This is a genomic window from Pseudomonadota bacterium (assembly GCA_039193195.1).
In the GTDB taxonomy this organism is placed as follows: Bacteria; Pseudomonadota; Gammaproteobacteria; order Steroidobacterales; family JBCBZW01; genus JBCBZW01.
The window spans coordinates 57,672-173,014 of record JBCCWS010000001.1; the positions used below are offsets into that span (position 1 = coordinate 57,672).

At 65.0% G+C, this 115,343-nt stretch carries 90 protein-coding genes and 1 pseudogene (1 of these 91 only partly in view); 47 read left to right on the top strand and 44 right to left on the bottom strand.

What is annotated here, in order from left to right:
- The first annotated feature begins 415 nt into the window (after positions 1-415).
- The 4 genes from AAGA68_00255 to AAGA68_00270 all read left to right on the top strand — a co-directional run bounded on the left by AAGA68_00255 (position 416) and on the right by AAGA68_00270 (position 4,880).
- Positions 416-2,215: a VWA domain-containing protein gene (locus AAGA68_00255; protein MEM9383464.1), complete on the top strand. Its 1,800-nt coding sequence runs from the start codon at positions 416-418 to the stop codon at positions 2,213-2,215.
- A 15-nt stretch (positions 2,216-2,230) separates the two neighbouring features.
- The gene (locus tag AAGA68_00260; GenBank protein ID MEM9383465.1) at positions 2,231-2,839 is read left to right on the top strand and encodes a sigma-70 family RNA polymerase sigma factor; all 609 of its coding nucleotides are present in this window, start codon (positions 2,231-2,233) and stop codon (positions 2,837-2,839) included.
- Positions 2,829-3,806: a hypothetical protein gene (locus tag AAGA68_00265; GenBank protein MEM9383466.1), complete on the top strand. Its 978-nt coding sequence runs from the start codon at positions 2,829-2,831 to the stop codon at positions 3,804-3,806. The genes AAGA68_00260 and AAGA68_00265 overlap by 11 nt, the downstream gene beginning before the upstream one ends.
- Before the next feature lie 129 nt (positions 3,807-3,935).
- A complete protein-coding gene (locus AAGA68_00270; GenBank protein ID MEM9383467.1) occupies positions 3,936-4,880 on the top strand; it encodes a hypothetical protein in 945 nt (314 codons plus the stop codon).
- Between the two features lie 14 nt (positions 4,881-4,894).
- Here the strand turns inward: AAGA68_00270 and AAGA68_00275 are convergent, their stop codons facing one another.
- Positions 4,895-7,384, bottom strand: coding sequence for an EAL domain-containing protein (locus AAGA68_00275; GenBank protein ID MEM9383468.1), 2,490 nt, complete (start codon positions 7,382-7,384; stop codon positions 4,895-4,897).
- A gap of 190 nt (positions 7,385-7,574) precedes the next feature.
- On the opposite strand from AAGA68_00275, the gene AAGA68_00280 reads away from it, so the two are divergent.
- Complete coding sequence (locus AAGA68_00280; protein MEM9383469.1) at positions 7,575-8,357, top strand: hypothetical protein; 783 nt, start codon at positions 7,575-7,577, stop codon at positions 8,355-8,357.
- A 116-nt stretch (positions 8,358-8,473) separates the two neighbouring features.
- Here the strand turns inward: AAGA68_00280 and AAGA68_00285 are convergent, their stop codons facing one another.
- The 4 genes from AAGA68_00285 to AAGA68_00300 all read right to left on the bottom strand — a co-directional run bounded on the left by AAGA68_00285 (position 8,474) and on the right by AAGA68_00300 (position 13,732).
- Positions 8,474-10,321 carry a S8 family serine peptidase gene (locus AAGA68_00285; protein MEM9383470.1) on the bottom strand — a complete coding sequence of 616 codons (1,848 nt, stop codon included), beginning with the start codon at positions 10,319-10,321 and terminating at the stop codon, positions 8,474-8,476.
- Positions 10,322-10,483: 162 nt separating this feature from the next.
- Positions 10,484-11,272: a class I SAM-dependent methyltransferase gene (locus AAGA68_00290; GenBank protein MEM9383471.1), complete on the bottom strand. Its 789-nt coding sequence runs from the start codon at positions 11,270-11,272 to the stop codon at positions 10,484-10,486.
- Between the two features lie 79 nt (positions 11,273-11,351).
- Entirely contained in the window at positions 11,352-11,633 is a 282-nt protein-coding gene (locus AAGA68_00295; protein MEM9383472.1) for a hypothetical protein, read from the bottom strand.
- Between the two features lie 86 nt (positions 11,634-11,719).
- Positions 11,720-13,732, bottom strand: a complete 2,013-nt coding sequence (locus tag AAGA68_00300; protein MEM9383473.1) for a S9 family peptidase — start codon at positions 13,730-13,732, stop codon at positions 11,720-11,722.
- A 350-nt stretch (positions 13,733-14,082) separates the two neighbouring features.
- On the opposite strand from AAGA68_00300, the gene fbp reads away from it, so the two are divergent.
- From fbp to AAGA68_00315, 3 genes are all read left to right on the top strand, one after another.
- On the top strand, positions 14,083-15,072 hold the full coding sequence (gene fbp / locus AAGA68_00305) for a class 1 fructose-bisphosphatase (GenBank protein MEM9383474.1): 990 nt from the start codon (positions 14,083-14,085) through the stop codon (positions 15,070-15,072).
- Positions 15,073-15,208: 136 nt separating this feature from the next.
- A complete protein-coding gene (gene typA, locus AAGA68_00310; protein MEM9383475.1) occupies positions 15,209-17,017 on the top strand; it encodes a translational GTPase TypA in 1,809 nt (602 codons plus the stop codon).
- 251 nt (positions 17,018-17,268) lie between these two features.
- Positions 17,269-18,237 carry a diguanylate cyclase gene (locus AAGA68_00315; protein MEM9383476.1) on the top strand — a complete coding sequence of 323 codons (969 nt, stop codon included), beginning with the start codon at positions 17,269-17,271 and terminating at the stop codon, positions 18,235-18,237.
- 12 nt (positions 18,238-18,249) lie between these two features.
- On the opposite strand, the gene AAGA68_00320 is transcribed toward AAGA68_00315, so the two are convergent.
- Together AAGA68_00320 and msrP are read right to left on the bottom strand one after the other, a co-directional pair.
- Positions 18,250-18,957: a protein-methionine-sulfoxide reductase heme-binding subunit MsrQ gene (locus tag AAGA68_00320; protein ID MEM9383477.1), complete on the bottom strand. Its 708-nt coding sequence runs from the start codon at positions 18,955-18,957 to the stop codon at positions 18,250-18,252.
- A 31-nt stretch (positions 18,958-18,988) separates the two neighbouring features.
- Positions 18,989-19,957, bottom strand: coding sequence for a protein-methionine-sulfoxide reductase catalytic subunit MsrP (gene msrP, locus AAGA68_00325; GenBank protein MEM9383478.1), 969 nt, complete (start codon positions 19,955-19,957; stop codon positions 18,989-18,991).
- A gap of 342 nt (positions 19,958-20,299) precedes the next feature.
- Here msrP and AAGA68_00330 point away from each other — a divergent pair, with 342 nt between their 5' ends.
- From AAGA68_00330 to AAGA68_00365, 8 genes are all read left to right on the top strand, one after another.
- Entirely contained in the window at positions 20,300-22,765 is a 2,466-nt protein-coding gene (locus AAGA68_00330; GenBank protein MEM9383479.1) for a M12 family metallo-peptidase, read from the top strand.
- Positions 22,766-22,833: 68 nt separating this feature from the next.
- Positions 22,834-23,649 carry a hypothetical protein gene (locus AAGA68_00335; protein ID MEM9383480.1) on the top strand — a complete coding sequence of 272 codons (816 nt, stop codon included), beginning with the start codon at positions 22,834-22,836 and terminating at the stop codon, positions 23,647-23,649.
- A gap of 29 nt (positions 23,650-23,678) precedes the next feature.
- Positions 23,679-24,788, top strand: a complete 1,110-nt coding sequence (locus tag AAGA68_00340) for an aminoglycoside phosphotransferase family protein (GenBank protein MEM9383481.1) — start codon at positions 23,679-23,681, stop codon at positions 24,786-24,788.
- Positions 24,789-24,882: 94 nt separating this feature from the next.
- Positions 24,883-28,128 carry an ATP-binding protein gene (locus tag AAGA68_00345; GenBank protein MEM9383482.1) on the top strand — a complete coding sequence of 1,082 codons (3,246 nt, stop codon included), beginning with the start codon at positions 24,883-24,885 and terminating at the stop codon, positions 28,126-28,128.
- 20 nt (positions 28,129-28,148) lie between these two features.
- Positions 28,149-29,219 carry a nitrilase-related carbon-nitrogen hydrolase gene (locus AAGA68_00350; GenBank protein MEM9383483.1) on the top strand — a complete coding sequence of 357 codons (1,071 nt, stop codon included), beginning with the start codon at positions 28,149-28,151 and terminating at the stop codon, positions 29,217-29,219.
- Positions 29,219-32,560: an FG-GAP-like repeat-containing protein gene (locus AAGA68_00355; protein MEM9383484.1), complete on the top strand. Its 3,342-nt coding sequence runs from the start codon at positions 29,219-29,221 to the stop codon at positions 32,558-32,560. Before AAGA68_00350 ends, AAGA68_00355 begins: the two co-directional genes overlap by 1 nt.
- 35 nt (positions 32,561-32,595) lie before the next feature.
- On the top strand, positions 32,596-35,322 hold the full coding sequence (locus tag AAGA68_00360) for a multiheme c-type cytochrome (protein MEM9383485.1): 2,727 nt from the start codon (positions 32,596-32,598) through the stop codon (positions 35,320-35,322).
- Positions 35,319-37,262, top strand: coding sequence for a CRTAC1 family protein (locus tag AAGA68_00365; GenBank protein ID MEM9383486.1), 1,944 nt, complete (start codon positions 35,319-35,321; stop codon positions 37,260-37,262). Before AAGA68_00360 ends, AAGA68_00365 begins: the two co-directional genes overlap by 4 nt.
- 8 nt (positions 37,263-37,270) lie before the next feature.
- Here AAGA68_00365 and AAGA68_00370 read toward each other — a convergent pair whose 3' ends face one another.
- From AAGA68_00370 to AAGA68_00380, 3 genes are read right to left on the bottom strand one after another with little or no spacing between them, the layout of a single operon-like run.
- Positions 37,271-38,710, bottom strand: a complete 1,440-nt coding sequence (locus AAGA68_00370) for a deoxyribodipyrimidine photo-lyase (protein ID MEM9383487.1) — start codon at positions 38,708-38,710, stop codon at positions 37,271-37,273.
- Positions 38,707-39,360 carry an alpha/beta fold hydrolase gene (locus AAGA68_00375; protein ID MEM9383488.1) on the bottom strand — a complete coding sequence of 218 codons (654 nt, stop codon included), beginning with the start codon at positions 39,358-39,360 and terminating at the stop codon, positions 38,707-38,709. The genes AAGA68_00370 and AAGA68_00375 overlap by 4 nt, the downstream gene beginning before the upstream one ends.
- Positions 39,357-40,883, bottom strand: a complete 1,527-nt coding sequence (locus AAGA68_00380; protein ID MEM9383489.1) for a cryptochrome/photolyase family protein — start codon at positions 40,881-40,883, stop codon at positions 39,357-39,359. Before AAGA68_00380 ends, AAGA68_00375 begins: the two co-directional genes overlap by 4 nt.
- 266 nt (positions 40,884-41,149) lie before the next feature.
- On the opposite strand from AAGA68_00380, the gene AAGA68_00385 reads away from it, so the two are divergent.
- Positions 41,150-41,809 carry a hypothetical protein gene (locus AAGA68_00385; GenBank protein ID MEM9383490.1) on the top strand — a complete coding sequence of 220 codons (660 nt, stop codon included), beginning with the start codon at positions 41,150-41,152 and terminating at the stop codon, positions 41,807-41,809.
- A gap of 251 nt (positions 41,810-42,060) precedes the next feature.
- Here AAGA68_00385 and AAGA68_00390 read toward each other — a convergent pair whose 3' ends face one another.
- A complete protein-coding gene (locus AAGA68_00390; protein MEM9383491.1) occupies positions 42,061-43,356 on the bottom strand; it encodes an OmpA family protein in 1,296 nt (431 codons plus the stop codon).
- 94 nt (positions 43,357-43,450) lie between these two features.
- Complete coding sequence (locus tag AAGA68_00395; GenBank protein MEM9383492.1) at positions 43,451-44,383, bottom strand: DMT family transporter; 933 nt, start codon at positions 44,381-44,383, stop codon at positions 43,451-43,453.
- Positions 44,384-44,551: 168 nt separating this feature from the next.
- On the opposite strand from AAGA68_00395, the gene glgC reads away from it, so the two are divergent.
- Positions 44,552-45,814 (top strand): glucose-1-phosphate adenylyltransferase, encoded by a 1,263-nt coding sequence (glgC, locus tag AAGA68_00400; GenBank protein MEM9383493.1) that lies wholly within the window; start codon positions 44,552-44,554, stop codon positions 45,812-45,814.
- A 3-nt stretch (positions 45,815-45,817) separates the two neighbouring features.
- Positions 45,818-46,924, top strand: coding sequence for an ion channel (locus tag AAGA68_00405; GenBank protein ID MEM9383494.1), 1,107 nt, complete (start codon positions 45,818-45,820; stop codon positions 46,922-46,924).
- A 46-nt stretch (positions 46,925-46,970) separates the two neighbouring features.
- Here AAGA68_00405 and AAGA68_00410 read toward each other — a convergent pair whose 3' ends face one another.
- Entirely contained in the window at positions 46,971-47,231 is a 261-nt protein-coding gene (locus AAGA68_00410; GenBank protein ID MEM9383495.1) for a hypothetical protein, read from the bottom strand.
- A gap of 451 nt (positions 47,232-47,682) precedes the next feature.
- Positions 47,683-47,862: a hypothetical protein gene (locus AAGA68_00415; protein ID MEM9383496.1), complete on the bottom strand. Its 180-nt coding sequence runs from the start codon at positions 47,860-47,862 to the stop codon at positions 47,683-47,685.
- A 276-nt stretch (positions 47,863-48,138) separates the two neighbouring features.
- On the opposite strand from AAGA68_00415, the gene AAGA68_00420 reads away from it, so the two are divergent.
- The 3 genes from AAGA68_00420 to AAGA68_00430 are packed head-to-tail and all read left to right on the top strand — an operon-like array spanning position 48,139 to position 50,184.
- Complete coding sequence (locus AAGA68_00420) at positions 48,139-48,603, top strand: hypothetical protein (GenBank protein MEM9383497.1); 465 nt, start codon at positions 48,139-48,141, stop codon at positions 48,601-48,603.
- 60 nt (positions 48,604-48,663) lie between these two features.
- Positions 48,664-49,548, top strand: a complete 885-nt coding sequence (locus tag AAGA68_00425; protein MEM9383498.1) for a hypothetical protein — start codon at positions 48,664-48,666, stop codon at positions 49,546-49,548.
- A gap of 12 nt (positions 49,549-49,560) precedes the next feature.
- Complete coding sequence (locus tag AAGA68_00430; protein MEM9383499.1) at positions 49,561-50,184, top strand: FHA domain-containing protein; 624 nt, start codon at positions 49,561-49,563, stop codon at positions 50,182-50,184.
- On the opposite strand, the gene AAGA68_00435 is transcribed toward AAGA68_00430, so the two are convergent.
- Positions 50,165-52,648 carry a serine/threonine-protein kinase gene (locus AAGA68_00435; protein MEM9383500.1) on the bottom strand — a complete coding sequence of 828 codons (2,484 nt, stop codon included), beginning with the start codon at positions 52,646-52,648 and terminating at the stop codon, positions 50,165-50,167. The two genes, AAGA68_00430 and AAGA68_00435, sit on opposite strands and share 20 nt — an antisense overlap.
- 82 nt (positions 52,649-52,730) lie before the next feature.
- On the opposite strand from AAGA68_00435, the gene AAGA68_00440 reads away from it, so the two are divergent.
- Complete coding sequence (locus tag AAGA68_00440; GenBank protein ID MEM9383501.1) at positions 52,731-53,285, top strand: ECF-type sigma factor; 555 nt, start codon at positions 52,731-52,733, stop codon at positions 53,283-53,285.
- Here the strand turns inward: AAGA68_00440 and AAGA68_00445 are convergent.
- The 3 genes from AAGA68_00445 to AAGA68_00455 all read right to left on the bottom strand — a co-directional run bounded on the left by AAGA68_00445 (position 53,275) and on the right by AAGA68_00455 (position 54,963).
- Positions 53,275-53,940 carry a papain-like cysteine protease family protein gene (locus AAGA68_00445; GenBank protein MEM9383502.1) on the bottom strand — a complete coding sequence of 222 codons (666 nt, stop codon included), beginning with the start codon at positions 53,938-53,940 and terminating at the stop codon, positions 53,275-53,277. The genes AAGA68_00440 and AAGA68_00445 overlap by 11 nt on opposite strands.
- Positions 53,937-54,476, bottom strand: coding sequence for a hypothetical protein (locus tag AAGA68_00450; protein ID MEM9383503.1), 540 nt, complete (start codon positions 54,474-54,476; stop codon positions 53,937-53,939). The genes AAGA68_00445 and AAGA68_00450 overlap by 4 nt, the downstream gene beginning before the upstream one ends.
- 73 nt (positions 54,477-54,549) lie before the next feature.
- Positions 54,550-54,963 (bottom strand): hypothetical protein, encoded by a 414-nt coding sequence (locus tag AAGA68_00455; protein MEM9383504.1) that lies wholly within the window; start codon positions 54,961-54,963, stop codon positions 54,550-54,552.
- Positions 54,964-55,119: 156 nt separating this feature from the next.
- Between AAGA68_00455 and AAGA68_00460 the strand changes: the two genes are divergently transcribed.
- The 5 genes from AAGA68_00460 to AAGA68_00480 all read left to right on the top strand — a co-directional run bounded on the left by AAGA68_00460 (position 55,120) and on the right by AAGA68_00480 (position 58,936).
- On the top strand, positions 55,120-55,965 hold the full coding sequence (locus AAGA68_00460; protein ID MEM9383505.1) for an SHOCT domain-containing protein: 846 nt from the start codon (positions 55,120-55,122) through the stop codon (positions 55,963-55,965).
- Positions 55,965-57,464 (top strand): M48 family metalloprotease, encoded by a 1,500-nt coding sequence (locus tag AAGA68_00465; GenBank protein MEM9383506.1) that lies wholly within the window; start codon positions 55,965-55,967, stop codon positions 57,462-57,464. The genes AAGA68_00460 and AAGA68_00465 overlap by 1 nt, the downstream gene beginning before the upstream one ends.
- 13 nt (positions 57,465-57,477) lie before the next feature.
- Complete coding sequence (locus AAGA68_00470) at positions 57,478-57,981, top strand: hypothetical protein (GenBank protein MEM9383507.1); 504 nt, start codon at positions 57,478-57,480, stop codon at positions 57,979-57,981.
- Between the two features lie 62 nt (positions 57,982-58,043).
- Complete coding sequence (locus AAGA68_00475) at positions 58,044-58,625, top strand: hypothetical protein (GenBank protein MEM9383508.1); 582 nt, start codon at positions 58,044-58,046, stop codon at positions 58,623-58,625.
- 5 nt (positions 58,626-58,630) lie between these two features.
- Entirely contained in the window at positions 58,631-58,936 is a 306-nt protein-coding gene (locus AAGA68_00480) for a hypothetical protein (GenBank protein MEM9383509.1), read from the top strand.
- A 7-nt stretch (positions 58,937-58,943) separates the two neighbouring features.
- On the opposite strand, the gene AAGA68_00485 is transcribed toward AAGA68_00480, so the two are convergent.
- From AAGA68_00485 to AAGA68_00510, 6 genes are all read right to left on the bottom strand, one after another.
- Positions 58,944-59,804 carry a GGDEF domain-containing protein gene (locus AAGA68_00485; GenBank protein MEM9383510.1) on the bottom strand — a complete coding sequence of 287 codons (861 nt, stop codon included), beginning with the start codon at positions 59,802-59,804 and terminating at the stop codon, positions 58,944-58,946.
- A 229-nt stretch (positions 59,805-60,033) separates the two neighbouring features.
- A complete protein-coding gene (locus AAGA68_00490; GenBank protein ID MEM9383511.1) occupies positions 60,034-61,254 on the bottom strand; it encodes an ATP-grasp domain-containing protein in 1,221 nt (406 codons plus the stop codon).
- Between the two features lie 38 nt (positions 61,255-61,292).
- Positions 61,293-62,786, bottom strand: coding sequence for a glycogen synthase GlgA (glgA, locus tag AAGA68_00495; protein MEM9383512.1), 1,494 nt, complete (start codon positions 62,784-62,786; stop codon positions 61,293-61,295).
- 4 nt (positions 62,787-62,790) lie between these two features.
- Positions 62,791-64,032, bottom strand: coding sequence for a hypothetical protein (locus AAGA68_00500; GenBank protein MEM9383513.1), 1,242 nt, complete (start codon positions 64,030-64,032; stop codon positions 62,791-62,793).
- A gap of 64 nt (positions 64,033-64,096) precedes the next feature.
- Positions 64,097-65,260, bottom strand: coding sequence for an alpha/beta hydrolase-fold protein (locus tag AAGA68_00505; GenBank protein MEM9383514.1), 1,164 nt, complete (start codon positions 65,258-65,260; stop codon positions 64,097-64,099).
- Positions 65,257-66,150, bottom strand: coding sequence for a Type 1 glutamine amidotransferase-like domain-containing protein (locus tag AAGA68_00510; GenBank protein ID MEM9383515.1), 894 nt, complete (start codon positions 66,148-66,150; stop codon positions 65,257-65,259). The genes AAGA68_00505 and AAGA68_00510 overlap by 4 nt, the downstream gene beginning before the upstream one ends.
- A 233-nt stretch (positions 66,151-66,383) precedes the next feature.
- Here AAGA68_00510 and AAGA68_00515 point away from each other — a divergent pair, with 233 nt between their 5' ends.
- The 4 genes from AAGA68_00515 to AAGA68_00530 all read left to right on the top strand — a co-directional run bounded on the left by AAGA68_00515 (position 66,384) and on the right by AAGA68_00530 (position 71,121).
- Positions 66,384-67,694, top strand: coding sequence for a PQQ-dependent sugar dehydrogenase (locus AAGA68_00515; GenBank protein MEM9383516.1), 1,311 nt, complete (start codon positions 66,384-66,386; stop codon positions 67,692-67,694).
- Positions 67,691-68,743, top strand: a complete 1,053-nt coding sequence (locus AAGA68_00520; protein MEM9383517.1) for a beta-eliminating lyase-related protein — start codon at positions 67,691-67,693, stop codon at positions 68,741-68,743. Before AAGA68_00515 ends, AAGA68_00520 begins: the two co-directional genes overlap by 4 nt.
- 53 nt (positions 68,744-68,796) lie before the next feature.
- Positions 68,797-69,621, top strand: coding sequence for a methyltransferase (locus tag AAGA68_00525; GenBank protein ID MEM9383518.1), 825 nt, complete (start codon positions 68,797-68,799; stop codon positions 69,619-69,621).
- 102 nt (positions 69,622-69,723) lie between these two features.
- Entirely contained in the window at positions 69,724-71,121 is a 1,398-nt protein-coding gene (locus AAGA68_00530) for an AAA family ATPase (protein MEM9383519.1), read from the top strand.
- Between the two features lie 52 nt (positions 71,122-71,173).
- On the opposite strand, the gene AAGA68_00535 is transcribed toward AAGA68_00530, so the two are convergent.
- Complete coding sequence (locus AAGA68_00535) at positions 71,174-72,241, bottom strand: metallophosphoesterase (GenBank protein MEM9383520.1); 1,068 nt, start codon at positions 72,239-72,241, stop codon at positions 71,174-71,176.
- 277 nt (positions 72,242-72,518) lie between these two features.
- Positions 72,519-73,451, bottom strand: coding sequence for a histone deacetylase family protein (locus AAGA68_00540; protein ID MEM9383521.1), 933 nt, complete (start codon positions 73,449-73,451; stop codon positions 72,519-72,521).
- A 236-nt stretch (positions 73,452-73,687) separates the two neighbouring features.
- On the opposite strand from AAGA68_00540, the gene AAGA68_00545 reads away from it, so the two are divergent.
- Positions 73,688-74,974 (top strand): citrate synthase, encoded by a 1,287-nt coding sequence (locus AAGA68_00545; GenBank protein MEM9383522.1) that lies wholly within the window; start codon positions 73,688-73,690, stop codon positions 74,972-74,974.
- A gap of 39 nt (positions 74,975-75,013) precedes the next feature.
- Entirely contained in the window at positions 75,014-77,083 is a 2,070-nt protein-coding gene (locus tag AAGA68_00550; GenBank protein ID MEM9383523.1) for an alpha/beta hydrolase domain-containing protein, read from the top strand.
- Positions 77,084-77,163: 80 nt separating this feature from the next.
- On the opposite strand, the gene AAGA68_00555 is transcribed toward AAGA68_00550, so the two are convergent.
- On the bottom strand, positions 77,164-78,135 hold the full coding sequence (locus AAGA68_00555; protein MEM9383524.1) for a hypothetical protein: 972 nt from the start codon (positions 78,133-78,135) through the stop codon (positions 77,164-77,166).
- 207 nt (positions 78,136-78,342) lie between these two features.
- On the opposite strand from AAGA68_00555, the gene AAGA68_00560 reads away from it, so the two are divergent.
- Entirely contained in the window at positions 78,343-80,265 is a 1,923-nt protein-coding gene (locus tag AAGA68_00560; GenBank protein ID MEM9383525.1) for an LOG family protein, read from the top strand.
- A gap of 78 nt (positions 80,266-80,343) precedes the next feature.
- Positions 80,344-81,033: a rhomboid family intramembrane serine protease gene (locus AAGA68_00565; GenBank protein MEM9383526.1), complete on the top strand. Its 690-nt coding sequence runs from the start codon at positions 80,344-80,346 to the stop codon at positions 81,031-81,033.
- Here AAGA68_00565 and AAGA68_00570 read toward each other — a convergent pair.
- Positions 80,990-84,658, bottom strand: coding sequence for a hydantoinase B/oxoprolinase family protein (locus tag AAGA68_00570; GenBank protein ID MEM9383527.1), 3,669 nt, complete (start codon positions 84,656-84,658; stop codon positions 80,990-80,992). The two genes, AAGA68_00565 and AAGA68_00570, sit on opposite strands and share 44 nt — an antisense overlap.
- Before the next feature lie 154 nt (positions 84,659-84,812).
- On the opposite strand from AAGA68_00570, the gene AAGA68_00575 reads away from it, so the two are divergent.
- Complete coding sequence (locus AAGA68_00575) at positions 84,813-85,367, top strand: L,D-transpeptidase family protein (GenBank protein ID MEM9383528.1); 555 nt, start codon at positions 84,813-84,815, stop codon at positions 85,365-85,367.
- Complete coding sequence (locus AAGA68_00580) at positions 85,364-86,791, top strand: sodium/proline symporter (GenBank protein MEM9383529.1); 1,428 nt, start codon at positions 85,364-85,366, stop codon at positions 86,789-86,791. Before AAGA68_00575 ends, AAGA68_00580 begins: the two co-directional genes overlap by 4 nt.
- Here AAGA68_00580 and AAGA68_00585 read toward each other — a convergent pair.
- On the bottom strand, positions 86,781-87,896 hold the full coding sequence (locus AAGA68_00585; GenBank protein ID MEM9383530.1) for a pyridoxal-phosphate dependent enzyme: 1,116 nt from the start codon (positions 87,894-87,896) through the stop codon (positions 86,781-86,783). The two genes, AAGA68_00580 and AAGA68_00585, sit on opposite strands and share 11 nt — an antisense overlap.
- A 137-nt stretch (positions 87,897-88,033) precedes the next feature.
- On the opposite strand from AAGA68_00585, the gene AAGA68_00590 reads away from it, so the two are divergent.
- Positions 88,034-89,194 (top strand): FAD-dependent oxidoreductase, encoded by a 1,161-nt coding sequence (locus AAGA68_00590; GenBank protein MEM9383531.1) that lies wholly within the window; start codon positions 88,034-88,036, stop codon positions 89,192-89,194.
- A gap of 9 nt (positions 89,195-89,203) precedes the next feature.
- The gene (locus AAGA68_00595; GenBank protein MEM9383532.1) at positions 89,204-90,748 is read left to right on the top strand and encodes a hypothetical protein; all 1,545 of its coding nucleotides are present in this window, start codon (positions 89,204-89,206) and stop codon (positions 90,746-90,748) included.
- A gap of 35 nt (positions 90,749-90,783) precedes the next feature.
- On the opposite strand, the gene htpX is transcribed toward AAGA68_00595, so the two are convergent.
- On the bottom strand, positions 90,784-91,668 hold the full coding sequence (htpX, locus tag AAGA68_00600; GenBank protein ID MEM9383533.1) for a protease HtpX: 885 nt from the start codon (positions 91,666-91,668) through the stop codon (positions 90,784-90,786).
- A 241-nt stretch (positions 91,669-91,909) separates the two neighbouring features.
- On the opposite strand from htpX, the gene AAGA68_00605 reads away from it, so the two are divergent.
- Both AAGA68_00605 and AAGA68_00610 read left to right on the top strand, forming a co-directional pair.
- Positions 91,910-93,886, top strand: a complete 1,977-nt coding sequence (locus AAGA68_00605; GenBank protein MEM9383534.1) for an SDR family oxidoreductase — start codon at positions 91,910-91,912, stop codon at positions 93,884-93,886.
- Between the two features lie 129 nt (positions 93,887-94,015).
- Positions 94,016-94,315, top strand: coding sequence for a tetratricopeptide repeat protein (locus tag AAGA68_00610; GenBank protein ID MEM9383535.1), 300 nt, complete (start codon positions 94,016-94,018; stop codon positions 94,313-94,315).
- On the opposite strand, the gene AAGA68_00615 is transcribed toward AAGA68_00610, so the two are convergent.
- Positions 94,296-95,105, bottom strand: coding sequence for an SDR family oxidoreductase (locus AAGA68_00615; GenBank protein ID MEM9383536.1), 810 nt, complete (start codon positions 95,103-95,105; stop codon positions 94,296-94,298). The two genes, AAGA68_00610 and AAGA68_00615, sit on opposite strands and share 20 nt — an antisense overlap.
- 119 nt (positions 95,106-95,224) lie before the next feature.
- Here AAGA68_00615 and AAGA68_00620 point away from each other — a divergent pair, with 119 nt between their 5' ends.
- Positions 95,225-96,049, top strand: a complete 825-nt coding sequence (locus tag AAGA68_00620) for an SDR family oxidoreductase (protein MEM9383537.1) — start codon at positions 95,225-95,227, stop codon at positions 96,047-96,049.
- Between the two features lie 35 nt (positions 96,050-96,084).
- Here the strand turns inward: AAGA68_00620 and AAGA68_00625 are convergent, their stop codons facing one another.
- The gene (locus AAGA68_00625; protein MEM9383538.1) at positions 96,085-97,950 is read right to left on the bottom strand and encodes a LysM peptidoglycan-binding domain-containing protein; all 1,866 of its coding nucleotides are present in this window, start codon (positions 97,948-97,950) and stop codon (positions 96,085-96,087) included.
- A gap of 169 nt (positions 97,951-98,119) precedes the next feature.
- Between AAGA68_00625 and ttcA the strand changes: the two genes are divergently transcribed.
- Positions 98,120-99,091: a tRNA 2-thiocytidine(32) synthetase TtcA gene (ttcA, locus tag AAGA68_00630; protein MEM9383539.1), complete on the top strand. Its 972-nt coding sequence runs from the start codon at positions 98,120-98,122 to the stop codon at positions 99,089-99,091.
- Here the strand turns inward: ttcA and glk are convergent.
- Positions 98,983-99,999 carry a glucokinase gene (gene glk / locus AAGA68_00635; GenBank protein MEM9383540.1) on the bottom strand — a complete coding sequence of 339 codons (1,017 nt, stop codon included), beginning with the start codon at positions 99,997-99,999 and terminating at the stop codon, positions 98,983-98,985. The genes ttcA and glk overlap by 109 nt on opposite strands.
- Positions 100,000-100,108: 109 nt before the next feature.
- Here glk and plsB point away from each other — a divergent pair, with 109 nt between their 5' ends.
- Complete coding sequence (gene plsB, locus AAGA68_00640; GenBank protein ID MEM9383541.1) at positions 100,109-102,565, top strand: glycerol-3-phosphate 1-O-acyltransferase PlsB; 2,457 nt, start codon at positions 100,109-100,111, stop codon at positions 102,563-102,565.
- Between the two features lie 2 nt (positions 102,566-102,567).
- Here the strand turns inward: plsB and AAGA68_00645 are convergent, their stop codons facing one another.
- Positions 102,568-102,783 carry a YdcH family protein gene (locus AAGA68_00645; protein MEM9383542.1) on the bottom strand — a complete coding sequence of 72 codons (216 nt, stop codon included), beginning with the start codon at positions 102,781-102,783 and terminating at the stop codon, positions 102,568-102,570.
- Positions 102,784-102,833: 50 nt separating this feature from the next.
- A complete protein-coding gene (gene cysQ, locus AAGA68_00650; protein ID MEM9383543.1) occupies positions 102,834-103,649 on the bottom strand; it encodes a 3'(2'),5'-bisphosphate nucleotidase CysQ in 816 nt (271 codons plus the stop codon).
- 140 nt (positions 103,650-103,789) lie between these two features.
- On the opposite strand from cysQ, the gene yrfG reads away from it, so the two are divergent.
- Positions 103,790-104,497: a GMP/IMP nucleotidase gene (gene yrfG / locus AAGA68_00655; protein MEM9383544.1), complete on the top strand. Its 708-nt coding sequence runs from the start codon at positions 103,790-103,792 to the stop codon at positions 104,495-104,497.
- Here yrfG and AAGA68_00660 read toward each other — a convergent pair.
- Positions 104,494-106,014, bottom strand: a complete 1,521-nt coding sequence (locus AAGA68_00660; GenBank protein ID MEM9383545.1) for a DEAD/DEAH box helicase — start codon at positions 106,012-106,014, stop codon at positions 104,494-104,496. The genes yrfG and AAGA68_00660 overlap by 4 nt on opposite strands.
- A 571-nt stretch (positions 106,015-106,585) precedes the next feature.
- On the opposite strand from AAGA68_00660, the gene rho reads away from it, so the two are divergent.
- Entirely contained in the window at positions 106,586-107,842 is a 1,257-nt protein-coding gene (rho, locus tag AAGA68_00665; protein MEM9383546.1) for a transcription termination factor Rho, read from the top strand.
- A gap of 38 nt (positions 107,843-107,880) precedes the next feature.
- On the opposite strand, the gene purD is transcribed toward rho, so the two are convergent.
- The 8 genes and pseudogenes from purD to aroQ form a co-directional block, all read right to left on the bottom strand.
- Positions 107,881-109,167, bottom strand: coding sequence for a phosphoribosylamine--glycine ligase (purD, locus tag AAGA68_00670; GenBank protein MEM9383547.1), 1,287 nt, complete (start codon positions 109,165-109,167; stop codon positions 107,881-107,883).
- Positions 109,168-109,183: 16 nt separating this feature from the next.
- Entirely contained in the window at positions 109,184-110,755 is a 1,572-nt protein-coding gene (gene purH / locus AAGA68_00675) for a bifunctional phosphoribosylaminoimidazolecarboxamide formyltransferase/IMP cyclohydrolase (protein ID MEM9383548.1), read from the bottom strand.
- Positions 110,752-110,937 (bottom strand): annotated as a pseudogene (locus AAGA68_00680) (helix-turn-helix domain-containing protein). Before AAGA68_00680 ends, purH begins: the two are co-directional and overlap by 4 nt.
- A 460-nt stretch (positions 110,938-111,397) precedes the next feature.
- Entirely contained in the window at positions 111,398-112,399 is a 1,002-nt protein-coding gene (locus tag AAGA68_00685; protein MEM9383549.1) for a DUF3426 domain-containing protein, read from the bottom strand.
- A 93-nt stretch (positions 112,400-112,492) separates the two neighbouring features.
- Positions 112,493-113,422, bottom strand: a complete 930-nt coding sequence (prmA, locus tag AAGA68_00690) for a 50S ribosomal protein L11 methyltransferase (GenBank protein MEM9383550.1) — start codon at positions 113,420-113,422, stop codon at positions 112,493-112,495.
- Between the two features lie 17 nt (positions 113,423-113,439).
- The gene (accC, locus tag AAGA68_00695; GenBank protein MEM9383551.1) at positions 113,440-114,780 is read right to left on the bottom strand and encodes an acetyl-CoA carboxylase biotin carboxylase subunit; all 1,341 of its coding nucleotides are present in this window, start codon (positions 114,778-114,780) and stop codon (positions 113,440-113,442) included.
- A gap of 18 nt (positions 114,781-114,798) precedes the next feature.
- Positions 114,799-115,281 (bottom strand): acetyl-CoA carboxylase biotin carboxyl carrier protein, encoded by a 483-nt coding sequence (gene accB / locus AAGA68_00700; GenBank protein MEM9383552.1) that lies wholly within the window; start codon positions 115,279-115,281, stop codon positions 114,799-114,801.
- Between the two features lie 30 nt (positions 115,282-115,311).
- A protein-coding gene (aroQ, locus tag AAGA68_00705) for a type II 3-dehydroquinate dehydratase (GenBank protein MEM9383553.1) crosses the window boundary here: on the bottom strand, positions 115,312-115,343 show its end. The gene runs 406 nt beyond the window's last position; 32 of the gene's 438 nt are visible here — the last part of the coding sequence; the start codon falls outside the window, past its right edge — the gene reads right to left on this strand; the stop codon is at positions 115,312-115,314.

Here is a 115,343-nt window from a genome sequence, read left to right on the forward strand (position 1 = left end):
CTTGCGCGCCATTTCACCTCCCCTTTACGCGCACTGTGTCACACTTTTCTCAGGGCTCTCCAGCGCAGTCCCGGGCCTGCATGCCTGGCCCCTGATGAAATACACTCCAGTGGCGTGAGAACTATCTCACCAAGCTCTAGAAAGTATTAGGTACCGCGAGTTGCTCGCGCTGGCGAGCAGTTCGGAGTCGCAGGTGAACACAAGTACGATCACGAGCGATGAGGCTCTGCGCAGGTGCTAGTGCGTGGCTTGACGGTAGAGGGCGCTTTCGGTCCCGGTAAAGGCGCGGGTGTGCTTGCTTCCCCGTGGCCTTGGAAGGGCGGTTTCCGCGAGGGGACCGCCCTTTTTTTTTTGCCCCGTTGACCCATTTCCTTGGCGGCGACGTTGACTTGTCCAGATCGAAGCCAAGGAGCCGATGATGAGAGTCGTTCATGTGATGATGGCCTTGCTGGTGGTGCTGGCTGGCGTGGTCATTTGGAAGCAAGCACGCCCCCCGGTTGGGGAGGAGGCGCTGTCGCCGGTGCTGACCCCTGAAACGCCGACGGTGAGCAAGTCGGCGGGCCCTGTGCCCCCGACCTTGCCAACGCCACAGGACGCGTTAGCGCCGATCGCCGCTGAGCTGCACCTGTCCCGCAATCGCGATGACGCGCGCACGACCCCGGCCTATCGCGCTCTTGCGGAGGCGGCCTCCGCCGCCACTGCCAACGCCTCCCAGTCGAGCATCGTGCAGATGGCAAATGCCTTGCCGCTCGGGCGTCCAGCGGTGGTGGACCGCGAAGGCTACCCCGAGGCCGAAGACAATCCCGTGCGACGCCCTGCTGAGGATCCTGTCTCCACCTTCTCCATCGACGTGGATACGGCCAGTTACGCCAACGTGCGCCGACAGCTGAATCAGGGCAGGTTGCCGCGTCACGAGTCCGTGCGGGCTGAGGAGATCGTCAACTACTTCGACTACGCCTACCCCATGCCCGAGGCAGACGAGCCCTTCGCAGTCTACACAGAGATCGGTCCGAGCCCCTGGCATGCGCAGCGGCGTCTCTTGCACATTGGTATTCAAGGTGCGGTCCGCAGTGCCGCTGAGCTGCCGCCCGCGAATCTCGTGTTTCTCGTGGACGTCTCGGGCTCCATGCAGTCGCCGGACAAGCTCGATCTGCTGAAGGCGTCGCTGCGCCTCCTGGTAGGTCAGCTGCGCCCCCAAGACACCGTGTCGATGGTGGTTTACGCCGGTGCTGCTGGCGTGGTGCTCGAGCCCACGGCGGGCGATCAACGCGCTACGATCCTCGGGGCGTTGAATCAACTTCAGGCGGGAGGCTCCACCAATGGGGGCGAGGGCATAGAGCTCGCCTACGCCCTCGCCGAGCAGCACCTCGTGGAAGATGGGGTGAACCGCGTAATCCTTGCCACCGACGGTGATTTCAACGTGGGCACGGTAGACCACGATGCCCTAGAGGAGCTGATCGAGCGCAAGCGCGAAGCAGGTGTTGCCCTCACCGTGCTCGGCTTCGGCCGGGGCAACTACCAGGACGGCCTGATGCAGCGTCTGGCGCAGAAGGGTAACGGTAATGCGGCCTATGTCGATACGCTCAATGAGGCGCGCAAGGTGCTCGTGGACGAGCTGGCCGCCACCCTGGAGATCATCGCGCAGGATGTGAAGATCCAGGTAGAGTTCAACCCTGCGGTGGTGGCCGAGTATCGCCTGATAGGCTATGAGAATCGTCAGCTAGCTCGCGAGGACTTCAACAACGATCGAGTGGATGCCGGCGACATCGGCGCTGGCCACACGGTGACGGCCCTCTACGAGCTGGCCTTGGTGGGCGAAGGCGGGGCGCAGGTCGACCCGCTGCGCTACGCGGCCCGGAACGAACGTGGTCGCTTTCTCGGTCGCCCCGTCACCGACGAGATCGCTCACCTGCGCCTGCGCTACAAGCGCCCAGGTGAGGCGAGCAGCGAGCTGATCGAGCGTCCGCTGCTGCACTCCGCTCTGCGTGACCGTCTGGCCGATACGAGCGAGGACTTTCGCTTCAGCGCCGCCACAGCCGCCTACGCTCAGCTCCTGAGCGGTGCACGCTACACGGGTGAGATGAAGCTCGTCGATGTGCTGACCCTCGCTCGGGAGGCGCGAGGAGCGGATCCCTTCGGCTACCGCGGGGAGTTTCTGACCCTCGTTGCCAGTGCAGACGCGCTATCCTCCGTGCAACAGACGACAGGCCGATGAGGTCGACGCAGTTGCATGGACGATAGGGCGATGGCGGGCGCGGCAGCATCTGCCGCCCCGGCGCGGCTCGCCGTGGCGAGTCCTGAGGCCGGGGAGGACGAGGCGTTGATGGTGGCATTCGGGGCAGGCGAGGCGCCTGCCTTCGATATGCTCTACGAGCGCTATCGGGGCCCCGTGTATCGATTCTTCGCCCGCCAGCTGCGCGTCGAAGACGCGCAGGAGGCGCACCAGGACACCTGGTTGCGCGTGATCCGCGCGCGAGAGCGCTACCGGCCCACCAGCAGCTTTCGTAGCTACCTGTTCACGATCGCCCACAACGTGTTGACCGATCTGTGGCGACGCCAAGGGCGCCGACCAGCCGATGCCGCCGTCGATCCCGATGAGCTCGTGGGCCGCGGTGATCCCGTGGGCGAGAGCGAGCGGGCGGAGTTGGTAGATCAATTCTTCGCGTTGCTCGCCGAGCTTCCCGTCGAACAGCGGGAGGCCTTTGTCCTGCGAGAGGACGCAGGTTTGAGTAACGAGCAGATCGCTGAGGTCACGGGCGTGGGTGTAGAGACCGTGCGCAGCCGCATACGCTACGCGGTGCGCAAACTCAAAGGAGGCATGGCGTCTCATGGACAGTAAGGCAGACGAGCGCGACGACGCGGAGCGCGCCCTACTGGCACGCTATCATGCGCGACCCCCGGCGCAGCCTCCGGCTGCTCTCGATGTGGCGATTCGTGCGGCGGCTCGGAAGGCCGTAGTCACCGGTAGTGAACGCGACCACGGCCAGTCACCGACGAGTGCTGGTGGCAATGCCTCGCCATCGCCGTGGATGGCTCTGGCGGCCGCGGTCGCTATGGCGGCGCTCGTACTGCCTGGATTGCTGCGCGAGCCAGATGCAGGCGTGGTGGCGCTCAAGGCTGAGAGCACGAGTGAGTCGGCGGTGGCGTCGAGCAGGCCTGCACCGTTGGCCCTCGGCGGGGCTTTGCTGGCCGACCAGGAGGCGCAGTCCACGGCGCAGCCCGCGCCTCAGCAAGCCGCCGAACGCCCGCGCCGTGCGCGCGCCTCCGATGCTCGCGAACAGTCTGGTCAGGAGACCGTGCCAGCGCTTGCGCAAGCGCTGAGCGATGCGGCGATTGCGGACCGGGATGACGATGACCTCGTGGCCTACGCCTTGAACGGGCTGGGCGAGTCCGATGCGGCGCTTGGTGATGCACCTGATCAGATGACCCTGTGGGTCGCCCCCGTGCCGTCACTCGAAGATCGGAGTTCGAGCGGCCTCGCCCCAGATGTCTCGCAGGTCGTGACCGAGTTGGTTACGCAACATCGCCTCGAGGGCCGTTTTCGACCCGAGGCCGTGACCTCCGATCAGCTCAACGTCACCTTGCTCGAGAGCCTAGTGCTTATCCAAGGTGACTGGGCCGCCGACGGTGCGAGCTGCGATCCCTCGTTCACGCTCGATCGCCGACCTGGCGAGCCAGCGCTCGTCAGCGTGGAGCGCATCGCCGCAAGTCAAGCCGAAGACTTTGTGTTCTTGCGCTTGGAGAGCCCATCGCGGGTGCGCCTGGTGCACTGCACGGCCCAGGGGTGGGTCATCACCGCAAGGTGAGCAGTCCAGCGCGACAGAAGATGGGGGATCATCGCGAGGCAGTTGATTTCGCAGCGTGTTGATGTTGCTGTAGCCGCAGTTCGCTACGTGGGCCTCCGGATCAGTTCACCTCGCGCAGGCGGGCCGAACGTGCAGCACATTCCGGTGGCTGGGAGGGCAACCCCGTCGGGCAATCAGGTGATCCACCCCATCTACCTACCGTACGCCGCGGAACAACTCGCGCGGCACTTCGTGGGCGACGGCTCACGACACATCGAGCACTTCGAGCGCTCGGCGCAGCGCTATGATGCGTTCATGGCAGCCCATCGCGACGCCACCGATGTGGCGCTATCCGTGGCGCGCCGACCGCGGCAGATCGAGCAGGATGAGCGCGTCTGGAGCGTCGCTGCCCTCAAGCATGTATTCGATCATCCTCAGCGCGACGAGCGCCTGATAGATTTACTTGCCTCCTGCTTCGGCAAACGGCCGCCGGTTCGCGATCTGCCCACCTGGGGCACGTGCCTAGAGGGTCCCCTCGAACTGTTCTTCCAGGTGCAGTATCCCTCGCCGCCGGCTTACCTCAGCTGGTTGGCGGAGCACCTGGAGCAGCGCCATCTCATCCCCTTTGTGCTGGACGCGGCGCGGCGCCCCTCGCGGCGCCCGCTGGAAGGGCCAGTTACCGTCGATGCCGTGTTGCTCAACCCGGCCAACGGTTTCGCCGTGCTCTTCGAGGCGGAGGTGCTCGACGACTGCCTGAGCGATGTGCCCTACGATAGCCTGCGCAACCAGCTGACGCGCACGATCGACGTCATGGTGGAGCCGACCCGCGGGCTGGGCCCGACCTTGGATCGCCGCCGGCCTCACCGCACGCTTTTCTGCATGCTGACCCCTCAGCTGTTTCGCGACCATCCCGAATCACGCCACTACGCGGCCTTGCTGATCGACTACATGGGGTGCAACGACACCTTGGCTCGTGATCTGCTGCATCGAGAGGCGAGGCTGCTCGATGGGGTGTCCTCACGCCTCGGCTGGCTCACCTTTGAGGACCTGCTGCGAGGCTTTCCCGGTGCTTGTCCCTGGATGACAACCGCTTAGCGGCGGCTCAAGGCTCAGGCGGCGGCGCTCGGATCGCCCTCGGACTGCTTCTCGGGGTTGGCGGCGGGGCCGGACAGCAACAGGGCGGGCGCCTCGATGGCGAAGCCTTGGGCCATGTCCGCCGACAGGCTCAGCATGTCTTCGAGCACGTCGGAGGACTCGACAAACATCGCGCAGGTGAGCACGTCGAGGGCGCCTGCAGCGTCGATCGCGGACTTCACGACGATGCGATCCAGCGAGTTCTCATGGGCGTCGCGCACCGAGGCGCCGTCGAGCTTGAGCATGTCGATATCGAGCGCCTGGGCGATCGCCAGGGAAGCGCTGCTGGTGCTGAATCCGTCGAGAGCGAAACGGCAGCCTAGGGGGCGCAGGGTCTCGATGAGCTTCTCCAGAGCGCCCGCGTGGCGCTTTGCAAAGGCTTCACGGATCTCGAAGTTAATTACTCCATTTGGTAGATCCAGTGACTCATGCAGTTCGCGCATGAAATCGCCGAAGTTGGCGTCCTTTATTGTCGCCGGAGAGAGATTCACCCAGTAGTGCTCCACGGTCCGCGCGTCGGCCTCGACGGCGCCAATGTGTCGTGCGAGCTGCTCGACGACCCACCGGTCGATATCAGCCGCTAGCCCGTAGCGCTCTGCCACGGGCAGGAATGCGCCCGGCAGCACGCTGGCCTCGCCTTGCTCATCGAGCATCCTCAGCAGGATCTCCGCTTGCCTCGGTGCTGTGGGATCGCGCAAGGGCATGATCTGCTGAGCCATGAGTGCGAAGCCATCGCCGTCCAGCGCGCTGCGCAGGCGCTGCGCCCAGTGTATCTCTGCCGCTCGTGCGTCCGGCTTACCGTCGCCCTCGTCGTCGGCGAGGCAAACGCGATTGCGCCCTCCATCCTTGGCAGCGAAGCAGGCGTCGTCGGCGCGGCGTAGGGCGTCGTCGAGGGGGCCGCTCGGTCGATCGACCCCGACGATGCCGATGCTGGCGCCGATACGGAAGCTCTGCCCATCCCAGTCGAAGACCAGGTCTTCCATCCGTGCGCGGATCACCTCGGCGATCTGCGCCCCCGTCTCAAGGTCGCAGCGTTTGCAGATCACGGCGAATTCATCGCCGCCGAGGCGAACCACCAGGTCGCGCTCGCGCACGCTCTGGGTGATCGTGCTCGCGACCTGCTGCAGTAGCGCGTCGCCTGCCGCGTGCCCAGCCGTGTCGTTGACCACCTTGAACTTGTCAAGGTCGATCAGTCCGATCACCAGCGGGTAGGCGTTGTCCGCGTCCTCTCCGCCGAGCTCGGCGAGGGTCTGCTCGAACATGCGGCGGTTGGCGAGGCCCGTGAGGGCGTCGTGGCGAGCTTGGTGTTGCAGCTCCGCCGCGAGGCGACGCGATTCTGTTGCATCCTGAAGCTGAAGTACGGCGTAAGCGAAGTCGTCTTCTTCGCGTACGGAAGAAAAGTGTAGGGCGCAGGTGAGTTCACGCCCGTCGCGGCTGCGCACTTGGGCATCGCAGGCGAATTCACCGATGCTTGCGATCACCATCTGCTGCAGCTGCTCGCGCACATCGTCCTGGGTCTCACCGGTGATGAGCGTAAGTAGGTTGAAGCGCGCTTCGCAGGCCGTGTCCATGAGTGAGTCGAACATGGGGTTGCGCTGGATCACGGCGCCGTCGCCCAGCACCAGCGCCATGCCAATCGGCGCGTTCAAGAAGGCCTTTTCGAACTTCACTTGGTTGGATTTCGCGAGGCGATCAGCGCGCTCGCGCTGACGTATCTCGCTCTCCAGGCGCGTGTTCTGCTCGGCCAGCTCGCGCGTGCGCACCTCTACCGTTTGCGCTAAGTGCAAATCGCGTCCGTGGATGATCTCGAGCATAGCGTTCACGTCCTCGGTCAGGCGTCCGAGATCGTCGGGATATAGGGGGTCTGCGCGCAGCTTGTAGTCCTTCTTCTCCCGCACCCGCTTCACGAGATCCGTTAGGTTTGCTAGCGGCTTGGTGACCATGCGCTGGCTGCCGTGACCGAGGGCAAGGCCGAGGAGCACGGCGAGCGTGAGGATAGCGGTGATCGTTACTAGCATCTCGCGCGCGGCTGCTTCGACCTCCTCGCGTGAGACGTAGATCACCAGCCACCCGATCTCCAACCCGTACGGATCGACGATTGCGATCGACTGGGTGTGCATAGCGCTTTGCGCCTGCAAGTCCTCCACGGGGTCGGTGCCGTAGTAGGTGACGATGAGCTCGTCGCTTACTCCGCGCAGCTCGGCGCGAGCGATGGCAGGATCCTTGTTGAAGGCATCCATGATGGAGGCCGCGCGCGTCCAGTCGGCGAACTCTACCGGTTGCACCAGGTTCTCGCTGACCATCGCCCCGTGCTGCGCGACGCGCTGGGCGAGGGCGTGCTCCATCATGCGGTGGTTTTGCCAGAACAGCAGCGCTCCGGCCACGCCGATCAGCGTCAGACCGAGGATGAGGTTGAAGATGGTTAGCTTTTGACTGATCGGCAGTCGCTGAATGATCCGCTGCACGGCGCCTGGGCCCCTTGGATAGACTCCGGGCGAGCGGCCCGGTGGCTGTTCAACGCGAGAATTGTAAGGAGCTTGCCAGCCGGTCGACCGTCGCGAATCACAACTTGATGGTGCCCGATCCCCTCTCTTTGACTTAACCTGCTCGCTTGTGGGCAGAGTGTGAACTGATCCTTGGGGAGTGGACGCGGCGGTGATTCGATCGAAGCAGGTATGGGCATTTCCGCCAGGCAGCATCGCCGTCCTCGGCTGTGGCCCAGCGCTCGCGCTGCTCGCCGCGGTGGCGCCGGCCCAGGGGGTAGGCGCGCAGGCGGTGGAGCGGTGTGATAGGGCGGCGGCGCTAGCGCCGGACGACCCCCGCGCCCGCCACACTTTAGGCGTGTGCTACCTGCTGGGTGAGGGGCGTCTAACCGATCATGCGCGGGCGCTGGAGCTGTTCGAGTCTGCGTCGCGCGAAGGCGTACGCGAGGCGGCCTTCTCACATGCGGCGGCGTTGCTCTTCAAAGTGCGGCAAGCGCAGCGCTTTCCAGAGGCGGCGCAGGCCCTGACCGATCTAGCGAACGAGGGCTACGGCCCGGCGCATTTCCCGCTGGCTCTGGCGCACATCGCGGCGCTCGGCGTAGACGAGAGCCCAGACCGTGGCGTGGCAGAGCTATCGCTGGCCGCGCGCGAGGCACACGACGAGGTTGCGGCCTGGGTTTTGGCCGTGGTGTATCGCTACGGCCTACTCGGTCAGGCGATGGACGAGACCCTGGCCTGGCAGTACATATCGCGCTACGTAGCTAACCTCAAACGCCAGTATCCCCAGCTGCGGTTTTCTGCGGTGCGCTTGCGCGAGGGCGCTCGCACCCTGCATCACGACCGCCTGCTGCGGCTGTATGTGTTTACCGACGCTCAGCTCGAGCTCTTCCATGCGCTGGCGGAGGAAGTCAGCGAGCGGGCGGACCTCGAGACCCTGCGGCGCAGTTGGAACTGACGGCTGCGCAATCGTGCTCGAGCGACCCTTTAGAAGGCGGGGGCGGCGCAGGGTCACGATCTGGAGGCCGAGGGGGCACACCCCCCTCGGCCTTTGATGGTGGGCTCCTGAGGGGCCTACTCGGCGGTGCCAACCAGGATTTGCTGCACGCTATCGCCGGGCGCAGCCGACAGTCCTGCCGCCGAACAGTCCCAAGCATCCGCGCCACCCAGAGGCACGTTCACGCTCTGGCCGCTGGTCTGGTTGCGGCAGATCGCTACCTGACCGTCAACCCCGGTCAGCGTCCCCTGCAGCGCAGTGCCGCTGGCCGCGCCGCGCAGCACCATGATCACCCGCTCGCCGCTGCTCACGTCGAGACCGGCAGCCTCACAGTTGAAGGCGAGGGCCTGATCCACCTCGGCGATGACCCGGCCGGCGGCGCCGGAGGGCGGAATGCAGATCGCTAGCGCCGAGCCTAGATTTAGGCCGGCGCCACCGCCGCCGATCGGTGCGACACAGTCCGCGACGCCGGGTAGGGCAGAGCGGATCTCCCCGTAGCCGTACACGTTGCTTGGTTGGATATTGCCGGGCACGCCGCCGCAGTTTTGTGTGCTGGTCCAGAACTGCGCGTTGGCCTTCATGAAGGCCTCGACCGCGTCCGGGTCGCGTTCCAGGCAAGACTGCGACGACATCAGCAGGGCGGTCATGCCAGCGACGTGGGGGCCCGACATGCTGGTGCCGCTGAACCGTGCGTAGCCACCGCCGACGACGCTCGAGCGAATGTTCTCACCAGGTGCCACGAGATCGGGCTTCAGGCGATTGCTGCCGTCAACGGTCACGGGGCCGCGGCTGGAGAAGCTCGAAATCTCGCTGAAAGAGTTCACCGAGCCCACGGTGGTGGACGCGTCGTAGATGGCGGCTGGGGTGGAGACGGTGCTGCAGCCGGAGCCGGAGTTGCCGGCCGACACCACGACCACGATACCGGCGGCGCGGGCGTTGTTGACCACCGTCAGCATTACGTTTGGATCCGTGCAGCCTTCGCTCGTGGGGCAGCTCCAGCTGTTGTTGATCACGTGCGGGGCGAGGTCCGGGCGCGGGTTCTGGCCGTTGAGATCTGTCGGCGCCACGAACCACTCGAAGCACTCGCTGTAGGTGGCCGGCGTGCCGTTGCCACGGTCCATGTTGCGACAGCCGATCCACTTCGCACCGGGCGCCACGCCTATCTGGTTGCTGGCGCCGTCATCGCCCACCATCGTGCCCATGGTGTGGGTGCCGTGGTCGTTGTCATCGCAGGGCACGGGGGAGTCGACGCCGCAGGGATTGCCGAAGCCCGAGTGGATCGAGTCGTGCCAGTGGTAGTTGTGGTCGACGGTTGCGCCGTTGTTGCCACGGTAGTGGTTGATCAGGGCCGGGTGATCCCAGTCATAGCCCGTGTCCTGGCCGCCGATCACGATACCCTCGCCGGTGAAGCCGTTGGCCCAGAAGGTATCGGGCACGCCAATCTGCTGCAGGCTCTGCTCGATGCCCTGGGGCCCGAGGAGGAGGTCGGCGGGTTGCATCTGAGGGGGTGCCATCTGCACCTGCGGGTTGGCGTAGATGTGGGCGACGTCCTTGCGCGCGGCCAACTCCTCGGCGAGGGCGCGGTTGCCGCGCACCCAGATCATGTTGGCAATCCAGTAGGGCCGGTGCTCCACGCCGGCTTCGCGCAGGCGCTTTAGCAGAGGGCCTTGGGTGGCGGCGGCCTGCTCCGTCAGCAGGCGGTGGACGGCGGCGCCGCGCTTGCGGCGGCTGCGCTTCTTGTCGACGCCGGCGAGGTCGGCCTGCTCATCGAGGAAGACGATGAACTCGGCGCTTGTGTTCTCCGTGGCCTCGAGGACCCACGGATCGATATTGGTGGGCGTGGCTGCTTCAGCGTGAGCGGGCAGCGACGCGGCCACGACCGCACACGCCAAGGCGGCGGCGGTCGAAGACGAGCGAAGATTCATAGTGTCGGACTCCGTGACGGTGAATGACGTCCACGAGCTGGCGCGTTCTTCTGCGCGCCTGATTGCCATGGCCCGCTGATCATAACGTGATCTACGAGTCGCGGCAGAATCTTTGGTTTAGCTCCCCTTGGCGGCGTGGATCTGTTCCAGGCTCAGCTGCCGTCAGGGTTTTTGGAAGACCATAAAGTGCTGTTTCGGAAGGAAGTTTTTGGTCTCCACCCAGTCCAGTCCGATGGCGGCCATCTCCCGCTTCGCTTGGGCCTCGGTCATTTTGTGCAGGCGCTTGATGCGCACGGACGGATCTTCGAGGCGGTACTCGATCAAGACGAGGCGGCCCCCCGAGCGGAGCCCTCGGGCCATGGCGGTCCCCATCTCCTGGGGGTGAGAGAACTCGTGGTAGGCGTCGACGATGAAGATGAGATCGATGCCACCCTCGGGCAGGTTCGGATCCATGACCGTGCCGAGCACCGTTTGCACGTTACGGATCTCCCGGTCCGCCTTGCGATCCTCTATGCGCTCTAGCATCTCGGGCTGGATATCAACGGCCAGCACCTGGCCATCGGGCACGCGCTCGGCGACGGGAAAGGTGAAGTACCCAGTGCCGGCGCCGATGTCGGCCACCACCGAATCCGGGTCGAGCGGCAGGGCGTCGATCAGCAGATCCGTGCGCTCCTCCTGCTCGCGCGCCGTGCGCTCCAGCCACCCGGCGCCCAAGTGGCCCATGACGTGGGAGATCTCGCGGCCGAGGTAGATCTTGCCGATGCCGTCGCGGTTGGGCGGACGCAGCTCGTAGGGGCCGTCACTGGCCGGGGCGGTGAGTTTGCTAGTCGACGCTGGCGCCTCCCCTGCGTCGGCTGAGCGCGACACGTTGCCGAGCGAGCCTATCTGCTCGCTGCACGCCGCTGCGCTTAGCAGGGTGATCAGGGCGGCGGTCTTGAGGGTGGGGCGCATGAGAGGTCCTGGCGATTCGTCGCGTTAACACTCACTAGTTCGAGTGCCACCCGCTCGTGGATGATAGATGCGCGTGGCGCTACCAACGGTCGCGCAGATCGATCAGGTGCGCCAAGAAAGCGCCCGTGAGGCACAGGGCAATCCAGCCCCAGGATGCGTCGAGGGTGCTCGCCAGCATCGCGAGGACCAGGCACGTGCCGGCCGCGAGGTTGGCCAGCGTGCCTTTCAAGTTGGTGCGAGAGCGCGGCATGGGAGAGCGTCGACTGGCTACTACGGTGAGCAGCACCGCTTCGATCGCGAGCACCGCGAGGACCAGGAGAAGAACCCCTGGCCCGCGCACAAAGGTGCCTATAAATTCCACAAGCTAATGCCGTCGCTCGCGGCGGTTAGGTGTCTGGCAGCCGCCGCTCCCGGTGGCTGCCAGAGCATCTGAGGGACCGGGCTTGATCAGTGCCCAAGGCTCGCGGTGCGAGCACCACGGCCGAGGTGGCGACCGAGGAAGCTCTCTAGGGCTTGCAGCATCTCCAGGCGCGCGTTGCCGTTGAGCAGGCTGTGGCCCCCCTTCTCGATCTCCACGAAGGTCACATCGGCCCTCGCGCGCTTGAGCGCGCCGGCCATGCCGCTGCCGTGGTCGAAGGGAACGCGGCCGTCGTCCTTAGCGTGCACGATGAGCACAGGAGAGCTGATCTTCTTGGCCTGATCGACGGGCGAGTAGTCGGAGATGTTGACGCCCTTCAGGCCGATCAGCTCGTCGATCTGCCGCAGGCCACCGCGGGAGTAGCTGTACTCGCCGCGCAGCTCCTTCAGGTCGCTGACGCCGTTGATGCTGGCCGCGCAGCGATACATCTGCGAGTTCTTGACGACCCCCATCAGTGCGGCGTAGCCGCCGTAGGACCAGCCCACGATGCAGATACGGCCACGGCTGGCGATGCCCTGCTCCACCATCCAGTTGACGCCGTCATCCAGATCGTCCTGCATTTTGCGACCCCACTCGCCGTCACCCGCGTCCTCGAAGTCTCGACCCTGGTAGAGGGAGCCGCGGAAGTTCGGCTGAAGGACTGCATAGCCGCGACTGGCCACCATCTGCACGAGGAAGTCGAAGCCCCAGGTATCTCTGCTCCAGGGCCCGCCGTGGGGCATGACTACCACGGGTAGGTTCTGGCGATCGGCACCTTTGGGAATCGTCAGGTAAGCTGTGATCTCAAGGCCGTCGCGGGCCTTGTAGGTCACCTTCTCCATCGTGGAAAGTTGCTTTGGATCTAGGTCTGGGTAGTAGCGGCCTAGGGCGAAGATCTTCGAGGCCTTTCGATCCCAGACGTAGATGGTGCCCGCGTCCACATCGCTGCGCGTGCGCACGAGCATCATGTTCTTGTCGTCGGTCCAGGACAGGATGCTCACCCTCTCATCAGGGAAAGTCGCGGAGAGCGAGTCGTACATCGCCTTCCACTTCTTGTCCGTGAGCACGAGTTCGTTGTCGCGAGCCGGTACGCCGTAGCCGATCAGTTTGCCCTCATCGAAGCGGGGGTAGATGTCGAAGTTCGGGTCTTCATGCAGGACCTCCAGGACCTTGTCATCCACGAGGTCTAGGCGGACGATCGCCGTGCGGTCACTGTTCACCGGGCCTGCGGCGATGGCGTAGCGAGGGTCATCCTCGAAGCCGTAGGGGAAGATCTCGTTCTGCAGCCACTGCGTGTCGTTGACGTCGGTCCAGTCGCCGCCGGGCGGTCGGTAGGTGGCGAGAAGGCCGCCCTGTTCGTCACGGCCGTAGCCCACGCGAACCTCGTGCGCCTGGTCAGTCGCCCATTGAGAGATGCGGAAGCCGCCCTCGCGAAGCACCTTGAATTTTCCGTTCTTCAAGGAAACCTCGCGCACCTCGAAGTCGCCGTCGAGATCTGAGTCGAGTGCGGTCATGATGTGGTCTGGATCATCCGGCATCCAATCGATGACACGGTCTTGGAACAGCGGCTCTGGGCAACGATTGGCCACACGTGTCCCCGCGCCGCAACGACTTTCGGGCATCGCCAAGCGAACCGGACGCTTGCTGTCGGAGCCGTCGCGCTTGAAGGCGAATAGGCGTGATTGCTCCAAGTCCCCGCCGCCGAGCAGCGTTAGCTGGCCGAAGAAGCGCTGCGTTTGGGTGAAGCCGTAGGACACGACGACCTGCTTGTTGTTGCCCCAGCGAAACCACTTGACGTAAGACTCGGGGGACAGGGGCAGGATCGTGGGTTTGCTCGAGTCCGTGACCGGGTGGGCGATGACCACCTGACGTCCCTGCAAAGGATAGAGGTAAGCCACCCAAGAGCCGTCCGGTGACAGTTTGATCTGCTGCAGGGAGCCGAGGGTGGCGAAAGACTCGAGCTTTGGGCCTGCTGCTAGGGCGAAGGTGGACCAAGCGGCCATCAGTACCGCGGCGACGCCAAACAAGCGACGGCGACTAGCCGTCGTCGGTGAATGATGCATTGCGTTGTTTCCCCTGTTCTTTTTCGATTTTCTCGGGGCCGCCCCACAGCGGGGAGGCCGACACGTCCGCCTCTTACCTGGGCGACTCGCGAGGCGTGAGCCTAACGCACTGGGCGCCGAGCTTCGAAACATCTGCCGCTCCGTGCCACAAGCTCCCCATGCAGGGGCTAGGCATGACCCCCTAGGCGGGGCGCATGAGTTTGTCGACGAGCAATCAGGGCGGGTCGACTGCCCCTAGGGAAGTGACCCACACGGCGGCCCTTTCGCATTTGTCCTTGCGGGACACCATTGCGCCAGGCCGTTAAGGTATCGTGGCGACCCGAATCCGCACGGCCCGAGAGAGGCACTCCGTGGAACGCGAGACCGAGAACGCCGTTCGCCGCGAGGCACTGGTCACCCTGCAGTCGCACATCCTCGCGGAGGAGGAACGCGCGCCGGTGGAGACCACCGGCACCTTATCCTGGATCATGTCGGCCATCTCCATCTCAGCGAAGATCATCGCCAGTCACCTGCGTCGCGCGCGCCTCGAGGACGTGCTGGGGGAAGCAGGTGAGGAGAACGTGCAAGGCGAGAAGCAACAGAAGCTGGACGTGATCGCCAACGAGACCCTGATCGCAATCCTCCGCGGCCGATCCGGTGTCGCCGCCATCGGCAGCGAGGAGGATGAAGAGCTGATTTTGGTCGACTCGACCGGGCGCCGCGGCCTGCGCCGCTACGCCGTCCTCTTCGACCCCTTGGACGGCTCTAGCAATATCGACATCGGTGGATCCACCGGCACGATCTTCTCGATCCTTCGCGTGGACGAGAACACCCCGGCGCTGCAGCCCGGCACGGCGCAGGTGGCGGCGGGCTACGTCCTCTATGGTTCGTCCACCATCATGGTGAGCAGTACGGGCAACGGCGTGAGCATGTTCGTGCTGGACCCCAACGTAGGCGCTTTCATGCGCGTGGCGGAGCACCTGCGCATTCCCGACCGAGGCAAGAGCTACTCGGTCAACGAGGCCAACGCCGACAGCTTCCCCCCGCAGTACGCGCGATTCCTCACCCGCTGTCGGCAGGCGGGATACTCCAGTCGCTACGTCGGCGCGATGGTGGCCGACGTGCACCGAGTGCTGCTCCAAGGCGGGGTCTTTCTCTATCCCCCCACGGCCAAGGCCCCGGCGGGCAAGCTGCGGCTCATGTACGAGTGCAACCCCCTGGCGTTCCTGATCACCCAGGCCGGGGGCATGGCGACGACCGGAGAAGGCGACATCCTGAGCGTGCCGCCCACTGAATTGCATCAGCGCGTACCGATCGTTCTCGGCAGCCCCGAGGACGTGAAGGCCTTCCTCGACAGCTAGACCTGCGAAATCGGGGCGCGCAACCGGGCGCCGATTTGCCTACAATGCCGCACCGCCGCGAACCGGCGCCCAGCCCTAGGGCCGGGCGGGCGCGTGCGTGCCTCCCAACTCCCACTTGCTACCTACGGTGTTCCCCGTGATCGACCGCCTTCGCAACATTGCCATCATCGCTCACGTCGACCACGGCAAGACCACCCTCGTGGATCAGCTCCTACGCCAGTCAGGTACCCTCGATTCGCGCAAGGACACGGGCGATCGGGTGATGGACTCGAACGACCTCGAGCGCGAGCGCGGCATCACGATCCTGTCCAAGAACACGGCGATCAACTGGGGCAACTACCGCATCAACATCGTCGACACCCCGGGCCACGCCGATTTTGGCGGCGAGGTGGAGCGCGTCCTGTCCATGGTCGACGGCGTGCTGCTGCTGGTAGACGCGGTCGACGGCCCCATGCCGCAGACCCGCTTCGTCACCCAGAAGGCCTTTGCGCACGGCTTCTCACCCATTGTGGTGGTGAACAAGATCGACCGCGACGGCGCTCGGCCTGACTGGGTGATCGATCAAACCTTTGATCTCTTCGACCGCCTCGGCGCGAGCGACGAGCAGCTCGACTTCCCCATCGTCTACACCTCTGCCATCAACGGCATCTCCGGCCACGCGCCGGAGGACATGAGCGCAGACATGGAAGTGCTGTTCCAGACCATCGTCGATCGCTGCCCGCCCCCGCCAGTCGACCCGGACGGCCCCTTCCAGCTGCAGATCAGCGTGCTCGACTACTCCCAGTACGTGGGCGCCATCGGCATCGGGCGAATCGCTCGCGGTACCTTGAAGCGCAATGATCCGGTGACGGTGATCGACGACGACGGCAATCGCCGCAACGAGCGGGTGGGGCAGATCCTCGGCTTCATCGGTTTGGAACGGCACGAAGTACAGAGCGCCGGAGCCGGTGACATCGTCGCGGTGGCGGGTATCGAGGCGCCGCAGGTGTCCGAGACGCTCTGCAGTCCGGAGGCGGTGCAGGCCCTCTCGCCCCTATCGGTGGACGAACCCACGATTCGCATGACCTTCGAGGCCAACACCTCGCCCTTCGCCGCCCGCGAAGGCAAGTACGTGACCTCACGGCAGGTTCGCGATCGGCTCATGCGCGAGGCCTCCTACAACGTGGCCCTGCGCGTGGAGGACACGGAAGATCCGGAGAAGCTCCAGGTCTGCGGACGCGGAGAGCTGCACCTGGCCGTGCTCCTCGAGACCATGCGTCGAGAGGGCTACGAGATTGCCGTCTCCCCGCCCCAGGTGGTGGTCAAGGAGGTGGATGGGCAGCGCCAGGAGCCCTTCGAGCAGCTTACGGTGGATATCGAGGAAGCGCACCAGGGCGCCGTGATGGAAGGTTTAGGCGAACGCGGCGGTGAACTGTCGAATATGATGCCGGACGGCAAGGGTCGGGTGCGCCTGGACTACATGATTCCTGCCCGCGGACTGATCGGCTTTCAAACCGAGTTCCGCACGCTCACCTCGGGGACAGGTTTGCTTTATCACGTCTTCGATCACTACGGACCCGTACGCGACCGCGAGATTGCGCGCCGCGCAAACGGCGTGCTCATCGCCAACTCGAGCGGGAAGGCCTTGGCTTACGCGCTTGCCAACCTGCAGGAGCGTGGGCGCCTGTTCATTGGTCCTGGCGATGAGATCTATGAAGGCCAGATCGTGGGCATCCACACCCGCGATAACGATCTTGTGGTGAACCCGATGAAGGCGAAGCAGCTCACCAACGTGCGGGCCGCTGGCAAGGACGAGAACATCCTGCTCACCCCGGCCCTGCGCATGACCTTGGAGCAGGCGATGGAATTCATCGCCGAAGACGAACTAGTGGAGATCACGCCGCAGAGCCTGCGCGTACGTAAGCGGCTGCTCAAGGAGCACGAGCGCAAGCGCGCCTCGCGCTGAGCGGACGGTCTCGGGCGAATCCGCGCCCGGCGGGATCGCGTCGCCACGTTATGTGGCGAGTGGGACCAAATGACTGCGAAGAAGTTCCCGGTGCCATCGTTCGATGGGCCGGGCTGTGAAGTGTGACACAGCCCTCAGACGACACTTTGGCACACTGCAAAATGTCAACGTGATTGTCGGCGGATAAGATCCGCCACTTAAGGGACTAGACTTCACGCTACCACTTCAGACAGTTACAAAGGGCCCACGCCATGGCGTCACCCACACCGATCGACGAGGCCAGTCGCCTGCGCACGCTGCGCGCGCTTAACATCCTCGACACGCCCCGCGAGCGGCGCTACGACCGTTTCGTTTCCATCGCTACCCGCTTGTTCAATGCGCCCATCGCCGTGGTGAGCTTCATCGACGGTGACCGTCAATGGTTCAAGGCCGCCGCCGGTCTGGACGCTCGTCAGTTCCCACGGGGCGTGTCGCTCTGCGCCTATACGATCATGCAGGACGGCGCGCATGTGGTGGAGAACACCGCAGAGCATCCGGAGTTTGGCCACAACCCCTCGGTCACCGGGCCGCTCGGCATCCGCTTCTACGCGGGGTGTGCCATCGAGGCGGAAGACGGCAGCCACGTAGGCACGCTCGCCGTCATGGACACTCAGCCGCGCGCCTTCTCGCAAGCTGATCGAGTGATGTTGGAAGACCTAGCAGATTTGGTCTCCCGGGAGGTGTTTAGCCTAGGCGCGACGGCTCTCGACCGCATCACCGGCCTGCCCACCCGTCGCGGCTTCGAGTCGGTGGCGCAGCAGGTGCTGGCGATAAGCCGTCGTCACGACCACTCCGCATCCTTGCTCCTCCTCGACATGGAGAATCTCTCGGATTTCGCCCAACAGCGTGGTTTGGAAGAGGCGGACGAGCTGCTCGCGGAAACCGGCGAGCTGCTCGGCTTCGCCTTCCGCCAGTCAGATGTCATCGCCCACCTCGGCAACGGTAAATTTTGCATCCTGCTCACCGGAGCAGGTGTCGATCAGGCGGAGCTGTGTCTGGAGCGCCTGCGCACCGAGCTTCGCGGCCGCAACGCCGTGGCAGGGGCTCGCCACCGCATCAGCTATCGGTTGGGCTTTGCGGAGTTCCGCGACCCTGAGCACCGCTCGCTGGAAGATCTCATCGGAGAGGCCGAGCGCACGGCAACGCCCACGGACTTTACGGAGCAAGTCGCCCTCGCCTGAGGGCGTCCCAGCTTAGGCGCTCCGCGGCGTGGTGCCGTCGAAAGCCATCGGCGCGGCGGCGTCTGTCGCCGCGCTGCGCAGTGCCAGTCGCTGCTTCTGCCGCCAATGGCGGTATACCCGCCACCCCAGCAACACCGCCACCAGTACCGCGTACATGAGCGGGTTGGTGAGGTCCTTCTTTACCTGCCAGAAGTAGTGCCATAGGCCGAGCAGCACCACCACGTACACGAGACTGTGCAGCCTCTGCCAGTACTTACCCATGCGTCGGCGCAGGCCGTCGAACGACGTGATGGCAAGCGGAACGAGGAGCATCAGACCGGAGAAGCCGATCGTGATATAGGGCCGCCTCAGCACGTCCTCCACGATCGTGTCGAACTCGAGGGCTCGGTCCAGGGTGAGGTAAACCGTGAGGTGCAGCGACAGGTAGAAGAAGGCGAAGAGCCCAAGCATTCGCCGTACTCGCCCGATCGCATGCCAGCCGGTGACTTGGCGCAGGGGCGTCACGCACAGGGTCAGTACGAGCAGGTTCAAGCCCCAGATGCCGGCGCGGTTGAGCAGCTCCTCCACCGGATTGGCGCCGAGGGAGGAACGCCCTAGGCCGAACAGTTCCATGCCGATCTCCGCCAACGCCTTGAGTAGCGGCGTGCAGGCCAGCAGAAACAGGGTCGGTTTGATCACCGGCCCCATGAGGCGATTGATGGTGAGGGCGGTGCTAGCCATGACGTTGCTCGTTTCCGTAGGTAGTCGCGCGCTAGTAGTAGCGACGCAAGTCCATGTCGCTGTAGAGGTGGGCGACCTGCTCGCCATAGCCGTTGAACTTCAGCGTTGGTTGGCGAGACCCGAACAGGCTCTGGCCGATCCGTCGCTCTCGTGCTTGGCTCCAGCGGGGGTGGGCCACCTCTGGGTTGACGTTCGCGTAGAAGCCGTATTCGTGCGGGGCCGATTGCTCCCAGCTCGAGATCGGTTGGGTCTCGCGGAAGACGATACGGTTGATCGATTTGATGCTCTTGAACCCGTATTTCCAGGGCACCACCAGGCGCATCGGTGCGCCGTTTTGATTGGGCAGAGGTTTGCCGTAGACCCCCACCGCCATGAGCGTAAGGGGATTCATCGCCTCATCCATGCGCAAGCCCTCGCGGTACGGCCATTGCAGCACTGGGCGGCGTTGGCCGGGCATGCGCTTTGGATCGAAGAGCGTTTGAAACTCCACGTACTTCGCGCTCGATAGGGGCTTGAAGCGCGAGAGCAAGGTGGCCATGGGGATGCCGACCCAAGGAATGACCATCGACCACGCCTCGACACAGCGCAGGCGGTAGATCCTCTCCTCTAGCTGTTGCTCCTTCACGAGGTCTTCGTAGTTGAAGCTGCCAGTCACCTCTGCCTCGCCGCTCACCTCGACGGTCCACGGCAGGGGTTCGAACTCCTTCGAGAGCACGGCCGGCTGATGCTTGGCGGTGCCGAACTCGTAGAAGTTGTTGTAGGTTGAGATGTCCTCGAAGCTGTTGGGTGGCTCGTCGGTGCTGTAGGGGCTAGGGGCGATTTCGCCGCTCAGTTCACGCGCCTCCGAGCGCCCGCTCATGGTGAGCCCTGTCAGGGTGGCGCCGCCGACCACGGTGCCAGCGCCTATCATGCCGGCCGCCGCCAGAAAGCGCCGCCGATCCCGGTAATGCGCTTCGTCGGTGATTTGCGAGGGCTTGATGTCGCTGTCTAGTCGTTTCATGTGCAAGTTAACTCCCTTGCGGTATTCAGTTGGCCACGCTAGCACACGGCTATCACGTGTTGCTCACGTCACCAAACGTTACGCCTCCAGAGAATTCGTCGCTGCCCACGGGAGCGATTCTGAGATCTGGTCGTCCCCTCTAACTGACTGATGCTCTTGGCTTATGTGATCTTCCGGGGAGAAGTTCGCGGCTTGTGCCATGGCTCGGTTCTCGACCTTCAGGACCGAGGGCTAGGTCGCAGTGCCGCGCCCGGGTGCCGCCCTAGGATCGAAGGATCTGCGTGGTGCCCCGGTCCCTAGTGCCTGCCCCGCGTGCGATGACCATCTGCCGCGGGCCAACCCATGTCACGTGCTTCTATCGCCGTCGTCCTCACTGTTGCGACCCTCCTGTGCGTGCCCGTTGCGGTTCGCGCGGACTCGGTGCTGGAGGCGGCACGACTGCAGCTCGATGGGTGGGCGCTGAGCGGAGCCGATCCCGCGGCGCAAGTGGTCGCGCACGGCAAGCAGGGTGCTGAGGCGCCGGGTCGCCTGCTGGTCCTGATCGTCGAGGGCCGGCGTTACGAGATCACCTTGTCGCCATCGCGCAGCGCGCTGGCGGGCTTGCCCGTATCGCAGCGCCGTGCCTACGCGGATACTCAGCTGTACCGAGGAAGTATCGCCGGCATGCCCAACGGCTGGGCGCGGATCACCGTGGCTGGCGATAGGCTCTACGCGCTGCTTTGGGACGGCACCGACTTCCTCGCCGTCGAACCGCAGGAAGCTGCACGAGTTGCGGGTTCCGCGAAGGCTGCTCGCGCGTTCGTCCACCAGGCTTACCGTCCCCTCGCCTACGAAGACCTTTCGTTCGAACAAGACACTCGTGCGGGGCACGACCACGCCCACCCGGTCGCACCGGCGTTGAAGGGGACAGTACCCTCCGCCGCTTTTGCGAAGGGTGAGGTCGGCGGCCGCATGCGGGTCGCGTGGATTGCCGATTCGCTTTTCAATACCCGCCACGGCGATGCTAGCCGGGAGGAGATGCTGGCGCGGATCAATATCGTCGCCGGCATCTTCCAGGAGCAGCTGGGCTTAGAGCTCGCCGTCGATGAGCTCACGATTCTCTCGCCGAGCGAAGATGGCTTCTCAACCAGCGACGCGGGGCGACTGCTGGATCAGGTGGAGCAGGCCAAACTCGCCACTGGCACGCGCCGTGCGGCAGGCGTTTTGCACCTCATGACCGGTCGTGCCCTCGATGGCAACACGGTGGGGATCGCAGCGGTCGGGGCGGCCTGCAGTGCGCGCTTCGGGGTGTCGCTCACGGAAGCGCGCCGACCCGCGGCCGTCGACGCCCTCATCGCTGCACATGAGATTGGCCACAACTTCGATGCGCCGCACGACGGCGAGGGCGCCTGCGCCAGCGCGCCTGGTGGTTATCTGATGGCGCCGCGGCTGAGTCAGACCGATGAGTTTTCCCCCTGCAGCGTCGATGTGATGATCGACTTTCTGCAGCGCGCCAGCTGTGTGAGCGAGGTGCGGGCGAGTGACGTTGCGGTCAGTGGCGAGGCGCCGTCGGAGGTTCTGGTCGGTACTACCCATACGGTGGAGTACCTAATCGATTCACCTGGTGTGGGCGATGCGTACGACATCGCCGTGTCTCTGGCCTTCGCCGGCGCCGGTCTCGATCTGCGCAGCGTGACCCTGGAGGGGGGGATTTGCACCCGCGGGGAGCAGCGCATCGATTGCACGCTGCCCACCCTCGATGGTGGAGACGCCGCCCTGCTGCGCGCGACCTTCGTGGCGGTCGCGGTCGGCAGCTGGCCGTTCTCCGTCTCCGTGAGTGCTCCGGGTGATAGCAACCCCGATGACAATTTGAGCGAAGCGCTGGTCACCGTGCGCCCTGCGGCCGACCTCGCCGTCAGTTTCGCAGAAGCTGCCCTGGTTACCGCGCCAGGGGCTGCTCGCCGAGTGCCCTTCACCTTCCTCAACGCGGGTCCTCTCATCGCGCGCGACGTGGTACTGGAGTTCAGCGCTGATCGCAGCACTTTGCTAGCCGTCGAGCAGGTACAGGGCTGTCGGGCTGGCCCCGGCGAGCGCCAGTGGCGCTGCGATATTCCGAGCCTCGCCGTGGGCGAGCGTCGGCGCGGCGAGTTGTTGGCCGTGGCGAGCGCGGACGACGACGGCGAGGCGCGCCGTGAGGCGCTGCACGCCGAACTGCAGTCGGTCCTCACCGATCCAGCGCCGGCCGACAACGTCGCGAGCAGCGACCTGATCGTCGCACGCACGGTCGCCGACCTGGCGGCTCGCCTGCTTAGCGCCGCGGTCGAGCTTGAGATTGGCCAGGCACGGTCCGTAGAGGTGGAGATCACCAACCATGGGCCGGACCCGGCGACCACAGTATCGCTAGAGGTGGCCTTCTCGCTGGGTACGGTCAGCGTCTTGGAGGCCACGCTGGCGAACGGTTCGCCCTGCACGGTCGAGGCCGCTGCAGTGCGTTGCCAACTAGAGGCGCTCGCGGTGGGCGAACGAGGCGTCGTGCGTCTGGTCCTGCAGGCCCTGTCGGGAGAGCGCCTGCGCCTCCTGTCGGCTGTGTCCGGGGCAGCCTACGACCCCGCTCGCGAGAACGACACGGTGACCAGCGACCTCGCCGTCGCTGAGAAGGCCGGGCCCGGAAGCGAGGATGCCGTGGCTCTACCCGCGCCGACGAACCCGGGCGCTGGGAGCGAGGCCTCTGGCGGCGGCGGCGCGTTCGATCCGACCGTGCTGGTGCTGCTCGCGCTGGCGGCCGTGAGCCGACGTTGGCGTCACCGGGTCCGTCGTGCGGGCAGGTAAACCACTCGTCCCGCCATGACATCTAAATCCCCACGCGTACTTTTTGCTATTCCAGGGGGATATGCACCATGACAGCTGATCCGCTTCGCTTCGCATCCCGCGTGCCGTTACTGCTCGCGCTGATAATGGGGATCACCTTCGCCAGCGGATCAGCCCAGGCCGACTGGTGGGGGGATGACTGCGAGGAGGAGACGCGCTTGGAGCGCGATGTGGATCTCGCCGGCATCCGCCTGGTGGCAATCGAAGCGGGGGCAGGCAGCCTCGAGGTGAACGGTCGCGCCGGCGTGGACCAGCTGGAGCTCATGGGGTTTGCCTGCGCTCGCACCTCAGAGCTGCTGCGGGAGGTGTCGCTGCAGGTGGAGCGCCGCGGTGACACGCTCGTGGTGGAGACCGTCTTGCCTCGCCGTCGCGACGAAAACGCTCGCTTGGACCTAGAAGTGGAGCTGCCACCTCACCTAGCGCTTCGCATCCGCGATTCCTCCGGCAGCTTGGAAGTGCGCGATGTCGCCGCCCTAGAGCTGACCGACAGCTCCGGCTCGATCACCATCTCGCAAGTGCCGGGGGAGGTTTACATCGTGGCGGACTCGAGCGGCAGCATCGATATCTCCGACGTCGGCGGCGTGCGGATCGACCAGGACTCGAGCGGAAGCATAGATGTGGCGCGCGCCGCGTCTGTCCATATCGAGCGCGACAGCTCTGGCTCGATTTCGGCCCGCGACGTGTTGGGCGATGTCTACGTGGGCAGCGACACCTCCGGCAGCATCGACGTCAACGATGTGGGAGGCAATTTCACCGTACGCCGCGATACGAGCGGCGGCGTTCGCCACCGCAACGTGGGCGGTGTGGTACAGATCGACGGCGAGCGCGGAGGCTCTCGCCGCTAGGTCCTACGCTTGGCGGGTACACTGGGGCCATGCCACCCGCGCCCGTCCCCGGTGATCCGCCCTACGCAGAGCTCGTCGCTGCCTTCGGTTTCGCTGCCGCCGAGCCGCCGATTGCCTTCGGGCCCGGGCGCATCCACCGCAGCTTTCGCGTGGTCGATCGCGACGGAGCGTGGTTGCTGCAGCAGCTAAACACCCACGTGTTTCCGAACGTGTCTGCGCTGGCCGTAAATGTTGCCCGGGTCACCGCTCACCTCGCGGCGGCGTCCCGAAGCAGGCTTGAGGACGGGCGCCAGCGCCCGCAGCTAAGCCTGCGGGCCACGGTCGATGGCGAGCCGCTGTACCAGGCAGAAGACGGCAGCTGGTGGCGGGCCTATCGGTTCATCGACGGCTGCGCGCCGAGCGAGCCCATCGATCTGGCTCAGGTCGAGCAAGCCGCCGCTTGCTTCGGCGAGTTCTTGCGCGCCTGCGCCGATCTGCCCGCCGACGGCTTGTTCCTGACCATCCCCGACTTTCACGATACGGTGCGACGCTACGAGGTCTTCGCCAACGCCGTCGCAAGCGACGCTCTCGGCCGCGCCGCGGAGGCGAGCGAACTCATCGCTTTCGCCAAGGCGCGGGCGCCGCTCGCCGATCGACTCGAACGCCTCGCTCGTGACCATGGCATCCCCGAGCGCGTCGTACACAACGACTGCAAGCTGGACAACGTGCTGTTCGATGCGGATACGGGCGAAGCGTTGTGCGTGGTCGACCTGGACACGGTGATGCCGGGCTGGGCCTGGCATGACATCGGCGATCTGATCCGTTCGGCAGCTGCTACTGGGGGCGAGGAGAGCGAGGCCCTGCGTATCGATGCCCAGCGCTTCGAAGCCGTGGTTAGGGGGTACCTGCGCGGCGTGGGCGATTTGCTGTCCCAGGCCGAAGTGGCCCATCTCACGGTGGCTGCTCAGGTGATTACCTATGAGCTCGGTTTGCGCTTCCTCGCAGATCATCTGAGCGGTGATCGCTACTTCCGAGTGCGGCAGGCGGGAGAGAACTTGCGCCGCGCGCAGCGGCAGTTCGCCCTGCTCAGCTCGATGGAGCGCCAGTCCAGAGTGCTGTCGGAGGTGGTCGACCGAGTGGTCATGGGTCTCGACGCCTAGGGCGGCGAAGCGAAGCAGCGTCACCTGGTTGCGCAGTAGCCGACCGACTTGGCATGCTGACAGACTGTCGTCTCCTGGGGTCACCTTCTCGCGCATGTCGATTCGCCGAATCGCTCGCTGGCGTAGCGGCTGTGCTGCCACGCTCTCCTTCATCGCCCTGGTCTCGGTCGGCGCGGCAAACGGGCAGGAGGGACAACGACGAGAGGGTGCCGCCCTTAGCGTTGGCGTGCCCGTGCTCGGTGCCCCACTCTCCTACCGCGCTGAAGACGGAGAACCGGTCGGCGTGCTAGTCGACTACTGGCGCATGGCCCAGCGCGAGCTCGGCGCCCTGCGCGTGTCCCTATGTGCAGCGCCCGCCGATTGCTTGGCCGATCTGGAAGCCGGCATTCTCGACCTCGCCGGTCCGATGGCGGTCGTCGATGAGTCGCCAGCGGTGGCGTTTTCTTCCCCGATCCTAAGCCTGCCCATCGCGGCGGCCGTCCGCACCGCTCGCGAACGCGACGCGCGGTTGCTGAAGGGCGCACGCGTAGGCCTGCTGAAGGCGCAGGAAGACGCTGTGGCAGAGAGGTTTGGTGGCGGGCCCGAGGGGTGCCTCAGACACGGGGGCTGCGCGCCGATCGCCCGCTGGTCACCGGCGTCTGTGGTCACCGTCAGCGCAGACCGCGGTGCGGCCTCCCTGGGGACGATTTTGGGGACGGATGTCGATGTGTTGGTTGGCGCTCGAGCTAACCTTTCCTCAAGCCTAGGTGAGTCCTCTCGTGCGCAGCTAATCGACCTTTGGCGCCGCTGGCTGTACGTGGCGGCGCGGTCTGGTGATCGCGAGCGCTTGCAGGCGGTGCAGGGCGCGCTACTTGGGATATCGCCGACAGACCTTAGTGCGAACGCCGCGCTAGCGGAGGCCTTCGGTGGTGTCGAGGGCTTGGCCTTGCCGCTCGATGTGCCGCAGTTGAGCGATCGCGAGAAGCTGTTCATAGACCGCCATCCGGCGCTGCATCTCGCCGCGGCGGTATGGGAGCCGCTAACGGTGCTGGAGGGCCAACGTGCCACCGGCCTTGCGATCGATAGCGTGCGCTACCACCTCGCCCGCCTTGGCGTCACCGCGGTGTTCGAGTTTGGCGATTGGTCGGCGGTTCGTGCCATGTCGGATGCGCGCCAGCTGGACGGCTTAGGGTACGTGGTCTCTAACCGACACCTGGAAGATGGGCAATACGTCCTGACCAACTCGGTGGTGGAGGCGCCGTTCGTCGTTGCCCTAGGGCCCGCGGCACCGTTCGTCGGCTCCGTGGATGAGATCGCCTCGCTGCCGGCAGTCATGGAACGCCGCTATCAGGGCTTTTTGCCGACGATCGAGGCAGCCTACCCAGGCCTAGATCCGAGACTCGTGGCGAGCCCGCGGGAGGCAGTGGAGGCGCTGGCTCAAGGGCGCGCCCAGGTGTGGCTCGAGTTTCTGCCGATCGTGCGCTACACGATCGCTCAGTTCGGTGAGGATCGCGTGGGCGAGATTCGCACGATCGGCACACCGTTGTTCGAGCGTATGTCGACCGCCTTGGATCCTGAGCTGGCCCCCATGGTGACGCTGATTAATCGCTCGATCGACGCGGCGCCGGTGGGCCTGGCGGCGGTGCAGAGTCGTTGGCTTGAGTTGACTGTGGAACCGGAGCCCGGCGGGCGCAATCGCGGGGCCGGTCTCGGCCTCGGCGTATTGAGTCTGCTGCTAGCCGCCGGGTGCGCGCACTTGCTCCGCCAGCGGATGCTGCAGCGCGCGCGACTGCGTGCTAGTGAGGCAGCCCTGCGTCGCGCCCAGTTGCTGTCTGGCGTCGGTAGCTTGGAGGTGCCCCCACCCTACAACCGCGTGCTGCTGACCGGCGATACGGGCCATTTACTCGGCCTGCCCCGGGGCACTGCCGAGCAGTCCTTGAGCGAGCACTTGGCGCTCTTTGGTAGGGAGGACGCCGCGCGTCTGGACCAGGCCTTAGAGTCGGCGTGGCGCGCCGGTTATGGCAACACGGTAGCGCTGTCGGCATCGGATCAGCGCCGCTTCTTGTATGAGTTCTCACCGCCTGAATCGACCGAACAGCAGACGGCTTCCGTGCTGGTCACCCTGCGCGACGTCACCGAGCAGACCCAGCGCGAAGAGCGAGAGCGCGCTCTGGAGCACGAAGTGATGGAGCGGCAGAAGCTCGATGCGGTCGGGCGCCTAGCCGCCAGTATTGCGCACGACTTCAACAACGTGCTGAGCGTGGTGTTGGGCAGCGCAGAGCTCGCCCTGCGCGATGTGCCTGAAGGACATCCTGCGCATAAACCGATCCAGCAGGTGCTGACCGCGGGCCTGCGCTCACGTGAGCTGATCGGTCAGATGCTCAACTCCGTGCGCCCTCCCGCGCGCGAGCGCCAGCGTTTCTCACTGCGGGCGGTGGTCTCCGACACCTTAGGACTGCTTAGCCACGGCATTCCCGCCACCGTTTCCCCTGCCATTGCCCTCGGACAGGATCCGCTCTACGTGGATGGCAACGACGTGCAGCTGCGACAGGTGGTGGGCAATCTGATCCGCAACGCCGTCGATGCCATGCCGCAGGGCGGTGAGCTCACAGTGGAGCTGAATAGTGAACAGACCTCGCTCGGTCCTCGGGCGCGCCTGCGCGTTGCCGACACCGGCGTGGGCATGAGCGAGGAGACCCTCGCCAACTGCTTCGAGTTCTTCTTCACCACTCGCGCGGAGGGAACCGGTCTGGGCTTGGCCATCGTGCGCAGCCTAGTCACCGCGCACCGTGGACGCGTGGAGGTGCGCTCGACGGTGGGCGAGGGCACTCAGTTCGACGTGTGGTTGCCCCTGGCGGAGGACCAACTAGATCCCCCGAGCCGCGATCGAGATGAGACCGCCTTGCAGCTCGTGTCCGACAACCCCGCGCAGAGGCCCGAGGAAGATCCTCCCACAGCATCTGCGGCGAGCGCTCTCGCCAGTAATCCACCGCACCTCCTGCTCGTAGATGACGAGCGCGAGATGCTAAGCGCCGTCTCCAGCGGCCTGCGGGCCCGTGGCTTTCGCGTGACGCCGGTGGTCGGCGCGGACGCTGCCCTGGCTGCCGTGGATCACCATCGCGCACTGTACGACATCGTGCTGACGGATCTGGCCATGCCGGGAATGTCCGGCCTCGATCTGGCCCGGGAGTTGAAGCGCCGCGAGCCGCGCCTGCCGGTCGTGCTGCTCGCCGCCGGCTCGGAAGATCCGAACGGCTTGGCGAGTTCGCGCCACATCGATCGGGTGCTCGACAAGCGAATCAGTAATGACGATCTGTCCGGCGTCCTCGGTGAACTCGTCTACGGTTACGCGGCCTCCTGAGGCGCCCTACGCGACGAGCAATGCGCAAAACCGCGCTCGGCGGTGGGCGCACGGCGGGGACTGCGGCACAATCCTGCGCCATGTACTATGCAGCCGCCTGCCAGACCGATTTCCCCAGCCCAACCCACCGCCGGGAGATCGCCGAGCGAACGAACCGTCAGTGCGAGATCATCACCCAGACCTTGAGCGGGTACGGGCCGTTCTTCGACGTGCGTTTGTTCGCGTTTCCGGAGTTCTCCCACGCGGCACCGGCCTACGAGCGCGTCGAAGACCTCCACTGTCACCTGGCGCTGCCAATACCGAACGAGCACACTGATCGCTATCAACGCCTGTGCCGCGAGCACGGCTGCTACCTGCAGACGGGCACCTTCCTCGAGCGCGATGACGATTGGCCGGGGCTTGTCTTCAACACGACGGTGTTGATCGGCCCCCACGGCATCCTCTCCCGCTACCGCAAGGTGAACCCATGGTTGCCGTGGGAGGTACACACGAGCCCGCACGACCTGTTGCCCGACTACCCCGCCGATCCCTTTCCCGTCGTGGAAACGGAGCTCGGGCGCCTGGGCGCTGCCATCTGCTACGACTGGCTGTTCCCCGAGACCATTCGTGAACTCGCCTTTCGCGGCGCCGAGGTGCTTATCCGTGTGTCCGCTTACATGGACCCTTGGGGCACGGCGCAGCCGATGGACTGGTGGACCTTGATCAATCGGACCCGTGCCCTGGAGAACACGGCCTACGTCGTAGCTGCTAATCAGGGTGCTAGCCTGCGGCACTACCCACCCTTCTCCTGGCCGGGTGGCAGCATGGTGGTCGACTACGACGGGCGTATCTTGGCTCAGGCCGAGGCAGGCGGTGGCGAGCGCGTGGTGGTGGCGCCGATCAACATCGAGACCCTACGCGCCGAGCGTGCGCGCCGCGCCGGCCACGACATGCGAAGTCACCTGCGCAGCGAAGTGCACGGCTATCTGCAGACGCCACGCCTTGCGCCTGGCGGCCGCGCCGCGCCGCAGGCCGGCGACATCGAGGCGCGAATTCGCGCCGCCAAAGCCACCTTGGGGCCGACCCCACCGACGTCAGAGAAGCAGGCGTGATGCGTTACCGCGTGACCATTGCGACGGCCCTGCTGATGAGCGCATTCGCAGTCCTCCTTAGCGCCTGCGCCGGAGACGAGGGCAGGCAGGATAGCGGCTTGCCGAGTGAAGTTGTGGCCCTCAACAACCGCGGCGTAGGCCTGATGGGCTACTTCGACTACCCCGGCGCTCGAGAGGTGTTCGAGCAAGTCGTCGCCTCGCAGCCCGAGTGGATCGATGCCCGCGTGAATCTGGCGATCGCCACCTTGAACCGCCAGCAAGAGGGCGATGAGGCACGGGCCGACGCGATCCTGCAGGAGGTCCTCGCGCAGGCGCCGCAGCATCAGCGCGCGCACTTCGTGGCGGGTCTACTGCGCCTCTACGAAGGTGCGCAGAGCGCGGCCCTGATCCACTTCCAAAAGGTAGCGCAGGCTGATCCTGGCGATGCCTACGCCGCGTACTACACGGGGCAGCTGCTGGCCGTGGACTATCCGGAGCAGGCCCTCGATTGGTTCGAGCGCGCCATCGAGACTGACCCCTACCTACGCAGTGCTTACTACGGCGCCAGCATCGCCCTCAGGCGCTTGCGCCGGCGTGATGAGGCGGTGCGCATGCAGGAGCAGTACCTGCGCCTGGAGTCCAATCCGCGCGCTCGCTTGGCGGAGTTCAAGTACACCCGCATGGGACCCAAAGCCAACGCGCTGGCGGTGCCCGTACGAGGTCTGTCGCCTGCAGAGTCGACCACGGCGATTCCCGAGGGGGCCGCGTTCGCTGCCGCCGTGCCGGTCGCGCCGCAGTGGCAGTTACCCGAGTCGTCCACGCTGACCACGGCAGATCTCAATGGGGACGGTGAGCAGGATCTGTTCCTCAGCCGAGCGCGGACTAACGCGGCCCAAGCGTCCGCCAGCCTGGTGCTGCTCGCCGATGGCGATGGCTGGGGCGCCCTAGCCGATCATTCCCTAAGCGGTATCGACGGCGTCGTGGCAGCGGCGTGGGCGGACTTCGACAACGATGGGGATGTCGACGCCTACCTGTGCCGCGCTGGAGTCGATCAGCTCTGGTATCGAGAAGGGGATAGCGAATGGCGGCTTCAGCCTGAGCAGCTGCTGGGACTTCGGCTGCCGGGCGACGATTGCCGCGACGTGGCCGCCTTCGATGCGGATCACGACGGTGACGTCGACATCTTCGTGGTCGGGGAGCAAGCTAACGAACTGATCAACAATGATGGCGACGGCAGTTTTCGCGCCCTGGGGCAGTCCCAGGGACTGGCGGGATCGGGGGGAGGGCGTCAGGTGTTGGCCCTCGATATCGATGCTGACCGCGATACGGATATTGCCGTCCTGAACGCACAACCGCCCCACGCGCTGTTTCTCAACGATCGCCTGTGGCAGTACCGCACCCTGCAAACGCCCGCCTTCGCTGAGATCGGCGCGCGAGCGATGAGCGCCGGGGATGCGGATGCCGACGGCCAGGCTGAGCTGTACCTGCTGCAATCCGCCTCGGACGCGGTGACCGTGCTGGAGTGGGAGGGCGAGACGTTCACCGTTCAAGGCACGGCCGCCGTTGCTCCCGGCATGACCCAGCTCAGCCTGGGCGACTACGACGGCGATGGCGCGATGGAGCTGCTCGCGGCTGGCGAGGAAGGGGCCGTACGAATGGACGCGTCTAGTCTGCTCACCGATCGCCCGAGTGCGGGGCTGGCCGTGACCTCCTCCGCAGCCAGCACCCTCGTCCCTGTGCTCCGCGATGTGGCGGCAGGCCCGGGCTTGATGACCGTGGTCGACGGCGCTCTTCAGTGGCTCGGCCCCGGTGACGGACGTCATCCCTTCGCGTCGTTCGCCCTGGTGGGACGCGCGTCCGAGGCGGATGCGATGCGCTCGAACGCCGCGGGGATCGGCACTCGCCTGGCCCTGCGTCGCGGTGAGTACTGGAGTGTGACCAGTACCTTCGACGGTGACTCTTCGCCCGGACAGAGCCTGCAGCCGGTGAGCCTCGGGCTCGGCGCCAGTGCCCAGGCGGACTTCGTGGCCATCGACTGGTCCGACGGGGTGTTCCAAACCGAGCTCGACCTGCCTGCTGGCGCGCTGCATCGGATCGCCGAGACCCAACGCCAGCTGGCGAGCTGTCCAGTGTTGTTCGCGTGGAACGGTGAGGAATACGCCTTCGTAACCGACCTGCTCGGTGTTGGTGGGATCGGCTTCCTTCTGGCACCGGGCGAGTACAGCACGCCGCGACCGTGGGAACGCATGCTCCTCAGCGAAGCGCAGCTGTCGCCGCGGCGCGGACGCCTGGCGCTCAAGCTCACCGAGCCGATGGAAGAGGTCGCCTACGTGGACCAGTTAGCGCTGCACGAGGTGCTAGTGCCGCCGGGCTGGCAGGTGATGCTGGATGAACGCCACAGCACGGATCCGCGGCGCCCACCGAGCGGCGAGCTGCGCTGGTATCGGGAATCGTTGCGGCCCCTAGGCGCACGCGATGGGCGAGGCCATGAGGTGCTGGCAGCCGTGCTCGATCGCGACGGTGTAGCAGTGCCGGTCGGGGTGCGTGACACGCGTTTCCTCGGCCGCCTGCAAGCGTCTCAGGTACTGACGATGGAGTTTGCCGCGGCCCTCGGCGAGCAGGACGGTAGAGCGCGCTGGCTGTTGGCCGATGGCTGGGTGGAGTACCCCTACTCGCAGACGCTATTCGCTGCCTGGCAGGCCGGTGTCACCTACGAACCGCCTTCGCTCGAGGTGAGTACCGACGGTGAGCATTGGCAGCTTGTTGCGGCGCGCTTCGGCTATCCCGCTGGGATGCCCCGGCAGATGGCCCTGCCGCTGCACGATCTTCCGCGAGGGGCCCGCTACCTGCGCCTGACAGGTAACTTGGAGATCTACTGGGATCGCTTGCGCGTGGCCCTGGTGGAGCCGGCGCCGACGCCGGCGCGGGTCACACCCCTGCCCCTGCAACGAGCGGTCTTGTCGCAGGTGGGTTTCCCCGTGCGCACGACCCATGCCCAGCGCCGCCCCCACTTCGATTATGGGCAACGCCAGACCTTCTGGGATACGCGCTACACGCGTGGTGCCTATACGGCCTTCGGTGACGTGCGCGAGCTGGTGGGTGAGCAGGATGACGCCCTTGCTCTGGTGGGTGCAGGGGAGGAGTTGCACGCTGAGTTTGCCGCGAGCGCCAGCTTCCCTGGCGAGGGCTGGTCGCGTCGCTATCTGTTGACCACCGCCGGCTGGGCCAAGGACATGGACCTGTACACACGCGACGGCGACTCGGTGGACCCTATGCCCCATCGCAGCGACGAGCCCGGTGTTCTCGCCAGGCGCGACGCGCTGCACGCGCGCTTTCACACCCGCCCGCTCTCCGGAAAGTGATGGCGAGATCGACTAGCAGGGCGCGGCCGCGCCCAGTGATCGGACCGCGCCTTCGCGTACTGCTGCAGGGCGTGTTCGTTCTGTTCGCGCTGCTGGTGGTCAACTCCGTGTACCTCGCAGGGACCTCCTTGCTCGAGTGGTTGAGTGGGGCCTCGTGGCAGGGCGCCGTGTTCCAGGTGATGTTTCTCGCCCACCTGGTGCTGGGTGTCGTGCTAATCGCACCGTTTCTGATCTACGCTGTAGTCCACGCGCGCAACGCGTGGCATCGGCCGAATCGCCGCGCCGTAGCCATGGGCCTGGTCTTAACCGTGGCCGGCGGCGTTCTCCTGATTACTGGCCTTGTGCTAACCCGCGCCATACCCGGTTTGCCGTTGACCTCACCGGCCCTGCGTCAACCGCTCTACTGGGTGCACGCCTTGGTGCCGCTACTGGTCGTATGGGCCTTCGTGCTCCACCGTTTGGCAGGGCCTGCGATCGCTTGGCGCCGAGGTGCGGGGGCGTTCGCTGCGGCGCTGGCTGTCACGCTGGCAGTCGGTACGTGGAACTGGTGGTCCGCGCCGAGCGTCGGGGTGGCGACGGCCGACGATACTGATCGATACCACCTGATGCCATCGTTGGCGAAGACTGCCGACGGTCAGCCGATAGGCGTCGAAGCGCTGGTCAACGATCAATACTGCGTCGACTGCCACGCCGACACCCATGAGCGCTGGGCCGCGAGCGCTCACCGCTTCGCGTCCTTCAACAATCCCGCCTACCGCTTCTCCGTGGCGAATACGCGGGCGGAGATGCTGGCGCGCGACGGCAACGTAGAGGGCACGCGCTTCTGCGCTGGCTGTCACGACCCCGCGCCCCTGTTTAGCGGTGCCTTGGAGCAAGCCGACTTCGACCCCGATTCGGTCGCCGGTCAGGCGGGGATTACGTGCACCGCCTGTCACGCCATTACGAGCATCGACTCCCCGCGCGGCAACGCCGACTACACGATCGGCGCGCCAAGGCACTACCCGTTCGCGCGCAGCGAGGGTGGGCTCGGCAAGTGGGTCAATCACCTGCTCGTGCGTGCGAACCCGGAGTTTCACCGCCGCACGTTTCTGAAGCCTCTGCACAAGACGCCGGAGTTTTGTGGTACCTGCCACAAGGTGCACCTACCCGAAGCGGTGAACGACTACAAGTGGCTGCGCGGGCAGAATCACTACGACACCTGGCTGCTGAGCGGCGTGTCGGGTCACGGTGTGTCGAGCTTCTACTACCCGCCCGCGGCCAAGCAGTGCAACGACTGCCACCTGGCCCCACTCCCCTCCGATGATTTCGGTGCGGTGGTGCGGGCCCCGGGCGAGCCGCCCACGGTGCACGATCACCTCATGGCGGCCGCTAACACGGCCTTAGGGCACTGGCTCGACTTCCCAGCGTGGAGTGAGCAAGCGACGAAAGACATGCTGGTGGGGTCCTTGCGTGCGGATATCTTTGCCGTGCGTGAGGGTGGTGATTTGACGGGCGCGCTGGTGGCGCCCCTGCGCCCCCAGGTGCCAACCCTGAAGGGCGGTGAGCGCTACCTCTTCGACGTTGTGTTGCGAACGCTAACGCTCGGCCATCCCTTCACCCAAGGCACGGCCGACTCGAACCAGGTGTGGGTGGAGGTGCGGGCGAGCCTCGACGGCGTGCCGCTCGCCCACAGTGGCGCACGGGACCCGGGAAGCGGCGAGGTGGATCCGGCCGCGCACTTCGTCAACGCCTTCGTCTTGGACCGCCAGGGCCAACGGATCGACGCACGCAACGCGGAAGACATCTTCACGGTGCTATACAACCACCAGATCCCGCCCGGTGCGGCCGATGTGGTGCACTATGCCCTCGCCCTACCCGAAGGCGCACACGGCACCTTGACCCTCGAGGTAGCGCTCAACTACCGCAAGTTCGACACTCGTTTCCTGGCCCTCATGAGGGACGACCCCGAGGTAGTGAACGCGCTCCCGATCACCGTCATCGCGCGAGATCAGTTGAGTTTCCCTGTCTCGGTTGAGGCCGGCGCTGCGCAGGCCCTTTCCGCGCCGGACATCCCGACCTGGCAACGGTGGAACGACTACGGCATCGGCCTGCTGCGCAAGCCCGGAGTTGGCGAGCTGCGTCAGGCGGAGCAGGCCTTCACTATGGTGGAGCGCCAGGGGCGGGGCGATGGCAGCCTCAACTTGGCACGGGTCTACTTGCGTGAAGGGCGCGTGGACGCCGCGGCGGACGCCCTGGTGCGCGCCGGGGGCAGCGCCGACGTGATGCCCTGGGTGGTGGCGTGGTTCAACGCGCAGGTCGATCGCCAGAACGGCTACCTCGATGAGGCGATCACTCAGCTCGAGGCCATCGTCGACACGCGCTTCACGCAGGCGCGTGAGCGCGGCTTCGACTTCGCCTCGGACTATCGCGTACTCAACGAACTTGCCCTCACCCACTACGAGCGCGCCCGATCACTGCGCGGCGAACGCCAACGGGATCGTCGCGGGGCGGATTTGGAGGCGGCTCGTCGTTGGTACACGGCCACGCTAGAGTTGGATCCGGAGAATCTAAGTGCGCACTACGGCCTAGCTCAGGTGTTCGCCGCCTTGGGCAAGATGTCTGAAGCCGACTATCATCGGGCGCAGCATGCGCGGTACAAACCCGACGACAACGCAGCGGACGTGGCCATCGCCGCCGCTCGCCGCGCCTACCCGCAAGCGGCGCGCGCCGCGGACGACACGGTGATCTACCCGCTGGTAGCGCCACGACAGTCGCGCCGATGAGTGACCGACCCCGCCGGCCGAGCCCTAGCGAGGGCGATCGAGTCATCGGTCGCGCCCTCAAGATCTCCCTGTTCTTCGCGATGGCCGGAGTTGTGCTTGTGGCGGCGGCTCTGTGGGTGCTGCGAACGCAGACGGGCGGCGACGTCCTGGTTGGTGATTCGAGTCCAACGCCCGCCCAGCCCGCGGTCGAGGAAACCCGCGCCTCCCGTCCTCGCTTCGTCGATGTCACTGAGGCTGCCGGCATCGATGCCCCGCACGCGAGCGGCGCCGCCGGCGAGAGCCTGCTGCCCGAGACCATGGGCGGCGGCGTGGCTTTCTTTGATGCCGACAGCGACGGCGATCCAGACCTGCTGCTGGTCAACGGGGGCACGCTGCCCGGGGTGGCGCCGGCGTCAACTGCACCGGCACTCACCCTCTACCTAAACGACGGCACTGGGGCCTTCGCGGCCATGGCGCCTGAGGCGAGCGGACTGATCGGCAGCTTTTACGGCATGGGCGTGGCGACCGGCGACTACGATGGCGATGGACGCATCGACGTCTACGTGACCGCCGTAGGCCCGAATCGCCTCTACCGCAGTCTCGGCGAGGGGCGCTTCGAGGAAGTCACGGCCACCGCGCAGGTGACCGGCGCCGAAGATGCGTGGAGCAGCAGCGCGGTCTTCGTGGATATTGATCGTGACAACGACCTGGATTTGTTTGTCGTCAACTACGTGGCTTGGTCTCGGGAGATCGACTTCGAGGTGGACTACCGCCTGGCAGGTATCGGCCGCGCCTACGGCCCGCCGACCAACTACCCCGGCAGCGCCAGCTATCTGTTCCGCAACGAAGGTGACGGCAGCTTTACCGACGTCTCCGAGGAGGCCGGAGTGGTGGTGCGCAATCCGGCCACCGATGCGCCCAGTGGTAAGGGCCTCGCCGTGCTCGCCATGGACGTCAACGAGGACGGCTGGGTCGATCTGCTCGTGGCCAACGACACAGTGGGCAACTACCTGCTCCTCGGCGATGGCGATGGCACCTTTACTGAAGTCGGCACCACGGCAGGGTTGGCCTTCGACAACACGGGCACGGCAACGGGCGCTATGGGCATGGACGTGGCCTGGTACGACGATGGCCAGACCCTTGGTGTGGCAGTGGGCAATTTCGCCAACGAGATGTCCTCCTACTATGTGACGGAACTTGCCGCAGCGGCGGCCGGTTCCGCCGAGGTGCACCCAGTGCCCGTGTTCACTGACGAGGCGGCGATCAGCGGGATCGGCGCGCCGAGTCGGCGTGCCCTCACTTTTGGCCTGCTGTTCTTCGACTATGACCTCGATGGTCACCAGGACCTGCTCCAAGTGAACGGCCATGTGGAGGATGAGATCAATGTGGTTCAGCCCAGTCAGCAGTACGCCCAGGCCGCCCAGCTCTTCTGGCGCTGCGCGGCCAGCGACTGCGCGCGGCCTTTCGTCGCCTTGGAGACGGCGGACCTCGGCGCCCTCGCCCAACCGCGGGTGGGGCGAGGCGCCGCTCATGCCGACATTGACGGGGACGGCGATCTCGACCTTCTGCTGACGGCGATCGACGATCGCCCACTGCTTCTGCGCAATGACACACCGGGGCCCGATGAGCATTGGCTGCGTGTGCGCCTGCGCGATGAACGCGAGGGGAGCCAGAATCGCTTCGGCCTAGGAGCCACGGTCACGGTGGTGCTCGAAGACGGCAGTCTGCGTAGGCGCTTGTTGAGTCCCGCGAGATCCTACCTCTCGCAGGTGGAGACGGTGGCGAGCTTCGGCCTTGGGACAGCCGCGATCGTCAAGTCCGTACAGGTGCGCTGGCCCGATGGTAAAGAGCAGCGTATCGGGCCCCTAGCGGTGGATGGCGTCTGGGAGATTCGTCGTGGGGACAGCGCCCCTACACGCTACCCAAGCACGGCGGCGGAGGCAGAGTCCGCCACGCCCTAGCCCAAGGCTCAGCCGGTAACTGCCTTGAGTGCCGATAGCGCTCGCTCGCGCGCCACTTTGTGCGCCACTACCGGCGCCGGGTAATCCCGCCCCAGCTTCACGCCTACGCTCTCCAGCACCGTTGTGGGTGCGGCGGCGGGCTCGTGGATGTACTTGTCGGGCACCGCCGCGATCTCAGGTACCCAACGGCGCACATAGGTTCCCTTAGCATCGAACTTCTTGCCCTGAAGCGTAGGGTTGAAGATCCGGAAGTAGGGCGCCGCGTCCGCTCCGGACCCTGCGGCCCACTGCCAACCGCCCGCGTTGTTCGCGAGATCCGCATCCACCAGCGTGTCCCAGAACCAATCCTCGCCGAGACGCCAGGGCAGCAAGAGATGTTTGACCAGGAATGAGCCGACGATCATGCGCACGCGGTTGTGCATCCAGCCCGTGGTCCAGAGTTCGCGCATACCCGCGTCGACGATGGGGTAGCCGGTCTGGCCCTGCTGCCAGGCGCGCAGGCCCGGCAGGTCCTCGCGCCAGGGGAAGGCGTCGTAGGCGGGCTTGAAGGCCTGCTCGCCGATCGTCGGATAGGCGAGCAGGAGGTGACTGTTGAAGTCGCGCCAGCCAAGTTCGCGCAGATACGCTTCGGCGCGCGGGTCGGCGAGATTGCCGCCCACCTCGTTGGCCACCAGGTGCCAGATTTGACGCGGGCTGATTTCGCCGAAGCGAAGGTGGGCGGAGAGGCGCGACGTACCGCGCTCACCGGGGATGTCCCGCGCCTCGTGGTAGTCCGCCAGGCTGGTCTCCAGGAACCGCTCCAGGGCGGCTATGGCGCCACCTTCGCCCGGGCTCCACTGATCGGCAAAGCCTCCGGACCAGTCTGGCTTGGTGGGCAGTAGTCGCCAGTCGCTCAGCGAGTCGCTCGCCGGGGAGGATGCACAGGGCGTGAGCCTGCCTGGCGCGGGTACCGGCGCCTTCGGTGGATCGGCGCGCAGGCAAGCGCGCCAGAAGGGCGTAAAGACCTTGTAGGTGTCGCCGCCGCCGGTGAGGATCCGTCCCGGTTCGAACAAAAGGCGCCCCGCGAAGCGCTTGACTGAGGCGCCCTGCGCGCTTAGCGCGTCGTTCAGCCGCTGTTCGGTCTCCACCACCCAGGGTTCGTAGCCGCGGCAGCAGTACAGCGCGTCGGCGCCGGTCTCCTCGACCAGGCGCGTGAGCACATCCTCGAAGCCACCGCGACGTAGCGTGAGGGGGATGGCGAGTTGCGCCAGTGATTGCTCGAGGCAGGTAAGGCTGTGATGCAACCACCAACGGCTAGCGCCGCCGAGTGTCCAGGCGCCTGGCGAGTGATCGTCTAGCACGTAGACCGCGATTACCGGTTGCCCGCTCTGGGCGGCGGCGTGCAGGGCTGGTTGGTCGGTGACGCGCAGATCGTCGCGGAACCAGACGACGATGGGTGAGGCACTCATGGCTTCTCCGGTGGTAAGTCAGCGGCGGCGCTATCGAGGATGCGCGTGCGTACATCGCGATGCAGCTGGGGATGGTTGAGGATGCACTGATGGCACATCGAGTCGATACGTACGTTCGTGCCGATGGGTAAGGTGGAGCTTATCGCCGGCACGATGACGAGATCGAAAGGCGTCCAGTAGCACGTAAGAGGGCGTTGGGTCAGGGTGTCTAGATCGTCGTTCAGGCGGGTCAGGAAGGCGCTGCCAGGGCGCATTTGCCGCATGGCGGGCAACGGGCCGAGCCAGGACCAGTGGGTGCCGCGGTGAGGGGCGCAAACGGAGATGAACTGGGCCGTACGCGCGATACCGCCGAGGGTTTGCAGGTAGTAGCGAGCGACGATGGCGCCCATGCTGAAGCCGAGCAGATGCACGGAGCGATGCGCAGGAACATGCTCCTCGACGTGCTCGGCGAGCTGTGCTGCCAGCACTTCCAGGGGTGCTGCTCCATGGTTAGGGACCAGGTTTGGTGCACTGCTGGCGATCCCAGCGTCAGCGAGCACACTCTGCAAAGGGCGGAAGATGCGCCCGCGATCCATGATGCCGTGGACGAGCACTGCAAGGGGGCCTTCTCCCGATGCTGGCGCCGCGTGCCTGCCGCTCAGCTCGCTCACGCCGCTTGCGTCTTCGCCTCGAGGAAGGCCTCGGCGGCGGCGAAGATCATCTCGCGTCGAGTGTCCTTCATTTTGTCCAGGGTGCGCGTCATCATCGATAGGCGGGGATTGCTCGCAAATTGCTTGCGGTGGCGCGCGATGAATCGCCAGTACAGGCCGTCCACTACATCGCACCACTCGCCCTTGCGATAGTCGCTCATCTTCAGCAGGTAATTCGAGCCGCAGATGTAGGGTTTGGTGGCAAATATGCCGCCGTCGCTGAAGATGCCCATGCCGTAGACGTTGGGGCCCATCACCCACTCGGACGAGTCGACAAACATCTCCATGAACCAATCGTGCACGCGATGGGGATGGATCTCGCACAAGGTCATCAGATTGCCGAAGACCATCAGGCGCGGAATGTGGTGCACCCAGCCGAGCCGCTGCAGGTCGCGGATCGAGTCGTCCAGGGGCGGGATTCCGGTGGTGCCCTCGTACCAGTCAGCAGTAAAGGTGCGCGTGTGATTCCAGTGGTTGCGCTCTGCTTGGGTCTCACCGTGATAGCGGTAGATGCCGCGGATGAACTCGCGCCAGCCGATGAGTTGGCGAATGAACCCCTCGATGCTCTGCAATGGTAGCTGGGGATCGTCTCGGTAGGCTTGCTGCACCCGTTCGAGCGCGTCGCGCGGGGTGATCAAGCCGAGGTTCAGCATGGGCGTCAGCACGCTGTGGAACACGGTGGGCGAGCGGGTGGTAAGAGCGTCCTGATAGGGGCCGAACAGGGCCAGGCGCTCATCGATGAAGCGCTTGAGCCAGCTGAGGGCTTGGCGGCGGGTCACGGGGAACCAGAACCGGTGGGCATCTCCTGGGTGATCGGCGAACTCCTTGGCCACCAGTTCGATCACCGCCTGGGTGATCTCATCGAGGCGCCGTCCGGGCACCTCGGGAATGCTCTGGGCTGCCGGCAGCTTGCGCCGGTTGTCCGCATCGAAGCTCCACTGGCCGCCGACGGGACTCTCGCCATCGTCCTCCATGAGCACGCCAAGTCGCTTGCGTTCCTGTTTGTAGAACTCGGCCATGAAGGGGCGGCGGGCACCCTCGAGGTAGTCGGCGAAGCGCGCACGTGGGCATAGGAACATGGGGTTCTCCAGCACCTCGACGGCGAGATTTTGGTCCTCGGCGAAGCGTTGCAGCCGCTGCTCGAAGGGCTTGTCCTCCACCTCGAAGTGGACGAGGGCGGTCGCCTTCGCCCGCTGCAAGCAGGCGGCGAGCTTATCCTCGTAGGGGGTATCGCCATCCACTTCCAGGGTGTGGTACTCCACGGCGTAGCCCGCTTCGCGCAGCGCTTGCGCGTGGTGACGCATGGCGGCGAGGAAGAGCACAATCTTCTGCTGGTGATGGCGAACGTAGGTGCACAGGTGACGGTCCTCGGCCATGAAGATCAGCACCGAATCGACCGCGGGCAGCGCACTGGGTGCGAACAGGTGGTTGCCGAGCAGCGGCATCACGCGGCGAGCGGACGTTGAGGCGTTGCGCTTGGTCACTGGGGCTCCTCGAGGTGGCCGCGCTCGCGCGGGCGCTGATGACTATACAATTTCGTCCTGGGGCGCTGGCCCGTTGCATCGAAGTGGGGGTAGCCAACATGCCTTGTTATCGCGTACGCGCAAGCACCAGTCGCTGGCTTCAGATCGTCATTGGCAGTGCTCTCGGAGTCCTGTGGGCCCAGCCGATGACGGGGGTAGCTGCGGCCGCGGATGCGTCGCCGCCCAGCGCCTCCCGCGAGGCGCGCCCAGCGGCAAGGTTGGACGCGGTGCAGACGCACCTCGTCGTACGCGCGCGAGCCCGCGGCGCAAACTACGTCACCACCGATATGGGCGTGAAGGTGACGCTCAAAGACACGGCCAACGGCGCGATCCTGGCAGAGGGTCTCACGATCGGCAACGTAGCGGGAACGGACCCGGAGCTGACGGCGGCGTTCCGTACCACCCTCTCGCTGACCGGTCCGACGCGAATCGAGGCAAGCCTCCGCGCCCCTCTCAGCTACCCCCACGCGAGCGTCAGCGTCAGCAGCACCGCGTGGGTGCTGCCGGGCAAGCACATCACGGGCGAGGGTTGGGTCCTCGAGCTGCCCGGGTTCGTCGTCACCCTGTTGGAGGTTCCACGCGAGATTGCGCTGGCTGAAGGCGCTGAGCAGACCGTAGAGGTGCTGGCCAAGGTGGTGATGATGTGCGGGTGCCCCACGGAGCCGGGCGGTCGGTGGGACTCGGACGGCTACGAGCTGCGCGCTTCCCTCGTCCAGTCGGGAGTCACCGTGCACGAAGCCGCGCTTGCCTACGCCGGGGAGAAGAGCACCTATGGCACTCGATTACCAGTGCCGGAGGCAGCGGGCCACTACGAGCTGCTGGTCACGGCCTTCGATCCAGCCACCGGCAATGTCGGTGTAGCGAGCGCTCCCCTCGACGTCCTCTGACCTAGAGAAATCCTAGGTTGACGCCGTTATTGATCCGCCAGCGAGCTGCCGCCGCAGGTGAACCCCGCGTCCAGAAACATCATTGAGCGCTAGCTAGCGGCTGCTCTTGTTGGGGCGGTGTCGGTCGCGCTGCTCTCGGGCGCCGCCAGGTTCAGTGCCCAGGCGCTGGTGGGGGTCCTGGGCGCAGCCTCCGGGCCGAAACGCCAGGTCACCCTGGCGTTCGACTGGTGCGGAGGCCGCGCTTGGATCCTCTACTGGATGACCTTGAGGGTCACCCGACGGTTGGCGGCGCGGCCTTCGGCCGTCTCGTTCGAGGCGATAGGCTGGCTCTCGCCGTAGCCGCGTGCGCTCAAGCGATCACCGTCTATGCCGCGGCCTTCGAGGTAGTCACAGACCGCCACAGCGCGACGCTGGGACAGGTTCTGGTTGTACTCGGCGGCGCCACGCGAGTCCGTGTGGCCGTCGCACTCCACCACCAGGTCGGCGTAGCGACGCAGGGTGTCTACCGCACCGTTCAAGGTGCGGACGGAGCTCGGCAGGAGGATGTCCGAGTTGTTCTCGAAGTTCACACCCGGGAGGCTGATCTCATCGCGGATCTCGCAGCCGCGGAAGTCGACGCGCACGCCCGCAGGAGTGTTCGGGCAATCGTCGTTGACGTTGAGCACGCCGTCGCCGTCATCGTCGAGGGAGCAGCCGTCCTCGCCGACGGGGGTGCCAGGGGGCGTGTTCGGGCAGCGGTCGCGATAGTCGGGCACGCCGTCACCATCGCTGTCGAGGGCGCAGCCATTGCTGTCGACTTCGACGCCACGAGTCGTGCCGGGGCAGCGGTCGATGCGATCGGGCACCCCGTCGCCGTCGCTGTCGAGCTCACAGCCGGTGGAGTCGACGATAGCGCCGAGCGGGGAATTCGGGCAGCGGTCGATGTCGTCGGTGACGCCGTCGCCGTCGCTGTCTGCGGGGATCGCAGCGCTGACCTTACCGAACGGGAACATCATGCCGGCGGAGACAAGGATGTCCGTCAGGTTGGCGCCGTCGATCTGGTCGTTGCGCACGCGCACTTCCGTGCGCAGCTTGCCGGGGAAGCTGCCGAGGTTGTACAGCGCACCACCGCCTAGGGAGAGGCTAAGGTTGTCCGTGTCCTCGACGCGAGGAGAGTTGGGCGCCTCGGCGATGTTGGAGTTCAGCAAGCCCACGCCGAACACGGCATAGGGGGCGACAGTGCGTTGCGTATCGCCGATAGCCAGCAGGTCGATGTTGATGCCGAACTGTCCAGTCTCGTTGAAGCCGGTGATGCGCCCGCCGTTGACGTTCAGCTCCATGCCGATGTGATCACCGAGCATGTGGCCGATACCGAACTGGCCGCCCCAGCCGCTGTCTCCGACGCGGTCCGTGTCCGGCTCAATGAATGTGGCCATGGGCGAGACCCACCACTGGCCCTTCTCGATGATCGCATCGTCGGACTGCGCGAGCAGTGCGGGGGAGGCGCCCATCAGCAGTGCCGCCATGCCGGCAGCACACACAAGTTTGTTGACGGAGGAAACGAACATAGTGCGTGGCTCCTGTTTTCTAGTTGCCTATCCGTGCCGGGAACTTTTTTGCAGCGCGCAAGGATAAGGCCTGACCCGTCTGTTTTCCAGGGTTTTACGATTCTTTGCGCCGACGGGCAGCGAGGGCCGTGAGTGCCGAACCGATCACGAGGATCACGGCCCCGGACAGGCTTAGGGCGTCCAGCGGCTCGCGCCCAAGGCGCTCCGGCGTGATCCAGGCCAGGACCTGCATCAGGCCGATGGTCAGCAGGGGAGTGATGGCCAGCACGGCGCTCACTCGGGAGGCCTCCCAATGGGCTAGCGCCTCGGCAAAGCAGCCGTAGGCGACTACCGTATTGAGGCTTGCGAAGATCAGCAGGGCTAGCGTGGCGCCGTCCAGAGCAAACAGCCGCACAGGCTCGGCAAGGGGCAGGAACAGGAGGACCGCGGCGGCGTAGACGCACCACATGATCGCGTCCGAACGCCAGTGATTGAGCAACTGCTTTTGGGCCAGTGCGTAGGTCGCCCAGCTGGCCGCGGCACCGACCACGATGAGCACCCCGTGACCGAACTCGTCGAAGCGAACGATCTCGCCAAGGCGAGCGTGAAAGTAGAGCCCGAGGCCGCCAATCACGAGCGCGAAGCCAATCCACTGCATGGTGCTGAAGCGTTCGCGAAAGAGCGCTAGGCCGCCGAGTGCGAGGAACAGGGGAGCGAGCTGAATGACCACTTGAGCTGCGCTCGGCGTCACGCGCTCCAGGCCAAGGAGGTAGAGGATGTAGTTGCCGCACAAGCCGAGCACCACCAGCAGCAGGAGCACCCGGTCGCCTCCGCGAAGCTCCCAGGGGACTGGCAGCCGCCCGCGCCAGGCAAGCCAGGCACCTACCAGCAGGGCGGATACGGCGAAGCGCAGCCACGTCAGGGTGTAGGCGTCGATGCGCTCTAGCAGTAACTTCAACGCGATGGGCAGGGACCCCCATAGGGTCACCGTGACCAGCGTCAGGGCGAGCCCGAGCTGCCAACGTCCGGAAGTCACGTGCTTGGCCATGGGAGGTACCGATAAGGGGGCTGGAGACGGAGCAGCGCGATTGTACAGGCCGCTCGCTGGGGGTGCCCTGCGTACGCTGCAACCGATGTCGGCTCGGTGGTGGTTTGCTTTAGGGTCGCTTACCATGATCGGCCAGTGGAGTGATCCTGGGACGAGGCAGCGAGCGGAATGAGCGAAGAGATCAGCGGCCGTTACGTCAGCCGCCTTACGCGAGAGACCCTTGCCTTGGTACTCGCCGGCGGTCGCGGCAGCCGCCTCAAGCACCTCACGATCAACCGAGCCAAACCGGCCACGCCCTTCGGTGGTAAGTTCCGGATCATCGATTTTCCGCTTTCCAACTGCGTTAACTCTGGGATTAGGCGTATCGGCGTGCTCACGCAGTACAAGGCGCATCCCTTGATTCAGCATCTCCAGCGAGGTTGGAGCTTCCTGCGCGGCGAATTCGGTGAGTACCTCGAGCTACTCCCCGCACAGCAGCGCGTGGACGGATCCTGGTATCAGGGGACGGCCGATGCGGTCTACCAAAACCTGGATATCATTCGCGCGCACAGGCCTACTCACGTGCTCGTGCTGGCCGGCGATCACATCTACAAGATGGATTACGGTCCGATGATCGCCCAGCATGTCGAGCGCGAGGCGAAGATCACCGTGGGCTGTATTGAGGTCTCCCTAGAGGAGGCGCGCGAGTTCGGCGTCATGTCCGTAGACGATGAGCTACGGGTGAAGGCTTTCACGGAGAAGCCCGCGCAGCCGGATCCGATCCCAGGGCGCACGGACACGGCGCTCGCCTCCATGGGAATCTACGTGTTCGACGCCGATTTCCTCGCGCAGGAGCTGACGGCGGACGCTAAGAACTTCGAGTCCAGCCACGATTTCGGCAAGGACATCGTGCCGCGCAACGTGCCCGACGGCACCGTGTGGGCCTACCCCTTCCGTGACGTGAAGACCCGCGCCCAGCACTACTGGCGCGACGTGGGAAATGTGGATGCGTTCTTCGAAGCCAACCTCGAACTTGTTGGCGTGAACCCGGAGTTGAACCTCTACGATGAGGCTTGGCCCATCTGGACCGAGCAGCGCCAGTCACCACCTGCCAAATTTGTGCTCAACGATCCTGAGCGCCAAGGCGTCGCGCTCAACTCGATGGTCTCCGGTGGTTGCATCATCTCCGGCGCGCGCATCGAGCAGTCCCTGCTGTTCTGGGATGTGCGCGTGGAGTCCTACAGTCGCATCCACCGAGCAGTCATCTTGCCCGGCGTGCGCATCCGTCGGCACTGCCGCCTGAGCAACTGCGTGATCGACGAGAACGTACAGCTGCCGGAAGGCACGGTGATTGGCGAGGACCCGGAGGCGGATCGCGAGCGGTTCTTCGTCACCAACAAGGGTGTCGTACTGGTCACGCCGGACATGCTCGGCGACGAACCAAGCGTCTGAGGAGTGCTACCGGGCGGGTTCATCCGCAAGCAGCTGCCAGCTGACATTCGTCGCTGGACGCTTCGGTTCTACGGGCGCCTTCGCAGTCTCACCTGGTGGCTGTTGCTGGTCTTGGTGGTCCTGCACTTCTCCGTCTGCTACGTCCTGCTCACCGGCCTGGGTGAGCACTCACTCGCCGATCTCGATGTCTTTTGGTACTTCTACGTTACTACTGCCACAACGGTCGGCTATGGAGACTATTCGCCGCAGACTGTCGGTGGTCGCTACGTCACCACCTTGCTGCTCATGCCGGGTGGCATCCTGTTGTTCACTTCCGCCCTGGCCAAGCTCGCCCAGGCCTTCATCGATCAGTGGAGGAGCCGCATGAAGGGCTACGCAGATCTGCAGCACCTGCAGGATCATATCGTCATCGTGGGCTGGCACGGTCGCCGGTCCCAGCGCATGTTCGAGTTGCTCAAGGCGGACCCGAGCGAGGAACGAGCGATCGTCATCCTCGCCAACCTGCCGGAAAACCCTCAGCCCGAGGCGGCCTACTTCGTGGCGAGCAGCTTGCTGAGCGACCCCGAATCCATGCGACGAACGGGCATTGCGCGCGCCGCACTAGTGATCGTCGTCGGGCGCGATGACAACGAGACCTTGGGCGCGTCCCTGGCAGCGGGAGCGCTCAACAGTCGGGCGCATCTGGTGTCTTACTTTATCGACCCGGCGCCCGCCAACATCCTGCGCCTGCACTGCCCGCAGGCCGAGTGCATCGTCTCTATGTCGATCGAGAACACGGTGCGCGCCGCGCAGGACCCTGGAGCCTCGAGGTTGGTGCGCCAGCTCCTGTCATCGCTAGAAGGCAATGCCAACGTTTATCGCATGGCTGTGCCCGGGGGAGCGCATGAGACCACCTACTGGCAGCTATTGGTGCATCTGAAGGAGGAGCACGACGCCACGCTGATCGCCATGGATCATGGCAGCGACGCAGATGGGGTGTTGCTCAACCCAGCTGGCGATACACCGATTCGCGGCGGTGATGAGGTGTTTCTCATCGCGGCTCAGCGCCTCGGGGCCGATCAGGTGCGGTGGGAGTCAGTACTGCGCCCGTCGGTGCCGCGCGACGCCTAGGGAGTCGGGATGCCTCGGGCAGCGTACTGCCCGAGGCGCGGTGGCCTCAGAGCGAGCGCGCCGCCTCTTCGATGGGGCGTACGCCCTCAGCAGTCGAGATGACGATCGACTCGACAGGCTGCTCCTTGCGAGCGTTGACGTAGTCGTTGATGGACCAGGCGCCTGAGCCGGCAGCTGGGGCGCCAGACACCACCCTGCTTGAGGTCTCCCGGGGTAGCGCAGAGCTGAAGTCGTCAGCCCAGGCGTCGCCGAGGGCGGCAAAGAAGGCAACAGAAGCGAGAGCTGCAGGTCCAACGTAGTTCGTCATGAGGTATCTCCTAGGGCGTTTGGGGCGGGCGCGCCGCCTCGATGTGCCTAGGATCAGCTGGATTGAGTCTAAGTGAAAATCGATTGTTTTTATCGATGCGATATCCCCTGGCTATCAGTCACTTCGCTCGCCGGCGCGATTCGCGAAATGCACTTGTTGGGTGGCGGCGGCCGTCGTGCTCTCCCAGGCCCTGCGGGTCTGGCACTGGGTGCTCAGCCATGCACCGAACTATCTTCATAGGTACCGTCGTGCTCCATGGCGTCGCTGATAGACTGCTCTTCGGGTGCAGCGAACTCGTAGATATCGGCGCCGGATAGAACGCTGTCGAGCATCGGGTTGTTGGCCCCCCTCCCCTTGCTCCAGCCGTTCGATACTGCTTGCCACGTAGGCGTCTGCAGGATCCGCGTGTCGGATCTCCGTTTCGATTTCCATGTCCGCGCGGAGGGCAGCCTCAGACGCTGGCCGCACGCTCTCCACCACGGCGAGGGTGCCGGGCTGTGCGCTCGACCGCCTGGGCGATCTCCAGCGCCTTGCCGAGCTTGTCGATAGTGTCGAAGTGCTTGCCGATGGCTTCGGTCTTCTGTGCGAGATCGGCGTAGTGCTCAAGGCGGTGGACCGCGTCGATGGCCATGTCCCAGTCCTTCGCCTTGGCCGCTGACACCAGTGTCTGAAGAGACTAGCTCTGTCCGTGTTTGGCCGCCCACGCCGCCAGATCGTTGAAGGTCTTCGCTTCGCTTGGGACTTCAGGGGGATCGCCAGCCATCTCATGCTCCTGGGTGGCGTTGCGCGTACCTGATTGGGCGCTGAACGGGTGGCAAGCGGCTCACCGAGGCTGCCCGCCATCGACCGTGAGCCAAGCTGGCGTCCGATCACGCCTGAACAGGCAAGGACCCTAGGAGGCCGTTCTATGTCTGCAGCCCAATCCCCTCGCGCCGGGGCACCGTCCATCGTGTATCGCTACGGGGCCCTCGCTTGGGTCTGGCGCGCCCTGATCGCTGTGGCCTTCTCCCTGACCGGTGCGGCCCTGCTCCTGTCCTTCAAGATTGGAGATTGGGGTCTCGTCTACGTGGCTTTGCCTATGTTCATACCGGCCGCCGTCGGCGGCTGGGTCACCGTGACGCGCATCGAGGTCCCCGCTGGCGAGCGCAGCGTGCTCCAGGTCAGTAACCTCCTGGGCGTGCCGAGGCGAATCGAGCGCCGGCGCCTGCGGGGCACATGGAAGCGGGACACGGTCTACGGCACCTATGGGCAGCCGATTCCCGCACCGCGCCTTTGGGTCTGGGTGCGTGGAGGCATGCCCCTGTACCTCGATCTCTTAGCGCCGCTCGTCGATCGCAGCGCCCTCCAGTGCCTGATCAGCACCGGTTCCTGAGCCGATTTCGAGTTCCCCCACGCCTGAAGGAACAACCCTCACACGAATCGACGGAGCTAGATGATGGCTGATGGCAAGACCCCGGATCAGGAACAGGACACCGCCACCGAGCTCGGTCCGAACATGTGGTTCACCGAGTACGGCATGCCTTTCACGACCATGATCCTCGAGGCGGAGGCGGCCGAGCGAAACAACCCGGACACGCCGCCGCAAGAGGAACGCAGCGAACTCGCCCAGTTCATCATCGATCAGGAAACGGCGGTTGCGCGCGATTACCACGCAGGGCTCATTGGCAAGGAGGAGTTCGAGGGCTACAAGGCGGATGCCCAGGACCGCTTCGACAACATGGTCGACAAGCTGAGCACGGAGATCGAGGAGTTTGGTGATGATTTCGAGGACTGGGGCAAGGACTTTGAAGTCTCCGTGAAGGACTTCGCCAACGAGCACGGCGGGGAGATCGAGTCCATCGTAGACCTTGCCAAGACGCGTGAGCTCGAGGCCAAGGACGTCTCCCTGCACCTGATGGCAGATGCCATGGGACTCGGTGTGGACGGCGTGGACGATCTGCTCGAGCGTATGCCGCCTCACCTGCACGATATCGTTGAGACCTTAGGTGAAGAGACTGTGGGCGTAGCCCACCACCTGCTCGATGCGCGCGAAGAACTTAGCTCCGCCGAGGAACACGATCTCAGCCGGGACGAGGCGCGTCTGGAGGCGATCGAACCTGTATTCGAGGCGCAGATTGACGAGGCGCACGAGGGTATCGACCAGGACTTCGACCGCATCGACAACGACCTCGGCATCGTCCAGGACTACGTCGAGGCCGCCAAGGATCACGGTGAACTCAATCCGCAGCTCACGGTGGAGCACATGCCCTACCGCACCACGGAAGACTACGACCTGCCGGAGCAGGTCGAAGATAACACCGGCATCACGGACGCCTAGGCACCCATACCCATGAGCGCTGTAGACTCCACCGTTCACGGCGGCGTAGGTACACGGGTCCTGCGTACTACGAGCTTGTACACCGTGGCCGCTTGGTGCGCCGCGCTCGGTGCCCCAGAGCTGCTGCCAAGCTTCGGCCTCGAGGGCGATGTGTACGTGCGCTGGATTGCGCTCGGTGCTGCCGCCAGCGTGCCGATCGTGGCGCTTAGCGCCTGGTGCTGGGAGCGTGCTTGGCACCGTACTTGCGCAGGCCCAGCGCCGTCGCCCGCTCAGTCACCGACGATCGCCATGGAGCCTACCGTCGCGACCATCGGCAAGGCGGCCATCTCCATGCAATGGCGAGGCGAGCTGCATCACTTCGACCAAGACCTCGTCATCGGGCGTGCCCCGAGCTGCTCCCTGCACCTGGACGACCCGCAGATCTCCCGCCGCCATGCAGCCATCGAGTATCGCCGCGGCCGCTGGGTACTGAAGGATCTCGGTTCGCGCAACGGAACACGCCTCGATGGGCAGTTGATCGACGGCCAGGTGGTGCTCGGTGCTAAGGGCCGGATCGACTTCTACGAAGGCGGTGTGCCCTTAGTCGTGCACACGGGGCTCGGCGGCGCGACAACTGTCAGCGACAGTACTGATTGAGTCGCTCCTCCACAGGTTCCAGACCGCCGGCAACATCGGCTGCAGACAGGGTTGCCCCCGCCCGTTGTAGTCCTCGGTAGAGGGTTTGCGCGTGACGGTAGTAGGGGCAGCCATCGGCCGCCACCCCGTCGGCCGCTGCAATGTCACCGAAATCGGTCAGGGCGATCGCCTGGTCGCGGATCAGCGCGTCGTTTTCCTCCTCATCCTCCGCCAGCTTGCGGAACGTGGCTACGGCGGTGTCGATGCTGCTGCGCGCCTCCTTATGTCGCTCGAGACCGGAAAGCGCCTTGGCGACCTGTTGGTGGGTGAGGCCTAGGTTGCGTCGGTTCTGCGCATCGCCCGGCTCCGCGATGACGAGCGTCTGGGCTGCCGTGCGGCTAGCGATGCCGTAGCGCAGCGCCTCGTCGAATTGCTCGAGGGAGGCGTGCAAGTTGCCTAAGTTGTGATTGAAGCGGATCAGTTGCACTAGGAACTGAACGTTCTCCGGCTCCTCGGCGGCGCGTTCCTCGTAGAAATGTAGGGCCTCGAGGTAGTCAGGGATCGCGGCTTGAGCGTTGCCTGCGTCGGCGTAGGTCTCCCCGCGCAGGCCGTAGGCGTAGGCGCGCTTGCCAGCCCAGTTGCGCAAGTTCTCCCGCCAGTCGGATTGCTCCAGCTGAGGCAAGTACTCGCCAAGCAACCCTAGTGCGTCGTCGAAGTTGCGCGCCCATACGAGCACCTTCACCAGGTCGATGCGAAGGTTCCAGCGTCGACTCTGGAGCGTCCAGTCCGCGTCGCCCAGCCGTGCTAGGGTGCGATCGGCCAGGGTCAGGCCTTCGCGCGCATGTGCCTGCGCCACGTCGGTATCCATGTCGTAGTGGAGCGTGTGGTTGGTGGCGAGCCGCTTGACCCAAACCATCTCTGCCACCGCTTGGGCGTTGTTGGGTTCGAGCGTAATCAGCTTCTCGAGGGCCAGCTCTGCCTTCTCCAGTTGCTCCAAGCCCTTCTGGTTCTGTCCTAGGCTGGAGACCCCGAGCCCAGCGAATACATCGTATAGGCGAGAGTAGTTCGAGCCAATGTCCAGCAGTAGATCCGGTGGTGCGGAAGGGTCGGCTGCGAGCTCATCTAGGAAGCGCTCACCTGTAGCGGCAAGCTGCTCCCGGGCCGGGAGCGTGCCCTGCACATGGGACATGCGATCGTACACGTCGTACAGCACCTCGCGAGCTAGCTGCCGCGCCTGGCCGAAGCGCGCTTCGGCTCGTTGCTGTGCTTCGGTGGCTGCTTGGTATTGCACTAGGGTGACGGCGTAGGCCACGGCGAGCGCCGTGCCCGCAAGCACAGCGCTGGCCACTGCTAGGCGTCGGCGGCGAATGAACTTTCCCAACCGATAGGTAAGCGAATCACCCTTGGCGTGCACCGGGAACCCACTGAGGTAGCGGCGAAGATCATCAGCGAAGGCGGCGACGGAGGGGTAGCGCCTGCTAGGTTCCTTCGCCATCGCCTTTAGCACGATGGCGTCGAGATCACCACGTAGGCGTCCCCAGTCGGGCAGATCGCGCCGGCGTGCCCGCTGGCTAGGGGCATCTGGGCGCCGCTGGGTAATCACCTGCTCGTACTGTGCTGGCGAGAGGCTCTCGGTCTCGAAGGGGCGTTCGCCCGTCAGCATTTGGTAGAGAGCAACCCCCAGCGAGTAGACATCCGTGGCGGTGGTAAGGGGCTCGCCGCTGACCTGTTCGGGGCTTGCGTAGGCGGGCGTCAAGAGCATGGCCACCGTCTCCTCGCCAGTTTCCTTCGGCAGCAGTGAACGTGCGATACCGAAGTCTAGGAGTTTAGGTTCGCCGCCCGCGCTCACCAGCACGTTGCTCGGCTTGATGTCGCGGTGGATCACCAGTGCTCGGTGGGCGTGTTCGACGGCCGAGCAGACTTTCAGGAACAGCTCGATGCGCTCTGGGATGCTCGAGGGATGAGCGCGCAGGTAGACATCGAGGGGATCGCCGTCGATGTACTCCATTACCACGAAGGGCAAGCCATCTTCGGTGGTGCCACCGTCGAGGAGAATGGCGATTCCCGGATGGCGCATGTCCGAGAGAATTTGGCGCTCGCGCTCGAACTGAGCGACGGCCCGGCTGCCGATGGCGGAAGCGCGGATCACCTTGACGGCCACCTTGGCGTCGAAGGCACCGTCGTCGCGCTGGGCGAGGTACACCTGACCCATTCCACCTTCGCCGATGAGCTCGAGCACTCGATAGGGGCCGATGCGCTTGCCCGTGAGCTGTTGCTCGGCGCAGCGCACCATCAGTGTGATCTCCTCCTCCCCCATACCGGTCTCCTGAGCGGCGGCGCTGATCAGGCGATCGGCGCGTGAGCGCAGGAGTGCCGGGCAGTGCGCATCTAGCCAGTTGCCGCGTCGGGCCTCTGGAACATCGAGGGCGCTCTCCACCAACCTCAGCAGTTGTTTTCCCGTGTCATGGGAGTCGGGTTTTGTCATCGTTGATCTACTTCTGCAAGACTGCTTGTAAGGTCGGCGCTGGTTTGCGACAGGCAGTCATTGGAAAAGAGCTTCACAGGCCATGAGTGACATCACCCAAGTGCTCCAGAACTGGTCGCAGGAGTCGTCGGAGGAGCGTGGTCGCGTGGTGGCGGCCATGTACGATGAGCTGCGGCGAAACGCCGTATCCCATCTGCGCAACGAGCGCCACGGAGATCTGCAACCCACTTCGTTGGTCAACGAAGCATTCATGCGGCTAATCAACATAACGCGCATCGACCTGAAGGGGCGAAACCACTTCCTAGGCCTCGCCGGGCGGATCATGCGCGAGATTCTGGTAGACGAAGCTCGCAAGCTGCGTGCCGCCAAGCGCGACCATGGCCTGCAGACCCGCTTCACGGGCGAGCACATGGGCGGCGACATGCCGGTGAGCGACTTGCTCGAACTTGATGAGCTGCTCAACGGGTTGGAGGCGATCGACCCCGTCTATGTGAAGCTCTTCGAAGCTCGCGCCTTCGCCGGCATGACGATCGAAGAAGCAGCCGAGGTGCTGGAGATGTCCCCGGCCACGGTGAAGCGCAAGTGGAAGGTCGCCATGGCCTGGGTGCGCGAACATATGGGCGAGCCTACTGAATGACGATGGCCTGCTCCCAGATCTGAGCGATCTGCGAGAAGGGGACAGGTTGCGTGTAGTACGCCATCGGATCGTTGATGATCAGCATCGGCTCCATGGTGCCAAAGGGTGTCGGCATCCACGCCATACCGCGCAACACCACCACGTGCCCGGAGAACGGTGAGCTTTTTACGGCCATGATGATCGCCTTACCCGCCGCAAGCGTCTGATACAGAGTCATCGGATCCGTAGGGTGTTGCACCGAGGAGTGCCTGCCGCCGTACTCGGCGATCAGGCCCTGAATCTGAGGTAGCTGTCCGGTGACCGTGCAGTTGGCTGGATTGGCGCAGCAGGTGTTGGGGTGCTGGCCGTAGGCGCGGGCCACTAAGGCGCACTGGGGCGGCGTCGCCTGGGGACCGTGCGTGGCCAGGATGATCTGCTGTGCCACCGCCGCCCAGCACCAGACTTGAGTCTCCTGCGGGATGTTCTGGATCGGCAGGTCAACGGGGGGCGGAGGCTGCTGCGCTTGAGTCGGCCCCCAGCCCGGCGTGTGGCCAGGCTGGGAGTAGGGGGGTTGCGCCAGGGTGAGGCTGCTCGCTAGCAGTAGCACAAGGGCGGTGCAACGCGCGATGCTGCGCACGGCCGTGGTGCCCGTCATCACACGGTGATGGCAGCTCACCACTCCCCGTCCGCTTCGTTACCGTCGATGACCACTTCAACGGCCTGATTCCAGCCCGTGTTCGGGCCCTGCGGGCCGTAGCCAGGTGCCTGGGGCCCGTAGCCCGGCGTCTGGGGTCCGTACCCGGGCGCCTGCGGACCTTGCGGGCCGTAGCCCGGCGTTTGGGGCCCGTAGCCCGGGGCGTGAGGGCCTTGCGGGCCGTAGCCTGGAGTCTGAGGCCCGTAGCCGGGTCCTTGCGGGCCGTACCCAGGACCTTGAGGGCCATAGGGAGCGGGCTGCGGGCCGGCGGGACCATAGCCTGGCCCGTTGCTAGGCACGGCGGCGCAGCCGCCGTTGCTGCCCGGTCCCGCCGTGGGGAGCATGCCCGGTGGGCACTGAGAGTAGGCCTGCTGGTTGCCCCAGGGCTGATTGGCGTACGGATCGCCGAGCATCCCCTGCTGCTCCGCCCAAAAGTATCCGCCCATACCCACCGCGATGGCGGCGATGAGGACGATTCGCTGTTGGCCGGTGAGTGTCTTTAGCTTATTTAGGTCCATTGTTTTCGCTCCGGTGTGATGCCCGTTTCCCTAGGCGCACGAGGGGCGCCGATCGGCTCATGGGCAGATCGCGTTAGAGGTTGCCCTGGTAGTAATCCGGGTCGGGGTTCACGTAGCCAGGCTGCGGATACATGGCGCTGTCCATGCCTGGCGATAGGGCGGGGTAGGCGCCGGACTGCCCCGTCGGGCCGGGATAGCCGGGTTGGGGATAGCCGTTCGCTGGGTAACCCTGCTGGGGGTAGCCCGGCTGTGGGTAGTAGGCGGCGCCGGGGCCCTGCTGCATCAGGCCGTTCATTTGCTGCATCTCGAGCATCATCTGCTGCTGCTGCTGTTCGAGTTGCTGCTGCATCCAGGTTGCGGACTCCTGGGCCTGCTGCTGCATGGCCGCGTTCTGCGCCGCCACGCTGAGGGGGCCGGCCAGCTTGGCCAAGACGATCAGGCCGATGATGCCGAGGAGGAAGAGTTTTGGGAGGACGCTGCTGTTCATGGCCTGGTGGCTCCGGTGGTCTGGGGGCTGTATCGGTCTAGGCGCGAGCGCGGGGGATTTCGGCTCACGCAGCGTGTGGCGATGGTGCGTGAGCTGATTCGCGCCTGCTCCGCGCCTAAGGGAGCAACCCATCCCCAAGAACGAGCGGAGCCGATCATGACTGCCACCGAACCCACCATCGCCTGTCCCAAGTGCGCAAACCCAAATCCGCTCGGCGCCAAGTTCTGCAGCAGCTGCCGGGCTCCCCTGGGCGTCGCCACTGCGCCTCCGGGCCCTGCCGCCGCGCCGCCCCCGCGTCCCGCCGCGGGCCTCGCCGGCATGGTGGGTGCGGGCGCCGGCAAGAGTGAGACTCGCCAGCTACAGGCGGACGCGGCATCCGTCTTCGAGCACCTCTCCAACGGCCTGCGCAACCGCGGCGGCCAGGTGCAGCAGGAGATGCCGATGCAGTTGAATATCAAAGTGCCTTACAAGAGCTTCTGGCTCACGTTGGGCGCGGTGATCCAGGTCGATACCGCCATGCAGGTGGTGCCGACAGCGGCCGGCCAATGTCAGGCCACGCTCACCACCAAGACCGATGGCAGCAGTTTGAACAACGTGTGGACGTGGTTCGCCGTGTCTTTCACGATCCTGCTCTTCTTGAACCTCTACATCTTCCCTATCATCATTCTGCTGGGAGCGGTCAGCGCCTTCTTCAACCACCGCCAGCTCAACAGCCAGCCTGGCGCAAAGATCACCGAAGAGCTCTTCGCCGATCTCAACAACAACCTATCGTCCTTGACAGCCAGTGCGGATCAAGCCACTCAACCCGCGCCTGGACCTAGCCTCCAACCAGAGCCGCAACCCGCGCCACAGGCCAGCAACTGCGCAAGCGAAGAGAAGCAGGGACTCGAGCAGGAAGAGGTCTTTGACCGCTTGGCTAAGCTCGCCAAGCTGCGCGAGATGGGCGCGGTGACGGAGGAGGAGTTCGACGCCAAGAAGGCTGAACTTCTCAAGCGCATCTAGTGGCGAGCGAAGCGGTCGCGCAGTACTGCGTCGCCTGCGGTCATACCCTGCAGGTCGGCGCCAGCTTTTGCACCGAGTGCGGGCACGAGATCGGCAAGGTGCCGGCGGCAACCGGCAGTTGGCAGGCGCCGCAGATGCTCGGCGGCACCTGCACGACCTGCGGCGGCGACGGCTCCCTGCTCGAGGCAAGCCAGGTCTACTGCCCAAGCTGCCGCTGGCTGCGCCCCCTAGGCGAGGACTACTTCGTCGACCTCGACGCCTTCATTTGGCAAATGGACGCTCAGGCCATGCAGGCGCTCAACAGCACGGGCGCCGTTGCGAGCGCAGCGCACTCCATCGCCGAGCGCTACGGTCGTCCGGTCTTCGAGGCGGCGACCAATGGTATACGCCTCTCCGAGCGGCAAATGCCAGAGATCTTCGACATTGCGATCCGCGCGGCGCGTTTGCTGTCGCTATCGCACATGCCGGAGGTGTACATCTCCGGCCAGCGCATGTGGGACGTCTACTCGCTCGGGGGCTTCAGCGGCAGCTTCGTCTCGATAGGCAGCGTCTTGATTAACTTCAAGCCGAAGGACCTGTTGTTCCTGATCGCCCGGGAGATGGGCCACGTGCGGGCGGGCCACGTGTACTGGTCCACCGCGATGCAGTTTCTCATGGGGCAGTCCAAGGGCCAGGGGACGATCCTTGGGGAGGGTGTGTTTCAGTTCTTAAACCCCACCAAGATCATCGAGTCTGCGATAGAAGCGCCGATGATGCGCTGGGCCCGTCACTCGCAGATCACGGCGGATCGTGCCGCGGCGCTGGTGACTGGGGACATCGACACGGCACGCCGGGTGTTGACCCAATGGGCCATGAAGTCCTTCCCGGTCGCGGGCAAGATGAATCTCGACGCCTGGCTTGAGCAGGAAGCGGCGGCCGACGATCCCTACCTCAAGCTGTCCGAGTGGACGATGTCCACCGAGCCCTATCTGGCGCCACGGTTGAAGTCCCTGAACGCGTTCGTGCACTCGCAGGCCTTCCTCGAGTGGTTCGCGTACATCCAACACTGGAGCGAGCAAGCAGGCCTTCCCTCGTTTGACGATGGTGCCGCGAAGAAAGCCAAGCGCGCTAAGCCCGCGCCATCGCCGCCGCCGAACACGGAGAGGATCGAGTGTCGGGCCTGCGGTGAGGCCATGCGCGTGCCCACCCACATCCTGGAGGGCGACAAGCCCGTCAACGTGCGCTGCCCGAACAAGGCCTGTCGCAAGGTACTGCGGGTCAAGCCGAGGAAGAGGCGGACGGCGAGCGAGGAGTCCCCACGAACCCGTCGTGCGCGCGAAAAGGTCAAGCTCAACTGCGCTGCCTGTGGGGAGGCGATGATGGTGAACCGGGCGGATCTGGCGGGAGATGAACCCGTCAACGTGCGCTGCCCGAACGCCGCGTGCGGCGAGATTCTCACGATCAAACCGAAGAGGCGCGATGACGCATCGACCAATCGACCGGATCTGATGGCGGACTAGGGGAGGCCGATCGATGAGCGAAAGAGAGCCACCGCAGGAGTTTGAAGTCTACCTCGCTGAGGATGGGCATCAGGAAGTGCCGGCGGAGGGTTTCGTCCCGCAAGAGGGTGTTGTTGTGGAGCGCGCTGCCTCCGCGCGCGACAGCGTTGCCCCGAGCGCTCAGGGCGCTGCGAATTCCGCCCAGAGTCAAGCGCAGGCATTTCAGGCTGCTCAAGCCAATGCCCAGGTTCAGCAGAGCCTAGCCGAGAGTGAGGTGGCTGCGGCCGATCTGCTCGCTGAGGAGCAGGCGCGGGAGCGCGAGGAAGAGCACCGACTCGAGGTGGAGATCGCTGAGGATCAGCGCCAGGAAGCCCTCGAAGCGCAAGCCGATGCCGAGGCGGAGCGCCTGGAGGCGCAGGAGGAGCGCGCCCGAGAAGAGCAGGCGCGTGAGCGGGAGGAAGCAGAGGCCCGCGAGCGGGAAGAGCAAGAAGAGGACGAGGACGACGCGCAAGACGACGGATCGGACCTCTACGTTTGAGCCAATCCGCCGGTCGTGCACGCCTAGGCAGATAGGCACCCGAACCAACCGAGGAACGTCCCATGGCCGAATTACGTTTCACTGACATCGATCGCCCTGAACCCGGCACCGCCGAGGCCGTCGAAGCGGAGTACGAAGTCGAGCTCGCCGGTCTGAACGACAACGAGAGCGCTCAGGTAAAGGAGGCCATCAGTGAGGCCGAGTTCAACAACGAGCTCGATCAGTTGGACGTGAGCGAAGAGCTGCAGCAGGCCCAGTTTGCCGAAGAGGACCGAGCCGCCGCGGAGACCTTGCGTGAGGAGCAAGTGGAAGCCGCTGACGTTGGCAACTACGACGCGGCGCGCGAACGCGCTGAACAGGTTCGCGAAGAGCTACGCGAATCCAGCGACGAACACGGCGGGCAACTCGACGCGGCGCTGGCAGAGAACGCGCACGACGTGGAAGTGCTGAGCGAAGCGGACTTCCAGCAGGAGAACGCCGAGTTCTTCGAGAATGCGGTAGTGGATATGCCGAGTGCCGAGGGCGTCGATGGGGCCGTGGACGACGCTTGGGATGCGCAGGATGCTGCGGACGACGCGGCTGCGGACAGCACGGATTTCGCCGACACGGGCGGCGATAGCTCTATCTACACCGACGTTAGCTAGGCCCCATGAGCAGGCAGCGCAGCGGGCGTTGGATCGAGGCCGTCCCGGCGAATACGGCGCGCGCCGAACAGCGTCGCGCCCAGGTCACAACGCCGCCTGCGCACTCAATACCCGGCGACGGCAACCCGCCGTTAGGGGGTGAGGATGTGCAGCCACCGCCAGTGCAGGGCGAGCGCCTCATCGAGGCCAAACCCTCGGACGCCGGCGCAGACGATCACCCCGTAGATGAAGACGGCTCAGCGAGCGACCTAGACGATCAGGCGCAGGGCCATTCCCCTGACGTCCTCTGCGACCCTTCCGACGAAGATTAGTGTCACCTCAGGCCCTGCGGGCGGATGCCCCGAAGTTTGGATCGTAGGGTCCGCCATCGCCGAGCGCGAGATGGCGTGCTCGCACCAGGGGCTTGCGCTGCTCCTTGCGCTCGTTGAGGGACCTGTCCGCTCGGGTCAGCGCGATGGAGATGTCTTCCTCCTCCTCGAGCCAGGTCGTGCCGATACTGCAGCGGACCGCGGTAGGGCCCGTGCCCGACCTGCGCGGGGCGGACAAGGTCAGTGAGGTGCACTGCGTTTGTAACGCGTGTTCGAGGCACTGTGCTTCGCCATGCGCGGCGCTGACGACGAAAGCGAACTCATCGCCGCCGAGACGACCGACTATCCCGTAGTCGCCGATGAGGGCTTCGAGCGCCTCGCTCACGCGCACCAGCGCGCTGTCGCCGACTTCGTAACCGAATCTGTCGTTTAGTGCCTTAAAATGATCAATATCGACCATGCCAATCAAGCAGCTTTGCGTGGAGCGGCGCTCGCTATGTAGGCGCGCGACGGCGGTAAAGAAACCTCGTCGGTTATAGGTACCGGTGAGTGGATCGGTGGTCGATAGGTGAAGCGCCAGGGCCAGCGTGTTGTCCAGATGCCCCAACAGGCGCACGATCAGCAGCGTGGCCGCGGGTGCTACCACCGCCGGTATCAGACCGGCTAGGGCGAAGGCGAAGCGGGTATCTTGTGTGGTGAAGGCCCCGGCACGAATCTGGGCAGCGAGGCCCACCGCCGTAAGGGCCTCGGACATCACGATCGAGAAGACCGTCACGCAGGCGATGATGCCGCCGCCGCCAACATCGCGGTACACGCTCAGGAGGCGGCTATTCAGCCTATCGAGGGTCAGTTCGTGGTCTTCTTGGGTCACGCTACTCTCCACCCCGTAAGTCGCGAGGCGAGAGGCTGGCACTACCGACGGCTGAGCGAAACGCGGTAGATCGCAGTCTTGGATTAGGCCGCGAGCGATCGCAGGGTTCGATGCCCGAAGTGTGACGGTAGTCGGTAGCGTAGCGGCGCAGCGAGATCGTGATTTTCTGTAAAGCGAATTATTCTGTTAGCCTTACAGTAGGCGATTCGTGCCAGCCGGGCGGCTAGGGTCAGGATGCGCAAACCTGCACGGTCTCGCCGATGTCGTTGAGGATATGTCGCAGGTGGTCGTAGTCCGGATGGCGAACGCGCATCCAGGCGCCGGCCATGTAGCCACCCTCGACGGAACCTGCGGGCGCTCCGGGGCTCGGGATGTTCGCGGCCACAATGTCGTTATGGTAGCGCTTGCCGATTTCATCGAGACCCTCCACGTGGGTGACGCGGCCGTCGCGGTCGGCGCGCAGGGCGATCATGCCGCAGGCGAAGCGACGCGAGGGTCGCTGTACGGTGCGCCCGTGACAGACGGCCATGGCCCAGTCGCGGTACAGATCGATGTCGTTGCCCGCGTTGTACACATCCCACTGACACACGCCCGGTGGCCGGCAGCCGATCTCTGAGAACTTAAGCCCCTTCGGCCCGATGAACCACTCCATGTGGGTGGCGGCCGTGGGGATGCCGAGCACGTCGATGACCTTTTGCGCCATCGCTTTGACCTCACTGTACCCCTCCGCGTCCACTCGGTTGGTGGCCACCATCTGGGGTGAGATCCAGCGCGTGCGCATGGCCTCGAGCACGTTCGGGTAGTAGTGGGTGATGAACTCGTAGGCGATCTGACCGTTCACGGTGATGGTGTCGAGGAAGCCCTCGTGGCCTTCGATGAACTCTTCTACCGCTGTCGGCGCGCCGCGGTCGACGCCGCTCTCGCTGATCGCCACCTTGAGCTCTTCATTGGTACGGGCCTTCCAGGTGCCGGCCGCGCCGGCCGCGGCACGCGGCTTCAGGATCACCGGCAGGCCGACCTCGTCGACGAAGTCACGCACTTCCTCGGCGGAGCTGGCGCCGGTGGAGAGGGCGCAGGGCACGCCGGCAGCCCGCAGCACTTCCTTCATCGCGGGCTTATCGCGGCAGAGGTAAGCGGTGCGCGCGGAGACGCCCGGGATGCCGCAGCGTTCACGGACGTTCGCCGCGGCCTCCACGTGGGCTTCCACGGTCGCTTCCAAGCGATCGACCCAGAGGCGACTCTGCACGTTGCGCACCGCCTCCTCGAGCTGACGCTCGTTCACTACCGAGCCGATCTGCACGTAATCGAACAGCCAGCTCGAGAGCTGCGGATCGAGCCAGTCTCGCGGACGTTCGCCGATGCCGATCACCGTGGCGCCGGCGGCGTGCAGGCCGCGCACGAACTCGCGCTGGTTGGCAGGGAAACAGGGTTCGACGAAGATCACGTTCATGGCGTCACCACAGCGGATGCTGATTGAGTTAGCGGAAGTTATAGGTTGCGCATGCGCGCGTAGACGTGGAGGTACTCGCGGGCGCGGCGGGGCCAGCTGAAGTCAGCGCGCATGCCGTTGTCCATCATCTTGCGCCAGTGGTTGGGCTGGCGCCAAAGGCTCAGGGCCCGCTCGATGGCCCAGATCACGCCCCCCGAGTCGAAGTGGTCGAAGACGATGCCGTTGCCTTCGCCGGAGCCGGTGTCGTACTGCTCCACCGTGTCGGCGAGCCCGCCCGTGCGCCGCACGATGGGGATGGTGCCGTAGTTCAGGCTGTACATCTGGTTCAGGCCGCAGGGCTCGTAGCGCGAGGGCATGAGGAACATGTCGGCCCCCGCCTCGATGAGGTGGGCGAGGCGCTCGTTGTAGCCTCGGTAGAAGCAGACGCGGCCTGGGTAACGGCTTTGGAGGCTCGCGAAGAACTCCTCGTACTTGCCCTCGCCGCTGCCGAGCACGGTCACCTTCATCGGGTGGCGCTCCAGCAGGTGGGGCAGGGAATCGAAGAGGATCTCGAGGCCTTTCTGGTAGGTGAGGCGCGTGACCATGCCGAGCACGGGGGTCTTCTCATCCACCGTCGGGTTGCCGCTGCTGATGCCGAGCGCTTGCAGCAGCGCTACCTTGTTGTCGGCCTTGCCGGCGGGTGCGTCCGCGGAGTAGGGCTGCTCGAGGTGCTCGTCTTCCTCCGGGCTCCACACCTCCGTATCGATACCGTTCAGGATGCCGACGAAGGTGGCGTGGCGCGCGCGCAGCATATCGTCGAGGCCTTCGCCATGCTCGGGCGTTTGTACCTCCCGGGCGTAGGTCGGGCTCACCGTCGTGAGTGCGTGGGCGTGCAAGACGCCGGTCTTCAGGAAGGACATGACCCCGCGCCCCAGGTCCTCCTGATGCACCTGGTTTCGGTGTTCGCTCAGCCCGACGTCTACCACTGCCTGCTCGCCGAACCAGCCCTGGTAGGCCATGTTATGGATCGTGAGCAGGGAGCGTGTCCGATAGAACAGGCTGTCCCAAGCGAACAATGTTCTCAGGTAGAGCGGGATTAGGCCGGTCTGCCAGTCGTGGCAGTGGACCACGTCCGGGTCGAAGCCCATGCGTTGGCAGCACTGCAGCGCCACGTGCGAGAGCACGGCGAAGCGCAGGTGCTCGTCGACGTCGTTGGTGTACAGGGCGCCGCGGTGGTAGAGCACGGGGCAGTCGATCAGGTAGATCCACAGGCCTGAGCCCGGCAGGGGCACCGTGTACACGTTGCAGATGTAGTCGTGGGGGCCGAGTTGCACGCGCAGGTTTTGCAAGAACTCCACTGGCACGAAGTAGGCCTGGCTACGATCGATCGTGTCGTACAGCGGCATGAAGATGCGCTGCTCGACACCTAGGTCGTGTAGGTGCCGCGGCAGGGCCGCCGCCACATCGCCGAGCCCGCCCGCCTTGGCAAAGGGGGCGAGCTCAGAGGTGACGTGAACGACGCGCAAGGTGGCGTCGCGGTTCTCCTCGCTCATCGCGTCAGGCCGCGCCGCCTTCCTCGGCGAGGTAGTGCTGGATGCGGTTCCAGAACAGCTCCGTGAACTCCTCGTGCTCGTGCTCGGGGAACAGGGCCTTCACCTTCTGGTTCACCGCGTCCCGCGCCATCGGCGAGGAGAAGAACTCGGCCGCCACTTCATCTAGGTGGGAAAGGTGCTTGTCGCAGAATTCCTCGAAGCGGTCGGTTTCGAAGCGCAGGCGGGCAATCTTGGCGTAGGCGCGCAGGCGCTCGCGGTAGGGCAGATCCTGCTCGGCGATCTTGTAGTAGGGATCGAAGTTCAGGTTCGAGTGAAAGCGACGATCCGTCGCCGCGCAGAAGATCGACCAGCGAAGGTTGGCCTTGATCAGCCACGGGAAGTGGTAGTGCAGGGAGGTGACCTGCGAGTCCGGGCAGGCGTTGGCGTAGTCGATCGGATGCCACACGGTGCCCTGGCGCAGGGCCTCGCAGCTGTTGAAGTCCCAGCCAAAGAAGCTGTTGATCGTGAGCGTCATGTCTTCGAGGAGCGAGGCGTCCTCGGCGCTCAGGAAGTCGTGATCCATCGTGTAGCGGTCGTGCAGGGGAGCACTCGGCGCGTAGTTCACCAGGCGGATCTGCGGCCCCAGGCCCACGGCGCGGATGTAGAAGTCATGCGGGAGCACGGCCTTTTGCACGTTCATCACCGTCTTGCCGCTCGCGTCGTAGGCGGCCCGCAGCTGCTCCGAGTTGTCGGCCTTGGTCACGCCCACCCAGCCGCCGCCGTGGTACGGCTTCATGAAGACGGGGTAGCCGATTTGCTCGCCGATCTCATCGAGGTCGAAAAGCTTGGCGTAGCGTCCCAGGGTGACGTCCAGGTCTGCCGAGGATTCGTACTCCTTAGCCGGGATCATCCAGGTACGGGGCACGGGGAGCCCTAAGCGCATCATGGCGCAGTAGGTGGTCTGCTTCTCCATCGACTGCAGCGACCAGGGATTGTTGTATACGTAGAGGTCATCGAGGATCACGGACTTCTTGATCCACTCGCGGGTGGGCGAATACCAGTGCGTGAGGCGATCGATCACTACCTCATACCTGCAGGGCTGCTGCAGATCGAAGGGTTCGATGGTCACCCGCTCGCTCTCGAAGCGCAGCGTGTCGCCCCCCATGGGCACGCGCAGGTCGAGGCGCTGCAGAATCTCCTCGTAGCAAATCGGCCAGCACACGTCGGCCCCGAGCGAGAGCCCAATCAGTCTCGTTACCTCAGCCACGTTCGTCTCCCCATAGCCATTGATGCCGGCGCCGCAGTCCCCCGCGTGCGCCGCGAAGTGTCCGTTACTCGTAGGTCATCCAGAGGGGCCCGGGGAACAGCCAGCTGAGCGCGTCCTGCAGGCGGTCGCGCCAGTTCTCCCAGTTGTGGCCGTCTCGCACCTCACGGTAGCGGATGTCCGGCCCCTTGTCCTGCAAGAACGCGATCATGGCGCGGTTCTCGCGGATCAGAGATTCGTAGACCCCACAACTGATGAACATGCGGTCGGCCGGCAGCCCTGGGGCCGCGCGCCACTCGTTCATGAAGCGGACCACAGGGTCGAACACTTCGCCGCGATCGTGGTGGCCGATGTCCGTAAAGGCGAAGGAGCCCGACTGCAGCAGCAAGTTGCCGAAGACGCCGGGGTGGCGCCATGCGCAGTAGAGCGAGGCCACGCCGCCGAAGCTCGCGCCCATCAGCGCGCGGGCGTTGGGCGTATCGCGCAGGGGCAGGCGTGAGGTGAGCGTCGGCACGAGTTCCTCGGCGACGAAGCGTGCGTGGCGGTCGTCAGCAGCGTACTCGCGCAGGCGATCTGGCGAATGGGTCAGCGCCACAATCATCGGCTCGATCTCGAGGCGATGGGTCAGGTTATCGAGCACCGCGTGCAGATCGGCAAAGCGCAGAAAGTCATCGCCGTCGTGCACCACCAGCAGCGGGTACTGGCGGCTGCGCCGAAAGCGTGCCGGCAGGTAGAGGCGGACGCGACGGGTGTCGCCGAAGGCGCCGGAGGCGATGCCGATCTCCTCCAACGAGCCGTGGCGAGACTCGGCGTTGGGAATGGACCAGTCGGGCCGCTCGTAGCCGTGCGCCTGGCAAACCGAGTTGGCGCCGAACGGGTCTTCGGCCAGCCGCGGGTTCAGCGGATCGAGGATCCAGCGCGTGCCGCCCTCTTCCTGCTCGAGTTCGATCTTGTACTCGACGCGTGAGCCCGGGGGCAGGTCCATTCGCACCCACCAAAGCTCCGTGCCATCGATTGCGTGCAGGGGCTCCGCATGCGGGAGACCGAAGCCGAAGTGGCGCAGACGCACGGCCTTGGCGCGACCTCGGAAGAGGAAGGTGACGCCGAGGGGGTCGCTGACCGGCCATTCGTGCTCGGCGATGAAGGCGTCGAGGCGCTCGGGACTTGGGTTGCCATCGGCCAGTAAGGGCACGAGGAAGTCAGGCGGGGCCACCGCGTCCGATGGGCTCATGCGGGCGTCTCCATCGTGGCGGTAGTGAGCGTGCCCCGCGCGTGCAGTCGCTGGCAGGCGTCGATCGACTGCCAGCCGTCGTCGTTGCCGAGGATGCGCGAGCCGGCATCCAGGGTGATGGCCGGATCCGGACCGAAGCGGCGCGCCATTAGGGCTACGCGTTCTGGGTCGTTCAAGCGCAGGCGCTCGCGCGCGTGAGGTAGGGGCAGCAGCGCGGGCAGCAGGTCTAGGCCGGCGTCGAGCACTTCGGCGTAGCCTGGACCTTGGGGAGGCGAGTCATGGAATAGCACGATGCGTCGCGAGAGCGCCATGGCGCCCGCAGACCACGCGATGATCGGCTTGCGGGCGATGATCTCGCCGAGGCCGAACAGGCGCAGTCGGCCGATGAGCGTGCTGACGTGACCGCCGGCCACGAGTACCGCCGCGGCGCGATCGACCTGTTCGGCGACTCGCTCGCGGACAGGAGCCAAGCTTGGGTGGCGACCGGGAGCCCAGGTCTGATCGAAGGCTGCATGAACGTCTTTGATGTGCCGCAGGTGTTGGCGGTCTAGGGTGCGCAGCGAGTTGATCGCCGCACGCCGTTCGCGTTGCACGATTTGTGCGTCGCCCTTGGCGCCGAGCATCTCCACTGCGGCGGCGGCGGCGTGGTTCAGCCGTCTGCGGTAGAGCGCCTGCAGCAGCCGAAGCTTGTCTTGACGGGCGCGGTGCGCGCGGAACAGCTCGGGATCGGCGCTGAACGCGTCGTTGACGGCCTTGTACAGACCAAGATCGGTGCAGGGTCGACCGATATGGCCGACCAAGTCGTCCAACTCTCCCTCGCGCTCCTGCCAGCCGGCGGTCACCGCGCACACGGCCCCGTCGATGGCGAGGACATCGAGAGTCTCAGCCAAGTTGGGTACGTGTCTTTGGGGGCCGAGTACGGCGATAGGGGGCATGGCGAGGCGGCGATTTTAGCGATGAAAGGGAGGCGAGGCTGGCTCGCCACAAACCGGGCAGGCGCGATGGTAGGGGCGAGCTCGGGCAGCGGTCAAACCGCCGTCGAGGCCATGGCATACTCGCCCTCCCGTGGCTTCTCGGTGCTCGAGTGCAGCCGCGCTGAACCGCCGTCGCCTGGAGCCGACCCTTGAACCTAGCAACCCTATTGTCTCGCGCCGTAGTCATCCTGCTGGGCGTTCTGCTCTGCGCCGATCCTGCTCGCGCCTGTGACGCCGACAACGGTGGTATCGCCCTGCCCGAGGGCTTTTGCGCCACGGTCTTCGCCGATGAGGCGGGACGCGCCCGGCGTCTGGTCGCAGCACCGAACGGCGTGGTTTACGTGGCCAATCAGAGCCGCGATGGCGATGGGATCATTGCGCTGCAAGACGTCGACGGCGACGGTAGGGCAGACCGGCGCGCGAGCTTCGCGGCTCCCGGTGGCGGTGGCTTAGGACTGCGCGGAGACTGGCTGTACTACGGTCTGGACGATCGCATCGTACGCTACGCCCTGCCGCCGGCCGGGGAGCTGGTGCCCGAAGCCAAGGCAGAGGTGGTCGTTAGTGGCTTTCCGAGCCAGCGTCAGCACGCCACCAAGACGTTCGCCTTCGACGGCGAAGGAAATCTCTTCGTCAATGTTGGGGCGCCCTCCAACGCATGCCAGCGCGAAATGCGCGAGGCCGGGTCGCCGGGGCTAGATCCCTGCCCTCAGTTGGCGCGCCAAGGCGGTGTCTGGCGCTTCAACGCGGATCGGCTGGGTCAAACTCAGGAGCGGCACGGCGAGCGCTACGCGAGCGGCATTCGAAACGCCGTGGCGATCACATGGGACGGTGTGGGCGATCGCCTCTACGTGGTCCAACACGGGCGCGACCAGCTCGCCGAGCTATGGCCGCAGAGGTTCACCGACGCGCAGCGCGCTGAGCTCCCCGCCGAGGAGCTATTCGCCGTCAAGCGCGGCGATGACTTCGGTTGGCCCTATTGCTACTACGACCCGATGGCGCAAGCTAAGCGCTTAGCGCCAGAGTACGGGGGGGATGGGAAAGCGGTGGGTCGCTGCGAGGAGGCTGAGGCACCGGTCGTCGCTTTCCCGGCGCATTGGGCGCCAAACGACATCGTGTTCTACCACGGCGATCAATTTCCGCCTGCCTACCGAGGGGGAGCTTTCGTCGCGTTTCACGGTTCCTGGAATCGCCAGCCCTTCGCGCAGCAGGGCTTCCGCGTGACCTTCGTGGCCGCCGACGAGGTTGGCCTGGCATCGTCTTACGATGACTTTGCCACCGGCTTCATCGGGCGCGAGGGCATCACCTCCCCGGGGCAAGCCCGCCATCGTCCAGCCGGCTTGGCGATCGACCGGGATGGCGCGCTATACATTGCCGATTCGACGGGAGGGCGCATTTGGCGCGTTACCTACAGCGCCAGTGCGAAGGCAGCCCTTCGCGGCCACGGCGAGGGCCGCCAGTGACCGCCGTTGGCAGCTTCTTCAGCGATAACGAGGCCACGGTGGCTGCGCCGATCATGCAGGCACTGCAGGCGGTAAACGCAGATGCCGTGCACTCCTACGGCGATGATCCCACCACCGCCGCCCTCGAGGCACGCCTGCGCGAGTGGTTCGAACGTGACGATCTGCAGGTGTTCCCGGTGGTCACGGGCACTGCCGCGAACTCCCTCGCTGCCGCTCAGCTGGTACCTCCCTACGGCGCGCTCTACTGCCAGCAGCACGCGCACGTCAATACGGACGAGTGCGGTGCGCCGGAGTTCTTTACGGCGGGCGCCAAGCTCATCGGGATCGAAGGCGAGCACGGCAAGATCGACGCTGGCGCCTTCGCTCGCGTCCTGTCGACGGCGGGCGACCTTGGCGTTCACGAGGTGCGGCCTTGTGCCCTCACCCTGACGCAGGGCACGGAGCTCGGCACCGTGTACACGCGCCAAGAGGTGCAGGCTCTGGCCGACCTGGCCCACGACCGCGACCTCAGCGTTCACATGGACGGGGCACGCTTCGCCAACGCCTTGGTGCACCTGGGTTGCAAGCCCGCGGACATCACCTGGCGCGCCGGCATCGACATGCTGTCCCTTGGCGCCACTAAAAACGGTGCCATGGCGGCGGAGGCGCTGATCACCTTCGGCAGCGAACAACATGGTGAGGCGCTCGCCTTCCGTCGCAAGCGTGCGGGGCACCTACTGTCTAAGCAACGCTACGTATCCGCCCAGTTGCTGGCTTGGCTGGAAAACGACCTGTGGCGAGATTTGGCGGGGCGTGCCAACCGTGGTGCCCAGCGCCTAAGTGCGGGCCTGCAGCGCCTCGCGCAGGTCGAGGTGGCCCACCCGACCCAGATCAACGAGGTCTTCGTGGTGATGCCCCCGGCGCTCGTGGCGGGGCTGCACGAGCAGGGCTTCGGCTTTTACGACTGGCCGGGTGGTCTAGCGAATCTGCACCGCCTGGTGGTGCGGTGGGATACGCCCGACGAGCATATCGAGGCGCTACTCGACAGCGCGCGGCGGCTCACGAACTGACCCGATAGGGCACTAGGGTAGAGACCGATTCAAGACAAGGAAAAGGAGCTTTGATGAACGAGCAAACAACGTGTGCCGTCGGCGCCGTGGCTGTGGCAATGGCGTCCCTGCTCATGGCGGGACCGGCCAGCGCCGAGCACCTCGAGGGACTGGCAGTGGCCACCTGGGGGGATCACCGCGCGGAGGGAAACCGCGAGCGCAACCGCTACCGGCATCCGATCGAGACCCTCACCTTCTTCGGGGTGGCACCGAATATGACGGTGGCCGAGGTCAGTCCTGGGGGCGGGTGGTACACGGAGATTCTCGCGCCGTACCTCCGCGAGCAAGGCAAGCTCTACGCCGCCGCCTACGATCCCGAGAGCGAAGGTGAGTACTACCGCAACAGCGCCAAGCGCTTCCGCGACAAGCTGGCGGCTCATCCGCAGGTCTACGACAAGGTGGAGCTCGCAGTTTTCGAGCCACCGGGCAAGCTCGAGGTGGCACCGGCGGGTAGCGCGGATGTGGTGCTGACTTTCCGTAACATGCACGGCTGGCTGAGGAACGATACGGCGCGCGCCGCGGTGGACGCCATGCACCGCGCCCTCAAGCCCGGTGGCGTGCTCGGCGTGGTGCAGCATCGCGGCGATCCTGCAAACCCAGCCCATCGCACCGGCGATGAGGGCTACATAGACGAGAATTACGTCATCGGCTTCATCGAAGCGGCCGGTTTCGAGCTGGTCGATAGCAGCGAGATCAATGCAAATCCCGCCGATCCGGGCGATCATGCCGTCGGCGTGTGGGCCCTGCCGCCCTCCCTGGAGCTCGGGGAGCAGGATCGGGAGCGCTACCTGCGCATCGGCGAGAGCGATCGCATGACGCTGAAGTTCGTCAAGCGCTGAGACCGGCGGCAGCCCGGTGCTGACGAACGGTCGGCACCTGGCACGCTTGTCGGCACGCCCCAGCAGTTGCTTAGTTTTCGGAAATACGCGAATCTGCGGCCCATGAGCACGGATCCACACCTTGAACACTTCGGCCTGAGTGAGCCGCCCTTCCTGCTTGCTCCGGATCCGGAATTTCTGCATCTGAGCACGCAGCATTCGCTCGCTCAGGCGTACCTGAGCTACGCCCTGCTCAACCGCGACAGCTTCGTCATGCTCACCGGCGAGACCGGCACGGGCAAGACCACCCTGATCAACAAGCTGATCGCGTCAGCCGGGCAGAAGGTGGTGATCGCCCGCATCGCGCACTCCCAGCTCACGCCGCTCGAGTTACTGCAGTCCGTGCTCCTCGGCTTTGGCATTCGCGCCTTCGACAAGCAGAAGGTCGAGCTGCTGACCATGCTTGAGGACTACATCAACGAGCAGTACCAACAGAAGCGTCAGGTGCTAATCGTCGTCGATGACGCCCACAACCTCGGCGTCGACGTGCTGGAGGAGATCCGCCTGGTCACCCAACTGGTGACGCGTAAGGACGCGGCGGTCAACTTGATCTTGAGCGGTAGGCCGTCGCTTCGCGACGTGCTGGAGCTACCCGTCTTGGAGCAGCTGCGCCAACGAATTCGCTTCAACTTCCAGCTCAAGCCCCTCTCCGGGCAAGAGACGGCGGAGTACATCACGCGTCGCCTGCAGGTAGCGGGCGCGGAGCGAGAGCTCTTCTCCGACGAGTGTGTAGAAACTATTTACGAGTACACGGGTGGCATTCCGCGCCTGATCAACATCCTGTGCGACACGGCACTGATGTCTGCTTACACGGAGGGTTCGCCGGACGTGCAGGCCGTTACGCTGCGTACGGCGATCGAGGAACTAGACTGGCATCCCGTGCAGGGACTTGGCGATCGGGACGACGTGGACACCACAGGATTCGATCACGAAGTCGCAGAGCCCCTCGACCTGCCGCTACCGGGCGATGACGTGGAGTTAGCGGAGGACATCGATCGTTCCATCGCGAGCTTGGCGAGCCTTCGCGGTGGTAGCTCACAAGAGGCGCGCGCTGCCGCCGCAAATAGCGCCCCACGCACGGAGACAAGGGCGTCCTTTCAGTTGTTTCTCGACAATGATGCCGTGGCCGAGCATCGCCTAACGAGCGAACGCCTCACGATTGGTAGAGACCAGGACAACGACATCCAAATCAACGCTGAGTACGTAAGCCGTCACCACGCCCAGGTAAGCTGGCTGCGCGGTGGGTGCTGGATAGCCGACCTGAACAGCACTAACGGGACCTTCGTCAACGGACTGCGCGTGCGCCGACGGCTGCTTCGTGACGGCGATGAGATTCAGTTCGGACGCCACCGTTTGCGCGTGCACTGCGCGTCACCCTCAGCCGAGGCCGTGGAAGTAGATAACGACGATCGATGGCGCGAGACCTTGGTGATATCCGAGGAACAAGCGCAAAAAGCCTGAGTCTTCTTAATGCCTCGGGCGTAGGCCCTGATCGTGGTGGTAGCGGGTGGTGTCAACCTTCGCCGGCCAACCGTGTGAGGTGGTGGAAGGTGACCTCGGCGGGACAATTCAAACGCAATCGCAGCGGCGTCGCGCCACACCCCGCAGACGTGTAGCCGCTCATCTGGCCATGGCGCCAGCTTCCCCTAGACACCTTGAAGGGCGCTCTCCCCGTGTGTACAAGCGGCTTGCCATTGGGCAAGCATAGCTGGCCGCCGTGCGTGTGGCCGCAGAGCATCGCGTGGAAGCATGCGCCTGCGGCGCGCCGGTAGATCTCCGGCGAGTGTGCCAGCAGTACGGTGGTCGCGCCGGCGGGTATGCACTGCTGCGCCGCCTCCACATCGTCCGCCTTGAAGTAGGCCGGATCGTCAACGCCGGCCAGGTACAGGCGATCCTCTCCGTAGCTCAAGGCCACGCTCTCGTTCACGAGCACGCGAAGGCCGATCTGCTCGAGCCGTGGCACCGCCCACAGAGAGTCCTCGTCACCGAGCACGGCGAAGGCCGGGCCGCCGTGTTGCTCGAGCACCCGGGAAAGGGCGTCTAGGGCGGCGCCAGCGCGGGCCGGTGCCAGGGCGCTGGTGAACAGGTCACCGGTGATTACCAGGGCGTCGCTCGCTTCGGAGCTTGCCGCCGCCGCAAGCGCCCCCACGCGGGGACCCGCGCAGAGGTCTAGGTGAAGATCAGAGATATGAGCGAGCGTCAGACCCTCGAGGGAGGCGGGGAGACCGCGCATCTCTAAGTTGTGATGTACCACCCGTGGCGGTCGCCGGTCGGTCGCGTTGCCGAGGCCCGCCAGCCGCGCGAGGCGGGCGATCAGAGCGATGGGCGCCAAGCCCGTGCCCGTGTGGCCCCATCCGTCGCGCACGATGCCCGGTTCCACCGCTTGGCGCTTGGCTTCCAGGCTGAGCCGGTAGCGTGCATGCAGAGAACCAACGCGGTTCTCAAGGCTGTTATCTCGAGTCTCCCGCCTCCAGAGCGGCAGGCCGGCGACCTCATCGGCCCACAGCATCGCCGCCACGTCACCGGAGCTGGTCGCAAGGCGCTCCGCTCGACGCTGTTCTCCTCGCACCGAATCAGGCATTTAAATCACTGATTTATTTGTATATTTCCCAGGCTTCTTGTGTGCCCGGGCTACCCCTCAAAGGTAGGTCGTTATCCTGCCGTAAAGCGGGTGTCGAGGGAAACTTTTTTCCGAACTAGTGGCCTGTCCCAGCAGTTTCGAAAGTGCTGAGCGAGCCCTTCATCGACGATCTGCGCGTTGCACTTCCTCGCAATGGCTCAGGCCATTACTCGTCAGCGCGCTTCATCTCGCCGACGAATGACTCGCTCATCACTCCCGAAACTGCTGGGACAGGCTACTAGGCGTCGAGCAATGCCGCTACGTGGGCGCAAGCGCTGCTGGCTAGCGCCTGCAGGTCGTAGCCCCCTTCGAGCGCGGAGACGATCCCCTTGGACTCGCTCTCTTGGCAAACACTCGCCATGGCATTGGTCAACCACCGGTAGTCGCTCTCCTGGAGGGCTAGGCCGCCCAGGGGATCGCGCGCGTGGGCGTCGAAGCCGGCTGAGATCAGGATCAGCTCAGGTGCGTGGGCGCGAAGAGCCGGGGCCCAGTCTCGTTCCCAAGCCTCGCGCAGCGCGGCTCCGCCAGCACCGGGCCGCAGCGGCACATTGACCATGCGTCCGGGCACGTTGGCGGCCACTTGGTAGGGGTAGAGTGGGGATTGGTAGAGGGAGCACATGAGTACCTCCAGATCCTCGAAGCCCGCGAGGATGTGCTCCGTCCCATTGCCGTGATGGACGTCGAAGTCGAACACCGCCACCCGGCTCAGGCCGTGGACCTGCAGGGCGTGCAGCGCCGCCACGGCGATGTTATTGAACAAGCAAAAACCCATCGCCCGGGCGCGCTCAGCGTGGTGTCCGGGGGGGCGCACGTTGCAGAACGCCGCGTCAGCACCGCCGGCGACTACCTCGTCCACGGCGGTGACCGCGGCCCCCGCGGCGTGCAGGGCTGCGGCGAGCGTGTGAGGAGTCATCGATGTGTCGCCGTCGAGGTGCACTCGGCCGTTTGCCGGAGCTGCGGCGAAAATTGCCTCGATATGCGCCGAGTCGTGCGCTCGTTCCAACTGGTCGCGAGTGGCCCTGGGGGCGCTTAGGCGCTCGCTCACTCGATCCATCAAGCCCTGCTTGGTCGCGGCCGCTTCGATGACCTCCAGGCGCGCTGGAACCTCCGGGTTGCCGACTTCGTTTTCGTGCTCGATGCACGCTGGATGGGTGATCCATAGGGTCTGCACCGTACTTACCTCGCTCGGTGAATCGCCGTATTTTTCATGGGTGTTTAGGCCCGCCGAGCAGGGGCGAAAGTCTGCCGATTTCGGCGCCCAGAGGGCCAGTCGACGCATTTGCGAACCAGTCGGCGGGCTGGTTGCTCTGGCGCCGTTCCACTACACTGACGCACTGCACTGCGTGGGTTGCGTCGGACCCGCGTCCCGCGCGCGATCCCCGCGTCGGATTTGTCAGAGGGCTTTGAATGACTGAAATGGTAACGGTGAAGCTGGCCGACGGCAGGGAAGTTCAACTCCCGGTACGCCACGGCACGTCCGGCGCACCGGTCATTGACATCTCCCGCTTGCCTGCGGAATCGGGTCACTTCACGTTGGATCCGGGGTTCGTGGCAACGGCAAGTTGCGAAAGCGCCATTACCTACCTCGATGGCGCAGCCGGCGAGCTGCTCTACCGTGGCTACCCGATCGAGCAGCTCGCAGAGCGATGCTCCTATCTCGAGGTCTGCTACCTGCTGCTATACGGGGAATTGCCCGATCGTGCTCAGCACGCGGACTTCGTTGATCTCATCACCCACCACACGATGATCAACGAAGGCGTTCGTCGATTCCTCGACGGATTTCGCTACGACGCCCACCCAATGGCAATGATGACTGCCAGTGTCGCCTCACTCTCCGCCTTCTATCATGACACGCTGGACATCAACAATCCGCAGCATCGAAAGATCACTGCTCACCGCCTGATCGCGAAGATGCCGACCATCGCCGCCGCGGCGTATAAGCACAGTATCAGTGAGCCTGTGATGTACCCGCGTAACGACCTAAGCTACTGCGGCAATATGCTCTACATGATGTACGCGCGCCCGCCGCTCAGTTACGAAGTGGATCCGGTGGCCGAGAAGGCGATGGACGTGTTGTTCATTCTCCACGCGGACCACGAGCAGAATGCATCCACCTCCACGGTGCGCTTGGCAGGCTCATCTGAGGCAAACCCGTACGGTGCGATTGCCGCGGGGCTCGCGAGCCTGTGGGGGCCGGCCCACGGCGGTGCCAACGAAGCCGTTCTGCGCATGCTCAACGAGATTGGGGACGTCAGCAATATCGATAAGTACGTCGCCAAGGCTAAGGATCGCGACGATCCGTTCCGACTCATGGGCTTCGGTCATCGCGTGTACAAGAACTACGATCCACGGGCCAAGATCATCCGCAAGATCGCCCACGAGGTACTCGCCAAGTACGGGAACGATCCCCGCATGGAGCTGGCGATGCGTTTGGAGGAGATCGCGCTCAAGGATGAGTTCTTCATCGAGCGCAAGCTCTACCCGAACGTCGACTTCTACAGTGGCATCATCTACCAGGCCTTGGGTGTGCCCGTAAGCATGTTTACGGTCATGTTCGCGATCGGTCGTACGGTGGGGTGGATGGCCCACTGGATGGAGATGATCTCGGACCCGAAGCGCAAGATCGGCCGTCCGCGCCAGCTGTACACTGGCGCCGGAGCGCGTGCCGTGACGGCCATGGACGAGCGCGGCTAAGGCCAAGTGGGTCGGCGCGCGAAGCCGCAAGGCGCGCCCATGATGACCTGCCAAAGGCCTCGGGCCCGGTGGGTGGGCCTCGCACTGCTCGTCGCCGCCGCCAGCCTCGCTGCTGGCTCGGCCGCTGCGCGCGTGCTCGAAATCGAGATTGACACCACCTGGGAGGTGCCTCGAGTTCCCGGGGCTACCCATCCTGATTACGTCGTAGACGTCGGCCGCGTGCAGTTCGGCGTCGATCCTAACTTGCCCGCTAACCGCGCGGTCATCGATATCGATCGGGCTCCGCGCGATGCAGACGGTCTGGTTCGGTCCACCGCAGACCTCGTGATCCTTCGCCCCCGTGATCCCGAAGAGGGTGCGCGTAGCTGCCTGATGGAGGTCAGCAACCGCGGCGGCAAGGCCCTGCTGCGTTACTTCAATGCGGGCGCCCGCGGCCCCATCTCGCCCGACTCTCCCGAGATCTTCGGCGACGGTCTACTCATGGAGCTCGGCTTCACCATCATCTGGGTGGGATGGCAGGCTGATGTGCCGCGAGAGCCCGGCAGGCTGCGCCTCGACGTGCCTGTCGCCACCGAGAACGGCCGGCCGATCGGTGGCCTGGTGCGCACGGACTGGGTGGTGGATCAGCGCGTCGATAGACTCGCCCTAGGGCATCGCGGTCACGTCGCCTATCCCGTGGTAGAGCCGGACGACGTGCGCAACGTCCTGACCCGGCGAGCGGGGCGCGATGCGCCGCGCAACGTGGTGCCGAGATCCCGCTGGTATTTTGGTACTCAGCAGGACATCCGCGCCCGCGGCGTCTTCGATCCAGGATTTATCTACGAGCTGGTGTATCGGTCTCGGGATCCGCGGATCATGGGCCTGGGCTTCACGGCCGTGCGCGATATGGCGAGCTACGCCAAGTACGCGGACGACCGCCGTTTTCAGGCCAAGCACTGCCTGGGATTTGGCGTCTCGCAGACGGGGCGCTTCCTGCGGCACTTTCTCTACGAGGGCTTCAACGGAGACGAGCTTGGCCGCCGTGCCTTCGACGGGCTGCTAATCCACACCGCGGGGGCGGGGCGCGGCAGCTTCAACCATCGCTTTGCACAGCCTTCACGCGACGGTCATCGCTACTCGTCCTTCTATTACCCAACGGACGTGTTCCCTTTCACATCCGCTGAGGAAAAGGACCCCATCACAGGGCGTGAAGACGGCCTCCTAGGCACCTACGTCGACACTGACCTGGCGCCTCGTATCCTGTACACGAACACGGGCTACGAGTACTACGCGCGCGCAGCTTCGCTCATCCACACGTCGGCTGACGGGCGCCGCGATGTGGATGCGCCGGATAACGAGCGCATCTACCTGCTGGCCAGTGGCCAGCACTTCGTCGACAGCTGGCCGCCGGCGGTCAGCACTGACCGCGTTGCGGCACGTGGCAACCCGGTCGACTTCCTAGTCAATCTTCGCGCCCTAATGGTGGCCCTGTCGAGTTGGGTGCAGAACGATGTGGCGCCTCCCCCAAGCTTGTATCCTCGTTTGGTTGGTGGCTCCCTGGTGTCCGTCACCAAGCTCGACTTCCCCTACATACCCGGTGTGTTGCGTCCGGAGGTGGTGCACACGCCGGCGCGTTTGGACTTCGGTCGTCGCTGGGCTGAGGGCGTTGCCCTGCGCCAGCCACCAACCGTGAGCGATCCCTACCCGGTCTTCGTGCCTCAGGTGGATCGCTTTGGCAACGAATTCGCTGGCGTACGCAACGTCGAGCTGCGTGCCCCGCTAGCTACCTACACCCCGTGGAGTTTTCGCGATGGGTTGGCCAACCCATCGGAGCTCGCTGACTTTCGCGGACTCTTTGTGCCCTTGCAGCTAGATACGGCGGCCGCGACGGAGGCCGGTGATGAGCGACCAGCAGTGGGCGAGATCTACACCAGTCGTGCGGCCTACGTGGCCCGCGTCGACACGGCGATCGAGGCGCTTGTGTCTGAGCGATTCTTGCTTCCGCGGGATCGCAGCCGCGTGCGCCAGCGCGCCCTCGCCACGTGGGATCTGGTGGTCGGTGCCCAGGGCCTGGTCGAAGAGGAGAGCCAGGCCGCCAACACGCAGCAGACCGAGCCGACCTCGCGCTGAACCGTTGAAGCAGCGTTCCCAGACGCGAGAAGGCCCGGGCGCATGGCGGCGCCCGGGCCTTTGCTCCCCGGTGCTAGGGCTTAGCTGTCGTCGCTCTCCGTCGCGTCCTCCGGCGGCGGTGTACGGGAGCCGCTAACGTCGCGGTTCACCTCGCCGGTCTCGGGGTCTCGCGTCACCGTGACGTTGCGGGTGCCGCTGCCACCTTGGCGCCCCTCGATGGCGGTATCGCGGGTAAATCCGTCGTCCGTGCGTGTCGTAGTGGTGTTGCGGGTACGACTGTTGCCTTGGGCATCCGTGGTCACCACATCCTTCGAGAAGGTGCCCGCGTCGCGGTCCACTGTGCCCGTGACCTCCCGGGTGCGAACCTGTCCGTCCGCGCCGGTGACCGTGCTTTGGCGCTCAAAGCCCGTATCCGTGCGCGTGGCGGTCTGGTCGATCGTCCGGGTATTGCCGTCCGGCCCCGTCACGGCGCGCTCGCGAGATATGGTGCCTTCGCCGCGGGTGGTCGTACTGTCGATCGTGCGCGTATTGCCTTCGGCGCCTGTGACCGTGGTCTGACGGCTGATCGAACCGTCCTCGTTACGTGAGGCGGTCTGGTCGACCGAGCGGGTCCTGCCCTCCGGGCCCGTTACGGTGCTGGAGCGGCTCGCGGTACCGGCCTCCCGGTCCACCTCTCGGCTGCGCGTGCGGGTGGCACTGCGTCCGCCTTCGCCAGTGACAGTGGTGGTGCCGCGAGCGCCGTTCTCCGTGCGTTCGCGTTCGCGGTCCACGGTGCGATTGTCGCGCTGAGCGGCGCGGTCCGTGCTCTTGCGGCGGTCAGTGCTGCGTCGCTCGCGCTGGGGGCGATCTGCGCCACCTCGACGGCTGCTGCCGCGGTTGGCGCTGCGCCGACGATCGCTGCTCTGTGCGAGCGCGAAGTCGCCGCTCAATACAGACAGCATCGAGCCTTGCGAAGCAGCCGGCGCGCTTGTCGCCGTGGCTGCGGAAGCGCTGCCGGCGCCCAGTAGCGCGGCCACGGCTAGCATCAGCAAAGGTCGGTGAAGGTTGTTCATGTCAATGGCTCCAAATGGATAGAAAGTCGAGCTGGTTCATGGCTTTAAGTTCGCCAGCGGGCAGCTGTCCCTGGCCTGTAACAACGCGGATCCAGATCGCACGTTGACACACAGAGCCGGTGCTATAGTGTGCGACCGCCACGCGGCGGGCTACTCCCAGGGCGCGTGGACCCCTTCGTGTTCTGCGTCATCAGGAGCCCTTGCGCGATGCTCGAAACTCGCGACGGACGCATTATCGAAGTACGTCAGGCGAGCGACGAAAGTGTCACCGTACGCGTGCGATTCCCCCTGACCGCCCGGTTTACCACCGCGCTCCAGTCGCGTCCCGAGTCCGTCGTGTTCTCTGCCCGCAGCCGCCTAGCGCGTCTGGGCATCGATGTGCGACCGGGTTCTCCGCCGCAGCTGGAACCTGCGCAGGGTGCTGCGATGCTGGAAGCGGTCATCCGCCCTTGGGTGTTTCTCGATGAGGTCTGGCCCCTAGCCCGTGAACTCATCCTGCCAGGCCTCGCGGTGGGGCGATTGCTCTACTGCCCGGAGGAGCGCCGCTTGAGTGCCACCGAGATCTTCGATGGTTATCAGCGCAATCAGTTCAAATTGCCAGCGGGCTTCTCCATAACCAACGACGGCCGAGTGGTGATCCCGCCGCATACGCAGATTTACGAGTTCGTCCGCCCGCTTAGCGCCCAGGACATCTGGACCGTGCTGACGGCATCGGAGGGGCGCACCCTGCTCAATCGCCTGCAGGTGCCACGGCCTGTGCAAAACCTCGTGCTGGCGCCTGGGGAAGGTCTGATCACCTCGTGCACAGCGTTTCTATTCCAGCATTTTGCCATGCTCGACAGCCGACCTTCCGCGATGGGTGGACACTTAGAAGCGGTTGCGCTCGATCCGGTGCAAACGGCTAGCACGCGAACCTTTCTCGAGCTCTTCAATCACACGGACAAGGTAGTGGTGAACCCTAGCGTCTACGCTAGCCTATACCACGCGGATGCAGGAGATGACGTCCCGCCGCCACAGCGCCCGCCACCGCCGCGCGCGAATAACTCGGCGAGCTTGTACGCCCCAGGAGACTACGACGCCCTGTGTAAGATGTTCACATATCCGCACAACGGCGAGCGCAACTACGAAGCGCGCCATGTCGCCGTAGTCAGCGATCCTCTGCCGGCGGGCGCGCCCGACTGGGTCACGCCCCACGCCGTGGGTTCGCTGCCGCCTGGCCGTCTCGCCGTTCGTGCGCCGAGTGCAATTCAGGAACACGCCACGGCCTTGCTCGGCGAGCGTCAGGGCGTGCACCTCCTGCGCTACTTTCCCAATCTTACCGAACATGCGGATCTGCTTGAGCGGATGCGCCGAGGCCTGGTGCGAGCCCTGGTGTTCGATAACGCGTCCTACGAGCATAGTTTCTACCTCTCGGCCCGCGATCACGCACGGCTGGCCGACTATGTCGATCTAGGCGTCGACGTGTACTGGTTGAACCGCGATCTCGGGCACTTAGTAAAGTACGTGGTTCGTGGCACGCGGGGGTATTTTTGCGAGATCGGGGAAATCGATCGATTCATGACGTCGATCGTTGTGGCGGTCTACGGTTCTTCGCGGTCGCTCGGGGAGCGCGAGGAATCCCGTTTGCGCCAGCTCCTGATCGAGCTGCAGGACTTCTTCGGCGGTCGCTTGGCGGTGATCACGGGCGGAGGACCGGGTGCCATGAAGGCCGCGGCCACCATCGGTCGCGAGCTCAACATGCTGGTGGGCGCCAGCTACCTTGAGATTGAGGATCAGCGTCACAACCAGCTCGCTCAGTTCTATCAGGTGTTTCAGGAGTCCTCGCGCCATATCCGCCAGCGCTGGTTCGATATCGCGAGTTTCAATGTGTTTTTGGTTGGCGGCGTGGGCACGCTGGAGGAGGTGGGGCTCACGCTGACGGACATGAAGCTTGGGCTCGCCGACGCCACGCCGCTGATCTTCCTCGGTGAGGATGAAGGCGGCGAAGCCTATTGGCGCCACCTGAGGGGCCAGCTCGCGCAGATGGTGGAGGCGCAACGCGCGCCAGCGACCCTGCTAGACAACACTCTGGTGACCGTGGACGCCGCGCAGGTCATCCCCTTCTACCGTCGCGTATTGCGCATCGGCTGATGCACAACTTGAGGTGGTGACTGCGCCTGCTACCTGGCGCAGGGAACGGCGACCCTCGTAGGGCGGTCGAAGTTTGCGATGATCCCTATCCGCGATGAAAACCCTGCCACCCTGACGCCGGTCATTACCGTACTGGTGTTGTTGACCTGCGTGGGCGTCTTCCTTTGGCAGCTGTCCTTAGGGCGAGCGAATCAGCTTGCGGTCTTGAGCCTCGGTTTGACCCCAAAGGTGCTGTTCGGCTTGGCCTCGCTGCCCTCGGAGTTGACCTTGGTGCCGCCCGTCGCCACCGTGTTCAGCTCCATGTTCCTGCACGGCTCGATCCTGCACATCGCCTCCAACATGCTCTACCTTTGGGTGTTCGGCGACAATGTCGAATCGGAGCTCGGTCATGTGGGGTTCGCGCTGTTCTATCTCGCCTGCGGGGTTGCGGCGGCCCTTGCCCAGGCAATCCCCGATCCCACCTCGACGGTCCCCATGATCGGCGCGAGCGGCGCGATCTCGGGCATCCTTGGCGCGTACATGATCCTCTTCCCAACGGCCAAGGTCTCGGTGGTGTTTCCGCCGTTCTTCTTCATTCGCCCGGTTCCGCTGCCGGCCGTGCTGGTGCTAGGCGCTTGGTTCGCTCTGCAGCTGTTGTCCTCTCAGGCGGTGTCTGCCGGGGAGGGCGGCGGTGGCGTGGCCTTTCGCGCGCACATTGGCGGATTCATCGCCGGAATCCTATTCCTCAGCGTGTTTCCGCGCCGAAAGCACCGCCCCCAGGCGTCCTGATCACCAGCGTATCCCCGGCCGCCACCTCGACCTGCGCGCTTGCACTCAGGCGCTCTTCACGCCCGTCTGCGCGCAACAGCAAGTTCTCGCCAGCTTGGCCGGCGCCCCCGCCATTCAGGCCAAAGGGCCCCTGAGTCCGATTGTTCGAGAGCAAGGACAGGCGCATCGCGTCGAGAAAATTCAGGCGGCGCTCGACGCCGTCCCCTCCCCGCCAACGGCCTTTGCCGCCCGAGCAGTGGCGGATCGCGAAGGCCTCCACCCGCACGGGTAGACGCCACTCGAGAATCTCCGCATCCGTGAGGCGCGAGTTGGTCATGTGAGAGTGAACGGCGCTCGCGCCATGGTAGCCCGGTCCGGCACCGGTGCCGCCGCAGACCGTCTCGTAGTACTGGTGCGTCTCGTTTCCGAAGGTGATGTTGTTCATCGTGCCTTGGGCGCCGGCTTGTACGCCAAGGGCGCCGTAGAGTGCGTCTGTGATGCACTGGGATGTCTCCACGTTGCCCGCCACTACGGCGGCGGGCGGTCGCGGATCGAGCATGGAGCCAGGTGGAATGATCAGCTCGATCGGTGCCAAGCAGCCTTCGTTCATAGGTATGTCGCGGTCGACCAGCGTGCGAAACACGTAGAGCACAGCGGCACGGCACACGGCGGCCGGTGCGTTGAAGTTGTTCGGCGCTTGGGCCGAGGTGCCGCTGAAGTCGACGACTGCCGTACGCGCTTGCGGGTCTAGTGCTACGTGCACGTGGATTCGCAGGCCGTTGTCTAAGGGATAGGTAAACTCGCCCGCTGCCGGTAGGCGAGCGATGGCACGGCGCACGCACTCCTCGGCGTTGGCCTGTACGTGCGCGGTGTAGGCGCTCAGTACCTCGATGCCGAAGTGCTCAGCCGCCCGTTCGAGTTCCTGGAGTCCGCGAGCGTTGGCAGCTAACTGTGCACGTAGGTCGGCGAGGTTGCGAGCCGGCGCGCGCGCGGGCCACGGTCCAGCCTCCAGGTGCTCGTGCAGGCCAGCTTCGTCGAGGGCGCCGTGGCGCATTAGCGGGAAGTGATCGAAGAGAACGCCTTCCTCGTCGATGTGTCGGCTAAAGGCGGGCATGGAGCCCGGCGTCGTGCCGCCGATGTCGGCGTGGTGGCCTCGCGAGGCGACGTAGAAGTCCGGGCTGTCTGCTGCTTCGCGCAGGTAGACGGGGCTGACCACCGTGAGGTCAGGCAGGTGGGTGCCGCCCGCGTAGGGCGCATTCACCAGGAAGGCATCGTTGGCTCTGGGGCTGCGACCTCGCTGCGCCTCACGCCGTATCACCGCGCGCACGCTCTCACCCATAGACCCTAAGTGAATGGGCATATGAGGTGCGTTGGCGACCAGTCCGCCCAGCGCATCGAACACTGCGCAGGAGAAGTCCAAGCGCTCCTTGATGTTCACTGAGGAGGCGGTGTGCTGGAGAACCGTGCCCATTTGCTCGGCGATATGGCGAAAGCGGTTGTTGAACAGTTCGAGCAGCACGGGGTCGGCGCGATTGGCAACCTGCTCTTGTGCCACTTGATCTGGGATCATGCGACGTTCTAGTAGCAGGTGACCGTCGCGATCTAGGCTGGCCGACCAGCTGGGGTGGATCACCGTAGTGCCGTTGGCGTCCACGATGATCGCGGGGCCGTCGACGCGGCAGGGAGACTGGCAGCGCTCTCGGAGGTAGAAGGGGGTTCGCTGCCACTCGCCGTCAAAGTACACCTCACGCACGAGCGCGGCCGAGCTAGGGTCGGCGTGGGGCGGTGAGTCGCTCGGCGCTGATTCGGCGTCGCTCGGGATGCCGGCGCCCGGCGCGATGGCTTCCACCTCGACGGATTCGACGATGATGGCCCCCTCGCGATGGGCGTAGCCGTAGTGCTGTTGGTGAAGCTTGGCAAGGGCCAGTGTCATCTCGGCAGCGTCGGTTAAGGGCGTGGCATGGGAGGTGTCCGTGCCCTCGTAGCGCAGGTGGGCGCGACGTTCGAAGCGCAAGGGTGAGGCGTCGCCTGCGCGTGCGCGCAACGGCTGACCCGCCTGCTCCTCCAGGTTGGATAGGGTGGACCTAAGTCCGCTTAGGAGGGCCTCGTCGAGGCGTGCTTCCACCGCGTGTTGCCGGATCTCTCGGATGTCCGCGAGGCCCATGCCATAAGCTGAAAGCACGCCCGCGTAGGGATGGATGAACACGCGGCGCAGTCCCAGCGCGTCGGCCACGGCGCAGGCGTGCTGGCCGCCCGCGCCACCGAAGCAGCACAGCGTGAAGTTGCTTAGGTCGTAGCCTCGCTGCACCGTGAGGCGTTTGATGGCGCTCGCCATGTTGTCTACGGCTATGCGCAGGAAGCCCTCGGCGGCGCCTTCTTGCGAATAGACTTGTTCACTCGCGCGATTGACTTCCTCCGTCAGGAGGCGAAAGTGCTCCCGTACGGCCGCCTCATCGAGCGCCTGATCGGCGTTCGGGCCAAACACCTGAGGGAAGTGGCAGGGATTCAGGCGGCCGAGGAGCAGGTTGGCGTCGGTGACCGTCAGGGGCCCGCCACGACGGTAGCAGCAGGGGCCGGGGTCGGCGCCGGCGGAGGCAGGCCCCACCTGGAAGCGACCGTCTTCGAAGCTAAGGATGGATCCCCCACCTGCCGCCACCGTATCGATGCGCAGCATGGGTGCCCGAAGGCGCACGCCAGCGACCGCGCTGTCCTGCGTGCGTTCCAGCGCGCCTGCGTACAGCGCGACATCCGTGGAGGTGCCGCCCATGTCGAAGCCGATCAGCGTGTTCAGGCCGACGGCAGCGCCGGTGCTCACCATACCGATGACCCCGCCGGCTGGGCCGGACAACACCGCATCCTTGCCACGAAAATGCTCCGCCTCAGTGAGACCGCCGTGGCTGCGCATAAACAGTAGACGCTGCGGCCTCACCGTCGGACCGGTGTTGTCCTCGGGGTCCGCAAGGGCCGCTTGGAACTGCGTGACGTAGCGCACTAGCAAGGGCGAGAGGTACGCGTCTGCCACCGTGGTATCGCCCCGACCTGTGAGACGTGGCAGGGGCAGTACATCACTGGAGACGCTCACGTAGGAGAAGCCCATCGTGCGAGCGAGATCTGCAGCCGCCCGTTCATGCTGGGGATAGCGGTAGCCGTGCAGGAACACGATGGCGACGCTGCGCATCCCATCATCGATTGCGGCTCGCAGCGGGTCGAGCAAGGTCGCAGGGTCGAGAGGCAGCAGCACGCGGCCGCGTGCATTCATGCGCTCAGCTGCTTCGATCACGCGAGCGTAGAGCGGTGCCGGCCGACGGATCTCGCGGGCGAATAGATCCGGACGTGCCTGATCGCCGATCGCCAGCGCGTCTGCAAAGCCGGCCGTAGTGAGCAGCACACAGGGGTCACCTTCGCGTTCGAGAAGGGCGTTGGTGGCGACCGTGGTGCCCATGCGGATGGCGTGAACCGGCGCACGCCCCACGTCCTTCGCTTGGTTCAGAATCGCACGTACGCCATGGGCGGCGGCGTCCCTGTAGCGCTCCGGCGCCTCGCTGAGAAACTTGCGGCACTGAACGGCACCATCAGGGGCGCGCGCCACGATATCCGTGAAGGTGCCGCCGCGATCGATCCAGAACTCCCAGCCCGGCCCCTGCACGCAGTCAGCCTCCGTTCAGCTTCCCTCAGGTAAGAAGGAAGACCGTGACAGGCCGGCGGGGTAGGCGCAAGGGTGAGCGACAGTCTATGCTCGGCATCGACATGCGAAGGACCACGCCCCTTGCTCGCCTCCTGGCTGATGACAGGAGATGCTCATGAGTCGCCAACCAGACGACGCGCAAGCCTGCGCTCGCCGGCGCGCCGTGCTCTTTGCCTTGGCGGGCATTAGTGTCAGCGCATTGGCGCCTCGGCGCAGTGGCGCGGCGCTACACGCCCTCGACTGGACGCCAGCGCGGGAGATAGTGGTGGAGAAGGGACGTCGGCGCTTAACCCTATACCGCAGCGATGGCACCGTTCGCGTGTTCCCCTGCGTACTCGGCGCAAGCCCACGAGGCCACAAGGAGCGTGAAGGGGACAACCGCACTCCGGAAGGGCGCTACGTCATCGACTTCAAGAACATCAACAGCCGCTTTTTCCTCTCCGTCCGCGTCTCCTACCCGAATGCTCAGGACCGGGCCCGCGCGCGCGCCGCGGGGGTGAGGCCTGGCGGCAACATAATGATTCACGGCATGCCGAACGAGGCCCGCCGTCCCTATCGCGGCTTACTCACCAAGGACTGGACCAATGGCTGCGTCGCCGTCTCCAACGAGGCGATGATGGAGATTTGGCTTGCCAGCCGTGAGAACACGCCGGTGGTGCTACGCGCGTGATCGATGAGCGCGTGATCGTCCTGATCACGTTGGTGACCTACCAGGTGCTGCTGATCGGCATCGGCTGGTGGGCGAGCAAGCGCACGCATGATTCAGAGGACTTCTTTCTCGGGGGGCGTAACCTCGGAGGCTTTGTCGCTGCCATCAGCGCCAGTGCTTCATCGTCGTCGGCGTGGACTCTGCTCGGGGTGAGCGGCGCGGCCTACGCCTGGGGCCTATCTGCCCTATGGTTGTTTCCGGCCACCTTAAGCGGGTTTCTGATCAACTGGGTGCTGATCGCGCCCCGTTTGCGCACTCTTGCGGGTGAGAGCGGCGCGGTAACGCTGACCGACGTGATGGCTGCGACTGCACGAGGGGAGAGGTCCCTTGCCGTGGCACGCTTGGCGAGCATCATCGTGCTCGTCTCCTTCGGGTTCTATGTCGCGGCGCAGTTTCAGGCAGCAGGCGCGGCCTTCGACAGCCAGTTCGGACTCGACGCGGAACTAAGCGTCTTGATAGGTGCGCTGATCGTCGTGCTCTACACTCTGCTCGGCGGATTCTGGGCCGTGAGCGTGACCGATAGCGTGCAGGGCGTTTTGATGGCGGTTACGGCCGTGATCTTGCCGCTGGCCGGCGTGCTCGCCGTCGGTGGCCTAGGGCCGTTATGGGAGCACCTTGCTTCGGCGGGCGATGGGGGGCCGTTCGGTGCACGTGCGGCACCCGCAGCGATTGGCTTCGTGGCCGGCACGCTGGGCATCGGCTTGGGCTATCCGGGACAGCCCCACGTGCTCAATCGCTTCATGGCACTCGGCGACGATCAGGCCCTACGCCGGGCTCGGCTTATCGCGGTGGGCTGGGCGGTAGTGGTGTACGCGGGCATGCTCTGCACTGGCTGGTGTGCCCGAATGCTGCTGGATCCCGCGGATGCTGCGGGGGAGCAGGCCTTTTACGGCCTGACCGCTAGCCTGTTTCCGCCCGTGGTGGCGGGGATGATGTTGGCCGCCGTGCTCTCGGCCATCATGTCCACGGCGGATAGCCAGCTGTTGGTAGCAGCCTCGTCCGTCTCGCACGATCTGCGCCGAGGCATCGAACAGCGCATCTCCCTGTCCAAGTCACGGGCCGTGGTGCTGGGCCTTAGCGCCTTCGCCCTGGCGCTTGCGCTCTACGCGCCGCAGTCGATCTTCTCGCGTGTACTGTTTGCGTGGCATGCGGTTGGGTCTGCCTTCGGTCCGCTGGTGGTGGCCATGCTGCTGGGGCGAGTCATCCCTGTACCCGTGCGACTGGCGGCGATGGGCGCCGGCGCTGGTCTCACCGTGCTGGCCCACTGGCTGGCGGACTCTCCCGGCGATTGGCTCGAGCGCCTCCTGCCCCTGGGCGTTAGCGCTGTGATCGTATGGGCAGGTTCGAGGCCTTCCAGGGATCAGCGCGGCTTGGCTAGCCGGTGAAGACGCCCTCCATCTCGGCGTCTAGCGCTTGCATAGGCTGCTCGAAGTAGCGATGAAAAGAATTAGGTAGATTTCGATAATCCGTGTCTTCGATCGCGAGGGGGCGGGAGTTGTAGGTGTTCCAGTAGAGGCAAGGCTGGCGAGCCAGCTGAGGGTCGTCGAGGTCTTGTTGGAGGGCGAGCATGGCCTTGCCCGTATAGGTGCCTTCCAAGGTCACCCCATCACTGTCGTAGGTGCGGCGCACAGCTTCAATGGCCTGCGGCGTGTAGCGCGCGTACTCACCGCCGAAGCAGTCGTGGCGCACGGTGACCCGGCAGTCTTGAGGCGTGAGCTTGGCAAAGGTGCCGCCGCTGCGTTCGTGGAGGAGGGAAGAGGTTTGGCGTATCAGCGTGTGCAGGCGCTTCTCGTTGCCAAAGCGCTCCGCGGTGACGCGTACGGCGATGACTTCGCTGTCGAGGCCGGCGGCCCTAAGCCCGAGCGCCAACCCGGCTGCGGTGCCGGTGGTGCCGAAGGCCATGTAGATTCGTGCGGGCGCCGGCAGTTCGCCAGCGGCTACTTGGGCTGCCAACTCGAACGCCGCAGCGACGAAACCCACCGCGCCCAAGGCGCAGGTGCCGCCCCCAGGGATTACCGCGGGCACGACTCCGTCGAGGCGCTCGTGCCGATCGAGCTGATAGCGTACGGCGTCGCCGAGCGCCTGCTCGTCGGGATAGTGGTGCAGCTCTGCACCGGTGAGGTAATGGGCGAGCAGATTGCGGCATACCTTGCTGGAGAGCACCTGCGGCACGAGCATAGAGATGGCGCCAAGGCCCAGGCGCTTTGCGTGGATCGCTGTCGCCAAGGCGTGATTCGATCCGACCGCGCCGAAGGTCATGACCTTTCGTGCGCCGTTTTTCCGCGCTTGCGCCAGCAGGAATTCCAACTTTCGCAGCTTGTTGCCGCCGTAGGTGACATCGGCAGCGTCATCGCGTTTCAGGTAAAGTGCGGACGCGTCGCAAGCGCGCTCCAGCCCGCTCAGTCGCTGAATGGTGGATGGATAGGTGCCAAGGGCGAGATGCGGCAGGTGCGCTTCGAGGCTGGGATAGTGCTGGAACAGAGGATTCAAGAGCTTCTCCCGCGGCGGGACGAGCCTGCGGGGCGCGCTAGACGCGCCAGTCCCATGGGCGTGTTGGGCAAGGTCTTGGTCGACGATACACCTTGTCGGCCGAGGCTTGCTATCTTCTGCGCCGAGGGGCTCGCGGCATGACCCGCATCGCAGTGGTAGGTGGTGGCTACGCAGGCATCTCGTGTCTCGCGGCGGTGCGCTCCCAGCTGCCGGCGGCCCACCTGACCCTGATCGATCCGAGCGCCCATCACCTCAAACTAACGCACCTACACGAGGCAGCCTCGCGGCCCCTCGACGAACTGCGCATCCCCTTTGCGGAACTCGCCGACCGCCTACGCTTCGAACATGTGCGAGGCTGGCTTGGCGAGAGCGACCAAGGCTTCGATGTCGGCGATTTGGCGCAGTGGAGTGCGGCGCGCCGCTTTCCAGTGCGCTTGGCGGGTGACGCGCAGGCTGTGCAGCGGTTTGATGCGGACTACCTGGTGCTCGCCTGCGGTGGTGAACCGACGCTCGAGGCAGCCGGGTGGCCAAAGGTGCTGACGCTGCGCGAGCTACGCGATCTCGACCTGCGCCAGCGCCTGCGCGATCTGTGCGATGAGCACGGGGTCGATGTGCGCGTCAGTGTCGTGGGAGCGGGGGCGAGCGGCGTGCAGTTTGCTTGCGAGCTCGCTGAGGCCGTGCGCCGGCTCGGTGCCCGGGGCACAGTTCGCCTGCTCGACCAGGCGCATGCGCCGCTAAGTGAGATGCCCGAGCGCGTCAGGCGCTACGCGCTCGAGCGCCTTACTGCCGTGGGTGTCGAGTGGTGGCCCCAGGCGCAGTTCGAGGGGCAGGAGGGCGATGTGCTTCGCTTTCGAAGAGGTGACAGGGACGGTGCGATTGACGAGGTTCCTTCAAACCTAACATTATTACTAACTGGCGTAAAGCCTTCGCCCTGCTCGATGAAGACCAATCGCTACGGCCAGGTGCAAATCGAGGGGAGAGCGCTCGAGGCAGTGTTCGCCGCCGGTGATTGCGCGCAGGTGGATGGCGGGGGCTCCAACGCCGCAACTGCCCAGGTGGCGCTGCGACAGGGCCGCCACGTGGGGATTAATCTGGCTCGCCTGCACCGCCGCCGACCGCTGCTTGAATGGGTTTTTCAGGAGCTGGGCTACGTGGTCAGCCTCGGCGTGTTGGACGCAGCGGGGTGGGTGTTGTTCCGGGGGCACGTGGTCACCGGTATGGCCGCCGTGGGGATCAAGGGTGCCGTGGACACCCAGTACGATCTGTTCCTCGAAGGCATCGATACCTACCTTCTTTAGCAGGCTGCCATGGGATCAGAAGTCGCCTTTCGCTTGGTTCAAGTCGCTGGCGCCATCTTGACGCTGGTCTTGGCATCCCGTTCCTTCACGGCTCGGGTGCTGACCCTAGGCGACGAACCTACCCTGCCGCGCTACCAGGCACCAAAGGGGCTCTACGGCCTCGGCACGGCGAGCTATGCGCTGATCATGGCCTTGCTCTACCTCATGCTGGTGACCGTGTGGACGCCTCTGCGACCCTTGATCGATGCCGTGTTCAATCCAGCGACAGCAGATGCTGCCGCCTACCTCGCCAGCATCACCGCCGGCCTGGTGGTGCCGCTCATGGTGATCCTCGTGTTCTTCTTTCTGCTCACGTGGGAAAGCCCCCTGAACCCCGTGCTAGTGCTGCGTGGGGTGGTCTACAACCTCTTCGCCATACCGCGCCGCGCGCAGGATGTGTACACCTCTCTGCGTGGGGCGGGCTTGCAGGGCGTGGACGAGGTGCACCGCAAGGCGTGCATCGCCAATCTCCTGGCGGACAGCTTGGCGGCGGAGGACTTCGATCGTTCCGCGGACACGGTGGAGTACCGCTGGGCTCGCGCCTGCCTGCTGTTCGGCCAGATCCAGGGCTACGCGGATCAACACTCCTATCATCGCTTCTTCCAGGAGCCGTCGCTGAAATGGGGGCAGATCTGCATCTCCTTCAACGAGACCTCGGAGAGGGTGGCGAATTGGAAAAGGGCGGAGCCGCACTATACCAAGACCTTGGAGCTTATCGAGAAGCTCGATCAGCTGGTCCGATGGCTATGCAGATTATTAGCGTGCATCGTGGTGTACGGCAGCCCCAACGAGGAGGAGATGTGGAAGACCGTCGCTCGCCTGGGCGGCGATCCGCGCCAGGTACGCTTGCGCCACACCTATCGCCATCTGCTTCTGTTCTCAGCGGCGATCGTGGCGGCCGTGGCAGTGGGGCGAGAGGTATCGGTGGTGGTCTACAACGTGTTGTTCCAACCGCCCAGGCCGCTCGAGCATTTTGCCTTCGACACGGTGCGCTGGAGCCTCTACGCCACCAGCATGTACGTCGTGCCCATGGCGGTGGTCTTCGTGGCCCATGCCGAGGCCTACCGATCGCCTCGCAACCCCGCGCGCTACTACGGATTTTACGCGCTGATGACGCTCATCTGCTTTGTGATCAGCACCTCGATGTCCGCCTTGGTGTTCGGGCTTTCGGCCAACGACACGCAGTTCAGTTTCGCTGCCAGCTTCGTAGGCTCCATGCGCTTTGGAATCTTGCCGGCACTCATGTGCGGCTACGTGGCCTATCAGATGGACGCGCCAGCGTTGGAGGACCCCAAGAGTTGGCGCGACGAGCTCCGCCTAGCGGGGATTCGCGCAGGGACCTGGGCAGTGTTGGCCCTGATCATCATGCTCTACGCCACTGATGAGATGCCCCTAGAGTCCGAGGGGCTGCGAGTTACCATGACCATCACTTCGGGCTTCGTGTCGGCCTTGATCGCCGCCGCGGCTCGCTTTCGTATCCAAGCCGCTCAGCGCGTGGCGCCCGGCGACGCCTGAGCCCTCAGGCTCGGGGCATCGCCGTAGCTCTCGACCTACGCCTGCTCACGTAGAGCCGCGATCCGCTCCTCGAGGGGCGGATGGGTCAAGAACAGCTTCTTGAGACCGCCCGTGCGGCCGCCGGAGATTCCCATCGCAGCCATCTCATCGGGTAGCTCCCCGCCGCCCGTTCGCAGGCGATCGAGGGCACGGATCATCTTCTCCCGACCGGCGAGGCGCGCCCCGCCCGCATCGGCGCGGAATTCGCGGTAGCGAGAGAACCACATGACGATCATGCTCGCCAGCACGCTGAAGACCAGCTGCATCACCAGTGAGACGATGAAGTAGCCCGGCCCGTGACCACTCTCCGTGCGGAACACCGCCCGGTCCACGATGTGGCCGACCAAGCGCGATGCGAAGACGACGAAGGTATTGACCACGCCCTGGATCAGGGTGAGCGTCACCATGTCGCCGTTCGCCACGTGGGCGATTTCGTGAGCGAGCACCGCCTCCACCTCGTCCGGCTTCATCCCGCGCAGAAGCCCCACGCTGACGGCGACTAGGGCGTTATTGCGGTTCCAACCCGTGGCGAAGGCGTTCATCTCGGGCGCATTCCAGATCCCTACTTCCGGCATACCGATCCCTGCCTCGTTGGCCTGGCGGCGAACCGTATCGATCAGCCAACGCTCGTTTTGATCGCGCGGGCCGTTCACGTTCAACAGCTGCACGCCCATGCTGCGCTTGGCCATCCACTTCGAGCTGAACAGTGAGATCAAAGAGCCGGTGAAACCGATCACAGCGGACATGATCAGCAGGCTCGTGAGGTCGATGCCACCGGTCTGTCGGTTGATCGTACCGTCCAGGCCCAGCAGGGAGAACACGATGCTCACCACCACGAGTATCGCGGCGTTCGTGCCTAGAAACAGGAGTATGCGAGTCATCGCAGATCCTCAAGTTGCGGTAAATGTTGGGATGTTTGGGCGCGCCTGCGCGGAGTCAAGGCTCGCCAGGGGCTTTCGTTGTCAATCTACACGAGCGTGGGTTATGTTTTAGCGACTTGTCCGTCGCGGTTTTTCCTGGCCGTGCCTCGACCAACCACTGGCGCCTTGCGCCACTGTTCGCATCGGCGCGTAGGTCCGCGGGCCTAGGTGACGGCGCGCCTGTCACACCACGAGGAGCAGCATGGTTTATTTCGTCACCGGGGCAACGGGGTTTATCGGCAAGCGAGTCGTGCGTCGACTCCTGAACCGCCAGGGCCATGTCCACGTGCTGGTCCGCAGCGCCTCCGAGGCGCGGACCGCGGATCTGCTGCGCTACTGGAAGACCGACGGTGCGCGGGTGACCTTCCTCGAGGGGGACATCACCAAGGGCAACTGTGCCCTCGCCGACGACCAGATCGATGCCCTCGTGGGCAAGGTGGATCACGTGTTCCATCTAGCGGCGATCTACGACCTCACCCGTAACGAGGAGCATCAGTACAAAGCCAACGTCGAGGGCACGCGACACGTGGTCGCGCTCGCCGAGCGCCTCAAAGCCGGGTGCATTCACCATACGAGTTCGATCGCTGCCGCCGGCCTCTACGACGGCGTGTTCCGAGAGGATATGTTCGAAGAGGCAACCGGGCTGGACGATCCCTACTATCGCAGCAAGCACGATGCGGAGGGCGTCGTACGCAACGATTGCGACATTCCATTTCGCATCTACCGCCCTGGGGTCGTGGTGGGCGACTCGCAAACGGGTGAGATGGACAAGGTGGATGGTCCTTACTACTTCTTCAAGCTCATCCAGCGCATGCGCCAGATGCTCCCGATCTGGATGCCGACGATCGGTCTAGAGGGAGGGCGTATCAATATCGTGCCCGTGGACTTTGTGGCCGACGCGATGGACCATATTGCGCACAAGCCAGGCCTTGATGGCGAGTGCTTCCATCTGACCGAAACGAAGGCCCGTCGGGTGGGGGACATGCTCAACCTCTTCGCCCGTGCCGGCCATGCCCCGGAGATGGCGTTGCGTTTCGACGCGCGCATGCTGTCGTTCATTCCAACCTCTCTCTTGCGCGGCATCGGCGCTCTCGCGCCGGTACAGCGAGCCAAGGACGCGCTGCTCGAGGATTTGCAGATCCCCGAGCAGGTGTTGCGCTTCATCGGTTACCCCACGCGCTTCGACCGCCGATCCACGGATGCAGCGCTGGCGGACAGCGACATTCAGGTGCCCGCACTCGAAGACTACGCATGGCGCCTGTGGGATTACTGGGAGCGCCATCTCGATCCCGACCTGCACATCGATCGCACCCTGAGCGGCGCCGTCAGGGGGAAGGTGGTCGTCGTGACTGGCGCATCCTCGGGCATCGGTAAATCTGCGGCGGTGAAAATCGGTGCAGCCGGTGGCCGTGTCGTGCTGGTCGCGCGCAAGCTTTCCAAGCTTGAGAAGACGAAGAAGTTGATCGACGAGGCCGGCGGTGAGTCGCACATCGTCACCTGCGATATCTCCGATGTGGAGGCTGTGGACGCCGCCGTGAAGCAGATAGAGGAGACGATCGGCACGGTCGATGTATTGATCAACAATGCGGGTCGGTCAATCCGCCGCTCCCTCAAGCATAGCTTTGAGCGCTTTCACGACTTCGAGCGAACGATGCAGCTGAACTACTTCGGCGCCCTGCGCATGATCCTGCGGATCTTGCCAGGTATGGTGGAGCGGCGTGCGGGGCACATCATTAACATCTCCTCGATCGGCGTGCTTAGCAACGCGCCGCGCTTTTCCGCCTACGTGGCCTCAAAGGCCGCCCTAGATGCGTTTACGCGCTGTGCAGCGGCGGAGTTCAACGACGCTGACGTACGCTTTACCACCATCAACATGCCGCTCGTGCGCACGCCGATGATCGCGCCGACGAAAATCTACCAGAACGTGCCGACGATCAGTCCGGAGGAGGCAGCAGATATGATCGTCGATGCCATTATTCGCCGGCCTCATCGGGTGGCGACGCGATTGGGAATCTTCGCTGAGATCGCCCATCTGCTTGCGCCGAACCTGGTGCAGGTGGGCATGAACACGGCTTTTATGCTGTTCCCGGATAGCCCAAAGGGCAGCGATGGCAAGCGCTTGCCGCGCAGTGCAGAGCAGATTGCATTCGCCCAGCTTACGCGCGGTATTCATTGGTAACCGAAGCGATTGGCACAGGATGTTACGTTTAAGCGGCGGACCTGTGATCTAAGTTCACACCCGCTGATCGTTGCCTGAGTACTATGGCGAGGCGTCGAGAAACATCGCATTCGCTCGGGGGACTAGCGCTTGAGTAACAGGGCCTTAATGCTCGCGATCCGCACCGCGGACCATCTGCTGGAACGGGAAGAACCAGCAGCGGCAGCCGACGTTCTCGAGCGCTACCTCGCCGCGCACCCCCCGCATGGGCGCATCCTGCAGCGCTTGGGCCGCGTACGCCTGATGCAGGGACGCGCCGCCGAGGCGGCGCACCTGCTGGAGCAAGCGCTCGACTGCCGTTCGACAGCCACGCTAGCCGAGGAGGTGGTCACGCTCAGCACGGATGGCGAACGCAACTCGACCACGCCCCCTAACGCCGCTGCGCGATAGCGTTTGCCGCAATACGATCCAGCAGCGCAGGCAGGAACGGTTTCAGTAGCAGGCCGAGGCGCGTTCTGCTCGAGGTCAGACAGAGTCGCTTGCGGGCCCAGGTGGCGGCCAGGATCATCTGGGCGCAGCGCTCGGCCGTCAGCAGCTTGCCCTCCTGCATGGGGGAGGTCCCGAGGGCCTCACCATCGGCTCCGATGGCGCGGCGGTGGGTCTGCGTAAGCACGAAGTCCGGCGCCGCTACGGTCACACTCACCCCGCTGCCGCGCAGCTCGACGCGCAGGCTATCCATGAAGCCGACCAGCGCGTGCTTGCTTGCTGCGTAGGCGGTGCGCTCCGGCACGCCGGTCATTCCCGCCGCGCTAGCCACGGCGACTAGGCGTCCGCCCGATGCGCGTAGGGCTGGTAAGGCGTGGCGCGCGCAGTGCACCGCGCCCATCAGGTTGACCTGGAAGAGACTCGAGAACACCTCGAGGCTGTGCAGGTCTTCGAAGCGCGCCCACATGGTGCTGCCCGCGTTGCACACCAGCGTGTCCAGGCGGCCGAAGCGCTGGACGCCTGCGTCGACCAGACGCTGGCAGTCGATCTCTCGACTCACGTCCGTCGGCAGGATGAGCACCTCGGCACCAAAATCACGGCACTCCTTGGCAATCTGCTCGAGGCGCTCAGTGCTGCGCGCCCCCAAGATGAGCTTAGCTTGGGCCCTGGCGAGGTGCAGCGCGCAGGCGCGCCCGATACCTTCCGTTGCCCCCGTCACCAACACGGTGCTGCCTGCATATGGGGCCTTCGACATGGGGAACTCCAGACACTGAGTACCGACGCTCCAGCGCCGGTGAGTGGTTGTATATAATTTTGGCGCGTTTACCCAAGGTAGGGTGTCGCGGACCAACGCAATCGGAGCAGCGGAACGCTATGGTTGACTTCAACGGGCTTCACATCGTCATTACCGGGGCCGCCAGTGGCCTGGGGCGATTGATGACGGAGCGCTTGTTGCGTGCGGGAGCCACTGTACACGCGGTGGACGTGAATGCCGATGGCCTCCAGGAGCTGCAGGCCAGCATCGAGGCTGATGCCAGGGGACGGGTATTGCCGTACGCCTGTGACCTGAGCAATCGGCGTTCGATCGCTGCCACGGCCGATCAGATTCAGCATGCCTGCCCGGCCGTCGACATCTTGATCAACAACGCCGGAATCGTCTCGGGGCGTCCACTGCTCGAGATCAGCGACGAGCAGATCGAGCGGACCTTCGCCGTCAACACGCTCGCCCTGTTCTGGCTGACCCGCGCCTTCCTGCCGGCAATGGTTCGCCGAGATGCGGGTCACATCGTGACCATCGCGTCGGCGGGAGGCCTAGTGGGCACGGCGCGTCTCACTGACTACTGCGCTAGTAAGTTTGCCGCCGTCGGCTTCGACGACTCCCTCCGCTTGGAGCTCAAGCGCCTGAATAGCCGCATCCGCACCACGGTGGTCTGCCCCTTCTACATCAATACGGGCATGTTCGCAGGCGTTCATACGCGCTTCCCGTGGCTGCTGCCCATCCTCGAGCCTGACTACGTGGTGGATCGCACGCTCGACGCCATACGGCGAGGGCGCCGCCGGTTGATCATGCCGAGGTTCGTGCTCTCGGTGTTCCTGGCGCGCCTATTGCCAACCGAGTGGTTCGATGCGGTCATGAGCTTCTTTGGTATTAGCAAGAGCATGGACGACTTCGTCGGTCGCCGGGGGCGCGAGGGGTAGTCGGCGTCTTTCTGGCTGCCCTCAAGCGTCCTTTGCTACTGAGCGGTGCTTGCCGCTGGCGCACCTAAAACTGGCTTTAGGCGTAGCTGTTGGCCGATGAAGATGTGCTGGCCAGTTTTCAAGGCGTTTAGGGATATGATGCGTTTGCGCGGAATTCCGAAGCGTTTGGCAACTTCCCAAACGGAGTCACCGCGCCTCACCGTGTAGACCTCTGGCACGTAGGTCTCGAAGGCCTGCCCCTTGCCGGGCACCACCAGGACCTGACCCACGCTTAGGCGATCGGCATTACTCAGGCGGTTGGCCGCCACTAGGTCGCGTTGGCGCACGCCTAGGCGGCGGGCGATCACCGACAGGCTATCTCCGCTGCGCACCCGGTAGGTGCCGCCCGATGCGCTCGCCGCCGCCGTGGTGCTCACGTGCGCTGTCTTGGAGGCTATCTTTGCGGCAGGCGCAGGCGGTGGCGCCTTGGTCGAGAGGGGCGTGGGCACGCTACGGCCGGCGCGCACGGGCAGCTTCAGGGTCTGTCCTGCACGAATCAGGTGGGCGGACTTCAGGCCGTTTAGTTCTGCAATGGCGCGTGCGCTGACGCCGTAGCGGGCCCCAATGACCGATAGCGACTCTCCTCGCTCCACGCGGTGCTGCACATCCGGTGTCTGCTGGGCGAAGCGCTGCGCTTGCGGTAGGGCGCCGAGCGCTTCGCGCGCACTCAGTAGATCGATACTGGAGGGCACTCGGAGGGGGTAGCCCTTCGGAACGTGTTTCTCGCCGCGCCAGATGGGCCAGCGAAGGGCAGGATTGAGCTTCCTTAAGGTGTCGAGGTCCGTGTCCAGACTGCCGGCCAGGGTGGCAGCTGGGATGAAATCGGGGATCTCCACCGCATGATGAGGCACGGGCGTCGCTGTGCTGACCTGGCCAAAGTACTGCGATGCATGTTGGTGCACGTGGACGGCGGCGATGAACGAGGCGTAGAAATTGCGCGAGGCGAACCCGAAGGTGCGCCCGTCGTAGCGGTCCACGATCTCCCCCATGTCCTGGGTGCCGAGCTTGCGCGTGGCGCGGCGCATTCCCGCGACGCCGTGATTGTAGGCAGTGAGGGCAAGGGGCCAGGCGCCTAGGTCCTCGTAGTTCTGCTGCAGCAAGCGCGCCGCCGCGCCGGCGGCTAGGTAGGGGTCCATGCGCTCGTCCACGACGTGATCTACCTGCATGAAGCGCCGTCCCGTGGAGCGGGTGAACTGCCACATGCCGACCGCGGCAGCATGGGAGCGCGCTTCCGCGTTGTAGGAACTCTCTACGTGGGGCAGGAGCGCGAGCTCCCCGGGAAGTCCTCGCGCAGCGAACTCGCCGCGTATGTGATCGAGATACCTTCCCGAGCGCGCTAGGCCCTCGCGGAAGCGGTTGGCCTGCCCAAGCTGAAAACGCAGGCGCTTCGCGGCTTGCGCTAGGGTTGCGTCGCTGACGTCCTCTGGCCATAGGCCCAGCACCGCGCGCTGCTCCTGCGTAAGCTCCGAGCGCGCGCCGCTGGCCAAGCGCTCGAGGATCCGTCGGTAGTGGGTGATGCGCTTGGAGACGAGACGGCTGCGCTGGCGGCGCGAGATCTCGCCGCCGAGTTCGACCACCCCGTACACCACGCTGAGCTCGCGGTTGTCGTGGATGAACCCTTCGCTCGTGTCGACCTCCGTGTAGACGCGGCGCCAGAAGTTTGTAGCGGCATGCAAGTTAGGCGATACGGGGAAGTGCTCGGGATCGGCGCCGGTTAGCGGCGCGACGGACTCGTCGGCCAGCAGTGCCGCGGGCCACAGGCAAGCGAACACTATCCCTAGCGCCCAATGGATGGCTTGCGTACCTCGGGTCTGGGCCCGTATGGTCCGCCCTTTGGCGGCGCACCAGCGCAGTCGGCTCATCGCGTCTTCCCAAATGAGAGGTGGGTGGGCCGGAGAGGGCGGCTGGTGAGCCGCGGGCTCGGCCCAAAACCAAGGGTTCGAAGTTCCGTGCAACCAATCTTTGCAAGTGTCGCCGTTACCCTACCCCAAGCGTCGACCGCTCTCCAACCACACATTGCCGATGTGACATATGCAGTCTCCTGAGGCCCCCGAGGGCGCGCGAAAATCTCAATCCGTGACGCAGAAGAAGCTGCGCAAGCGCCTGCGTAGGCAGGTGGGGCAGGCCATCGGCGACTACGCGATGATCGAGGCCGGGGATCGGGTCATGGTGTGCCTTTCCGGCGGCAAGGACTCGTACTCGATGCTGGATGTTCTGCTCGACCTGCAGGCGGCTGCCCCCGTCCACTTCACGCTCGAAGCGGTGAACCTGGACCAAAAGCAGCCGCACTTCCCCGAGCAAGTATTGCCCGACTATTGCCGAGCGAGGGGGGTGCCCCTGCACGTGTTGGAGCAGGACACCTACAGCGTGGTGAAGCGGGTGGTGCCCGAGGGGCGAACGATGTGCGGACTGTGCTCGCGTCTGCGGCGCGGGGCGCTCTACCGGTTCGCGCGCGAGGGGGGCTTCACCAAGATCGCCCTAGGCCACCATCGAGACGATATCCTCGAGACGTTGCTCATGAACATGTTCAACGGCGGCCGCCTGGCGGCGATGCCGCCGAAGCTTCTGAGCGAGGATGGCGAGTGCACAGTGATCAGGCCGCTGGCCTACTGCGAGGAGCGCGATCTGGCTCGTTTTGCCGTGCTCCAGGGCTACCCGATCATTCCCTGCCGCCTGTGCGGCTCGCAGGAGAACTCCCAGCGCCGTAACGTGAAGGCGCTGCTACGCGAGTGGGAGCGCGATCATCCAGGGCGCATCGCTTCGATGTTCCGTTCTCTGCAGCACGTGGTGCCAAGCCATCTCATGGACGGGGAGCATCACGATTTCCTTGGCCTTCGAAGTGCGAACGCGCCTGCGCCCTCGGTTTCTGCCGATGCGAGGGCCTGGCTGTTGCCTCAACAGGCGCCTGCCACCTGTGACGGACAGAAGGCGGCGAGACCGAGCAGGGCAGGCTCCGGGGCGGTGATCAATGCCGTGGGGATGGACGCCAGCAGCTGCGAGTAGTGCCCCTTACTTTCGAATCGCTTGCGAAAATCCGAAGCGATCAGTCGTGGGCGCAGGCGCGGGAGGATGCCGCCGGCAAGGTACACGCCGGAGTAGGCGCCGAAGCTCAGGGCGAGATCGCCGGCAAAGCCGCCGAGCATGGCGAAGAAAGTCTGTAGCGAACGTTCCGCCACGCGATCGCCCGCGTCTGCTCTAGCCACTACCTCCGCCGCATCCTCGACGTTGGCCCCGCCGACGTGGCCGCCAAGCGTGGCCACGGCGCCGTGCAGGCGCACAAGGCCGGCGCCGCAGAGGAGCGTTTCCCAGCTCACGTGTCCCTCGCGTTCACGTATCCACGCGATGAGTTCCGCCTCCTGCTCGGTGAAGGCTGCGGCGGTGGCGTGCCCGCCTTCACCCTCGATGGCCACGTAGCCCGCGTCGTGGGGAATCAGGGCGGAGACGCCGAGGCCGGTGCCGGGACCCAGGACCACCGTGGGCGTGGCCGGCGAGCTGCCGCGGTCGGCACGGCGCGCTACGCCCCCTAGGGGCTGCAGCTCATCTTCGCCGAGCCAAGGTAGGCACAGGGCTACGGCGGTGAAGTCGTTGATCAGGTGCACCTGCCCGATGCCCAGCCCTTGGGCCAGGGACTCGCTGCTGAACACCCAGTCGCGCCGGTTGGTCAGGCGCACTTCCGTGCCGGTAATCGGGGCGGCTACGGCGATGGCCGCATCCACCGGAGGAGTGCCGAGCACACTGCTGAGGCCCGCCAGGTAGTCCTTCAGCGCCTGGGCCAGGCCGGCGTGCTGGTCGTTGCGCAGGCGGGCGAGGTGGGCCACGGTGCCGTCGCTGGCGACGATGCCGACCCGCGTGTTGGTGCCGCCGACATCGGCGACGAGGCGGTGGATGACGGGTTGTACGTGAGCGGTCATGGACACTGGCTTCGACTGCGTGGACGACTGCCGCATAATACCGCCCCTTGCGTGGAGAGCACGGAGTAGCCCGATTGGTTGAGCAACGAGCTCGCGGGGAAACGCGTCGATGAGGTGGCTGGGGTTAGACCGGTTGCTCTTCGCCCTCGCGCGACGCGTGCTGGCGCTGCTGGTGAAGCCTGCCGTGCTGCCCTCGCCGCCGCAGCTCGAGGGCGGCGGCCCAGAGCCAATCTGCTACGTGCTCGAGAAGAACTCTCTCAGCGACCTGCTCACGCTCGATCTGGTGTGCTTACGCCACGGTTTGCCGCGGCCTGGCCTGCCGCTGTTGCCCCTGCACGAGCGCCGATCGGTGATCATGTTGCGCACTAAGCGCCACTGGTACTCGCGACGCTTGGCGCGCTCTCCCCGGCTCGAGCGCATGACCGAGATGGTGGCGAGCGATGAGGAGCGCGATGCGCGCCTTATCCCCGTGTCGATTTTCTGGGGCCGCACGCCGGAGCGTGAGAACTCCCGGTCCTTCTTCAAGCTGCTGTTCGAAGAGGCGTGGGGTGTTCGTGGGCGCTTGCATCGTCTGTTCGTGATCGCGGCCAACGGTCGCAACACGCTGGTGCAGTTCTCACCGCCGATGTCACTGCGCAAGCCCGTGGACGAGGGCTTGGACGCGGGCCGCGCCGTGCGCCGCACCCATCGTCGCCTGCGCGTGCATTTCCGTCAGCTTCGGGTGGCCGTCATCGGTCCCGATCTCTCCCACCGTCGCACGCTGACTAGCAGAATCGTTCGCTCCGCTGCCGTGCGACAGGCCGTGGCCCGCGAGGCGCGAGCCCAGGAGCAGCCGCGTCGCAAGGTGCTGAAGAAGGCGGTGGCCTACACGGCGGAGATCGCAGCAGACTATTCCTACCCGACCGTGCGGGTGCTCGATCGCATCCTCGAGTGGTGGTGGAACCAGCGCTACGAGGGTATCGACATCCACCATCTGGACAAGCTGAAAGCGGTGGTGGAAGGCAACGAAGTGATTTACGTGCCGTGTCACCGCAGTCACATCGACTACCTGCTGCTGTCCTACGTGCTGCACCGGGCGGGACTGGTGATCCCTCATATCGCTGCGGGTATCAACCTCAACCTGCCCGTGATCGGTACGCTCCTGCGCCGCGGCGGGGCCTTCTTCATGCGTCGCAGCTTTCGTGGGAATCGCCTTTATGCAGCCGTGTTCAACGAGTACCTAAGTCAGAACATGGATCGTGGCGTATCGCTCGAGTACTTCATCGAAGGTACGCGCAGCCGCACAGGGCGGCTCCTGGAGCCCAAGCTCGGCATGCTGTCGATGACCCTGCGTGGGTTCCTGCGCCATCGCAGCCGCCCGGTCGTGTTCGTGCCGATCTACATCGGTTACGAGCACCTGTTCGAGGGTCGGGCTTACGTGGGTGAGCTTAGCGGGCAAGCAAAGAAGAAGGAGTCGGTGATCGATCTAATGCGCGTGCTAGCGACCCTGCGCGGGAAGTACGGACGCGTCTGCGTCTCGATCGGGGAACCGCTGTTCCTGGAGGGGTTGCTGGATGAGCGTTCGCCCGGCTGGCGCGAGCGTGATGTAACGGTATTGGAGAAGGGCAGTCTCAGCGCGGGTGGAGGTGTAGTAGCAGGCCTAGGGGCAGAGATTCTCTGCCGTATCAATACGGCGGCAGCTGTGAATCCTATCAACCTGCTCGCCCTGGCTCTGCTCGCGACGCCGAAGAGCGCGATGCTCGAGCGTGACCTCGCCGCGATGCTCGACCTCTACACGGAGCTCTTGCGTCGTGCGCCCTACTCACCGTTGGTGAGCGTGCCGCAGATGAGCGGCGAGCAGATCATCCGCTACGCCGATGGCATGGGTTTGCTGCGAAGGCAGTCCCACAAGCTCGGCGATGTACTCTCCCTGCCTGAGGAGAACGCGATCTTGCTGACCTACATGCGCAACAACGTACTGCACGTTGTTGCCATGCCCTCCCTGATCGCCTGTTGCTTCCTCAACAATAGGCGCTTATCCGTGCGCAAGGTGGTGCGCCTGGTGCGCTTGGTGTACCCCTTCATTCGCTCGGAGCTCTATCTGCAGTGGGAGGATGCACAGGTCGACGAGGTCGTGCGCAGCACCATCCGCGAGCTGGTGCAGCTTGGCCTGCTGAGCTACGAGCAGGGTAGAAGCGCGGTACGTCGTCCCGTCGCTGGGTCCGTGGAGGCCGTGCGCCTATCGGTGCTGGCGCAGGGCACGCTGCAGACCATCGAACGCTACTATATGGCCTTCGCGCTGCTGTTCAAACATGGTTCCGGGGCGCTCACGGCGCCGGAGTTGGAGAGCCTATGCCAGCTGATGGCCCAGCGCATGGCGATGCTCCACGGTTTGAACGCGCCGGAATTCTTCGCCAAGCAGCTCTTTCGGAACTTCATTCGCGTGCTACAGCAGCGCGGCGTCGTTCGCGAGGAAGAGGATGGAGGACTCGCCTTCGACGACAGCCTCAAGGTGATCGAGGCCGAGGCCAAGCTGGTCCTGAATGAGCAGATTCGCCACAGCGTGCTGCAGGTGACGCACGTCTAGGCTCAGGCGTTCAGGTCTGGAATCAGCTCGCTTTCCAGGTGGGCGATCATGTCCTTGAGCTGCAGCTTGCGCTTTTTCAGGCGGCGCAGTTCGAGCTGATCGGTCGCCGGGCTTTCAGCGGCCTCCTCGATCTCCTCATCGAGTCGCCGGTGCGCCAGGCGCAGCTCCTTTAGCTTGGCGAAGCCCTCGAAGACCTCGGTGTCTATCTTGTCAACCATGGCACGATCTCGCGACGGCGCAGGTGGGCAGCGCGCAAAGCTGCGTCTGACTAGTCAGGTAGGTAACTGATCCAGTCCCGGTCTGCATCCCCGTAGACCAAGAAATGCGGATTGAGGATCTCATCTCGTGCATTGTAAGTCAGCGGCTCGCCGGACGTATTGACCACACGTCCGCCGGCAGCTTCCACCACGGCTTGGGCGGCTGCAGTGTCCCACTCGGAGGTGGGACCCAGGCGAGGGTAGATGTCGGCGCCACCCTCGGCCACGATGCAGAATTTCAAAGAACTGCCCATCGCGATGATCTCGTGGTCCCCGAGCGCTTCGAGGTAGCCGTCCAGCAGGGCGCCACGGTGGGATCTGCTGCCCACCACCCGCACAGGTTGGTGGCTGGGTTTGGTAACTTGGATGGAGCGATGCTCATCGCCCTCACTCTTAAAGGCGCCGAGTCCATCGGCGCCGAAGTAGTCGACGCCAGCGCCGAGCGCAGGCACGTGGACCACACCTAGCACCGGGCGGTTACCGTGGACGAGGGCTATGTTGACCGTGAATTCGTCGTTGCGCTTGATGAACTCCTTGGTGCCGTCGAGGGGATCGACCACCCAGAGCGTCTGCCAGCTGCGTCGCGCAGCAACGTCCTCCTTGTTGCTCTCCTCGGACAGCACGGGGAACTGCGGCGTGAGGTCTGCGAGCCCTTCCATGATCGCCCGGTGGGAGGCGAGATCGGCTGCCGTGAGGGGCGAGTCGTCGTCCTTCTTCTCAATGTCGAAGTCGGCAGAATTATAGACTTCCAGGATGCGACGGCCGGCGCGGCGAGCGATCGCCACCACCTCTGGCAGCAGTGACTTGAGCGGCAGTTGAGCGTCCATCCAATCCCCAATCTCTGTGAAGTGAAGGCGCCCGACGGCGCGAGAGGGCCGTATCATATCCGACCGAGACCAGCACGCGGGTGGCCCTGGCGCACGTTGTGCGGACCTGGTTCACGAAGGCCGCTTTCGGGGACAAGACGATGACCTCTCCCATCGCCTGGGATCGGGTGGAGACGGCGCTCTTGGATATGGACGGCACCCTGCTCGACCTCGCCTTTGACAACTTCTTCTGGCGTGAGCTGATTCCCCAGGAGTTCGCGCGCCAACAGGGGCTCGCAGCTGAGGACGCGCGCGAGCAGGTTCTGGCGCGCTACGAGGAGCGCGCCGGCACGCTGGATTGGTATTGCCTGGATCACTGGGAGCAGGCCTTCGGGCTAGACCTTGTCGCGCTCAAACGTAAGCACCTGGCGGGGATACGCTTGCTGCCAGGGGTCGAGACGTTCCTCGCGGCCTTGGCTCAGGCCGGTCTGCGGCGGGTCATTGCGACCAATGCCCATGGCACCACCCTGGCGCTAAAGCTGGGGCAAACGGGATTGGAGGCGCTAGTGGACGAAGTGCATTCATCCCACCATCTCGGTGCAGCGAAGGAGGAACAGGCGTTTTGGTCGCGCTTTCGGGAGCAGCTCGCCTTTGAGCCGGCGGCGGCGGTGCTCATCGATGACAACATCGCCGTGTTGGATGCCGCGAGCGAATTTGGGATTGGCCAGTGTCTGGCGATCAGCCAGCCCGACTCCACTCGGCCGCCGGGAGAGACGACGGACTGTAGCCACCCGGTGGCAGTGGGAGTAGCGGCGTTGATACCGCAAGTGCTAGCGGTCGCGCGAGGGAATCGCCCTAAGCGAGCCTAAGTCTCGCTAGTCTCGGGGGCGGCAGGGGCGTCAGATGCGGGGTTGGCGTCCCGGTTGGTATTGGCACCATCGCCCTGGCCTGAGCTCGGGCGCCGGCGCCGGCGTCGACGCTTTTTCTTGGAGGCCTCGGCTGTGCCGGGAGCCTCAGTGGTGGACGGGCCTTCCCCCGTCGGGACCTCGGCGGGCGCGCTCGGCGAGGTAGGCTGCGGTTCCTTGTCGGCGCTGTCGCGGGCATTTGGCCGCGGGCGGCTGCCGCGACGCGAGCGACCGCCATCGCTGCGGACGCCGCGGCGCCCATCGCGTTCTTCGCGACTGCGCGGCGGACGTCTCGGCGCCCGCTTGACCTCGGCAAGGTCCTCCGCTGCCACCGCGTCGACGGGGATGCGGCGGCCGATGTAGGCCTCGATGTCTGGCAAGTTAACCGCGTAGTCTTCACAGCCGAAGCTGATGGCATCGCCGAACTCTCCGGCGCGAGCGGTGCGCCCGATGCGGTGAACGTAGTCCTCAGCGTCCTGTGGAAGATCGTAGTTGATCACGTGCGTGACGCCCGGGATGTGTAGTCCCCGGGAGGCCACGTCCGTACCCACCAGCACCCTTAGCTCTCCGCTTTGGAAGGCGCGGAGCATCCGCAGGCGCTTTCGCTGGGGCACGTCGCCAGAGATTGCTTCGGCGCTGACGCCATTCACTTCGAGCGTGCGTTGCACGAGATCAGCGGAGCGCTTGGTGTTCACGAACACCATGGTGCGGGGCGGGTCCATCCGGCGCAGCATACCTACGAGCAGGGGGAGCTTCTCCCGGTTGGCCGGAAAGTACACCACCTGGCGCACACGGTCGGCAGTGATCTTGTCCGGCTCTACGCGCACCAGCTGCGGGTCGTTCATATGCTCGTAGGCAAGCTCCAGGACGCGATGTCCGAGCGTGGCACTAAACAGCAGATTCAAGCGCGCATCGCGGGGGGGTAGCTTGCGCAGCAGGTAACGGATGTCCTTGATAAAGCCCAGATCGAACATGCGATCGGCTTCGTCTAGCACCAGTACCTGCGCGTGCGTGAGGTCGAAGACCCGTTGCTTGAAGTAGTCGATGATGCGCCCCGGCGTGCCGATCAGGATATCGACGCCCTCTTCGAGCCGTCGACGCTGCTTCTCGTAGTCGGTGCCACCGAAGGCTAGGCCGAGGGTGAGGCCCGTGTGGGCACCCAAGGTCTCGGCGTCGGCGTGAATCTGTACGGCGAGCTCGCGTGTGGGCGCCAGCACCATCGCCCGCACCTGTTGCGGTTTGCGAGTCTCCGCGGGCGCGTTCAGCAGGAGGTGGTTGAACATGGCGACGAGGAAGGCAGCCGTCTTGCCGGTGCCGGTCTGCGCTTGGCCCGCCACGTCCGTGGCGCCGAGGGCAACCGGGAGCGTGCCTGCCTGGATGGGGGTACATCGTTCGAAGCCGGCATCGCGTAGACCGGCGAGAACAGGGGGTTCCAGTTCGAGCTGGTCGAAGCGTAGGTCGCTGAGGTGCTTGTCCGGCATATGGTTGGCGATTGCCTCCAAAAAAAGGGAATTAGTACTTGAAAATCGTCGCAGACACTGGCAAAAATAGGATATCACCGTCGAGCACGGTATGTCCCGCTGCAGCATTTCGTTGCCGCACCGCCATACCCGCTCTCGCTCCGCGGCCCCACTGAGATCTTCCAGGCCGAAACCCCTCCCCAGGTCCAGAATCCCGTGTGGGATCTTTGCGTTCTCGAGCGCAATGGCGTGCGGAGAGTGACGGAGCAATAACATCCATCCGCGTCGCTCGGACCCCGTGCCGTCGCGATCGATCGTCTTACTCCTCGCCGACGCACCGCTCGGACCGCTCGGCAACCCATCCTCCTATGCACAACATGAGAACGGACTGTCATCAGTGAGAGGTTATCTCGGATCAGCGGCCCGCAGCGGTCGCGGCAAGTCATCGGGCAACAAGCCCAAGCGTGGCGGCAACCAGGCCGACGGCAACCGGCAAAAGCGGCGTAAGCGCGAGCCGGTCGAGGAAGAGCCGAATTTCGACGAGGACATCGACGACACCGAAATTGCGGATCCGTCCGCGACGGAAAACGCGATGAACCTGACCGAGCTGAAGCGGATGCCGCCGAACAAGCTCGTCGAACTGGCCACTTCCCTCGGTCTGGAAGGGATGGCGCGCCTGCGCAAGCAGGACATCATCTTTGCCACTCTCAAGGCCCACGCGAAGAACGGCGAGAACATCTACGGCGACGGGGTACTGGAGATCCTGCAAGATGGCTTCGGCTTCTTGCGCTCCGCCGACAGCTCCTACCTGGCAGGCCCCGACGATATTTACGTCTCGCCAAGCCAGATTCGGCGCTTCAACCTGCGCACAGGTGACACGATCTCCGGCCTGATTCGCCCTCCCAAGGACGGTGAGCGTTACTTCGCGCTGCTCAAGGTGAGCCAGATCAATCTGGACAAGCCTGAGAACGCGAAGAACAAGGTTCTGTTCGAGAACCTGACGCCTCTGTTCCCGCGCGAGCGCCTGAAGCTCGAGGCGGGCAATGGCAGCACGGAAGACCTCACGGCGCGCATTATCGACATGGTGGCGCCGATCGGTAAGGGCCAGCGCGGCCTGATCGTCTCGCCGCCAAAGGCCGGTAAGACGATGCTGCTGCAGAACATCGCCCACTCGATCGTGAACAATCACCCCGAGTGCTACATCATCGTGCTGCTCATCGACGAGCGACCTGAAGAGGTCACGGAGATGGCGCGCTCGGTACGCGGCGAGGTGGTCTCGAGCACCTTCGACGAGCCTGCCAGCCGCCACGTTCAGGTGGCGGAGATGGTCATCGAGAAGGCCAAGCGCCTTGTCGAGCACCGCCGCGACGTGGTCATCCTGCTCGACTCCATCACTCGCCTGGCGCGCGCCTACAACACGGTGGTGCCCTCGTCGGGCAAGGTGCTCACCGGTGGTGTGGATGCCAACGCACTGCATCGCCCGAAGCGCTTCTTCGGCGCCGCGCGCAACATCGAAGAGGGCGGCAGCCTTACCATCATCGCCACGGCGCTAGTGGACACGGGCTCGCGCATGGACGATGTGATCTACGAAGAGTTCAAGGGCACCGGCAACATGGAGATCCATTTGGATCGCCGTATCGCCGAGAAGCGCACGTTCCCAGCGATGAACATCAACCGGTCGGGCACGCGTAAGGAGGAGCTGCTGACGGATCCGGCCGAGCTGCAAAAGCTCTGGGTGCTGCGCAAGCTGCTTCACCCGATGGATGAAATCGCCGCGATCGAGTTCCTGCTCTCCAAGCTGAAGGACACGAAGCTAAACAGCGAGTTCTTCGACGCGATGAAGCGCTAGTCGTGTCCGGAGCGAGTGCTGAGTGGGCGCTGGCCCGCTCAGCGCTGCATGGCGCGATGTCCAATGTCGCGCCGGTAGTACTTGTCTACCCATTCGATCCGTTCGGTAAGCTCGTAGGCAAGCTGGGCGGCTTGCGCCACGCATTCCCCTAGGCCGACGGCGCACAGCACACGGCCTCCACTGGAGACTACCTGCTCCTCGCGAAGCTGCGTGCCGGCGTGGAAGACCTTGGCATCGACTTCGTCCTCGGCCCCCGGGGGGTCGGGCAAGTTCATGATCGGCGATCCCTTTGGGTAGTCGCCTGGGTATCCCCTGCTGGCGAGGACGACGCCGAGGGCTGTGCGTGGATCCCAGCTAACCTGCGCAGCGAGCGGCTCGAGTCGTCCCTGGGCCGCGGCCAAGCACAGAGCACCGAGATCGCTGCGCAGTCGCATGAGGATCGGTTGTGTCTCCGGGTCGCCCAGGCGGCAGTTGAATTCGAGCACCTTCGCCTCGCCCTTGGCGTCGATCATCAGCCCAGCGTAGAGAAAACCACGGAAATCGACGCCGTCCTTCGCAAGGCCCTCGATCGCGGGGCGGATAACCGTCTCCATCACGCGCGCGTTCACCCGCGCCGTGACTACCGGTGCCGGCGAGTAGGCGCCCATGCCGCCCGTGTTGGGGCCCTTGTCGCCCTCATCGCGGGCCTTGTGATCCTGGCTCGAGGCCAGCGGCACGGTGGTTTTGCCGTCGGTGAGTACGATGAAGCTTGCTTCCTCCCCTTCGAGGAAGGACTCAATCACCACTCGGTGACCGGCATCGCCGAAGCGTCCGCCCAACATGTCGTCCACGGCTTCGCGCGCCTCGGCGAGGGTGCTGGCGACGACGACTCCCTTACCCGCGGCAAGGCCGTCCGCCTTCACCACCACTGGGGCACCCACTTGCTCGAGGTAGCCCATGGCGTCATCGCGTGAAGTGAACACCCGGTGAGCGGCAGTCGGGATGCCATGCCGGTTCATGAAGGCCTTGGCATGCTCCTTAGATGCTTCCAGTTGGGCGCCCGCTGCGCCCGGTCCAAGGCAAGGGACGCCGGCGTCGTTGAAGCGGTCGGCAAGCCCGGCGGCGAGCGGCGCTTCTGGACCGATCACGACCAGACCGACGCCCTCGCGCTTCGCAAAGGCGAGCAATGCATCGTCTTCGGTCAGCGGCAAGTTACGGACACCCGGCTCCAGCGCAGTGCCGGCGTTGCCGGGGGCGCAGAACACCTCGGTGATGCTAGCGCCGCGCGCGAGGCGCCAGGCGAGGGCGTGTTCGCGGCCACCATTGCCGATCACCAGCACCTTCATGGCAACACCTGTCAGATCAGTGGCGGAAGTGACGATGGCCGGTGAACACCATGGCCATGTCGTGTTCGTCAGCGGCAGCGATTACTTCTTGATCGCGGCGCGACCCGCCCGGCTGGATAACCAGGCGGATACCGTGCTTCGCTGCAGTGTCGATGGAGTCGCGGAAAGGGAAGAAGGCGTCCGACGCCATCACCGCGCCGCGCAGCGACAGGGAGAACGCGTCGGCCTTGCTGGCACCAAAGCGAGCTGAGTCTATGCGGCTCGTCTGTCCTGCGCCGATGCCGACCGTCTGACCATTGAGCGTGTAGACGATCGCGTTGGACTTGACCCACTTGACCAAGGTCCAAGCAAACAGCAGCTCCTCGATCTCATCTGCTCTGGGCGCTCGCGCTGTGACCACCGCGAGTTGGTCGGCGTTCATTCGCAAGCGGTCGCGTGCTTGAACGAGCAGGCCGCCGGTGATGGCGCGGATGTCGAGGGCGTCGCATTCGCTCTCGCGCCTGTCCGCGGGCGTCAGCAGGCGAACGTTGGGTTTGCTCGCCAAGGCGGGCAGCGCATCGTCGGTGATGGCTGGGGCGATTACGACCTCTACGAACTGTTTCGCCAATACGCCTTCGAGTACTTCGCCATCGATCGGGCGGTTGAAGGCAACGATGCCGCCGAAGGCTGACGTGGGATCGGCTGCGAAGGCGCGCTCGTAGGCCGCGAGAGGCGTTTGTGCGATCGCCGCTCCGCAGGGGTTGGCGTGTTTAACGACTACGCACGCACAGCCCCCGATCTCGCGCGCGCAGCCGTCGGCGGTTTCCGTGTCGACGATGTTGTTGTACGACAGGGGCTTTCCTGCATGCTGCAGAAAACCGGCCACGCCAGGCGCCCCATCGGATTGGTAGACCGCGGCGCGCTGATGGGGATTCTCACCGTAGCGCAGCTGCGTCGATCGCGTGAAGCGCAGGGCGAGTGTCGCGGGAAGTGCCGCCTCGCCCGCGCTCGGTGCTCGGTCCGCGCAGGATCGCTCTAGGTAGTCTGCGATGGTGTGGTCGTACGCTGCCGTATGAGCAAAGGCACGCGCGCCGAGGCGTCGACGCGTTTGCGCGCTGACCTCCCCGGTTTGCTCGAGCTCGTCCAGCACAGGTGCGTAGTCCAGGGGATCGACGAGCACGATGACGTGCTCGTGGTTCTTCGCGGCGGCGCGCAACATCGCGGGCCCGCCGATGTCGATCTGCTCGACCGCCTCCTCGAAAGCGCAGTCCGTTCGTCCGATCGTCTTTGCGAAGGGGTAGAGGTTAACTACGACGATAGCTAAGGGGTCTATGGCGTGTGTGCTGAGCGTGGCTGCGTCGGGTTCGCCGCGGGCGAGGATGCCGCCGTGTATCTTCGGGTGCAGGGTTTTTACGCGCCCGCCAAGAATCTCCGGGAAACCTGTATGCTCGCTGACGCTGGTCACGGTTAGGCCGGCCTCGCGCAGGGTGTTGGCCGTGCCTCCTGTGGAGAGAATCTCGAAGCCTAGGCGCGCGATGCGCTCGGCGAGCGGAGCGACGCCTTGCTTGTCGCTGACGCTAATCAGCGCTTTGGCGGCGGTATCACTCAACGGATGTCGCAGAGGCGGAGCTTCTTGCGCAGCGTGCCACGGTTAATGCCGAGGATCTCCGCTGCACGAGTTTGATTGCCGCGCGTGTGCTCGAGCACCACGCGCAGGAGGCCGCGCTCGACCTGGTTAATAAATAAGTCGTAGACCCCTGATGTGTCGTGCCCGTCGAGCTGATGGAAGTAGCGCTCGCTGATCTGACGGGTCAGCTCCTCCAATGAGTGTCCCTTTTCCTCGCTCGCCGCTGAGCCGACCAACACGTGCTCGCGATGCGAAGACGCAATCTCTCCGGGTGTGGCAATCGACACCAGTATTTACCCCCTGTGGCACCTAGTCCGTTCTTCTCTTTAGTAGCGTTCGCCCTCCTCAGTGGGGTCGTTTACTCCCCAAACGGACCCCGAGGGCGGCGTCGCGTCGGGCGATACTAGCACGATTTTTCCGCGCTCCTTCAAGGCCCGTCGGGCGCCTTTGGATGGCTGTGGATCACCTGTGCAAAAGCATGTGTATAGCTTGTGCTGGCGTGTGGAAAGCCGTGGAAAAGCGCGGGAATCCACACCGCTTGCAGAGGCGCGCCGGCGCACCGCTGGCGTACCCGCGCAGCGGCTCGACCGCCCGGTCGGCAACCATCTCGTTGGTCAGCTAGTATTATCGTTTAGTAGGGGAGTCGCCGCAGTCCAGGCGCCCGCCGGTCGCTGGTAGGCAGATATCGAGCGTGTAAGCCTGCGGAGAGGCGTCTTGGGCGGTCACGCGGGCACTGGCGTTGATACGCTCATCGGGGCGCAGGAAGCGCTCGGGCGGCTGTCCCTGCGCGAGGTACTCGCTCGGTGCTAGCGCGCGGCTCGCGACGGGGCGTCCCCAGCGGTCCTCTAGGATCAGCCGCAGGTGGGGCAGCGGTTGGGGCACGCTGGCCTCGTTGGCAAGCTCAGCCTGCACCTCCAGTATCTGCGGGGTCGTTGCATCTCCAAGTGTATCGACCAGGAGGCGAGGCCGGTCGACGAATCGGTAGCGGGAGACGTCGTAGGTCACGTCGACGGGGCCGCCCAGTCGCTCGTTCAAGGCGAGCAAGGGGCCGTTCAACCACGCGACCTGGACCAACTGATCGCGCCAGTAGACGGCCGCCTGGGTGAGGGCGACCACGAGCATGAGTGCTCCCAGCATTCCCCAGAGTAGGGTTGAGACCAGGTTAGGCCCGTCCCTCTTATCGCTGAGAAGCTTGTCCAGTTCGGCGCCCTCCTCATCGGCGGGCGCGATGTCGATTGCGATCTCCTCGGTCTCATCCAGGGACTCGTCGAGCAGGTCCAACGCCACGAGCTTGCCACCCGTGTCCAGGGCCACCTCGGTCGGATCGTCATCGGCGAACGCTGGCTCGGCGTCTCGTCCGGCAACGCGCTCGCCGATTGGCATCTCACGGGGGGAATCCTCCACCAAGGTTGCTTCGTGTGTCTCGGGGGGCGTGAGCTCGCCTGGTGGCACGGACGTGCCCGGCGCCTCCAACTCCTCGACGCCCTCTCGTAGGCTCTTACGCGCGTTGAAGGTCTCACCGCAGACGCCGCAGCGTACGGCGCCGTTGGCAAGGCCGAGCTGTTCGAGGGTGATCTCGAAGACCGCACCGCATGCGGTGCAGGTGGTGTAGAGTTCGTGCGCCACCACTAGTGATCCGTCTCGGCTAGGATGTTGTCGGTAAGAGTCGCGGCTCTGTCCCGCCAAGGGCCTATCATGCCAGCCTTGTGTATCGTCGCGTCAATCCACACGGGCGCTAGGCGTCCTGCGAACCCCCTCAACACGGGCCCATTGCTCATCGATCGCCTCGGCGCTGACATCGAACCAGGGTCGGTAAGCATCGACTACGGCCGCCGCCTGCTCTCGCAGGATCCCCGCGAGTTTCAGGTGACCGGCCGGTCGCGTTAGCGTCGCGAGTCGCGAGGCCAAGGTGATCAGGGGGCCGGCGAGGATGTTGGCTAGCACCACATCGTAGGCGCTCGCAGCCAAGGGTTCGGGCGCCATGATGGCCAGCTGCTCCAGCACCTGGTTGCGGCGCGCGTTCTGCGCCGTGGCGAGAAGGGCCTGGGGATCCAGGTCGACGGCGCAGACGCGCGTCGCGCCCAGCTTCGCCGCCGCCACGCTCAGGATGCCCGAGCCGCAGCCGTAGTCCAGCACGCGCGAGCCTGGCGCTCGCAGGACCGAACCGTGGGCATCGAGCCAGCGCAGGCAGCTCGCCGTACTGGGGTGGGTACCCGTGCCGAAGGCGAGGCCTGGGTCGAGGCGCACGATGACAGGTGATTGCTCAGCGCTGCCCGACGCGGCCTCATCGGGTGAGTGCTGGGGTAAGACCCACAAACGATCGCCGAAGCGCATGGGTTTGAAGTGCTCCATCCACTCGCGCACCCAGTCTCGATCGGCAAGGCTGTCGTCGATCTGAAATTCGTGATGGGGAAAGCACTGCGAGAGTTGCGCTGCGCGCGAGGCCAGGCTTGCGCCGCGCTCGAAGAGCGCCCGAAGGCGCGTACGTTGCCAGCGTGGCGTAGTGCCAAGGGGCGGTTCTAGGATGGGCTCGTGGCCAGCATCCTCAGCGGTGACGGAGAGGGCCCCGAAATCAAACAGGGACTCCTCCAGCGCGTCCAATTCATCGCGCGCGGCAATGACGATGATCTGCGGCCAGCGCTCGCTCAACTCGCGCGCGCTCCCCCTCAGAGACCCAGCCGCTTCTCGAGGTAGTGGATATCCGTGCCTCCGGCGTTGAATGCCGCGTGCGTGAGGATTTCCTCCTGCAGGGGAATGTTGGTCTTGATGCCCTCGATCACCATCTCGCTAAGTGCGTTGCGCATGCGCGCAAGCGCCTCTTCACGCGTGGAGCCGTGGGCCAGGAGCTTGCCGATCATCGAGTCGTAGAAGGGCGGCACGGTGTAGCCACTGTACACGTGTGAGTCTACGCGCACTCCCGGGCCCCCGGGCGGATGCCACTGGTTGATGCGCCCCGGCGACGGGGTGAAGTTCTCGGGGTCTTCCGCGTTGATGCGGCACTCGATCGCGTGGCCCCGCAGCTTCACGTCTTCCTGCTTGTAGCGCAGCTCCTCGCCTGCGGCCATGCGCAGCTGTTCCTTCACGATGTCGATGCCCGTGACTAGCTCCGTGACCGGGTGCTCGACCTGTACGCGCGTGTTCATCTCGATGAAGAAGAACTCGCCGTCCTCGTAGAGAAACTCGAAGGTGCCGGCGCTGCGGTAGTTTAGTCGTCGGCAGGCCTCCACGCAGACCTCACCCATCTCGGCGCGCAGCTTCTCGGAGATGCCCGGGGCCGGCGCTTCCTCGATCACCTTTTGGTGGCGACGCTGCATCGAGCAGTCACGTTCGCCGAGGTGGATAACGTTGCCGTGATTGTCGGCGAGCACTTGGAACTCGACGTGGCGCGGGTGCTCGAGGAAGCGCTCCGCATACACCACGTCATTGCCGAAGGCAGCGCCCGCTTCACTGCGGGTCATCTGGATGGCCCCGAGCAGGGCGGCCTCGCTGTGCACGACGCGCATGCCGCGCCCGCCGCCACCGCCGGCTGCCTTCACGATCAGCGGGAAGCCGATGTCGCGGCAGATGCGCAGGTTCTCATCCGGATCGTCGCCGAGCGGGCCGTCGGAGCCGGGTACGCATGGCACGCCCGCCTCCTTCATCGCATCCTTGGCCATGACCTTGTCGCCCATGACGCGAATCGTATCCGCCTTCGGCCCGATGAATACGAAGCCGCTGCGCTCCACCCGCTCGGCAAAGTCCGCGTTCTCCGAGAGGAACCCGTAGCCCGGATGAATGCCCACGGCGTCGGTCACCTCGGCGGCCGCGATCAAGGCCGGCATGTTCAGGTAACTGTCCGTGGATCGTGCCGGCCCGATGCAGACCGATTCGTCCGCCAGCAGCACGTGGGTGAGATTGCGATCGGCCGTAGAGTGCACAGCCACGGTTTTGATGCCGAGTTCGCGACAAGCGCGCAGCACCCGCAGGGCGATTTCGCCACGGTTGGCGATGACCACCTTATCCAGCATGAGAGCTTCTCCGGGGTGTCAGTCGCGAATGACGAACAGGGGTTGGTCGAACTCCACCGGATCGCCGTTGCTGGCGAGCACGGCAGCGACCGTGCCGGCCTTATCGGCCTCGATCTGGTTCATCATCTTCATCGCTTCGATGATGCACAGCGTATCGCCCACGTTGACCTTTTTACCCACGTCGGCAAAGGAGGGGCTGCCGGGGGATGGTGATGCATAGAAGGTGCCTACCATCGGTGCGTTCACCGTGTGTCCGGCGGGGATATCCGAATCGTCGGTCGCTGCCGCCTCTGGCGCGGGGGCCGGCGCAGGTGCTGCTGGCGCTGCGGTGGGCATTGGCGCGGGCGGCGGGCTCGCGTAGTACTGCGGCAGCGGCGCGCTGGCAGGCGACTGGGCGTAACGGCTGATGCGCACCGCCTCCTCGCCCTCGGTGATCTCGATTTCCGCGATACCCGACTCTTCAAGCAGTTCAATGAGTTTTTTGACTTTTCGTATGTCCATTGGGTGCTGTCCTGTGCGTGCGCGCCCCGGTCAAGGGAGTCGCTGTGCCGCTGCCTGGAGGG

What these genes read in the sequence shown, in the direction of transcription:
- AAGA68_00255 (MEM9383464.1), top strand. Translation starts at nt 416, where the DNA reads ATGATGAGAGTCGTTCATGTGATGATGGCCTTGCTGGTGGTGCTGGCT.
- AAGA68_00260 (MEM9383465.1), top strand. Translation starts at nt 2,231, where the DNA reads ATGGACGATAGGGCGATGGCGGGCGCGGCAGCATCTGCCGCCCCGGCG.
- AAGA68_00265 (MEM9383466.1), top strand. Translation starts at nt 2,829, where the DNA reads ATGGACAGTAAGGCAGACGAGCGCGACGACGCGGAGCGCGCCCTACTG.
- AAGA68_00285 (MEM9383470.1), bottom strand. Translation starts at nt 10,321, where the DNA reads ATGAATCTTCGCTCGTCTTCGACCGCCGCCGCCTTGGCGTGTGCGGTC.
- AAGA68_00290 (MEM9383471.1), bottom strand. Translation starts at nt 11,272, where the DNA reads ATGCGCCCCACCCTCAAGACCGCCGCCCTGATCACCCTGCTAAGCGCA.
- AAGA68_00300 (MEM9383473.1), bottom strand. Translation starts at nt 13,732, where the DNA reads ATGCATCATTCACCGACGACGGCTAGTCGCCGTCGCTTGTTTGGCGTC.
- AAGA68_00315 (MEM9383476.1), top strand. Translation starts at nt 17,269, where the DNA reads ATGGCGTCACCCACACCGATCGACGAGGCCAGTCGCCTGCGCACGCTG.
- AAGA68_00320 (MEM9383477.1), bottom strand. Translation starts at nt 18,957, where the DNA reads ATGGCTAGCACCGCCCTCACCATCAATCGCCTCATGGGGCCGGTGATC.
- msrP (MEM9383478.1), bottom strand. Translation starts at nt 19,957, where the DNA reads ATGAAACGACTAGACAGCGACATCAAGCCCTCGCAAATCACCGACGAA.
- AAGA68_00330 (MEM9383479.1), top strand. Translation starts at nt 20,300, where the DNA reads ATGTCACGTGCTTCTATCGCCGTCGTCCTCACTGTTGCGACCCTCCTG.
- AAGA68_00335 (MEM9383480.1), top strand. Translation starts at nt 22,834, where the DNA reads ATGACAGCTGATCCGCTTCGCTTCGCATCCCGCGTGCCGTTACTGCTC.
- AAGA68_00340 (MEM9383481.1), top strand. Translation starts at nt 23,679, where the DNA reads ATGCCACCCGCGCCCGTCCCCGGTGATCCGCCCTACGCAGAGCTCGTC.
- AAGA68_00345 (MEM9383482.1), top strand. Translation starts at nt 24,883, where the DNA reads ATGTCGATTCGCCGAATCGCTCGCTGGCGTAGCGGCTGTGCTGCCACG.
- AAGA68_00350 (MEM9383483.1), top strand. Translation starts at nt 28,149, where the DNA reads ATGCGCAAAACCGCGCTCGGCGGTGGGCGCACGGCGGGGACTGCGGCA.
- AAGA68_00355 (MEM9383484.1), top strand. Translation starts at nt 29,219, where the DNA reads ATGCGTTACCGCGTGACCATTGCGACGGCCCTGCTGATGAGCGCATTC.
- AAGA68_00365 (MEM9383486.1), top strand. Translation starts at nt 35,319, where the DNA reads ATGAGTGACCGACCCCGCCGGCCGAGCCCTAGCGAGGGCGATCGAGTC.
- AAGA68_00370 (MEM9383487.1), bottom strand. Translation starts at nt 38,710, where the DNA reads ATGAGTGCCTCACCCATCGTCGTCTGGTTCCGCGACGATCTGCGCGTC.
- AAGA68_00390 (MEM9383491.1), bottom strand. Translation starts at nt 43,356, where the DNA reads ATGTTCGTTTCCTCCGTCAACAAACTTGTGTGTGCTGCCGGCATGGCG.
- AAGA68_00395 (MEM9383492.1), bottom strand. Translation starts at nt 44,383, where the DNA reads ATGGCCAAGCACGTGACTTCCGGACGTTGGCAGCTCGGGCTCGCCCTG.
- glgC (MEM9383493.1), top strand. Translation starts at nt 44,552, where the DNA reads ATGAGCGAAGAGATCAGCGGCCGTTACGTCAGCCGCCTTACGCGAGAG.
- AAGA68_00410 (MEM9383495.1), bottom strand. Translation starts at nt 47,231, where the DNA reads ATGACGAACTACGTTGGACCTGCAGCTCTCGCTTCTGTTGCCTTCTTT.
- AAGA68_00415 (MEM9383496.1), bottom strand. Translation starts at nt 47,862, where the DNA reads ATGGCCATCGACGCGGTCCACCGCCTTGAGCACTACGCCGATCTCGCA.
- AAGA68_00420 (MEM9383497.1), top strand. Translation starts at nt 48,139, where the DNA reads ATGTCTGCAGCCCAATCCCCTCGCGCCGGGGCACCGTCCATCGTGTAT.
- AAGA68_00425 (MEM9383498.1), top strand. Translation starts at nt 48,664, where the DNA reads ATGATGGCTGATGGCAAGACCCCGGATCAGGAACAGGACACCGCCACC.
- AAGA68_00430 (MEM9383499.1), top strand. Translation starts at nt 49,561, where the DNA reads ATGAGCGCTGTAGACTCCACCGTTCACGGCGGCGTAGGTACACGGGTC.
- AAGA68_00435 (MEM9383500.1), bottom strand. Translation starts at nt 52,648, where the DNA reads ATGACAAAACCCGACTCCCATGACACGGGAAAACAACTGCTGAGGTTG.
- AAGA68_00440 (MEM9383501.1), top strand. Translation starts at nt 52,731, where the DNA reads ATGAGTGACATCACCCAAGTGCTCCAGAACTGGTCGCAGGAGTCGTCG.
- AAGA68_00450 (MEM9383503.1), bottom strand. Translation starts at nt 54,476, where the DNA reads ATGGACCTAAATAAGCTAAAGACACTCACCGGCCAACAGCGAATCGTC.
- AAGA68_00455 (MEM9383504.1), bottom strand. Translation starts at nt 54,963, where the DNA reads ATGAACAGCAGCGTCCTCCCAAAACTCTTCCTCCTCGGCATCATCGGC.
- AAGA68_00460 (MEM9383505.1), top strand. Translation starts at nt 55,120, where the DNA reads ATGACTGCCACCGAACCCACCATCGCCTGTCCCAAGTGCGCAAACCCA.
- AAGA68_00470 (MEM9383507.1), top strand. Translation starts at nt 57,478, where the DNA reads ATGAGCGAAAGAGAGCCACCGCAGGAGTTTGAAGTCTACCTCGCTGAG.
- AAGA68_00475 (MEM9383508.1), top strand. Translation starts at nt 58,044, where the DNA reads ATGGCCGAATTACGTTTCACTGACATCGATCGCCCTGAACCCGGCACC.
- AAGA68_00480 (MEM9383509.1), top strand. Translation starts at nt 58,631, where the DNA reads ATGAGCAGGCAGCGCAGCGGGCGTTGGATCGAGGCCGTCCCGGCGAAT.
- AAGA68_00490 (MEM9383511.1), bottom strand. Translation starts at nt 61,254, where the DNA reads ATGAACGTGATCTTCGTCGAACCCTGTTTCCCTGCCAACCAGCGCGAG.
- glgA (MEM9383512.1), bottom strand. Translation starts at nt 62,786, where the DNA reads ATGAGCGAGGAGAACCGCGACGCCACCTTGCGCGTCGTTCACGTCACC.
- AAGA68_00505 (MEM9383514.1), bottom strand. Translation starts at nt 65,260, where the DNA reads ATGAGCCCATCGGACGCGGTGGCCCCGCCTGACTTCCTCGTGCCCTTA.
- AAGA68_00525 (MEM9383518.1), top strand. Translation starts at nt 68,797, where the DNA reads ATGAACGAGCAAACAACGTGTGCCGTCGGCGCCGTGGCTGTGGCAATG.
- AAGA68_00530 (MEM9383519.1), top strand. Translation starts at nt 69,724, where the DNA reads ATGAGCACGGATCCACACCTTGAACACTTCGGCCTGAGTGAGCCGCCC.
- AAGA68_00535 (MEM9383520.1), bottom strand. Translation starts at nt 72,241, where the DNA reads ATGCCTGATTCGGTGCGAGGAGAACAGCGTCGAGCGGAGCGCCTTGCG.
- AAGA68_00545 (MEM9383522.1), top strand. Translation starts at nt 73,688, where the DNA reads ATGACTGAAATGGTAACGGTGAAGCTGGCCGACGGCAGGGAAGTTCAA.
- AAGA68_00550 (MEM9383523.1), top strand. Translation starts at nt 75,014, where the DNA reads ATGATGACCTGCCAAAGGCCTCGGGCCCGGTGGGTGGGCCTCGCACTG.
- AAGA68_00555 (MEM9383524.1), bottom strand. Translation starts at nt 78,135, where the DNA reads ATGAACAACCTTCACCGACCTTTGCTGATGCTAGCCGTGGCCGCGCTA.
- AAGA68_00560 (MEM9383525.1), top strand. Translation starts at nt 78,343, where the DNA reads ATGCTCGAAACTCGCGACGGACGCATTATCGAAGTACGTCAGGCGAGC.
- AAGA68_00565 (MEM9383526.1), top strand. Translation starts at nt 80,344, where the DNA reads ATGATCCCTATCCGCGATGAAAACCCTGCCACCCTGACGCCGGTCATT.
- AAGA68_00575 (MEM9383528.1), top strand. Translation starts at nt 84,813, where the DNA reads ATGAGTCGCCAACCAGACGACGCGCAAGCCTGCGCTCGCCGGCGCGCC.
- AAGA68_00590 (MEM9383531.1), top strand. Translation starts at nt 88,034, where the DNA reads ATGACCCGCATCGCAGTGGTAGGTGGTGGCTACGCAGGCATCTCGTGT.
- AAGA68_00595 (MEM9383532.1), top strand. Translation starts at nt 89,204, where the DNA reads ATGGGATCAGAAGTCGCCTTTCGCTTGGTTCAAGTCGCTGGCGCCATC.
- htpX (MEM9383533.1), bottom strand. Translation starts at nt 91,668, where the DNA reads ATGACTCGCATACTCCTGTTTCTAGGCACGAACGCCGCGATACTCGTG.
- AAGA68_00605 (MEM9383534.1), top strand. Translation starts at nt 91,910, where the DNA reads ATGGTTTATTTCGTCACCGGGGCAACGGGGTTTATCGGCAAGCGAGTC.
- AAGA68_00615 (MEM9383536.1), bottom strand. Translation starts at nt 95,105, where the DNA reads ATGTCGAAGGCCCCATATGCAGGCAGCACCGTGTTGGTGACGGGGGCA.
- AAGA68_00620 (MEM9383537.1), top strand. Translation starts at nt 95,225, where the DNA reads ATGGTTGACTTCAACGGGCTTCACATCGTCATTACCGGGGCCGCCAGT.
- AAGA68_00625 (MEM9383538.1), bottom strand. Translation starts at nt 97,950, where the DNA reads ATGAGCCGACTGCGCTGGTGCGCCGCCAAAGGGCGGACCATACGGGCC.
- ttcA (MEM9383539.1), top strand. Translation starts at nt 98,120, where the DNA reads ATGCAGTCTCCTGAGGCCCCCGAGGGCGCGCGAAAATCTCAATCCGTG.
- glk (MEM9383540.1), bottom strand. Translation starts at nt 99,999, where the DNA reads ATGACCGCTCACGTACAACCCGTCATCCACCGCCTCGTCGCCGATGTC.
- plsB (MEM9383541.1), top strand. Translation starts at nt 100,109, where the DNA reads ATGAGGTGGCTGGGGTTAGACCGGTTGCTCTTCGCCCTCGCGCGACGC.
- AAGA68_00645 (MEM9383542.1), bottom strand. Translation starts at nt 102,783, where the DNA reads ATGGTTGACAAGATAGACACCGAGGTCTTCGAGGGCTTCGCCAAGCTA.
- cysQ (MEM9383543.1), bottom strand. Translation starts at nt 103,649, where the DNA reads ATGGACGCTCAACTGCCGCTCAAGTCACTGCTGCCAGAGGTGGTGGCG.
- yrfG (MEM9383544.1), top strand. Translation starts at nt 103,790, where the DNA reads ATGACCTCTCCCATCGCCTGGGATCGGGTGGAGACGGCGCTCTTGGAT.
- AAGA68_00660 (MEM9383545.1), bottom strand. Translation starts at nt 106,014, where the DNA reads ATGCCGGACAAGCACCTCAGCGACCTACGCTTCGACCAGCTCGAACTG.
- rho (MEM9383546.1), top strand. Translation starts at nt 106,586, where the DNA reads ATGAACCTGACCGAGCTGAAGCGGATGCCGCCGAACAAGCTCGTCGAA.
- purD (MEM9383547.1), bottom strand. Translation starts at nt 109,167, where the DNA reads ATGAAGGTGCTGGTGATCGGCAATGGTGGCCGCGAACACGCCCTCGCC.
- accC (MEM9383551.1), bottom strand. Translation starts at nt 114,780, where the DNA reads ATGCTGGATAAGGTGGTCATCGCCAACCGTGGCGAAATCGCCCTGCGG.
- accB (MEM9383552.1), bottom strand. Translation starts at nt 115,281, where the DNA reads ATGGACATACGAAAAGTCAAAAAACTCATTGAACTGCTTGAAGAGTCG.